Annotated in this window: 84 protein-coding genes (2 of these 84 cut by a window edge); 38 read left to right on the top strand and 46 right to left on the bottom strand. The window is 46.2% G+C overall.

Translation table 11 applies throughout. The features are described from left to right. The 7 genes from DN599_RS05695 to DN599_RS05725 all read left to right on the top strand — a co-directional run. Positions 1–1869, top strand: partial view of an OmcA/MtrC family decaheme c-type cytochrome gene (locus DN599_RS05695; RefSeq protein ID WP_420820848.1) — the 3' portion only. 54 nt of this gene lie to the left of the window's left edge; only the last 1869 of its 1923 coding nucleotides appear in the window; the start codon falls outside the window, past its left edge; its stop codon occupies positions 1867–1869. An 80-nt stretch (positions 1870–1949) separates the two neighbouring features. Next, on the top strand, positions 1950–4097 hold the full coding sequence (locus tag DN599_RS05700) for an OmcA/MtrC family decaheme c-type cytochrome (RefSeq protein ID WP_239473222.1): 2148 nt from the start codon (positions 1950–1952) through the stop codon (positions 4095–4097). A 599-nt stretch (positions 4098–4696) separates the two neighbouring features. Then, positions 4697–6850 (top strand): OmcA/MtrC family decaheme c-type cytochrome, encoded by a 2154-nt coding sequence (locus DN599_RS05705; RefSeq protein ID WP_110456635.1) that lies wholly within the window; start codon positions 4697–4699, stop codon positions 6848–6850. Positions 6851–7184: 334 nt separating this feature from the next. After that, entirely contained in the window at positions 7185–9194 is a 2010-nt protein-coding gene (locus DN599_RS05710) for an OmcA/MtrC family decaheme c-type cytochrome (RefSeq protein WP_110456636.1), read from the top strand. Between the two features lie 79 nt (positions 9195–9273). Then, the gene (locus DN599_RS05715) at positions 9274–10260 is read left to right on the top strand and encodes a DmsE family decaheme c-type cytochrome (protein ID WP_110456637.1); all 987 of its coding nucleotides are present in this window, start codon (positions 9274–9276) and stop codon (positions 10258–10260) included. A gap of 11 nt (positions 10261–10271) precedes the next feature. Further along, on the top strand, positions 10272–12371 hold the full coding sequence (locus DN599_RS05720; protein WP_110456638.1) for an MtrB/PioB family decaheme-associated outer membrane protein: 2100 nt from the start codon (positions 10272–10274) through the stop codon (positions 12369–12371). A gap of 148 nt (positions 12372–12519) precedes the next feature. Continuing rightward, positions 12520–13674 (top strand): sugar diacid recognition domain-containing protein, encoded by a 1155-nt coding sequence (locus DN599_RS05725; protein ID WP_110456639.1) that lies wholly within the window; start codon positions 12520–12522, stop codon positions 13672–13674. Between the two features lie 52 nt (positions 13675–13726). On the opposite strand, the gene DN599_RS05730 is transcribed toward DN599_RS05725, so the two are convergent. Then, positions 13727–15439 carry an RluA family pseudouridine synthase gene (locus DN599_RS05730; protein ID WP_110456808.1) on the bottom strand — a complete coding sequence of 571 codons (1713 nt, stop codon included), beginning with the start codon at positions 15437–15439 and terminating at the stop codon, positions 13727–13729. 1053 nt (positions 15440–16492) lie between these two features. On the opposite strand from DN599_RS05730, the gene DN599_RS05740 reads away from it, so the two are divergent. From DN599_RS05740 to DN599_RS05765, 5 genes are all read left to right on the top strand, one after another. Then, on the top strand, positions 16493–16801 hold the full coding sequence (locus tag DN599_RS05740) for a hypothetical protein (protein WP_110456641.1): 309 nt from the start codon (positions 16493–16495) through the stop codon (positions 16799–16801). Positions 16802–17166: 365 nt separating this feature from the next. Beyond that, positions 17167–18294 (top strand): DUF3800 domain-containing protein, encoded by a 1128-nt coding sequence (locus DN599_RS05745; RefSeq protein WP_110456642.1) that lies wholly within the window; start codon positions 17167–17169, stop codon positions 18292–18294. A gap of 88 nt (positions 18295–18382) precedes the next feature. After that, positions 18383–18994, top strand: a complete 612-nt coding sequence (locus tag DN599_RS05750; protein WP_110456643.1) for a hypothetical protein — start codon at positions 18383–18385, stop codon at positions 18992–18994. Between the two features lie 300 nt (positions 18995–19294). After that, complete coding sequence (locus DN599_RS05760; RefSeq protein WP_110456644.1) at positions 19295–20272, top strand: transposase; 978 nt, start codon at positions 19295–19297, stop codon at positions 20270–20272. 379 nt (positions 20273–20651) lie between these two features. Then, positions 20652–21116 carry a GNAT family N-acetyltransferase gene (locus DN599_RS05765; protein ID WP_110456809.1) on the top strand — a complete coding sequence of 155 codons (465 nt, stop codon included), beginning with the start codon at positions 20652–20654 and terminating at the stop codon, positions 21114–21116. A 215-nt stretch (positions 21117–21331) separates the two neighbouring features. Here DN599_RS05765 and DN599_RS05770 read toward each other — a convergent pair whose 3' ends face one another. Beyond that, a complete protein-coding gene (locus DN599_RS05770) occupies positions 21332–21739 on the bottom strand; it encodes an OsmC family protein (protein ID WP_110456645.1) in 408 nt (135 codons plus the stop codon). Between the two features lie 919 nt (positions 21740–22658). Here DN599_RS05770 and DN599_RS05775 point away from each other — a divergent pair. From DN599_RS05775 to DN599_RS05800, 6 genes are all read left to right on the top strand, one after another. Next, the gene (locus DN599_RS05775) at positions 22659–23729 is read left to right on the top strand and encodes an efflux RND transporter periplasmic adaptor subunit (protein ID WP_110456646.1); all 1071 of its coding nucleotides are present in this window, start codon (positions 22659–22661) and stop codon (positions 23727–23729) included. A gap of 14 nt (positions 23730–23743) precedes the next feature. Next, the gene (locus DN599_RS05780; RefSeq protein WP_110456647.1) at positions 23744–27004 is read left to right on the top strand and encodes an efflux RND transporter permease subunit; all 3261 of its coding nucleotides are present in this window, start codon (positions 23744–23746) and stop codon (positions 27002–27004) included. Beyond that, positions 27001–30066 (top strand): efflux RND transporter permease subunit, encoded by a 3066-nt coding sequence (locus DN599_RS05785; protein ID WP_110456648.1) that lies wholly within the window; start codon positions 27001–27003, stop codon positions 30064–30066. The genes DN599_RS05780 and DN599_RS05785 overlap by 4 nt, the downstream gene beginning before the upstream one ends. A 175-nt stretch (positions 30067–30241) precedes the next feature. Then, complete coding sequence (locus DN599_RS05790) at positions 30242–31609, top strand: sigma-54 dependent transcriptional regulator (protein WP_239473223.1); 1368 nt, start codon at positions 30242–30244, stop codon at positions 31607–31609. 39 nt (positions 31610–31648) lie between these two features. Further along, positions 31649–32434: a DsbA family protein gene (locus tag DN599_RS05795; RefSeq protein ID WP_110456649.1), complete on the top strand. Its 786-nt coding sequence runs from the start codon at positions 31649–31651 to the stop codon at positions 32432–32434. Between the two features lie 486 nt (positions 32435–32920). Further along, complete coding sequence (locus tag DN599_RS05800) at positions 32921–35206, top strand: hypothetical protein (protein WP_110456650.1); 2286 nt, start codon at positions 32921–32923, stop codon at positions 35204–35206. Between the two features lie 71 nt (positions 35207–35277). Here DN599_RS05800 and DN599_RS05805 read toward each other — a convergent pair whose 3' ends face one another. The 6 genes from DN599_RS05805 to DN599_RS05830 form a co-directional block, all read right to left on the bottom strand. After that, entirely contained in the window at positions 35278–38328 is a 3051-nt protein-coding gene (locus DN599_RS05805) for an Ig-like domain-containing protein (protein ID WP_110456651.1), read from the bottom strand. Between the two features lie 577 nt (positions 38329–38905). Continuing rightward, positions 38906–39622, bottom strand: coding sequence for a BUD32 family EKC/KEOPS complex subunit (locus DN599_RS05810; RefSeq protein ID WP_110456652.1), 717 nt, complete (start codon positions 39620–39622; stop codon positions 38906–38908). A gap of 155 nt (positions 39623–39777) precedes the next feature. Continuing rightward, positions 39778–39957 (bottom strand): Trm112 family protein, encoded by a 180-nt coding sequence (locus DN599_RS05815; RefSeq protein WP_110456653.1) that lies wholly within the window; start codon positions 39955–39957, stop codon positions 39778–39780. Then, positions 39947–40984: a tetraacyldisaccharide 4'-kinase gene (gene lpxK, locus DN599_RS05820; RefSeq protein ID WP_110456654.1), complete on the bottom strand. Its 1038-nt coding sequence runs from the start codon at positions 40982–40984 to the stop codon at positions 39947–39949. The genes DN599_RS05815 and lpxK overlap by 11 nt, the downstream gene beginning before the upstream one ends. Positions 40985–40988: 4 nt before the next feature. Continuing rightward, complete coding sequence (gene msbA / locus DN599_RS05825; RefSeq protein ID WP_110456655.1) at positions 40989–42803, bottom strand: lipid A export permease/ATP-binding protein MsbA; 1815 nt, start codon at positions 42801–42803, stop codon at positions 40989–40991. A gap of 35 nt (positions 42804–42838) precedes the next feature. After that, positions 42839–45475 carry a DNA internalization-related competence protein ComEC/Rec2 gene (locus tag DN599_RS05830; RefSeq protein WP_110456656.1) on the bottom strand — a complete coding sequence of 879 codons (2637 nt, stop codon included), beginning with the start codon at positions 45473–45475 and terminating at the stop codon, positions 42839–42841. A 31-nt stretch (positions 45476–45506) separates the two neighbouring features. Here DN599_RS05830 and DN599_RS05835 point away from each other — a divergent pair, with 31 nt between their 5' ends. Continuing rightward, entirely contained in the window at positions 45507–46019 is a 513-nt protein-coding gene (locus DN599_RS05835) for a DUF2062 domain-containing protein (protein ID WP_110456657.1), read from the top strand. A gap of 104 nt (positions 46020–46123) precedes the next feature. Here DN599_RS05835 and lolE read toward each other — a convergent pair whose 3' ends face one another. The 3 genes from lolE to DN599_RS05850 are packed head-to-tail and all read right to left on the bottom strand — an operon-like array spanning position 46124 to position 49336. Continuing rightward, positions 46124–47380 carry a lipoprotein-releasing ABC transporter permease subunit LolE gene (lolE, locus tag DN599_RS05840; RefSeq protein ID WP_110456658.1) on the bottom strand — a complete coding sequence of 419 codons (1257 nt, stop codon included), beginning with the start codon at positions 47378–47380 and terminating at the stop codon, positions 46124–46126. Next, positions 47377–48099: a lipoprotein-releasing ABC transporter ATP-binding protein LolD gene (lolD, locus tag DN599_RS05845; protein ID WP_162599155.1), complete on the bottom strand. Its 723-nt coding sequence runs from the start codon at positions 48097–48099 to the stop codon at positions 47377–47379. The genes lolE and lolD overlap by 4 nt, the downstream gene beginning before the upstream one ends. A 4-nt stretch (positions 48100–48103) precedes the next feature. Further along, a complete protein-coding gene (locus tag DN599_RS05850) occupies positions 48104–49336 on the bottom strand; it encodes a lipoprotein-releasing ABC transporter permease subunit (protein WP_110456660.1) in 1233 nt (410 codons plus the stop codon). 95 nt (positions 49337–49431) lie between these two features. Here DN599_RS05850 and DN599_RS05855 point away from each other — a divergent pair, with 95 nt between their 5' ends. The 5 genes from DN599_RS05855 to DN599_RS05875 all read left to right on the top strand — a co-directional run bounded on the left by DN599_RS05855 (position 49432) and on the right by DN599_RS05875 (position 56951). Then, positions 49432–50025, top strand: a complete 594-nt coding sequence (locus tag DN599_RS05855) for a hypothetical protein (RefSeq protein ID WP_110456661.1) — start codon at positions 49432–49434, stop codon at positions 50023–50025. Between the two features lie 78 nt (positions 50026–50103). Further along, entirely contained in the window at positions 50104–53586 is a 3483-nt protein-coding gene (mfd, locus tag DN599_RS05860) for a transcription-repair coupling factor (protein WP_110456662.1), read from the top strand. After that, positions 53579–54601, top strand: a complete 1023-nt coding sequence (locus DN599_RS05865; RefSeq protein WP_110456663.1) for a peptidoglycan binding protein CsiV — start codon at positions 53579–53581, stop codon at positions 54599–54601. The genes mfd and DN599_RS05865 overlap by 8 nt, the downstream gene beginning before the upstream one ends. A 371-nt stretch (positions 54602–54972) precedes the next feature. Further along, positions 54973–56286: a molybdopterin-dependent oxidoreductase gene (locus DN599_RS05870; RefSeq protein WP_110456664.1), complete on the top strand. Its 1314-nt coding sequence runs from the start codon at positions 54973–54975 to the stop codon at positions 56284–56286. A gap of 5 nt (positions 56287–56291) precedes the next feature. Then, positions 56292–56951: a c-type cytochrome gene (locus tag DN599_RS05875; RefSeq protein ID WP_110456665.1), complete on the top strand. Its 660-nt coding sequence runs from the start codon at positions 56292–56294 to the stop codon at positions 56949–56951. Between the two features lie 159 nt (positions 56952–57110). Here DN599_RS05875 and DN599_RS05880 read toward each other — a convergent pair whose 3' ends face one another. From DN599_RS05880 to nagZ, 3 genes are all read right to left on the bottom strand, one after another. Then, on the bottom strand, positions 57111–57380 hold the full coding sequence (locus DN599_RS05880; RefSeq protein WP_110456666.1) for an acylphosphatase: 270 nt from the start codon (positions 57378–57380) through the stop codon (positions 57111–57113). Positions 57381–57915: 535 nt separating this feature from the next. Further along, complete coding sequence (gene ycfP, locus DN599_RS05885) at positions 57916–58455, bottom strand: alpha/beta hydrolase YcfP (protein WP_110456667.1); 540 nt, start codon at positions 58453–58455, stop codon at positions 57916–57918. Positions 58456–58530: 75 nt separating this feature from the next. Then, positions 58531–59544: a beta-N-acetylhexosaminidase gene (nagZ, locus tag DN599_RS05890; RefSeq protein ID WP_110456668.1), complete on the bottom strand. Its 1014-nt coding sequence runs from the start codon at positions 59542–59544 to the stop codon at positions 58531–58533. A gap of 354 nt (positions 59545–59898) precedes the next feature. Here nagZ and DN599_RS05895 point away from each other — a divergent pair, with 354 nt between their 5' ends. Beyond that, positions 59899–61275 (top strand): L-serine ammonia-lyase, encoded by a 1377-nt coding sequence (locus tag DN599_RS05895; protein ID WP_110456669.1) that lies wholly within the window; start codon positions 59899–59901, stop codon positions 61273–61275. A gap of 335 nt (positions 61276–61610) precedes the next feature. Here the strand turns inward: DN599_RS05895 and cysB are convergent, their stop codons facing one another. Then, a complete protein-coding gene (gene cysB / locus DN599_RS05900; protein WP_110456670.1) occupies positions 61611–62585 on the bottom strand; it encodes an HTH-type transcriptional regulator CysB in 975 nt (324 codons plus the stop codon). A gap of 224 nt (positions 62586–62809) precedes the next feature. Between cysB and DN599_RS05905 the strand changes: the two genes are divergently transcribed. Continuing rightward, the gene (locus DN599_RS05905) at positions 62810–63586 is read left to right on the top strand and encodes a hypothetical protein (RefSeq protein ID WP_110456671.1); all 777 of its coding nucleotides are present in this window, start codon (positions 62810–62812) and stop codon (positions 63584–63586) included. A 161-nt stretch (positions 63587–63747) separates the two neighbouring features. Here DN599_RS05905 and pdxH read toward each other — a convergent pair whose 3' ends face one another. The 4 genes from pdxH to speA form a co-directional block, all read right to left on the bottom strand. Then, positions 63748–64389 (bottom strand): pyridoxamine 5'-phosphate oxidase, encoded by a 642-nt coding sequence (pdxH, locus tag DN599_RS05910; protein WP_110456672.1) that lies wholly within the window; start codon positions 64387–64389, stop codon positions 63748–63750. Positions 64390–64448: 59 nt separating this feature from the next. Then, positions 64449–65372, bottom strand: a complete 924-nt coding sequence (gene speB, locus DN599_RS05915; RefSeq protein ID WP_110456673.1) for an agmatinase — start codon at positions 65370–65372, stop codon at positions 64449–64451. A gap of 28 nt (positions 65373–65400) precedes the next feature. Then, positions 65401–66321 (bottom strand): adenosylmethionine decarboxylase, encoded by a 921-nt coding sequence (locus tag DN599_RS05920; RefSeq protein ID WP_110456674.1) that lies wholly within the window; start codon positions 66319–66321, stop codon positions 65401–65403. A 94-nt stretch (positions 66322–66415) separates the two neighbouring features. Then, positions 66416–68329, bottom strand: a complete 1914-nt coding sequence (speA, locus tag DN599_RS05925) for a biosynthetic arginine decarboxylase (protein WP_110456675.1) — start codon at positions 68327–68329, stop codon at positions 66416–66418. Positions 68330–68760: 431 nt separating this feature from the next. On the opposite strand from speA, the gene DN599_RS05930 reads away from it, so the two are divergent. The 4 genes from DN599_RS05930 to DN599_RS05945 all read left to right on the top strand — a co-directional run bounded on the left by DN599_RS05930 (position 68761) and on the right by DN599_RS05945 (position 72355). Beyond that, a complete protein-coding gene (locus tag DN599_RS05930; protein ID WP_110456676.1) occupies positions 68761–69594 on the top strand; it encodes a CvfB family protein in 834 nt (277 codons plus the stop codon). Positions 69595–69696: 102 nt separating this feature from the next. Continuing rightward, positions 69697–70374 carry a YceH family protein gene (locus DN599_RS05935; protein WP_110456677.1) on the top strand — a complete coding sequence of 226 codons (678 nt, stop codon included), beginning with the start codon at positions 69697–69699 and terminating at the stop codon, positions 70372–70374. A gap of 281 nt (positions 70375–70655) precedes the next feature. Continuing rightward, a complete protein-coding gene (locus DN599_RS05940) occupies positions 70656–71453 on the top strand; it encodes an ABC transporter permease subunit (RefSeq protein WP_110456811.1) in 798 nt (265 codons plus the stop codon). Beyond that, the gene (locus DN599_RS05945; protein ID WP_110456678.1) at positions 71450–72355 is read left to right on the top strand and encodes an ABC transporter ATP-binding protein; all 906 of its coding nucleotides are present in this window, start codon (positions 71450–71452) and stop codon (positions 72353–72355) included. Before DN599_RS05940 ends, DN599_RS05945 begins: the two co-directional genes overlap by 4 nt. A 482-nt stretch (positions 72356–72837) precedes the next feature. Here DN599_RS05945 and DN599_RS05950 read toward each other — a convergent pair whose 3' ends face one another. The 3 genes from DN599_RS05950 to DN599_RS05960 all read right to left on the bottom strand — a co-directional run bounded on the left by DN599_RS05950 (position 72838) and on the right by DN599_RS05960 (position 75067). Further along, a complete protein-coding gene (locus DN599_RS05950) occupies positions 72838–73044 on the bottom strand; it encodes a cold-shock protein (RefSeq protein WP_028764848.1) in 207 nt (68 codons plus the stop codon). 303 nt (positions 73045–73347) lie between these two features. Continuing rightward, entirely contained in the window at positions 73348–74160 is an 813-nt protein-coding gene (gene rlmA / locus DN599_RS05955; RefSeq protein ID WP_110456679.1) for a 23S rRNA (guanine(745)-N(1))-methyltransferase, read from the bottom strand. Positions 74161–74212: 52 nt separating this feature from the next. Further along, positions 74213–75067: a hypothetical protein gene (locus DN599_RS05960; protein ID WP_110456680.1), complete on the bottom strand. Its 855-nt coding sequence runs from the start codon at positions 75065–75067 to the stop codon at positions 74213–74215. A 165-nt stretch (positions 75068–75232) separates the two neighbouring features. Between DN599_RS05960 and sbcB the strand changes: the two genes are divergently transcribed. Continuing rightward, positions 75233–76645 (top strand): exodeoxyribonuclease I, encoded by a 1413-nt coding sequence (gene sbcB / locus DN599_RS05965; RefSeq protein WP_110456681.1) that lies wholly within the window; start codon positions 75233–75235, stop codon positions 76643–76645. A gap of 95 nt (positions 76646–76740) precedes the next feature. Next, entirely contained in the window at positions 76741–77634 is an 894-nt protein-coding gene (gene cdd / locus DN599_RS05970; protein WP_110456682.1) for a cytidine deaminase, read from the top strand. A gap of 106 nt (positions 77635–77740) precedes the next feature. Here cdd and DN599_RS05975 read toward each other — a convergent pair whose 3' ends face one another. From DN599_RS05975 to DN599_RS05990, 4 genes are all read right to left on the bottom strand, one after another. Next, complete coding sequence (locus tag DN599_RS05975; RefSeq protein ID WP_110456683.1) at positions 77741–78616, bottom strand: NAD(P)-dependent oxidoreductase; 876 nt, start codon at positions 78614–78616, stop codon at positions 77741–77743. 270 nt (positions 78617–78886) lie between these two features. Then, entirely contained in the window at positions 78887–81943 is a 3057-nt protein-coding gene (locus DN599_RS05980) for an AAA family ATPase (RefSeq protein ID WP_110456684.1), read from the bottom strand. Then, positions 81940–83085, bottom strand: a complete 1146-nt coding sequence (locus tag DN599_RS05985) for an exonuclease SbcCD subunit D (protein ID WP_110456685.1) — start codon at positions 83083–83085, stop codon at positions 81940–81942. The genes DN599_RS05980 and DN599_RS05985 overlap by 4 nt, the downstream gene beginning before the upstream one ends. A 239-nt stretch (positions 83086–83324) precedes the next feature. Then, complete coding sequence (locus DN599_RS05990; protein WP_110456686.1) at positions 83325–84038, bottom strand: glutamine amidotransferase-related protein; 714 nt, start codon at positions 84036–84038, stop codon at positions 83325–83327. A gap of 102 nt (positions 84039–84140) precedes the next feature. Here DN599_RS05990 and DN599_RS05995 point away from each other — a divergent pair, with 102 nt between their 5' ends. Then, on the top strand, positions 84141–84938 hold the full coding sequence (locus tag DN599_RS05995) for a helix-turn-helix transcriptional regulator (RefSeq protein WP_110456687.1): 798 nt from the start codon (positions 84141–84143) through the stop codon (positions 84936–84938). 37 nt (positions 84939–84975) lie between these two features. Here DN599_RS05995 and DN599_RS06000 read toward each other — a convergent pair whose 3' ends face one another. The 8 genes from DN599_RS06000 to DN599_RS06035 form a co-directional block, all read right to left on the bottom strand. Then, a complete protein-coding gene (locus tag DN599_RS06000) occupies positions 84976–85251 on the bottom strand; it encodes a hypothetical protein (RefSeq protein ID WP_110456688.1) in 276 nt (91 codons plus the stop codon). Between the two features lie 263 nt (positions 85252–85514). Beyond that, entirely contained in the window at positions 85515–85904 is a 390-nt protein-coding gene (locus tag DN599_RS06005; RefSeq protein ID WP_110456689.1) for a VOC family protein, read from the bottom strand. A gap of 110 nt (positions 85905–86014) precedes the next feature. Further along, the gene (locus DN599_RS06010; RefSeq protein WP_110456690.1) at positions 86015–86794 is read right to left on the bottom strand and encodes a TSUP family transporter; all 780 of its coding nucleotides are present in this window, start codon (positions 86792–86794) and stop codon (positions 86015–86017) included. Positions 86795–87002: 208 nt separating this feature from the next. Further along, positions 87003–87389 (bottom strand): ribonuclease E inhibitor RraB, encoded by a 387-nt coding sequence (locus DN599_RS06015; protein ID WP_110456691.1) that lies wholly within the window; start codon positions 87387–87389, stop codon positions 87003–87005. A gap of 25 nt (positions 87390–87414) precedes the next feature. Further along, complete coding sequence (locus DN599_RS06020; RefSeq protein WP_110456692.1) at positions 87415–87648, bottom strand: RNA-binding S4 domain-containing protein; 234 nt, start codon at positions 87646–87648, stop codon at positions 87415–87417. Positions 87649–87707: 59 nt separating this feature from the next. Then, positions 87708–88244 (bottom strand): GNAT family N-acetyltransferase, encoded by a 537-nt coding sequence (locus tag DN599_RS06025; protein ID WP_110456693.1) that lies wholly within the window; start codon positions 88242–88244, stop codon positions 87708–87710. A gap of 14 nt (positions 88245–88258) precedes the next feature. Then, positions 88259–88537, bottom strand: a complete 279-nt coding sequence (locus tag DN599_RS06030; protein ID WP_110456694.1) for a peptidylprolyl isomerase — start codon at positions 88535–88537, stop codon at positions 88259–88261. Between the two features lie 99 nt (positions 88538–88636). Next, a complete protein-coding gene (locus DN599_RS06035; protein ID WP_110456695.1) occupies positions 88637–90463 on the bottom strand; it encodes a DUF885 domain-containing protein in 1827 nt (608 codons plus the stop codon). Positions 90464–90540: 77 nt separating this feature from the next. On the opposite strand from DN599_RS06035, the gene DN599_RS06040 reads away from it, so the two are divergent. Then, positions 90541–91056 (top strand): diguanylate cyclase domain-containing protein, encoded by a 516-nt coding sequence (locus tag DN599_RS06040; RefSeq protein ID WP_110456696.1) that lies wholly within the window; start codon positions 90541–90543, stop codon positions 91054–91056. Between the two features lie 62 nt (positions 91057–91118). Here DN599_RS06040 and DN599_RS06045 read toward each other — a convergent pair whose 3' ends face one another. The 11 genes from DN599_RS06045 to DN599_RS06095 form a co-directional block, all read right to left on the bottom strand. Further along, entirely contained in the window at positions 91119–92366 is a 1248-nt protein-coding gene (locus tag DN599_RS06045; RefSeq protein ID WP_110456697.1) for a tetratricopeptide repeat protein, read from the bottom strand. 2 nt (positions 92367–92368) lie between these two features. Continuing rightward, a complete protein-coding gene (locus DN599_RS06050; protein WP_110456698.1) occupies positions 92369–92986 on the bottom strand; it encodes an energy transducer TonB in 618 nt (205 codons plus the stop codon). 1 nt (position 92987) lies between these two features. Beyond that, on the bottom strand, positions 92988–93392 hold the full coding sequence (locus DN599_RS06055) for an ExbD/TolR family protein (protein ID WP_110456699.1): 405 nt from the start codon (positions 93390–93392) through the stop codon (positions 92988–92990). Between the two features lie 13 nt (positions 93393–93405). Next, positions 93406–93933, bottom strand: a complete 528-nt coding sequence (locus tag DN599_RS06060) for a MotA/TolQ/ExbB proton channel family protein (protein WP_110456700.1) — start codon at positions 93931–93933, stop codon at positions 93406–93408. Continuing rightward, the gene (locus tag DN599_RS06065) at positions 93933–95288 is read right to left on the bottom strand and encodes a MotA/TolQ/ExbB proton channel family protein (RefSeq protein ID WP_110456701.1); all 1356 of its coding nucleotides are present in this window, start codon (positions 95286–95288) and stop codon (positions 93933–93935) included. The genes DN599_RS06060 and DN599_RS06065 overlap by 1 nt, the downstream gene beginning before the upstream one ends. After that, entirely contained in the window at positions 95288–96070 is a 783-nt protein-coding gene (locus DN599_RS06070) for a DUF3450 domain-containing protein (RefSeq protein ID WP_110456702.1), read from the bottom strand. Before DN599_RS06070 ends, DN599_RS06065 begins: the two co-directional genes overlap by 1 nt. 743 nt (positions 96071–96813) lie before the next feature. Next, the gene (locus DN599_RS06075; RefSeq protein WP_110456703.1) at positions 96814–99552 is read right to left on the bottom strand and encodes a TonB-dependent receptor plug domain-containing protein; all 2739 of its coding nucleotides are present in this window, start codon (positions 99550–99552) and stop codon (positions 96814–96816) included. A 1000-nt stretch (positions 99553–100552) separates the two neighbouring features. Next, complete coding sequence (locus DN599_RS06080) at positions 100553–101761, bottom strand: porin (protein WP_110456704.1); 1209 nt, start codon at positions 101759–101761, stop codon at positions 100553–100555. 247 nt (positions 101762–102008) lie between these two features. Continuing rightward, positions 102009–104408, bottom strand: coding sequence for a DNA polymerase II (locus tag DN599_RS06085; RefSeq protein WP_275426001.1), 2400 nt, complete (start codon positions 104406–104408; stop codon positions 102009–102011). Positions 104409–104500: 92 nt separating this feature from the next. After that, positions 104501–105106 carry a response regulator transcription factor gene (locus tag DN599_RS06090; protein ID WP_110456705.1) on the bottom strand — a complete coding sequence of 202 codons (606 nt, stop codon included), beginning with the start codon at positions 105104–105106 and terminating at the stop codon, positions 104501–104503. Between the two features lie 12 nt (positions 105107–105118). Continuing rightward, on the bottom strand, positions 105119–106900 hold the full coding sequence (locus tag DN599_RS06095; protein WP_110456813.1) for a sensor histidine kinase: 1782 nt from the start codon (positions 106898–106900) through the stop codon (positions 105119–105121). Positions 106901–107254: 354 nt separating this feature from the next. Here DN599_RS06095 and dsrO point away from each other — a divergent pair, with 354 nt between their 5' ends. Genes dsrO through DN599_RS06110 form a run of 3 tightly spaced genes read left to right on the top strand, consistent with a single transcriptional unit; the run spans position 107255 to position 112241 of the window. Beyond that, the gene (gene dsrO / locus DN599_RS06100; RefSeq protein WP_110456706.1) at positions 107255–108028 is read left to right on the top strand and encodes a sulfate reduction electron transfer complex DsrMKJOP subunit DsrO; all 774 of its coding nucleotides are present in this window, start codon (positions 107255–107257) and stop codon (positions 108026–108028) included. After that, positions 108025–109125, top strand: a complete 1101-nt coding sequence (gene nrfD / locus DN599_RS06105; RefSeq protein ID WP_110456707.1) for an NrfD/PsrC family molybdoenzyme membrane anchor subunit — start codon at positions 108025–108027, stop codon at positions 109123–109125. The genes dsrO and nrfD overlap by 4 nt, the downstream gene beginning before the upstream one ends. A 23-nt stretch (positions 109126–109148) precedes the next feature. Further along, on the top strand, positions 109149–112241 hold the full coding sequence (locus DN599_RS06110) for a tetrathionate reductase subunit A (protein WP_110456708.1): 3093 nt from the start codon (positions 109149–109151) through the stop codon (positions 112239–112241). A 448-nt stretch (positions 112242–112689) separates the two neighbouring features. Here DN599_RS06110 and DN599_RS06115 read toward each other — a convergent pair whose 3' ends face one another. Continuing rightward, complete coding sequence (locus DN599_RS06115; RefSeq protein WP_110456709.1) at positions 112690–114261, bottom strand: methyl-accepting chemotaxis protein; 1572 nt, start codon at positions 114259–114261, stop codon at positions 112690–112692. A gap of 370 nt (positions 114262–114631) precedes the next feature. Between DN599_RS06115 and dinG the strand changes: the two genes are divergently transcribed. Then, positions 114632–115343, top strand: the 5' end (the start) of a protein-coding gene (gene dinG / locus DN599_RS06120; RefSeq protein ID WP_110456710.1) for an ATP-dependent DNA helicase DinG. It continues 1361 nt past the right edge of the window; 712 of the gene's 2073 nt are visible here — the first part of the coding sequence; the start codon lies at positions 114632–114634; the stop codon falls past the right edge of the window.

The following is a 115343-nucleotide window of genomic DNA, read 5'->3' on the forward strand; positions in this document are numbered from 1 at the left end:
TTTATCCTCAGCGCCTGCGGTGGCGATGATGGCACCCCAGGTCAACCTGGAGAGCCTGGCGGCCCACCAGCAATGACGGTCGATACCTTAAAAATCGCTATCGATGATGTCAGTATGCAGTCTGGTATTGCCACCGTTAACTACCGTGTCACCAACCAAGATGATGAACCGGTTGTTGGCGTGGCAAGCGCTACCTTTATCGCCGCGCAGTTGCTACCCCAAGGTTACACTAACGCGGGCAATAGCTCGCAATGGCAGTTTTTTACCTCACAAAACTGCCCTGCTAGGTGTACTGGGGATTATGTCGACTATAAAAATGGCGACTACAGCTACACCTTTGATGCCCCCTTTGATGGCATGAATGACATTAGTTACCAAGCAGGAGCAACCCAACGACTCGTCATAAAAATGGGCGGTGACAGCCTAGCCGATGGCACAGTGCTCCCGGTGACCAATCAGCATATTGACTGGCAAGCACCCACAACGGGGCCAAGTGCAGAGCCAGCTTACACCCGCAACATAGTGACCATGGCGACCTGTAATAGCTGCCATAATGACTTAGCCTTTCATGGTAGTAACTACAACCAAATAGAAACCTGCGTCACTTGTCATAATGCCGATAGAGTCAGCAATCCAGACAATATTTTTCCACAGATGGTACACGCCAAACACTTATCGGGCTTCCCTGGCTCTTTGGCTAACTGCCAAACATGCCATGTGGCTGATGATACCTTAAGTGAAAACCATAATTGGACTCGGGTTCCGACCATGGAGGCTTGCGGTGCTTGCCACAACAATATTGACTTTAAAGCAGGCCAAGGGCATCCAGCGCAAGCCGACAATGCTAACTGTATCGCCTGTCACAACCCAGATTGGACCGCCAATGTGCACAACGACGGTGGTAATGATGAGGCCCTAGGCCAGTTTGAAGCCAGCATCACATCTGCATCACTCAGTGGTGATACAGTCTCCTTTACCCTGAGCTTACGTAACCCTGCATCGGGCCAGCTTTATACAGACAGTGCCAACAACCTTAATTTCGTCGCCGATCTCCGTGTATACGCTAATTGGGGAACCAGCTTCGATTACGCCACACGTTCGCCACGCTCCATTCGCTTGCAAGAGGAAGTCCCCATAGCTGGCAGCGATGGTCGCTATAGCTATCAAATCACTGGCGTCACAGTGCCCACTGGCACCGAGATGGATTTAGGCGCCTTAGCCATACAAGGCAAGGTTTGTGCCGCCAATGGCGTATTAGGCGACTGTAGTGACACCACAAACAGTGAAGTTAACATCAAGTCGAGCCACCAATTCTTTAGCGCACAAGCACTAAGCGATAGCGGTCGACGAGTCGTGGTCACTAATGACACTTGTGGGAGTTGTCATGGCGATCAACAACTTAATTTCCACGGATCACGCAATGATTTAGAAGGGCAATGTCAGCTGTGTCATAACCCTAATATGGTTGCCGATGCCACCGATAACCCCTCTACCGCCACCGCCGATTACAAGCACCTAGTGCATGGGATACACAGTGGCCAACGTGAAGGTTATGAGTCGATTAACTATCCTGGAAACTTAGGTAATTGTGCGCAGTGTCATAACCAACAAGCTGGCGTATTAACCGCAGGATTGCCACTGTATGCGGGCGTAAAACCACTGGCCATTACGGGCGATTTATACACTAGCCCTACCGCCGCCATCTGCAGCGATTGCCACGCCAGTGATAGCGCCACCAACCATATGGTGCAGCAAGGCGCCGTATTTAAGGGTTCCTTAGCCGATGCCAACGCCTTGACCGAAAGCTGTACCACCTGTCACGGTCAAGGCGCAAGCGCCGATGTACTCAAGGTTCACCCGATCAAGTAATAACGATGTGCGCTAGGTGCTCTCTAGCGCACATCTCTTAAGCGACTTTTGAAAACGCACAATTTATGGAACGCATAATTATGGATATAAAAGCAAAAGGTACCCCATGGAGTGTTATCGCTCTGGCGTGTAGCACGTTATTAATCGGTTGCGGCAGTGACGGAGACGATGGCAAAGATGGCGTCGATGGCCCTATTGGAGTCAATATTGATTCAACATCGACCATCATGGCTGAATTTACCCAAGCCTCAATTACAGATGGTGTCGTCAGCGTTGATTTTAAATTAGAAAACGCCAATGGCGTTGCAGTGCTGGGCCTTAATAAAGACTATGATATCCGTTTTGGTATCGCGCAACTGGCGCCGGTTACAGAGACAATCGAGGGTGAGGTTTATGATAGGGGTTTACAGTGGCAGGCCTATATTAATACCTTGAAAGAACCGGGCACACTGCCGGATGATGCTACCGGGCTAAATCCATCGCCACAGTATCAAGCCAATGTCGAAGCCGCCAGCAACTGTGACGATTGCCTTGTCGACAACCTCGATGGCAGCTATAGCTACACTTTCCAGCAAAATATCGCCAACGTTACCGAGCCGCTGACGATTACTTATGGTGCCGACAATACCCACAGAGTGACGTTAGAATTAGAATTGGAACAAGCAACGGCCAATGCCCATCACGATTGGCAGCCCTCAACAGGCGCTACTGATGACATTCAAACCCGCAATGTTGTGACTATTGACAGCTGTTTCACCTGTCATCAGCCAGAAAGCTTAGCACTGCATGGCGGTCGACGCATCGCATTAGAAAACTGCGCCAGTTGTCATACATCAACCTCGGGCGATCCTGAAAGCGGTAACAGCGTCGACTTTACTTACATGATCCATGCCATTCATAAAGGGCAAGACAGGCAAATCAGCACCCCAGATGGATTGATACCTGCGCCTTATAAGATTGTGGGTTATGGCGGTAGTTTACACGACTATGGCAAAGTCACCTTCCCGCAAAAGCCTGCCGCCAATTGTGCCTCATGCCATGTTGAAGGCGCTGGTGCTCCGGCTAATGCGGATCTGTTTAAAGCCGATCTGAGCAACACGGCATGTGTCGCATGTCACAGCGAAAAGCCCTCACAAAATCATACTGATACCAACTGTATGGCCTGCCATAACGCCACCGATACGTACCCAGGTACAGGCAATGCGGAAAAACGTCATGGTGACGTATTACAAGCATATGTTGACGCCGAAGCCATGGGAGTCAGCTTTAGTAATATCGGGCTCGATGCCAGCGGTAAACTGATGTTTGATGTACAAGTGACCGATGCTAGTGGCGCACCTATTGCCAGTGAGTTTGTCGATCAAAGTACCCGAGTCGTAGTCGCATGGGATACTGACAAAGATTACCCCGCGTATGCCGATGCTCCTTATAGCGGTCGCCGTATACGTTTATCTGAAGGTAGCTATGATGCCGCCACCATGACTTACACTTTACTTGGCAGCAACTTCGATATGCCTGCAGATGCCGATGGTAAAACCTTCGAATTATGGTCAACCATTGAGGTCTGTTTCAATAATGGCGGTTATGGTGTGGCCCAAGTGGTCATGACAGCCTGTAGCGATAACACCCGCAGCGTTGCCGTTAAAGAGCCGCCTTATCAGTTTGTCTGGGCAGGCTCAGGCCTCGATGCTAACGCACAAACGGCCATGCGCCGCAGTATTATCGACAGTGCTAAATGTCAGGGCTGTCATAATCAAGAAAATCATCACTATAACAACGGCTACAATTGTCAGACTTGTCATACCGCTGATAAAACGACCCGTTCTGACAGTGACTATCCAGGTGGCCAAAAATCCACAAGTTTTGCCTTTAAAGCGCATGAGGCGCCAGGCCACTACCTCAAATATGCCGGAGTGCAATCGGGCACCGTCTTAAAAACTGATTGTAGTACCTGTCATACCGACAATGGTATTGCACTGGGCCGCGCAAGTGAGCGCGTATGGCGCTATGGTGACACCACTACCGGAGCCGATATCTGGGTTTCGTCAGATGCAGGTACCTGTTTAAGCTGTCACCAGAAATACCTCAGTGACGCTGGCGCAAGTCATATTGAAACCAATGGCGGTATTCTCGATGGTACTAGCGTCGATGATGTCAGAACCCGAGCGGCAGAAGCCTGTTCGACCTGTCACACCCCCACGCAATTGCGCTCAATCCACGGTGGATAATCTACAACGTTAACCTGATGTCCTAGCCGCTAGGGAACACCTTAGCGGCGAAAGCCCATACCTTAACCGTGAATTGGCTAGCTGATTCAGGCTTTAAAAGACATTAAACCCCAAAGGAGGCTTGCCTCCTTTTTTTACTGCCCAGCAATAAACTGTAACCCCAGCAATTAAAGCCACTAGAATAATCCACTTTATCTCAATCGGCTTTGCAAACAATCTTTTCACATAAGCGTCACATCACAGTTCACAGGATCGCTAAAGTGGCGTGACCACAATGCGATAGCATTTGCCCAAAACCTTTTACAAGTAAAGCTCAGCTGTTAATTTTTATCTTTTGGGTAGGGTTTAATTCTGCATCGTTCATCTATCTTATCCAATTCGACTACCTCTAAAGAAATAGTCAGATCTCAATCACATAAAGCAATTAAAACAACTGCTAAATCGTTGCGCCTTAGATAGCCTTAGAGGTGGAAATTTAATTCCACACACTAATTGAGTGTTTTACAAATTTATAAATAGAAACGGTTCTCAATTTTGAGGCCTGTTTTTAAAACAGAACAACTCAATAGTGATGATTAAAACTATTGCAGGGAATAATCATGATGAAAAAGTTCAATTTTAATGCAGCGACCAAAGCTGTATTAGGTGCAGGGCTTCTTTCTTTAGCACTTTCAGGTTGCGGCAGCGACGGAAAAGATGGTGAAGACGGAAAACCAGGTCCTATAGGTAATGCCATAGGTTCAGTTTCGCATCTTGATGCAAACATCCAATCAGCAAGCGTTGATGATGCAGGCATTCTAACAGTCAATTTCAATCTCACTGACGCAAATGGCGTTGCTGTATTCGACCTAAAACATGGCGATATTGGTGCCGTATCATTTGGCCGTGTAGGCAGTGAAGATGAGGTCGGCAGCACAGATTTAGAAGGGAATCCTCGTGAGATTTGGCTAAGTTACTTCAATAAAGATAAAGGTGAAGGTTACTATACTGGCTCTTCTTACTTCAAAGGCAGTGAATGTGAAACCTGTCTTACCGACAACGGTGACGGCAGCTACACCCTAACCCTAGACAAAGCAATCGACACCTTAGATAAATATGCTTATGACGCCAACGCGACCAACGGTATTTATCTTGGTGTGAAAGCGAGTAACAATGCAGGTCACACCCTAGTTAATAATAGTTTCTACTATTGGCAACCTAGCTCTGACACAGCTCAAGATAAGCCAAAAGCAATCATCGCCGATGAAACTTGTCAGAACTGTCACCGCCCTGGTCAAGACGGCGCATTATCGATGCATGGCGACAAGCATGTCACACTCGAGTCATGTACTTTCTGTCATACAGACTACAACTCTTACATGAAAGATGACAAAGATGCAGACGGGAATGTCATTGGCGCACATGAGGTGGACGGTTCGATTAAAGGCATGGCTCACGAGATCCATAGCCACGCAACCTTCAACGGTGTTTATCCTCAATCAGCATCTAACTGCCAAACTTGTCACCAAGCAGATGAAAATCTTGCTATGGCTGATGCATGGAAGGCGGATTTAGATACAGCCACCTGTATGAACTGTCACAACAGTCAATATGGCGTGCCAAGCTGGCATTGGGACACGGCTAACAATCAAATTGCTGAGAGTAAACAAAACTGTGTTAGCTGCCACAACGATCCAGATGGCGGTTATCGCGGTGCAGAGTCAGGACATTATCTTAAAAATGATAATGCACAAGCAGCAATGGCTAAAGTAACCTTCAACAGCATGAGTTACAGTGCCGATACCAAAACAGTCACGGCCAACATGACAGTCACCTCTGGTGACACCATTGTCACTTTGGCTCAAATTGATCCAACGCCATATAAATATGGTGGGTATACCAGTGCCATCGTGTTTAACGGCGTGGTCAATGATGACTTTATCGTTAACTATCAGAAAGTCGGTTATGGCAACTTTACCGCAGGTGAAGAAGGTAGCATCAATGTCACCATTCCGGATGGGGACTTTGAGGTTGCTAAAGTGATGGAAACCGAAGGTGTCAGCGTCGCCTTAAGTAGCCAACTGCACATCTGTTTCGATGGCAAAGGTGCTGTCGCGGATTGTACGCTAAGTGATGATGGTACAGAAGCTACCAATGCTGGCCCCTATGTGCCATCTGATACCGCTTACTTTGCCGTTGATGGTACTAAAGTCGATAAGTCACCTCGTATCCAACATGCTGAAATGACCGCTTGTCAACAATGTCATACTACTGAGATTAAACACCGTTTCAGTAATGATATCGACGGCTGTGCAAGCTGCCACAACGGCACTCGTGACAAGAAAGGCACAGGTTCTTCAAACCTAGCCTATATCGTTCACAGCAAGCACTATGTTTATGACAGTAATGGTGAGATGTTCTTTAAGAAAACTGAGTGTCAAGCCTGTCACGGTGACAATGGCTTCTCTCTGAGTAAAATCGCCCCTACTGCTGCACCTGTAGCATACGGTAAAAATGATACTGAGCAATTAGTGGTATCACCACAGACAGCTGCTTGTGTGAGTTGTCACCAAGGCCCCTATGGTATCGATGATGCCACTGCGGCGCACATCAAGACCAACGGTGGTTTACTCAAAGAAGAGGGTGCTCCACTGACCACTTTAGGTGTACCAGCATCTGCATATGACACGCTCAACCCAGCAGAAACCTGCTCAACTTGTCATAAAGACAGCCAACTACTTGAAGCACACTCCAACTGGGGTAGCAGTCACTAGTCGGTAACCCCGCCAAAGGGAGGCTTAGCCTCCCTTTGTTTTTTCAGTAAAACAATATAGTGACAACGTAAGCAATTGCGTTAAGCCAATGTAATACGCCTGTTTTTTTTGATATCCCTCGCGCTTTAGCTTCCAATCTAACTACCTCTTTAGAAATAGAAAGATCTTGGTCACACATTAGACTAAGTTCGGCAGATTTTAACCGCTTGTTACGTTACGATTTCGGTGGGGATTTCTATTTCCAGCATTGACTTAGGTTGCACTACTTATAATGAGAACGGTTCAGAAAACTGACCATGCACTTAAGACGATGCCAAACCTATGCAGGGAAAATATGATGAACGTACAAAATAATAAGTTTAAGCTGCTTCTCGCAGCAGGTGCAGTCTCGATGGCTCTTAGTGGCTGTGGCGGCAGCGATGGTGACAACGGTAATCCGGGTAACCCTGGTGGTCCAGCTGCGCCAGCAATCAATACACTTAATCTAGACGTAACCAGCGTCACCTATGACAACGGTATTCCAACGATAACTGTATTTGCCACCAACGAAGAAGATTTACCCATTGTTGGTCTTAAAGATCTTGAAGTCAAAAAAGTGGTTCAACTTATCCCCCAGGGCGCTACTGGTGCGGGTAACAGTGCCCAATGGCAAGAGACTTATAGCTCTCCCCGAAGTGCTGAAGACAAGTTAACGCCCGTCGATCTGAAGAACGGTAATTACAGCTTCACAATTCCGCTAGAAGGCTATAATCCTGAGCTTACTCAACGCTACAACATTATTGCCAGTGCTTCGACGCTACAAGATGGTGAAACACTTGTACCTCGTACGGAAATCTCTAAAGATTTCTCAGGTGAAGGCTATGAGGCGCTGTATACTAAAGATGTCGTCGCAACGCAAAGCTGTAACTCATGTCACACTAAAGGACAAAAAATTTACCACAGTTATACCTCTTCAGAAACTTGTGCATCTTGCCATACCCAAGAAATGGCAGATGAAAAAGGTAAGCCGCAAGTTGCTTATAACCATTTAATTCATAACGTACACAATAACGCCAAAATGTACGGTAGAGATATGGATAAAAGCGCCGAAACGGCTCATAACATAGTTCAAGACAACTGCCAAACTTGTCACGTGGCTCCTGAAGAAGGCAGCGACGAGCTAAGTGAATGGGGTAACTGGTCACGGGTTCCTACCATGGAAACCTGTACTAGCTGTCACGTCAATGTCGACTTTATCGCCGGCAAAGGCCATTCACAGCAAGATGACAACAGCAACTGTATTGCTTGTCATAATGCCAGCTGGACTGAAGAAATTCACACTGCCGATGCCATTCAAAAACGTGCCCTTATCGATTTAGTCGGTATGAACGCAACCCTAACTGCTGTACCAGCAGATATGAGTGCTAACATCACCATCAGCTTCTCTGATGAATCAGGTAACGCGTTGGATGTCAGCAGTATTCTGCCTAAAGTTAAACGACTCGAAAGCATCACCAATGTCGGGCCTAACTTCCCCATTATGGGTTACAACCCAAGCCCAGGAAATGGCCAAAAGAAAGTCGCTATAGATCTCGTTAACAGCGGTGCGCTTAACGGCGGCGCTCAAATCGTTGATGGCGCATTGGTTGTTAACACTGGCCCACTACCTTTTGGCGTAGCAGGTACTGACACTGATACCGCCTTTAGTATTATTGGTTTAGAGATGTGTACAGCACAAGGCAAACTTGTTGAATGTGCCGAAGATGCTGCAACGACCAGCATGAAGGCTGAGCTAACCCACGGTACCTTATCGGGTGAAGCCCCAAGCACACGCCACATCAACTCGGTTAATTTTGCTGGCTGTGAAAGCTGTCATGGTGAAACCTTCGAGATCCATAAAGGTCATCATGCAGGTTTTGTCATGTCAGAGCAGTTAGGCCGTGAGCTTAATGGTGAAATCGTTACGGGTGTCGATGCCTGTGTCACTTGTCATACGCCAGATGGCACCTATGCAAGTGGCGCAAACAAAGGCGCGCTAGAGATGAAACTGCATAAAACCCATGGCCATGGCGATTATGCCGCGATTAGTGGCATGAACTGCAGCTCATGCCATAACGACTTTAATACTCAAGCCTTCAAGAAAAAAGGCGCTTTAGCAACAGAAGCAGGCCAATACACCACGCCTATTGCCGCAACGTGTTACTCATGTCACAGCTACAGCGGTGACAAGTTTAAGAATCACGTTGAAGGCCAAGGCGCTAAAGTTAACGTCAGCTACCAAGAAGCTAACGATGCCGCGCAACTAGAAACCTGTTTCTACTGCCACGCACCGGTTATCGACGACCACACGGCTGTGAAGATGTAATTTGCTCATCTCAATATGAAAAACGGGGGAGTCCTCTCCCCCATTTTCGCTACCATTTGTGCAAATTAGGAAGTCTATTATGAAAATCACCAATAAATTAACCCGCTTTATACCGGCAATGATTGCTGCTGCGCTGCTCTCGTTTGGCGCCAGTCAAGCAACCTACGCTGCCAAGTGGGACGCCAGCATGACACCGGATGAAGTGGAAGCCACCTTGGACAAGAAGTTCGCCGAAGGTCACTATTCACCTAAAGGCGCCGACTCTTGCTTAATGTGTCACCGCAAGTCTGAAAAAGTGATGGATCTGTTCAAAGGTGTCCATGGCGCAATTGATTCAAGCAAAAGCCCCATGGCGGGCCTGCAATGTGAATCATGCCACGGCCCAATGGGTAAGCATAACAAGGGCGGCAAAGAGCCAATGATCGATTTCGGTCCGACCTCTAGCTTGTCTGCTGAAAAGCAAAACAGTGTCTGTTTAAGCTGCCACCAAGACGATAAGCGTATGTCATGGAATGGCGGTCATCATGACAATGCCGATGTGGCTTGTGCCTCATGTCACTCAGTGCATACCGCCAAAGATCCTGTGCTATCAAAAAGCACTGAAATGGAAGTATGTACAAGCTGCCACACCAAGCAAAAAGCGGATATGCATAAACGCTCAAGCCACCCCATGAAATGGAATCAAATGGTGTGTAGCGATTGTCATAATCCTCACGGCAGTATGTCTGATGCGGATCTGGTTAAGCCCAGTGTCAATGAAACCTGCTACTCATGCCACGCCGAAAAACGCGGCCCAAAGCTGTGGGAACATGCACCCGTAACTGAAGATTGTGTTGCGTGTCATAACCCACACGGCAGTGTAAACGAAGGGATGCTCAAGACCCGTGCACCCCAGCTATGTCAGCAGTGCCACTCGTCAGCACATAGCGGTCAAGCACTATTTGGTAATACGGCTCAAGGCGCTAGTGTTACTGATAACGCAATGACCGGCGGTCGCAGTTGCTTAAACTGCCACAACCAGATCCATGGTTCAAACCATCCATCTGGCAAGCTGTTTCAGCGTTAGGAGACGACAACATGAAATTTAACTTAAATTTAGTCACTCTAGCCCTCATCGCTAACGCCAGTGTGTTTGTACCTAATATCGTGCTCGCCGATGGCTATAATCTTCAACAGGCTAACACCAGCAAGGTGCAGCTGGACAAGTGGGAATGTAAGCGCTGTGATGTTCAAACTGGTGTCTCTGGCACGGTTGGCGCGGGCGTCGGCTATAACGACAGTGATGATATCCGCTCTGCCAATGCCTTTGCCGCAGAAAACGAGTTTGCCGGTAAAGTCGATGCCGATGTGAATTACATCAGTAAATCGGGCTACCGCGCCTCTGTAGAAGCACAAGACTTAGGCATGGAAAATGGTCGTTTAGAGGTGAATACCGGCAAAGTGGCCCAGTACAACCTCAATTTGAATTATCGTCAAATTGCGACCTACAAAACCGACAGTGCCATGACCCCTTACCAAGGTATTGGTGGCGGCGATTTAACCTTGCCAAGTAACTGGAAAACCGCCGGGTCAAGTCAAGAGATGAGCCAGCTTTATGCCAGCTTAACGCCGCAAGAATTGTCGCTTAAACGTAAGCGTGCTGGACTTGGGCTAAGCTACCAAGGTGAAGAGTTATGGAGCGCTTACATCAAGTATCAGCGTGAAGATAAAACCGGACTAAAGTCAGCATCTGGCAGTTTCTTTAACCAGTCGATGATGCTTGCCGAACCCGTTGATCACACCACTGATAACCTTGAGGCCGGCATTAAACTCAAAGGCGATAATTGGTTTACTGCGCTCAACTATTCAGGTTCGAGCTTTAAAAACCAATACAGCCAACTGACGTTTGATAATGCGTTCAACCCAACTTTTGGGGCGCAGACCCGAGGCACTATGGCGCTTGACCCAGACAACGAAGCCCATACGGTATCGTTGCTAGGCCAATATCACCTAGGGAAAACGGTAATGAGTGGCCGCGTGCACTATGGTCAAATGACGCAAGATCAAGCCCTTGTCACCTCGGGCTACGGTTATCAACTGCCTACTGAATCACTGGATGCGCAGGTCGATATGAGTGGCGCTAACCTTAAAGTGGTGTCGCGCTTAAATCGTACTGTGCGTGTTAATGCCAGCTACGACTACAGCGACCGTGATAATCAAACCGAGATTGAGCAGTGGACGCAGATCAGCATCGACTCCACCAGCGGTAAAGTGGCTTACAACACGCCTTATGATATCACCACCCATCGTGGTAAATTGGGCGCCGATTTTCGTATCAGCCGCGGCATGAAGCTCGATGCGGGTTACGATTACCGTCGTGATGAGCGTAGCTACCAAGATCGTGAAACCACAGATGAAAATACACTTTGGACCAAGTTCCATATCAGTGCATTTAACAACTGGGATATGTGGATCAAGGGCAGCTATGGCGAACGTGATGGTTCTCAGTATCAAGCATCACAGTGGACTTCAAGCGAGTCGAACGACCTGCTACGTAAGTACAACTTAGCCGATCGCAAACGCAGCATGGTCGAGGCTCGTGTGAGCCACACGCCTATCGATGCGCTGACTATCGATCTAGGTGCACGCTACGCACTGGATGATTACAACAACACCCAAATTGGCTTAACTGAATCGACCGATCTTAGTTACGATATCAATGCCAGCTACTTGATCACCGATGACATGATGGTTAACGCCTTCTACAATCGTCAAAATATCGATTCGGATCAGTCAGGTAGCACCAACTTTGGTGCCGCTAACTGGTTTAGCCAAATCGAAGATCAAGTCGATGTGGTGGGTGCCGGCTTTAGCTACAACAATCTGTTAGAAAATAAACTGCGTTTAGGCGTAGATTACACCTATTCAGATTCAAGCAGTAATACCCAAGTCACTCAAGGCATAAGCGGTGACTATGGCGATTACTTTGCCAAAGTGCACAACGTCAATGTCTATGGCCAATACCAGGCCACCGACAACATGGCGCTGCGTCTTGATTACAAAATGGAAAACTATCAAGACAATGACCCAGGCAATAGCATCGCTCCCGATGGTATCTGGAATGTGGTCAGCTTTGGTAGCAACAGCCATGATTACACCGCCCATTTGGTGATGTTAAGCATGAGCTATAAGCTATAAGGGTTATCGCCTTATGTAAAAAACCCGCTTAACGAGCGGGTTTTTTTATGCCCTATTCCACAGCTATCAACAAAACGGCAACGCAGATCTAGTGCCACCGACCAATTTACCGTAAGCTCGTGTAAAACCATAAGCGCGTAATAACACTGTGTACCTATTAGACTCCCCGCTCGCACAACAGATTGTCGATCGCACCATGGCGATTATCGGCCACAATATCAATGTAATGAATAACCAAGGGGTTATATTAGGCTCTGGTGACAAGAATCGCATTGGCTCTGTCCACGAAGGCGCCTTGCTCGCCATTAGCCAAAATCGTACCGTCAAGATCCATCAAGGCACCATAGCCAGCTTGCAAGGGGTAAAACCAGGCATCAATTTACCGCTGCACTACCAAGGTGAGATCATCGGAGTGATTGGCATTACCGGTGAGCCCGAACCCCTAATGGCGTTTGGAAAGCTGCTCAAGATGAGCGCCGAGATGATTGTCGAGCAAGCCAACTCCATCGAGCTTGCTCAATGGCAAAATCGCCAGCAGGAAGAGTTTATTCTGCAGCTGATTAAGGGCGAATATCAGCAATTAGAGCAACTGAGCACCAGAGCCGAACGTTTGGGTATAGATTTAACCATGCCGCGAGTCGCCGCCGTGATCCAAGTGCAAGAAGAAGGCAATGAGTCGAGCGCCAAATCGCTACTTAAACAGGTGCTTAATCTCTTAGAAACCCCCTCGCGTGGCAATCTTATCGCCATGACCTCCATGACAGAGCTGGTGATCCTCAAACCCGCCTTTCTCGATGGTAAGCAGTGGCGCGCCGAACTTGAAAGCCAACGTATCGACCAACTGCTCAAGCGTATACCACCAGAGATGAGCGCCCAGCTTAATATCGCCTTGGGGCATTATTTTCCTCGTCCTGAAGATATTCATCGCTCTTACCAAACCGCTAAAGAGACCCTTAGGTTTGGTATGCAGATGCACCCGACACAGAATAAATACCTATTTGAAGATTATGCACTGCTAGTGATGCTATCTGGGCTGCAACAGGATTGGCGCGGTCAGCAACTACTTACCCCTTTTCAAAAGCTGGTCGAGCACGACAGTAACCAACAACTGCGTAAAACCCTCTCCGCCTATCTAAACCATTTTGGCGACCAAGGCGCCTGTGCTAAGCAGTTGTATATTCATCGCAATACCCTGCGCTATCGGCTCGACAAGATAAGTCAGATAACAGGCGTCGAGCTGAGTAACCTTAACGGCTTACTGCAGCTCTACCTAGGTCAAGCGCTATTCACCTCGCACACTTAGGCCTCTAATCTAGGGCTTCAGGAGTTAGGGTCTCACGTTGATGGCAGTCCCCCTAAAATTCAGGCTCAACCTCAAAGGTCATGCGTGCCTGTGTTGTAGGGTGATTAAGCGCTAACTTCTGTGCATGTAAATGTAATCGCTCCGCTTTGGTGCCATATAGATCATCACCAATAATCGGCAGATTAAGCCCATCAACATGGGCACAATGCACCCGCAACTGATGAGTACGGCCAGTTTGGGGATAGAGGTATAGCCAAGTGTGTTTATCGTCTCGCGCCTTGACCTGCCACAGGGTGTGCGCCTGTTTACCATGTTCAAAACAGACCAATTGGCGCGGCCTATCGTCAAGATCGACTCGCAGTGGCAAGTTAATCTCGCCCTGCTCGCCTGCGACACTACCCGCCAGTTTTGCCACATAACGTTTCTCAACCGTGCGGCCAATAAATTGCTGCACCAGCGCCCTGTTGGCCTCTTTGCTTAAGGCTATGACCATCAGCCCCGAGGTCGACATATCCAAACGATGTACGATCAAAGGCCCCGTCGCCGTAGGAAACAACTGCTTCATGCGCGCATACACTGAATCGGTAATATTTTTCCCAGGCACCGACAAAAACTCAGCCGGCTTATTGATCACCGCCATCGCCTCATCTTGATACAAGATATCGATAGTTTTACCTTCTGCCGGATTATTCAATAACGGATTGTCATCCATCTCTATGCCTTTAAGCATATGGCTCAAAATCGGCTGGCATTTACCATGGCACGCACCATAAAACTGTTTATGCTGCTTCACCTCTGACTTTGGTGAAGCGCCCCACCAAAACTCGGCTATCGCCAGTGGCGTTAACTGCTGAGCAAAAGCGTATTGCAATAACTTGGGCGCGGCGCACTCGCCAGCCCCAGCTGGCGGCAGCTGATGGGGCGCATCGTTAAAAATTTGATTAAGATCTTGCAGCTCACCCGCTTGGTTCAAAAAGCGATACTGAGCGAACAGCTTTTGCTGCAAGGCGTTAGACTGCTTTGCCCGCCGTGCTTTAAGTGATTCAATCTCAGTCTCTAACAAGTGTAGCGAGGCGCTCACCGCTGCAATGAGGCTATCCCAATGCAGCTTTATCATTTTTAGCTGATGCTTTTCAGCCACACTCTCTTTACCCAATTGCACATTTAACGCGGCTAACGGCTCTGGGCCCAACTCAGCTTCCGCCTGAGCGCGCGTTAATTTGCGCGCTTTGCGCCCTTCGATAATAGCCGCGCGCATCGCTTCAAGCTCATCATCAGCCTGTTGCATTAATGTGGCTAACTGCTGCCTTAATCGCAATAACTCGCTCGAGGCCTCAAGCTCTGTTAACTCACGGGTTAACTGATTAATCGCCTGTTGCTCAGCATGAAAGAAGCTGTCTTTAGTCAACATATCAAATACTGGTGGCACAAAACCATCGATAAGATTTTGCTCAGCCAACTTGCCAGAAAATGCCGCCAAATAACCAATCTCGCCGCTGTTGTTGCGCACTAACAGCACACCAAACATCTTACCGATAACATTGTTTGTATCGTTACTAAGGCCAAAGTTATGCTGCCAATCCGTTTGGCTACTCAGATAAGCTTGTAACTCCTCTGCTGCCAAAACGCACAAAGGGTGCGGCTCATAATAAAACGGAAAGGTAAAACGCTCGGGTAGTTGATAACTCTCGATTGGCGATTTAAACGCGGTAAAACAGTGCTGAGCTTGATACTTAAGGGCTTGACCCAGTGAAGCTTGGTGCATGTGAGCTTGGTGCATAAATTGTTGACATCTTAACGGTGACTAAGCGAAACAAGGCTGGTACGGCACAAGGCCTGCACAGCAATAATGAGGCGTGATTTTACGCTGTCATGGCAGTGAAGTCATTATTTAGCAACCAGTGCAATATGAGGAATGTGGATCTTGAAATGAAGCTTTAGCATTTTTTAACGTTTGCTTGAGTAGCGTTTGGCTGAGTTTTCATTTATTGATGTGCTTTGAAAGCATGCCTTAATAGCCTGCCGCAGGCGGCTCGGTGAGTGAAGCATAGCTTCGTGCTTACGAACGAGAGACAGGGTGAGCTTGGCGACAGCCATATACTCGTGAACGAGAGACAGGGATGTCGAACTGGCTTTTGTATATGGATATATTTTGTCGAACTGGCTTTTAGATAGGGATATCGTTGTGCGCCATCCCTATACGCTCCACGGCGGCATCTGACCTCCATGGATGGAGGGAATGCCAAAAAATGTAAGGAACATTTTTGGCCATGCCGCCAAGGGCCAAAACCGCGCTTACACCTATCTCTAATGCCTCTTCGATTGGACTTCATTTGATGCGACTAGTGAGTTAAAGGCTAAGAAGCTTTTGCCCCAAAGTGTGCTGGCCTTGAAGTGAAGGTATTGCATTTTTTTAAGTTTACTTGAGCAGCGTTATGCTGAATTTTCATTTATTGATGTGCTATGAAAACGCACCTTAATGCCAATTAATAGCCTGCCGCAGGCTTTATGTGCAAGCGCTCTTTTGGCTCGGTGAGTGAAGCATAGCTTCGTGCTTACGAACGAGAGGCATGGATGCCGAACTGGCTTTTAGGCATGGACGTTGTTCAAGCACGTCCGTGTGGGCTCTGCGAAATCATCCATGATTTCGAAGGCCAAAACCGCGCTTACACTTATATCTATCGCCTCTTCGATTGGACTTCATTTGATACGACTAGTGAGATAAAGGCTAAGAAGTTTTTGCCTCAAAGTTTGGTGGCCTTGAAGTGAAGGTATGGCATTTTTTACTTTGTTTGGGTAATGATTGGCGGAGTCTTTTTTGGAACGGGTGTTTGAAGGTGAACCGTCATGGCAATCTATCACCTGCGGTGAGCTTATGTGCAAGCGCGCTTTTGGCTCGCCGCGAGCACGTCCGTGTGGGCTCTGCGAAATCATCCATGATTTCGAAGGCCAAAACCGCGCTTACACTTATATCTATCGCCTCTTCGATTTAGCCGTATTTGGTGTGAACTCAGAATTAAAAGCTAACGTACTTTTGCCCCAAAGTGAGTTAACACGTTGTCGGTGGTTCAGTAACGAGCAGACTTTCTGGCCTAGAAATTTTTATCGCTACACCCGCATGATGTAATCCACTACCGATCAAAAAACTGGATCATGTATATACAGTTATAATTCAAGTTAAGATAATTACTATGAAAAAGATGCATAAATCGTTTGATTGGCGCATCGATAATACTAACTTTTAAACATTAACTCATTATTATCAATAGTTTGTAATATATATAAAAGTGTTATGCAGACCTCATAAACACCTATGCATCTTTTTTATATGTTAAATTGTCATGTTTAACCTGTATTTTTTTGTTAAAAATATATTTACAACAAACACTTACAAGTGATATTTTGACGAAGAGACTTACAAGAAAGCAGGAGGTTATCCTGCTGCTAATCAATAAGCTGTTAAGCATCTAAAGTAAACATGGAGAATTGAGCTTGTATTTTTATGTGGATGAAAGTGGACATACTGGCCCGAATCTTTTTGATGAGGCCCAGCCAATACTCTATTACGGCGTATTGTCGAGTAAAATAAATTTGGATGCAGCTGCAGAAGGTAGAGTAAAGAAAATCAGAAAGAAGCTTGGGGTTAAGAGGCTTCATGCATCTGAGCTTGGCAATGGAAAATTAGTAACAATAGTCAAAGATATTGAATCATTGAGAAAACGCTATGATCTCCGGTTTGATATTTATCGTGTAGCTAAAGTCGATCACGCTCTTATTAGTTTTTTTGACCAAGTATTTGATCAGGGTATGAACCCAGCAGTCCCTTGGACGTCTTATTGGACCCCAATGCGGTATGTATTACTTTTAAAATTAGCCTCATTGTTTGATGAGGAGCTATTGAAGGCAGCATGGGCAGCTAGAATAAATCTAAAAACCGATGAAGCTAATGCCTCCTTAGTAGATATATGTAATACGCTAATATCTAGAGTCAACAGCTTACCTGATGAGCGGTCTCGTCAAGTTATCACTGACTCCTTAACGTGGGCTGCTGCGAATCCAGACGAAATATATTACAACGTAAAAAGCAAGAAGGATCTATTACAAATAACGCCCAACCTGATTGGCTTTCAATCAGTGATGCACGGCATCGCATCTAGATTGCTAAAGAACGGGAAGGCAGCATCACAAATAATTGTTGATCAGCAATCACAGTTTAATACTGCACAAAAGAAACTCTCAGATTTTTACGCAAAAGGGAGAGACCTTCCTTTGGTTAACGGTCCGGGGCTCCCTGAAATTGATTTTAGTGGTATGCCGGAAACGCCTATTTCGTGTACCGCTGGTACTGATAGCACTGGTCTTGAATTGGTAGATATATACCTCTGGGTCTTTAAGAGGTTTATGGATGAGAAAGAGTTAGCGCCGGAGCTATTTTCTCTTATTAAAGGCCAATTACACCGTGGGCACACCGACGAGGTGTCTATCAATGCAATAGCAAGTCGATGGTCTAAATGGTTTGAAGAGCTACCTGACCCTACTGATGAACAAATGGAAAAAGGTAAAGAAATGCTGAGGATGGATGAGGAAAGGAGGCTCTTAGCTGTAAATGGAAATGCTTAACAAGCGGCAGCAGTCGGAACAATTCTCCGCTCCTTCGTCGCTAAAAATTGTCCGCTGTGCCGGGCGTTAAGCATCTTTAGGGACGAACATGCAAGAACTGAACTTTGAAGCCTTAAATCAATTTTGCTCGGCATGGATTAGAAAATCTGAACGTATTGATCTTGAGCCTTTAGAAGGTGTGTTTGATCGATTTTTTACATTGTGGGTCGTATACAATCGTTTATATGAAGAAGCCGGTAGATATTTGGTTCATAGGCAACACCCTTTTTATCGCCCATTTATTGCTAGACGCGGGCGTAGAGTTTACGCGCCTCCGCCAGACAAAATATCCGCCACAAAAGGCATTGTTGCATATGTTGGCATGGGATATTTAAGAGAGAATGTATTTGCCAACCAGAATGCTGTTGAAGGTATGAATTTCGTAAATGATGCGGTTCAGAACGGAATGCTCTACTTGCATGAAGACTATGAGACTGGTGAACCAGATATTGAACGTGATCAAGAATTAGTAACAAAGGCGAGAGAAGGTTGCGTGGAAAGTATTTTAACGCTTATTTATCAAGCCAGATGTAACCTATTTCATGGTCAGAAGTCGTTCACTGAATCACAAAGAGATTTACTAAATGGCATGAGTGAAATTCTACGGGTAATTATCAGTTGTTCGCTTACAGAAATCGAAGAGCGAGCGGGCAATGCTTAACAAGCGCATGTTGTCGGATTGGTTTTCCGCTGCGCTCCAAAACCAAGGAGTTACTGAGACATCCATCGTTAATGGCGCAGAAGTTAACCTCCGGCTATGCTTTGAAGGAGCATTAGACAAGGAGGTTGTTATGCCACGCCCTCGCAGAACTCAAATAAGTATCGAAGACACAGCCTATTATCATTGTTGTAGCCGCGTTGTTCGCCGTGCGTTCTAACAAATAATAGCCACCCATAGTTAATGTGCATCAGAAACGACCTTCTACTAAGCTTTGAAGGAGCATTAGACAAGGAGGTTGTTATGCCACGCCCTCGCCGTACCCAAATTAGTCTTGAAGACACACCCTATTATCATTGTTGTAGCCGTGTAGTGAGNCGCGCCTTTTTATGTGGTGATGATGCCTATTCGGGGAAAAATTATGATCATCGCCGCAGNTGGATTGAATCGCTGTTGTTTGAGCTTGCAGCGGCTTTTGCCATTGATGTGGCAGCATTTGCCGTAATGTCGAATCACCTTCATGTGGTGCTACGNATTGACATCGAGACCGCAAATNGCTGGACTGACCGAGAAGTGCTTGAACAATGGCATNAGCTGTTTAATGGCGATGACTTAACNCGTAAGTTCACAAAAGGTGAGTTAGTTGAACCCCATGAGGTGGTTAAACTCAAGCATGCTATCGCGATTTATCGAAGTCGATTATGTGATATTTCGTGGTTTATGCGCTGTTTGAATGAACCGATAGCAAGGCAAGCGAATCAAGAAGATNGCTGTTCGGGTCGATTNTGGGAAGGACGCTTTAAATCCCAAGCTTTGTTAGATGAAGCNGCGGTTTTAGCCTGCATGGCCTACGTTGATTTGAACCCCATTCGAGCCAAGATGGCCGCGACACCTGAGNGCTCAGACCATACCAGTGTTCAGCTACGCATTCAGGCTGCCTTAAAAGGTGAGCAGCCCAAAAAGCTACTCCCTTTTATCGGCAATGAAGGCGACAACCAACCGAATGATATTGCTTTCTCGTTAACAGACTACCTCGAACTGGTTGATGATACTGGACGTATTATTCGTGACGATAAACGTGGCGCCATCAACGAAAACAGTGCCAACGTCCTGAGAAGATTGAATATCCCCCATGAAAATTGGGTTAAGCTCATTAGCGAATTTGGTCAATTGTTTCATGGCCCAGTGGGCACATTACAAGCACTCACCCATTACTGTGAACACTTAGAGAAGCGACGACGGCACTTTGCAACGAGCTGCCAGCATTTCAAAATAGACTGATATTAACGCTTTAATGCAAACAAAACCTGTTGTTCTTCTGGTGCAATTGGTTGGTTTAGTGCAGCTGAAATACGTCATTTTCAAGTCAGCAGGCTTCATTTCGTCATACATCGATATTCCGGCAATATTGTATCGACCTAGAATGGCCAAATCACAGCACGGCGATTGAACATAAACCGAAAGCGTATTATGTTATTGTTTTATAATGGGTGGCTTGTTTTATAGCTTGTTTTATACAGCAGGCTTAATGCCGTCATATATCGATACTCCGGCCATATTGTTTCGATCTAAAATGACCAAATCATGTCACGGCGATTGAACATGAACCTAAAGCGTATTATGTTATTGTTTTATAATGGGTGGCTTGTTTTATTATAGTATGATCAAAATTAGAAAATATAAAGAATCAGATGCTCGTGATTTATGGGCTATTTTCTATCACACGATTCGTAATGTGAATATACGTGATTATACTCAAGCGCAAGTCGAAGCATGGGCTCCCAACGGATTTTCTTCTGATATATGGCAGCGCAAAATGAATTCGATTTCTCCTTTTGTTGCAGAAATCGGTGGTGAAATAGTTGGTTATGCCGACCTTCAAGAAAGCGGATTAATTGATCATTTCTTTTGTCACCATGAGCATCAAGGTAAAGGTATCGGACGAAACTTGATGGAGCACGTGTTAAAAGTTGGCGAGTTACAAGGAATTATTAGGTTTTACTCTGAAGTCAGCATTACAGCTCGCCCGTTTTATGAGAAGTTTGGCTTCAAAGTTGCACAAGAACAAATGGTAGAAGTCCGAGGCCAAAAGCTGCGTAACTTTGTTATGGAAAAATTCAGCTAATAAATGGCTCAAGAGGGATTACCAACGCTTGGCGGCTTTAGTACAAAATTGAAGTTCAGGGTTTAGCGTGTGTTTTTAAGTTCGGCGGTGCGTTGTCAACCCCTTAGCCGAGCGTTAATGATGCGGTGAGTAAAACAACCATATATTGCTAAGAGACAGTGTGATGTGGGATAAAGATAGCGTCAAAAATTAACTATTGACGCCATAGTCTCTTGTTAAGTGCAATTTTTGTCCACTTCCGCTGAATAAGTGATATCGATCGTAGGGCTCAACATAAGACAAACATGACAATGCTTTTCCACCGCTTCTTGAGCTGCTCGCAAAATGTCAGACTCCTTAAAACCACCGCCATTTACTGTAAAGTGCAGGTTTACCGATTTATATAAACGAGGTTCTGATTCTGTTAGGGCGAAAGTAACCGTATTTTCTAACCCCTTAACTTCAAAACCTTGCTCTTGCAGTAACAAGACGACATCCGTAGCACTGCATGAACCTAAAGCCGACAATAAAACTTCCGTTGGACAAGGGGCTTTCTCACTTGTCGCGTCAACATTAAACGTAAAGCCGTTTTCAGTTGACATTTTAAAACGACAATCACCATCCCACTTTATGTTGATACTCATACTTCCCTACTTTTTGATGTCACTATTAGCTTATCGCACTTAACGTCTTAATATTTATGCGTTGCGCTGTCTGCAAGGCATAAATCGCTTGTTGGACTTGGCCGCTGCCACATCCATGTATTTGGTATGCATTATGCTATAGGAGTTTGCTTTTCTGTGGTAGTCGTTTTTTTGAGCTTAGGTAAGGTAATTAATTGGTCTTATTTATGATTTTCATGTTTGATTAGCGCCTCTTCACGGCAAATACTCGTGATTAACCGTACGTTTTAGACCATTCATCCCACTAAGTCATGCCACTAAGGCCGCAGGCCTTTGCCTCACTGATGTTCATAGCAAGGTCTTACTGAATCTACGGATACTTATCGAGCACTTAATCTGTGTTTTTCACTTTTTTCTCTCGCAACCCACACCAGATAAAGCCAAATCGAAGAGGCGTTAGAGATAGGTGCAAGCAATTAACCCCATTTAAGGTTCGACCTTCACCACTTTCAATAAATAAAAATGCAGCCAGCAGCGTACCCAAGTAGATGTCATCGTTCTTCATTTCAAAACCAGCATACTTTGGGGCAAAACTGGTTAGCTTTTAACTCACAACTCGCACCAGATGAAGTTGGATCGAAGAAACGAAATAACGAAATAACGAAATAACCTAATGTAGGTACGCCAGTGTAGGTGGCGCCTTCAAACACGCTTGAGCAATATAATGCGCCCCATAGGTGCGGCCAATGCCGATATCACCATCGAGTTCACTCCGGTTGTTAAAAACCGCAACATTTAAACCTTTACGCTACATCTTTCATGCAACTCACCAACAAGCCGAATCATTATGAAGCTAACCTATTGTATATAAAGCTATAAAATTTCTGGCATATTAAATGCTTATAACCGCTAATAAAATCACATAAATAGGTTTAACAACATGGAAGCACACAATAATAAGATCATCATCCTACCTATCCTACTTGCGGCATTATCATTATTAAGTGCTTGCAGCCCTGCCCCCGAGGAAAAAGAGGAGGTTAAATATGCCATTCCCGTTGAAACCACGACTGTCGTTCAAGGAGATGTGTCCTCCTTCTATAGCACGACTGGTACACTAGAAGCCCCGCTTGAAGCAAGGGTGGTGTCCCGTATTGCAGGGCTTATCGAAACCATTAAAGTGGAAGAAGGCGATCGCGTCACTAAAGGACAATTACTAGCGGTCATAGACGCTAAACGTCAACGCTATGATTTAGCCCGCTCTCAAGCCGAGGTTGAGATCATCGAGCAAGAACTCAACCGGCTCAACAAAATGACCGATAAAGCCTTTATCAGCGCCGATACGATGGCAAAACTTGAATATAACCTGCAAGCGGCCAGCGCAAAACGTGACCTAGCTGCATTGCAAGTAGAGGAGAGTCTGGTGCGTTCGCCTATCGACGGGGTCATCGCCACCCGCTTTGTTAAGCAAGGCAATATGGCTAAAGAGTTTGATGAACTCTTCTACGTGGTCAACCAAGATGAATTATATGCCATAGTGCACCTGCCTGAAGTGCAGCTCGATCGCCTGCGTCTGGAGCAAGACGCACAACTGTTTGCCAGTCAGCAAGCCGATAACGGCATTGTCGCCCAAGTGCTGCGGATCAGCCCCATTGTCGATGCCCAAAGTGGCACCTTTAAGGTGACTCTGTCGGTGCCCAACCAACAGGCCCAATTAAAAGCCGGCATGTTTACCCGGGTTGAACTCAGATACGACACGCACACCAATGTGATCACTGTGCCTTACAGCGCAGTGATCAATCAAGATAACCAGTATGCGCTTTATGTGATTGAAGGAGACAATGCCACTCGTCGCCAAGTCAGCCTCGGGTATCGTGAAGCCGACACAGTCGAAGTGATCTCGGGGATCAAGCCAGGTGAGCAAATTGTGGTTCGAGGTCAGCAAAACCTGAAAGATCAATCGTTAGTTGATGTCATAAGTGCACTCGATATTCCCCGTGCGCAGCAATAACAGGAGTTGAGCTTATGTCAATAATTACTACATCAGTCAAGCGTCCTATCTCGGTATGGATGTTCATGTTGGCGGTTTTGTTATTTGGTATGGTGGGCTTTTCTCGCCTTGCGGTAAAACTGCTGCCAGACTTGAGTTACCCGACCATCACTATTCGCACGCAATATATCGGCGCTGCGCCCGTTGAAGTTGAGCAGTTAGTCTCTAAACCCATCGAAGAGGCCGCTGGCATTGTCAAAGGGCTGCGTAAAATCAGCTCAATTTCACGCTCTGGTATGTCAGATGTGGTGCTTGAGTTTGAATGGGGCACCGACATGGATATGGCCAGTCTCGATGTGCGTGAAAAACTCGACACCATCGCATTGCCACTCGATGTGAATAAACCCCTATTACTACGCTTTAACCCTAATCTCGACCCTATTGTACGTCTAGCCTTATCGCAACCAGAGGCTACGCCCATTGAACTCAAACAACTGCGCACTTTTGCCGAAGAGGAGCTTAAACGCCAGCTTGAGGCATTAAGTGGCGTCGCGGCGGTTAGGCTATCAGGCGGCCTAGAGCAAGAGGTTCATATTCAATTAAACCAACAAAAGTTAAACCAACTTAATCTTAACGCCGACACCATACGTGAGCGCATAGCCTCTGAAAACATTAACTTATCTGCTGGTAAGGTGGTACAAGGCGAGAAAGAATATCTGGTACGCACCCTAAATCAATTTGACTCCTTGCAAGATCTCGGGCAGATCATCATCTACCGTGATAACAGCACATTGGTGCGACTGTCAGATATCGCCGACATTATCGACAGCCACAAAGAGCGCAGTGACATCACCCGCATCGGCTCGCAAGAATCTATCGAGCTGGCTATCTATAAAGAAGGTGATGCCAATACGGTCGCGGTAGCGCGCAACATCAAAGCTGAACTGGAAAAGCTCAATAAGCTCAGCGAAAAAACTCAGCTGCAAGTCATTTACGATCAATCTGAATTTATCGAAAGCGCGGTCAGTGAAGTCACCATGGCTGCACTACTGGGCAGCCTATTGTCTATGTTAGTGATCTATCTGTTTTTACGCGATATTCTGCCCACATTGATAATCTCCATCTCTATTCCCTTCTCGGTTATCGCCACCTTTAACATGATGTATTTTGCCGACATCAGCCTCAATATCATGTCGCTTGGTGGTATTGCCTTGGCGGTAGGCTTACTGGTTGATAACGCGATTGTGGTACTAGAGAACATCGACCGTTGTAAAAAGCTTGGCATGAGTAAACTCGACGCGGCCGTCACTGGCACCAAAGAGGTCGCAGGCGCCATTTTTGCCTCGACCCTAACCACCTTGGCAGTATTTGTGCCCTTGGTTTTTGTCGACGGGGTCGCTGGGGCGCTGTTTTCAGATCAGGCATTAACTGTCACTTTTGCCCTGCTCGCCTCATTATTGGTGGCATTAACCACCATCCCTATGCTTGCTTCGCGTAAGGGCTTTAGCGCCCTGCCACAACTATTACCCCAGGCTAAAAAGCCGCTGCCAGACACTAAGATGGCGAAAGTAAAACATTACACTACCACAGTATTTTCGCTGCCATTTGTACTGCTATTTAGCTATTTACCCTCGCTAATATTGACCTTAGGCTTAATGCTCACTCGGGTACTTGCGTGGTTAGTCGGCCTTATTATGCGCCCCATCAGTCAGTTATTTAATCGCGGTTATCAGTTATTAGAGCAGGCGTATCATGGTTTGCTCCCTTTTGCGCTCAAGCAGAGCAGGCTTACCGTCGTTATTGCCATGGTCATGACTGCGGGCACCATGAGTTTAGTGCCTCGTTTAGGCATGGAACTTATTCCGGTGATGGATCAAGGCGAATTCTACCTAGAGATCGAGTTACCCCCAGGGACACAGGTGAGTGAAACCGACAAGGTGCTGCAAACCCTCGCCTTGGCGATTAAAGACCGCAGTGATGTTAAGCACACTTATAGTCAAGCCGGTAGCGGTGGCTTAATGACATCCGACACCTCTCGCGGCGGCGAAAACTGGGGCCGATTACAGGTGGTTTTAGCCGATCACCATGCCTTTATTGCAGTCAGTCAAGCGCTAAGAAGCGCCGCCATGCGCATTCCAGCGCTCAACGCTACTATCGAGCACCCTCAATTGTTTAGCTTTAAAACACCGCTGGAAATCGAAGTGATTGGCTACGATTTAGCCCAGTTAAAACACACGGCCGATAACCTAGTTAATACCCTATCTGAGTCAGCGCGTTTTGCCGACCTTAACACCAGCCTACGCGATGGCCAACCCGAACTGAGTATTCGCTTCGATCATGCTCGGCTTGCCGCCTTAGGGATGGATGCCCCAACGGTTGCTAACCGCATCGCCCAGCGCATTGGCGGCACTATCGCCAGCCAATACACAGTGCGAGATCGTAAAATTGATATCTTGGTGCGCAGCCATATTGAAGAGCGTAACCAGATAAGCGATATCGATTCGATGATAATCAACCCCAACAGCGCCCAGCCCATTCCACTGAGCGCTGTGGCAGAGGTGTCACTAAACTTAGGACCATCAGCGATTAATCGCATCAGTCAGCAACGTGTAACCATTGTTTCGGCAAACTTGGCTTTTGGTGACTTAAGTGAGGCGGTAGCTGAAGCCAAGGTACTCATACGCCAGCAAACCATACCAAGCACCATACAGATCCGCTTTGGCGGCCAAAATGAAGAGATGGAACACTCATTCATGTCACTGCAAATCGCCTTAGTGCTGGCCATATTTTTGGTCTACCTAGTGATGGCCAGTCAATTTGAATCCCTTATCCATCCGCTACTTATCTTAATTGCCGTGCCCATGGCTGTCGGCGGCAGTGTATTGGGCTTATACATTACACAAACCCACTTAAGCGTGGTGGTGTTTATTGGCCTAATCATGCTGGCCGGCATAGTAGTCAACAACGCCATCGTCTTGGTGGATAGAATTAATCAACTGCGCCAGCAAGGCATAGAAAAAGCGCAGGCGATAGAACAAGCGGCCAAGTCCCGTTTGCGCCCTATTATCATGACCACCATGACCACCGCGCTGGGGCTTGCTCCGATGGCATTAGGGCTGGGTGATGGTAGTGAAGTGCGTGCGCCTATGGCGATAACCGTCATCTTTGGTTTGAGCCTTGCCACCCTATTAACCTTGGTGGTGATCCCAGCCCTTTACTCACTCTTTGACCGTAAGCAGTTTCAGCTAGAACCTGAGCCTGCATCAGCTGCGCCAGCCATGGGAGAGGCACAATGAATATCACCCGCTTAGCGATTGCGCGTCCCGTGACCACCAGCATGTTTTTTGTCGCCATTTTACTGTTTGGCCTTGCCTCCAGCCGACTGTTACCGCTAGAGATGTTTCCCGGTATCGATATTCCTCAGGTATTGATAGAGGTGCCCTATAAGGGCTCAACTCCCACCGAAGTAGAGCGCGAAATCACCAATATTTTAGAGCAATCATTGGCGACCATGGGCGGGATTGAGGAGTTAAGATCGCGCTCATCACAAAATGGCGCCGAAATTGAACTGCGGATGAAATGGGGCGAGAACGTCGCCACGAAAAGCCTAGAAGCCCGAGAAAAGGTCGATGCCGTGCGCCACCTATTGCCCCAAGATGTTGAGCGGGTGTTTATCAGGCAGTTTTCCACCGCCGATATGCCACTGCTGACGGTGCGGATCTCAAGTGACCGTGCATTGTCTGGCGCCTTTGACCTGCTCGATAAGCAGTTAAAAAGGCCCTTGGAGCGGGTCGAGGGGGTATCGCAAGTGACCCTGTATGGCGTGGAGCAAAAACAGATAGAGATAAGGCTCGATGCCGATAAGCTCACAGCCAGCAACCTATCCCTTGACGCATTACAAGCGCGGCTGCGCCAAGCGAACTTTATTGTCAGCGCTGGCACAATACGCGCCAATGATAAGGTGTATCAGATTTCGCCTAAAGGCGAGTTTCGTGGCTTAGATGAGATCCAGGCCTTAGTCTTAGCACCGGGCATCACCTTAGGCGATATTGCCAGCGTGCGTTACGCCCTGCCCGAACGGCTCGATGGCCGCCATCTGGACCAAAATTATGCCGTAGGGTTAGATGTGTTTAAGGAGTCGGGGGCTAACTTAGTCGATGTCTCTGAGCGCGTACTCAAGGTAATTGACGCGGCCAAACAAGATCCCCAATTTCAAGGGATCAAGCTGTTTATCATGGAAGATCAAGCTTATGGGGTAAAGTCGTCATTGTCAGATCTGCTGCTGGCAGGCTTAATGGGCGCCCTGCTCTCCTTTGCTGTGCTGTACCTGTTTCTGCGGGATCTCAAAATGACCTTGGTGGTGGTCTCCTCGGTGCCTATCTCACTGTGTATGACGTTAGCCGGCATGTACTTTTTAGGTTACAGCTTAAATATTTTATCCATGATGGGCTTACTGCTGGCCGTCGGCATGCTGATTGATAATGCCGTGGTCGTGACAGAAAGCGTATTACAGGAAAAACAACACGCCAATAACACCAGTGCAGAACAAGCGGTACAAAATGGCGTGAACAAGGTGGCTTTAGCGGTGCTGGCTGGCACGCTCACCACCGCCATTGTATTTTTACCCAATATTTTTGGGGTCAAAGTGCAGTTGACCATCTTCCTTGAACATGTGGCTGTGGCCATTTGTATCTCATTGGCCGCATCACTGCTGGTCGCGAAAACCTTAATCCCCTTGATGCTTAGTAAACTGCACTTCAAGGTAAATAGCACGCCAACATCCAGCACATTACAAGCCTATTATGAGCAAAGCCTTGACTGGATCTTACGCCGGCCAAAACGTGCTGGCGTCTTTGCGCTGCTTATATTGGCTTCCACCGCACTGCCCCTGAGCCAAGTGAAACAAGATCAATCTGACGGTGAAGGCAATAATCGCCTTTATATTAATTATCAAGTCGATGGGCGTCATAGTTTAGCCGTCACCGAAGCGATGATAAACCGTATGGAGGACTATCTCTACGCCAACAAAGAGGCGTTTTATATCGATTCAGTTTACAGCTACTACGCGGCCGATCGCGGTCAATCCACGTTATTACTGCAAGAAGATATGGATATCGATATCAAGGCACTTAAACGCCAAATTCGTGATGGCTTTCCTAAGTTCTCGATCGCTACGCCGCAATTTGGCTGGGGCGATGAAAATAGCGGCATACGTGTCACCTTAACAGGCCGCTCAACATCAGATTTAATCAAGATCAGCGAACAAGTGGTCCCCTTATTAAGCAACATCAAAGGGCTAACGGATGTCCATTCTGAGCTTAATGGCACTCAGCAAGAGGTTGTGATCCAGCTTAACCGTACTTTAGCGGCGAGGCTCGGGCTAAGCTTGACTGAGCTGGCGCAAAACGTATCTCTCGCACTGCGCGGCGTGCCTCTGCGCTCATTTCGACACGATCCCAACGGTGAGCTGCATATCGAACTTGCCTATGAAAAGCAGTGGCAAACCTCACTTGAAAAACTCAAGCAATTGCCCATAGTACGTATCGACAATCGCGTTTATCCGCTGCAAAGCCTTGCCGACATCAGCATTAAGCCGCGCTTCGATACAATCCGCCATTACGGGCGACTCACGGCATTATCAATTGGCGCTAATCTTGACGACATCACCACCGAAGAGGCGCAGCAAGCCATCTTAGATGTGATGCAGGCGGTGTCATTCCCTCCTGGATACGGTTACTCACTGCGCGGCGGATTTGAGCGCCAAGATGAAGACCAAGCAATTATGGCCACCAACATGATATTGGCGGTGGCGATGATCTACATAGTCATGGCGGCGCTGTTTGAGTCCTTGCTGCTGCCCACAGCCATTATCACCTCGATCTTGTTTTCCATCACTGGCGTGTTTTGGGCACTGCTAATAACCGATACGCCTATGGATATTATGTCTATGATTGGCATATTGATTTTAATGGGGATCGTGGTCAATAACGGCATCGTTTTGGTGGATCAAATTAATCAGCAAACACCGCAATTATCACAGCTGCCTGACACCATACACAAGGTGTGTATTACCCGTCTTCGTCCTGTGTTGATGACGGTGGCAACGACTGTACTCGGTTTAATCCCCTTGGCGATGGGTGACACCCAACTCGGTGGCGGTGGCCCTGCTTACGCGCCGATGGCCATTGCCATCATAGGCGGCTTAAGTTTTTCCACCATCACTAGCCTCTATCTGGTGCCGCTGTGTTATCAAGCGCTATATCGCCTGCGCCACCAAGCCGGCATCAAACTCACTACGGCACAGCAGCGCGCACAGCGTTTGACTCCTTGGTGTAAAACGGATGCAGATCTTAAATGATTTATATCCCCTGAATCACCTTAATTAACCAAGCTAACATGCCGCCGTCTCCATTTTATGTGATCTGTTATAGAATGCTGACGGTCGGGGAGTGACTTGCACTATGGAGAAGGTTTCCTAGACTTAATGATATCTATCACTCTGCACCATCACCAAATTCCATATAGGAATTATTGTGACTCATATAAGCAAAAATATCACCGAAGGCAATCGTACACTTTTGGTGTTAAACCTTACGAATAAAGACCACTTTTGTGACAAGCCCTTGAGCGATAATCAGTGGCATATCATGCATGCCAACTCGCTTGAGTGCGCCTTTAAATTACTTCAAGAACACGCCTGTTATGTCGCAATAGCGCTCATTTCGACAGCCTCTGTCATTAAAGTGACCCATGCTATTGAACGACTTCAGAGCCAGTTTGAGCAACTATTATGGGTAGCCCTGTGTACCGATGATAAATGCATCACCAACCGACTCACATTTTGTTTAACTGATTTTTTCATTGATTATCACCATTTTCCCATCGATTGGGAAAAGTTGCAGCACACATTAGGTCATGCCTACGGGGTTGCGATAATGAACACGCGCCATCAGCACTGCACTGCGGATAAGTCATTGAACTTGCTGCTTGGCGATTCAGCCGCCATCTGCAACTTAAAAGCACAAATAACCAAAATTGCCGCTGCGGACGAACCCATACTGTTGAGTGGTGAAACTGGCACGGGTAAAGGCTTGTGTGCCAATTTAATTCACAACCTCTCTCGACGTCACCTTGGCCCTTTCGTCGTTGTTAACTGTGGTGCCCTACCCGCAAGCTTGATCCACTCCGAACTATTCGGTCATGAGAAGGGGGCGTTTACTGGTGCCGATAAGCAATATATTGGCCGCATTGAACGAGCCAATAGCGGCACTCTCTTCTTAGATGAAATCGGCGACTTATCGTTAGATTTACAAATTAATTTATTACACTTCCTAGAAGATCATTATATTGAGCGCCTCGGGGGTAACAAGAAAATTGACATTGATTGCCGCATCATTTTTGCCAGTCATATTAATTTAGAAACCGCCGTCGATGAAGGGCGTTTCAGAGAGGATTTATATTATAGAATCAATATTCTTCATATTGAGATCCCCAGCCTCAGAGATCATTGCGAAGATATTAATCTATTGTCTAATGCCTATTTACAAAAATTCTCACCACCGAGAACCCATTACCGCCTCACCAGTAAAGCACGCCAAGTGATGGAGCAATATGAGTGGCCTGGTAATGTGCGCGAATTAAAAAATCGTATCCATCGCGCGGTGATCATGGCCAATAGTGAACACCTAAGCGAAATCGATCTGGGCCTAACATCGAGTAAATGCCCAACAACCAATCAAGATGTTATCGATCTAGCTCAGCATCGTACCGATATCGATACCGAGTTATTGCTCGATGCCATTAAACGCAACAATCACAATATTTCAGCGGCAGCGCGAGAACTCAATATTTCCCGCACAACTTTTTATCGGCTCATCAAAAAGTGCAAGATAAAACTCTGACGCTCAACTACAACATCCGTCAGACTGAGGAGTCTTACTATGTTTAAACCATCACTGAAAGTCATTCCCCTCGTGCTGAGCACTCTGCTGCTTGTCGCCTGTCAAAAAGAGACCCCGCCTCAACCAGATGAGCTCACCATGCTTAAGCAAGAGCTAGGGCAACTCAAACAGGATATTCGCATGATGGCAAGTAAAGTGAACGATATTCACCGTGTTGCCATGGCATCGACCACGCCTCAATATAAAACCTTGCCGACTCAAGATAATATTGATGACAATGGTCAGCTACCAACACTGGGCGATGATGATGCAAAAATGGCGATTATTGAATTTTCAGACTACCAATGTCCTTACTGCAAACGTTATATTGATCAAACGTTTCCCCTCCTAAAAACTCAATATATCGACACCGGAAAGCTGAAATATATCGCACGTGATTTTCCGCTAAATTTTCATCCTAAAGCCAAAGGAGCCGCGATGACCGCCAACTGTAGTTTGCAACAAAATGCCTATTGGCCGATGCGTGACTTGCTGTTTAATAACATCCGATCGCTAGGTGACAAACTCTATCAAGACAGTGCCAGCGAATTATCGCTCGACATTAAACAATTTACCGAGTGTCTATCGGCACCGGGCACGTTAACGAAAATAGAGCAAGATGTCGCCTACGGCTCATCATTAGGCATTCGTGGCACACCCAGTTTCTTAGTCGGTAATATAGAGAATAACCGCATCATCAATCCTAAATTAATTGTGGGAGCACAAAACTATCAGACCTTTAATACGATTATTGAAGCGCTACAGTCACCAAGCAGTGACCAGTGAAGAAATTAATCCTTATCATAAAAGCCCCCAAAATGCAGCCCCGACACCATCTGCAACCCAGGCGGCCATGGGTCAGGCGCTGTTACAATCGTTGTTAACTAAAGCGAACAGCTAGACCCGCTACCATTCAATAAAAACCACTATATAACAAAAGCGTAAATACTACCCTGTCACATCCTCTTCTCGCTAGCCTCTTAGTGTTACTGAAAAGTAACACTTTCATCGAACCTCATCGTCCCCAAAAAAATAAAGCAGCTTATTATCAAAAGCTTACCTTATGGCCTGATGCTTGCTTTAGATAAAGCACTGCGTTGTTCAGCCAAGCACTTAGGCTCTGTCGCTGCGCTGGCACGATAAAGTGTGCCCAAGATAGCAGTCACGAATATCAACGCTATGCATCAACACGATAGCCGGTATATGGCTCATGAAACGCATTAAGTAAGCACGCTCGTTTTATCCATATTCACTGATATGAAGGTAAATATTATGAAACGTTTTAAATGTAATCGACTTATCAAGGCGCTCGGTATCTGCTTAGTCAGCAGCACCATCTTATATGGCGCTGCCCACACAGCTGCCAACGCATCCTTTTTTCCACAACAGATGAATGCGGCCTGTATGGCCGAACAAGCTGGATTTGGGCTCAATTGTACTGCTAACGACGTTAGGGTCAGTAAAGTGGATAACATCACTAATATTGATAACCCTGGCGAAGCTGTACAATGTGTGCTCGGTGAAGAAGTCACCTTCCTTGCCGATGTCACCATTACCACAACGGCCAATGAAAGGTATGACTATTCCGTTTATCTTCCAGAAGGTAATTGGAGCGCACAAGATAGCAACCCAAATAACGAATGTTCTATCTTACTGGGTCGTACCGATGGTCCCGGCGTTGACCTTGAGGAAGGGTTAGATAGCTGCGCCGATATCAGTAAGGCACGTGGCTTCTCGCCCACTCACTTATATGAACAGGAGGAGATCACCCTATTTTGTCGTGATGACGATAACTCAGGCAAAGCCGAGTTTAATTATTGTGCCGCTTGGCATAATAAAACGGGCGCCGATTGTAGTGAAAATGATCCAGCCGCACCTGGTACACCTTCTAAGTGTCGCTGTGATGCATTCGATATTGATGTCTTTATTCGCCCCAATCCTCCTCAAGTGATAAAAACCCTTGTCGGTACCAATACCCATACCGAACCGGGCGGCCTCTATACCTTTACGGTTAATTTCACTAATCCAAATGCACAAACATCCATTTTTATCACCTCGCTCAGCGATGAAATAGATACTGCTGCCGATGGCAGTTATGAAACCTCTATCGATTTATGGGGAGCAACTGTGCCAGTCGGCGCAGCTGATGGTATTTATCTCACAAACACTAACTGTGCGCAGCCCGCCGATATCGGTAATGGCCCCGGTGAGGTCTTACCCAGTGCATCCTACAGCTGTCAATTCAGTGTACATATCGTTGACTCTGATCTACCCGACGATCAACAACCAGAATTGTATAATGACTTAGTCAAACTGGCCTTAATTGACCGTAATGGCGATCCAGTTGTTGATGGTAATTCTTGCGCAGCCGTCAGTGGTATCGATGGCGAACACTGTAGTGACACGCGGCAGGTTAACGTAACTAACTTACCACCAAGCATCACGGTCTTGAAAACAGCGAGCCCAGATCAAGTACCAGAGTCGGGCGGCAATGTCACTTATACCGTGGATGTCACTAATACCTCTGATGCTTGGGATTCTCCATTATTGCTTAGCTCACTAATGGATAATAAATTTGGTAATTTAGATGGCCAAGGTGACTGTGCTATTAACGGCTATATCGCACAAGGCGGCACTTATAGTTGTAGCTTTAGTCAATTTATCAGTGGCAGCCAAGCGGGCTCACACACCAATATTGTGACCGCTAAAGCTCTCGACAATGAAAATGATCAAGCCAGCAATGCGGATTCAGAAACCGTGGTCATTAACGATGTTCCTTCGATGATCGATCTCCAAAAAACCGCAGATCCTATCGAAGTACTCGAAACGGGTGACGATCCGAGTGTCTCACGTTCGGTTGACTACACTTTCCTATTCAGTGTGGATGCGGCTGGTGTCGATACTGTGACCTTTAGCAGTTTAACCGATGACATGTTTGGTAATATTACCGCTGAATGTATGGTTGATACCGTCGATGGCGCACCTATTGCACCTACGCCACTCAATGGCTTTATGCTCGACCCTAACCATAATGCAAGTTGTACCATTGCGAAATCGCTCACCGGTAATGCAAGCGATGTGCATGTCAATGTGGCAACAATTAATGGTGTCGATGACGATGGTCAAGCCGTATCAGATTTCGACGATGCGACAGTGACCTTCTTACCAAGCCAACCAGCTACCGATATGAAGTTCGCTGCCAGTCTACTCGTGGTATTAGAGCTACATAATGCGGGCATTGAAAATGTGAACCTAACATTGATGACAGTCGGTGGGGCTAACGTATTTACAGAAGATGATACGGCCAGCTTCATGTTAATCAATGACGGCGGAATGCACGACAGCATAAGCTACCCAGCTTGCAATGAGGGGCAAGAGCTGACTTATAATGGTTCGCCCAATGATACCTATAGTTGTGCCTTTACTATCGAGTTAAAACCAGGATTAGAAAATACCGATCCGATTACTTTCCTCGATGACGTTATCGTCAGTGTTGCTGATGATGAAGGTAATGTTTCAACCAATGATGTGGCTATTGAAGTGAACACTATCGAATAACCCTGCCATTACCTACCATGACTGAAGTAGCCGAGGCCTTGCCTCGTGCTACTTCTGCTATCAGGGCATCTCTATTTTTTACCCTGACCTTTATTTCCACCATTACCACCCGAACTGCTTAATGAAAGTATCACTCTAGCCGTTGCCGTGGTGTCACCATCAGAAATGGTATAGCTAAAGCTATCGCTACTCTTAAAACTCTTTGCTGGTACATAGCGAACTTGGCCAGCGGAGGTTATCTCAACACTCCCTTTAGCCCCTTGAGTCACAGAGACTATTACCAGTTCATTTTCTGCGTCACTATCATTGGCCAACACATCGATAAGCACCGCATTTTTCGATGTCATGCTGACCTTATCATCGACAGCGATGGGGGCCGAATTCGCTACTGGCTTGACGGTATACTGGGTGCTATAACTTGCAACGTAACGACCGTCTTGGCTATTACTCGCAGTCAGTAACACCTCATAAGCGCCTGACTCACTGTTAAGATCTGAGGTCACTACAATATTAGCTTGGCTGGTTTGTCCCGGGGCTAAAAGTAACTGGTTCTGACTACTGTGCCACCCTGATGACAATTGGGCTGACAGGTCAAACGAACTACTGTCGCAAGCTTCGGTATCTTTATTGGTCACGCTAATGCCATAGCTTACCTGTGTCCCTGCTACGACCTCAGTGTCATTAGCACTGATCAGCGTCAGGATAGGGGCTGCACGCTCACATACCGCCACTGGAGAAGCTACCGTATAGGTCGCGCTGTCTGTCACACGATAAAGCGGTTCATCGACATGTTGGGCGCTAATGTCAAAATCATAAATACCGGCACTCGCCTCTGGCAGTGAAGTAACATAGATACTCACATCGCGCTGCTCACCGGGCGACAAACTGATCCTCTGATGATTGGCGGTCCACCCCGTTGGAACATTGGCCGCTATCTCATAATCACTTGCGCTACACGCATTATTGTCTCGATTGATAAGCGTCCCCCGATACACGACTTGAGTTCCTGCCATTAATGGTTCACTACTATCGAGCGTTAAGATAAAACTCGGCGCGGCTAACACACAGGCCAATTCTGGCTCTTCAACCACATAACTTACCTTAGATACCTGACTATATTGAGTGTTAGCGACATTTGTGGCACTAATAGCAATATCATAAAATCCTTCACTTGCTGATGTTGCAGAAGTCACACTGACAGAAGTTGCAGCGCTTTCACCTGGCGCGAGATACAAGCTTTGATCTTGCGATAACCAACCGCTAGGTACATTGGCACTAATAGCAAAGCTGGCATCGCCACAGCCGACACTATCATTATTTGTGATATTCACTCGATAATCGACCTTACTACCTGCCTCAACCCATGGACTTTCATTGGGGGTGATACTGAGGCTCGGAGCCGATTGAATACAACTTTGCCCAGCGTAACTCACGTTAACTGACACACCGCTTTTATCCGCCCATTCCGTAGTGATCGTCACTCCGGCAGCCGCATCGGTATAACTTTGCCCCACGATTAAGGCAGCATCATCGAGATCCCTCAATCCACTTTTAGGTGTCATGTCCAGCAACAAGCTACTTTCAATATCCTCATCGCTTTGATTCAAATGCAGTAGCACACCTTGCGTCACAGCTTTACCGGCGAGGAAACTATCAAAACCCGTACCTTGACGATATTCTAAGTAATACCATAAGGGCTCACCTGTTTGCGCGTCGCTGCCACGGCGAACTTTGAGCCCCTTTGCTTGACCGTCGAGCGCACTGCCATAAGGCGATAATAGATAATTGCCATCATCATCGGCACTGATTACATCGCCCTGCTCCGGCGTTAACCACCCTAAACGTTCTTTGTTAAATAGATTAAAGTGTCCCTCAGATTTGCCCATGATATCCAGCGTGTCACCATAAGTGATCGCGACACAAGCATCGCTCAGATAACCATCGCCACAACTAAGCTCCTTAGCATGCTTTAAGCCCAAGTTGTGCCCTAGCTCATGGCCGATAGTGAGCAGGTTCAATTCGCCATTAATCCAAGCACGAGAAGGATTCCCCCCAAGTGTACCTTGACCTCGCCAACCGCAACTGCTGTTTTGAGGAAGCAGATAGACCAAACGTTGATATTGACTTAAATCAATACCATCATCAGTAGCCAATTGTTGCGCATAACGGTCCATGCCAAAGTAGTCACAATTGGTGTCTAGCGGTAAGGTGTAATACCCCCTCACATCACCGCTAAGCCATGTCTGACCATAAGAGGCTTCTTGGTAATAATCATTGACTCGACCAAATACCATCTGTTGAACATCTTCTTTGCTCCAGGGCTGTAAATTAGGGCTATCTTGAAAATTCAACATCAGCACCAGTACTTTCTGCTCACCCAAGGTGTTATTGACGCTCGTGCTTTTGCTGAGGGGCTCGTCGGTATTACTGACGTCCTCTGTGGCTGCCAGTGTAAAAATACTCTCTTGACTATCATCTAACACTAACGTGCCGAGTTGATCTGACTCTGACTGATGATTAAATAACCAGCCATCTGCTTTAACAGTCATACCCGATTGTAATTGCGTAGTATCAATGCTCTGCGGCAGGTGTAATTGAATACGCCCTGTTTTGGTCATTAATTCGTAGCGTAGACGGTGTGAAGCACTATCAGCATAATCCTGATATACGATGAATAACTGCCCCTGCAATTGCTTTTTTTGCGCTAACAGGCTTAATACGTCATCTGGCATCGCCGCTCGTTTACTCATAGGTACAGTGCTACGTACCGCAGCCATGGGATCCAACTTTAGTAACGCTTGCTGTGCTAATTGACGCTGCGCGGCCAGTGCTTTAATTGAGTTGAGTGTGCGACGTTTTTCTACTTTTGAGTCGCGACCATAGTGATCCATCAAACGGGTTAACTTAAGGGTCTGTTGCTCAACTTGCCGCTGATGTAAGAAGCGTTGTGCATTACCGACAGTGACATCTATATTATAGTTATCGGCTTCACGAGGAACCGCCATGGCCACATCGATAACCAATGTAGACGTTAAGAGCAGTAGAGACAGGGTTAATGCCAGATTTCGGCGACATGACACAGCAAACAATGTATGCATCATGGTCAAAGTAGTGATATTCAATTACATTCCCTAAAAACAAAATAAAACTAATCCAACACCGAAAATAAACGGGGCAGATGAGTTAAATGGTGAGATCGAGTTTACTCACACCATCATAGGGGCAACCCTTGATATATACTGGCGTTGAGAGCAAAACAGCCGGCATACTAGCAAAGCGAGTGGTGATATTTCAACCAAATAAAGATGTTTTTTTGAACTAACAAATATACTTTTTATGAATTAGTATCGGAATCAAAGTCAAAGCAAAAAATAAAATAATCTGTTGTCACGAAATAGCCATACGATAGGCAAAGCCCGGTGGCAACAATAACAAAACAACCTGCTATAGGTGATAACCCAAAATACGTTGCCGCAACATTCAAGGGCGATGACATCATCTCGATAAGGCGAGGCAACATCATCAGTATTGCCGTATGAGCCGTTAGTCACATGAGGTGCTCACCAAGCCGTCATATGCCGCGAAACATTGTAATCCTGACAGCGCCTTGGCGAGGTGACACCCGCTGACAATAGGGTTTTACAGCCAGTGTGATAAACAAACGGTAGATAAAGCAGATGGGATCGGTATGGCTTGATATTAGCGGCGACGAAAGGCTTTAAGCACCCAGTACATTGGCTTAAGATCCTTGCCACCTTTATAACGAAATGGCCATAAAAGTTGGCCTAGCCATTGCCAAGGCGACAGACGTTTTTGCGCATAACGCCAGCACGTTTCGCCGCCGCATTGCCGGTAATAGGCTAGTGCCGGATCAATCAGCTGATGATCGGCGCCTAAATAACGATACAGACTATGGATATACACAAGTAGATCACGTACCTGCTGGCGCGCCATATTTTTATCTTGCTGGTTGGCTTCAAAATCGATAAAGGTGATCTGGCCATCTTGCCAACATATATCACGCAGTGCTGGGCGCCCATGGGCAAAACCGGCTTGATGCAATTGGGCTAAACCTTTAGCACTGTCTTTTAAAATCTGTAACTTTTGTTGTGGGTCATCACTATCGGCCAACAGACCGTTGACAGGCATACCGGCATCGGCGACCACGAAATAATCATCGCCAAAGCTGACCAATTCTGGCACTGGTGCGCCTTTCGCAGCTAAGCTTTGCAGTGCGCTAATTTCAAGTTGAAACGACTGTAACGGTTGTGATTTTAACCATCGCATGGCGCCAGTTAACCGCTCAGGTTGCTTCAACCAGTAAGTCTGGCCTTCAAAATTGAAACTGACCACCCGCTTACCCTTATTGTCGGCTAACACTTTATCGATAACAGCTTGTATAGCAGGTTTAGTCACACGTTGAACTCCGATTAGGCTGAGGGGGGATTATGGGCAGTCGATTAGAGAAAATCAATATATCGCCGTTTAGCTGCTGTAACTATAGGCAATGGGGACAAGATAACAGATGAGAAATAAAGCAAGCGCGCCTGTATAAGCGCGCCTGTGGCAAATTAAGCCTCGTCGGTCCACGGCTCAGCTTTATTGGCTAATAATACCGGGATCCCATCATCTATTGCATAAGCGAGACGATCAGCTTTACAGATAAGCTGCTGTTTAGCTTTATTATATTCAAGTTTGCCTTTACAAACTGGGCAGGCCACTATCTCTAAAAGTTTCTTATCAAACGCCATTTGAATTTCCTTGTTGTACTGATTTACGCTGTTGTAACTGAGCTATCAACTGCTGTTCAAACTGTGAAGCTATCTTGGCATCTACCGGCAGATACCACCAGTTTTGCTTTGCAAATTCGCGACATTTAACCGCATCTTTCTCTGTCATCAAGACCTGTGCACCACAGGCAATGGCATCGATATCGGCTAAGGTCAACGGGTGGTGATCATCAAATGCATGTTGCTTTTGCGTCGTGATCCCCAGCTGGTTTAGAGTATTAAAAAAACGCTGAGGATTGCCAATGCCAGCAATGGCGACCGCCTGTGGTTCAACACTAAATACCGCTGCCGATAAGCCATCACCCTGTGGGGGCTTAACTGGTTGCCACTGAGCTGCATGCAGTTGCATTAACCATTCACCCTCTTGGCACTCATCACCATTAACTAAAGTAAAATCAACCGCCTGCTGACGCCAGCGCCCTTCTCGCAACGGGCCAGCGGGTAACAGATAGCCATTACCGAAACGGCGCTCGCCATCGAGGATCAGCAGTTCAATGTCTCGGGCCAGCGCATAGTGCTGTAGGCCATCATCGGAGATGATGATATCAACATCATGTGCTTGTAGCAGGGCATGACAGGCTTCAACTCGCTTGGCTCCAATTACCATAGGTACTTGGGTTCGCGCCACTATCATCGCGGGCTCGTCACCAACTTCTCGGGCGGGCATGCCCGGTAATACCGACTTAACGCCGCTAAAGTCCACGCCGTAACCACGACTCACCACACCGGGACGATAGCCGTGACGCCGTAGCAGCTCAATTAAATAGATAACGGTAGGCGTTTTGCCACTGCCACCGACGGTGATATTGCCCACTACGATAACCGGTACTGGCATCTGAGTCGCTGACTTGATGCCAACTCGAAACAACAGCCGCCGAGTGGCCGTCACCAGATAAAACAACCCACAAAGTGGCAGCAAGGCTAAGGCAAGCAGTCGATAACCCACACTTGCCTTGGCGTACCAGAGACGATTAACAAAACCTTGCATTGACTTAGCTACTAAATTGCATTTGGTACAGGTTGTAATAGATGCCTTGTTTTTCCAGTAGCTCCGCATGTGAGCCACGCTCAACCACGCGGCCTTGATCTATGACCAAGATTTGGTCGGCATTCTCAATTGTCGATAATCGATGGGCTATCACAATCGAGGTGCGATTCTGCCTTAGATTATCTAAGCCCCCCTGAATCGCTTTTTCCGACTCGGTATCTAACGCCGAGGTGGCTTCATCTAAGATCAATAACGGCGCATCACGTAATATGGCTCGGGCAATGGCGATACGTTGACGTTGACCCCCCGATAACATCACCCCATTTTCACCCACTTGAGTGTAAATACCCTCAGGCAGATCGGCGATAAACTCATACGCATTGGCCAATTTAGCCGCTTCGATGATTTTTTCTTCGGTCACTTCACCCGGATAGGCATAGGCGATGTTGGCTGCTATGGTGTCATTGATCAAGGTCACTTGTTGTGACACGAGCGCCACTTGGTTGCGCAATGACGCCAACTTGTAGTCTCGTAAGCTAATATCGTCCAGAGTGATATCGCCCGACTCTAGATCGGAATAGAAACGGGTGATCAAACTAGCAATAGTGGATTTACCCGATCCCGAACGGCCAACCAAGGCCAAAGTTTCGCCAGGGTTAACACTAAAATCCACGCCATTAAGCGCCAAGTTTTCTTGGTTATTATAACGAAAACAGACGTTATCAAAGCGTAAACGGCCTTCGACGCGATCGGTTTCATAGGTACCAGTGTCGACTTCCGCTGGCGTATCTAAAATTTCAAAAATGGTGCTACAAGCAGCAATACCACGCTGAAACTCGGCGTTCACGCGAGTTAAGCTCTTAATCGGTTGTAGCATCGCCATCATGGCGGCCAATATGGTGGCAAACGTACCCGCGGTAAGGTCGGCCTTCATACTGTCAAGGCTTGACGCATAGAGCACAAATGCCAATGCAAATGAACCTATTACCATCACCAAAGGTTGGCTAATCGCTTGCGCTAGGGCCAGCTTCATGGTGCGTGAGCGGTTTTCGTTATTCACCTGAGCAAAACGTGCAGATTCCGTTTTTTGTCCACCGAAGACCAGCACGTTTTTATGACCTTTGATCATCTGTTCGGTCACAGAGGTAACGCCTCCCATGGCCGTTTGGATCTGCTTAGATACCTTACGAAACTTACGGCTGACGACAGTGATCACAACGCCAATCAAGGGGCCGACAATCAGAATACACAGGGATAATTTCCACGAGTTATAAAACATCACCCCAAGCATACCGATAACCGTAATACCGTCACGCACTATGGTGATCAGCGCACTGCCTGAAGCTCTGGCGATCTGCTCGGTATCATAGGTGACTCTGGAGATCAGATTGCCACTGCTTTCAGAATCGATATAGCCCACAGGCAGCTTAAGATAATGTTCGAACACCTGCTGGCGCATATCCATTATCATGCGCGCACTAATATAAGAGATGCCATAAGTGGATAAGAAGTTCGCTAATCCCCGCAGGGTAAATAAGCCAACCACCACAAAGGGAGCTATTTTTAGCACATCATTATCGGAATTAAAGCCACCACTTAAGCCCATATCAACGCCGTTGACTATGCTTGGTGTGCTTGGCACATTGCTAGCAAATCCTTGATCGATAAACGGGGTGATCGAATAGATAAACGTTGCGTCTACAAGGCCGTATAACACTAGGCCAACGATAGACAAAAATAGCACCCCTTTAAGGGGGACAAGATAAGTCAGCAACCTGAAAAAAACAGTGCTCACTTCACTTTTAGAAGAGTTTGTCATTCACGATTCTATATGTTGGTGCAAAGAAACACATTCTACTCTGTATTGAGCATCTGACCAAATTCAAACGTTCTATTATACCAAAACGGTGCAAAATCATACCGATAGCCTTTTATTTTCACATCATCTTGGTCAAAAATCACGCTGAGCTGGCCGTTATGTCCCACAGCGTATTGCTCAACCTCGGCCATTTGATAGCGCTCAATCACTTTTACTTTAGGAAATCCATAACGATTATTCAGGCCCGCCGCATACAGCACAACGGCGGGTGATACGGCTCGGATAAACGCCTCGCTCGACGAGGTGTTACTGCCATGATGAGGGGCGACTAAGATACTGCTGCGCAGTCCGCCATGAAACCTGCCGCTCGCTGGGTCCTTAGATGCATCATCAAAGCCGTTGCCGTTATTAACGTCATGTTTAACACTATTAGTAACATCATCACTCACACCATCGCCGCGCGATGCCGTGCCTTGGCTGATATCCGCCATAAGCAAGCCCTGCCTCTTGGCTCGTTCAATTAATTGCTGCTCGGCTTCAACTTCAATATCGCCAGGTAACAATACTTGATGTCTATCGTCACCAATACGCACGATACAGGAGCCATTGTTGCCTTGCTGGGGTTGCTGTGGTCCAAGCAGCGTAATCACCAGCCCTTGCCAATGCCAACGTTGAGGACGACAAGCAATCGCACCAGGATGATCAAGATCAGTTACCACCTGAGTGTGCGCATACATGGATATCAGCACATCGGCACCACCGGCATGATCGTTATCGCCGTGGCTCAGAAACAGAAAATCCACCTCCGTTATCCCCTGCCGTTGCAGAAAAGGAATAACCGTGTATTTAGCGTAACTAAATTGACTGCCAAAGGCGGCGCCAGTGTCATACACCACTGCGCGGCCCTGTTTAATCACCACCGCACTTAAGCCTTGGCCCACATCGAGTAAATGCAGCGCCCATCGCTTGTCATATTGAGCCAACCGGGGAGTGAGCAGCAATAATAAACTGGGCAATAATAAGATACCCACCACAATCACTGCACTTACCGAAAGCTTGGCATCGATGACGCGAGCCACCTTAGTGGTTGAATTATCCCAAGCCGAACCATCAGATTCAGCTCTCTTTAAGGGCACCGGATGTACGCGGCCATTTAAAAAAGCGTGCATTGTTAGCGCAGGAATGATGCTTGCATATAACAGCTGCAGCAAAAACACCCCTAATAAGGCAAATATCAGTGCTACCGCGACATTAGCTGGCAAGGCTACCCAGTTTAGAGGCAATGAGCCTAACAGAGAGAAACTCGCCGTAAGTGGCATGATGGCACTATCTAACAAGCTGAGCAGTGGCGCCATGCTCAAGCTGCTTAAACCTATGCTGCTTAGTATAAGGTCGGCCAAGCCCCACATCAGCATCACAGCAAAGGTTAAGGGGATCACCACCACACTAAACCAAGGCACAAACACTAAGTTAAAGATCAATGAATAGGGTGCAATACCGCCAAACAGCAAGCCTTGCAATAGGCCAAGCAACAGACTTAGACGCCACTGAATTGACCAGAGTTGAGCCAGCTTTTGCCAAAGCCCTTGCCTATAACCTCGCCAGCTACCCGTTTCATGCTCATCAATGCGACTCCCCCTCTTCTGCTGACGGTGAGCAAACCACAAAATAATCGCCAGCGCGCCAAAAGAGAGCCAAAATCCGGCGCTCATAATGCTTAAAGGATCGAGTACTAATACAATAAACAGCGCCCACAACAAACGCTCAAACGGGGCAGAAAAACGGCGCAGCATTCCTAGCGCTATCACTAACAGCAGCATAGTTAAGGCGCGCTGGGTCGGTAGGGCAAATCCCGCCAAATAGGCGTAAAAGCTGCACATTACCAAAGCGATGATGCCTGCTAAATGCCAATTAGTCATTGAGGACGCAAGGCGCCAACGATTGAGCGCATAACGCGCGAGCCCCACACACCACAGCGCCAGCACAGACAGATGCAAGCCTGAAATAGAAATAAGGTGCCCGGTACCGCTTTGGCGCAGCCCTTGCCAGTGCGCTTCACTTACCTGCTGTTTATCCCCGAGCATCAAGGCTAACATCAAGTCACCATTGGCTAAATGGCTCACCTGCTGACGCAGTCGCTCAATCAACTTAAAGCGTAAACCACTGGCACTGCGTAATTGCTGCGCCGCAACCACCTTACCTTTACCTATAATATGATGACCAAGGTAATAACGCTGGCGGTTAAAGCCCCCTTGATTCAGTGGGCTAGAAATCGACTTAGGCTTGAGGGTAAGTAACCACTCCTCGCCTAGGCTTACAGGGTCGGAGACTTGCCACTCTAAACGCATAAATTTATTAAAAAAGAGATAAGAATTATCGTCTAACACGCGAATATCGACACTTATCTGGTCGCTGTTTCGCTGAACTAGTGATATGATTTCCGCCCTCACTGAGATCGTGGCATCATCATTACTCGTTTCCAACGCTAATAACTGATGGCTAAACAAACTTACCCAAGCGAGTGCAAACACACCGCCTGCCAAGAGTTTTGACCAGCGAATGATAATAAGAGCGGCCGCTACACAGCACCAAGCTTGGGTTGTTGTCAGTAGAGAGGGCCAGAGAAGTGCCGTGATGACAGTGGCACAGTAACCGAACATAAATGGATTCATATTGAATCATTTAAGACTGCAAACCTAAGCTATGCCAAAAAAAATCATCGAAAGATTTATGCCAAAACCAGAAACACTGCGAAATCATAAACACTTGCAGATGTTTGGGAAGTTGTTGCATAAACCCAATTTATGGGCGCTTAATCGTCGCTCGGCGCCAATGGCATTTGCCATAGGTCTGTTTGTCGCGTGGATCCCTATGCCGTTTCAAATGGTATTCGCGGCGGCGTTAGCCATCATATTTAATTGTAATCTGCCCATCGCCGTAGCCTTAGTCTGGGTGACAAACCCCGTTACCATGCCCTTTATGTTTTACGCCGCCTATCTTTTTGGTGCCAAATTACTCAGCCATCCGCCACAAGAGTTTACCTTTCAAGCCAGCTGGCAATGGATTGAAGCCTCACTTTCAACCATAGGCCCGCCCTTTCTGCTGGGATGCTTGGCATTTGCGATCATTTTTGCCACCGTAGGGTACTTTGTGGTTCACAACTTGTGGAAATACTCGATTTTATTCAAGTGGAAGCGAAAGAAACGACAGTATTGAGCGATAAGCGATAAAAGCATGGTACTAAGCACCAGCAAAAAATAAGGCATTGGCACTTAATTGCACCAATGCCTTTGTTTTATCTCTACATGTTGACCTTAAACTCAACGCCCAGCAAGAGCCTGCGCTGGGTGAATACGACTGGCTTTCCACGCGGGATACAGGGTCGAAATAAGGCTCATCACCAAGGCTAAAGCGATCACCATTGCCACGTCTGACCAATACAGCTGCGAGGGTAAAAAATCAATAAAATAGATATCGGCTGACAGCAGTTGTATGCCTAAGAGTTGCTCAATGCTGCTGGCAATCATGCTTAAATTCAGTGCGATAGTGACGCCTAGCCCCCCACCAATGAGGCAGCCAAGCATGCCATTTAACGCCCCTTGCACAATAAATATCCCCATTACCGTGGCTTTAGCCATACCCATGGTCAGCAAAATGGCAATTTCAGACTGTTTATCGCGCACCGCCATCACCAAGGTCGAGACGATATTAAAACAGGCCACCGCGATCACTAAGGCAAGCACTAAATACATTATAGCTCTAACCAACTGAATATCTTGATAAAGATGCCCTTGGGTTCGGGTCCAGTCGGAAAGGTACATATATTGTTGCTGGCTATAACCAAGGTTGCGGATCAAACTAGGCGCGGCAAATACGTCATCCACTTTAATGCGCACGCCACTCACCCCGTCAGCAAGCCCTAAAATGGTCGCACCATATTGCAGCGGTATATAGGCGGTGGTTAGATCTAATTCGCCGCCTATTTCAAAAATGCCCGACACCACAAATCGATGGCTTTTAGCCGCGCCAATGCGTTTAGTCTCATTTGATTTCGCACTCAAATTAGGGGTGTAAAGGCTTAAACTATCACCGACTTGCAGCGATAAACTGTCGGCAAGCCCGCGGCCCAGCACAATATTATTACCCGTTTGTTGCAGTGACTGCCAACTTTGTGGGCTCATATAGTGGGCAATATTAGACACCTTGGACTCAAGGCTCGGCTCGATACCGATAACGGTGAGCCCTTGGAATCCGCCCGGCTTTTGGATTAAACCTTGTAAACGCACAAAAGGCGCAGTGGCAACTATCCCGGCGATTTGCTGCGCATCTTTGGCTATTTGTGGCCAATCACGAATAGGCTCATTGACTCCGGTCAGCTCACCATGGGGCACGACGCCCAGCAGGCGTTGTTCTAATTCACGTTCAAAGCCATTCATTGCCGACAACACAATGATCAATACCGCCACCCCTAAGGCGATGCCAGCTGTTGAGGCAAAAGAGATAAAACTGATAAACCGATTCGATTGACGCGCACGGTAAAACCGCCAACCAACCCACAAGGAGAGCATCTGACTCATGAGTTCTCCACACTTAATGGCTGACTTTGCTCATAAAGTAAGCCATCTTGCATTTGCAATTGCCTGTCCATACGTTCAGCCAGTTTAGGATCGTGAGTCACCACCACAAATGCGGTACCAAACTGGCTACCCAGCTCGCGTATAAGTTGGTAGACAGCCTCTCCGCTGGCCGCATCTAGGTTACCCGTGGGCTCATCGGCTAATACTAATTTGGGTTGATTAATCAAGGCGCGTGCGATGGCGGTGCGTTGCCGCTCACCACCTGACATTTCGCTGGGAGTGTGTTGCAATCGATGACTTAAGCCGACTCGTTCCAGCAATGCCTTAGCTTGCTGCTCGACCTCTTGACGGGGTCGTCCCTGAATCAGTCCCGGCATCGCCACGTTCTCTAACGCGGTAAACTCAGGCAGCAGATGATGAAACTGATAGATAAAACCTAAATCTTGATTACGCACCTTAGCTTGGCGCGCCGCCGAAAGCCGATATAAATCTTCGCCAAGCAGGGTCACTGTACCGCTACTGGGTTGATCTAACGTGCCCATGATATGCAGCAAGGTACTCTTGCCCGAGCCCGATGTGCCCACAATGGCGAGCTGCTCACCGCGATACACATCGAGATTAACACCTTGCAGCACTTGGGTGTCAATACTGCCTTCATGGTAGCGTTTACTAACATTGTTAACTTGTAACAATAAGCTCTTGTCTTGCTGTTGTGTCATATTACTATTCATACCTTAATGCGCTAGCGGGTTGAACATTGGCCGCGCGTAATGCTGGATAAACCGTGGCTAAAAAGGTGATTAACAAGGTGCCAATCACAATCGCACTCAACTGCGATAGGGCTAACTGCACTGGCAACGACTGCCCTGCCCCTAAGATGGAGATGCCTAAACTCGACATAATGCTATTAAGGTTGAGGGTGATAAGTACCCCCAATAATACCCCGCCCACTAAGCCTAATATCGCATTGAGCGAGCCTTGGATCATAAAAATGCCCATCACGCTGGCGGTGGGTAACCCTTGGGTTTTTAGCACGGCTACATCGGTGGTTTTATCAACCACCATCATCACTAAAGCCGACACGATATTAAACGCCGCGACCGCGATGATAAGGCTAAGCATTAACGACATCATATTTTTTTCCATCTTCACCGCCGAAAACAGGTGGCCATAATTATCGCGCCAATCTGAGGTGGTGACGCTAACCCCCTCCTCGGCAAAAGCGGCCACCACTTGAGGTTGAAGAGTCGAAGCGTTAAACGGGTCACGCAGATATAACCTTAACTGTTTGATCTCTCCAGCTTGTTGACGCATCACGCGCTGGGCATCGTCATGGTGTACATAGGCCAAATTAGCATCGACTTGCGAGCCCATCTCAAACACACCCGCCACGTAAAAATGACGTTGGCTTGGCACAGGTCCTAAGGGAGAATAGACCACGCCATCACCACTGAGCACCCTGACTTTATCACCTGGAGAAACGTTTAAACGGCGAGCCAATTCGGCGCCCAGCACGATTTGGTAATCGCCTGGCGTTAATACCGCTAATGAACGATGAAAACGGGGGTTCATCAGGGCCACGTTTTGTTGTTCTATTTCGGGGTAGATGCCATAGATTTGCACCGCGCTGATGTTGCTCGGCGACTGCAACATCGCCTGAGTCGAGATACTGGGGCTCACCGCGACCACATCATCCAGTTGCATGAGCTTAGCCGCAGCCTGTTGCCACTGCGCCATATCCTGTTCGCTATACACGGTTAACTGCGGCACTGCGCCTAAAATACGCTGTTTTAATTGACCTTCGAGGCCGTTCATCACAGAGCTGACAATGATCAGCGCTGCCACACCAAGTACAATGCCTGACACGGCAAAAAGGGTAATAAAGGAGGCGAAGGAGTTGGCTTTGCGTGCACGCCAATATCGGTAACCTATGGTCCAAGATAACGCTAAATTCATGTTTCGCTGGGTCTCTTTGCTCAGGAGCCTTGATAAATCATTGAGATGCGCACGATAATAGGGGTAATAGCACTATAAAAACAAGAGGCAATCCTGTGAACACCGACTCAAACTCTTTTTTTAGCGTCAAGCACAGGTTTTCGGTATACCTGTCGGCGTGGCCAGAGGATCAGCCTCTTCCCTCTGAGAGCCAGCTCAAAGCGATGTTGCCCCTAGGGCTGCAACTTATCAGCGAAGTAAAAGCCATGGAAGCGGGCTGTTTATTACAGCTGAGAAATCTCGATGACGACGCCCGTACCGTGGTCGAATACTTAAAGCTGCAATCGCGTAAAATCGATTTAGTATTGCAACATGTGCTTGAACAACAAACCTATGAAGGTGATAAATGCCTTGGAGAGTGTTTTGGCGGCAGTGGCATTCGGGTCATCAGTGATCAGCCTTTACTTGTGGGGCGTCAATATAGGGTCACGCTACACATAAAAGAGGCATTGATTTCGATGTTGTGCATGGCGCAATGCACCGCTTGCGCCCCCATTGCCGGCAATGATGACCAAGATAACGGCTTTCTCTGTGACTTAAGCTTTAGCCAAATCCTCGATGAAGATATTGAACAATTGGTCAAAGCCAGCCTTAATGTGCAACAAAAACAGTTACAACAACGGAAAAAAGACAATCAAACCGCCCCCTAGTTTTCACTGGCACTAGCGAGACTAAGCCTCTACAATGTCGGGCATCTTTGTCGATTTTTGGCCACTAGTCTCATCCCAATGAATGCTTTTTCAGTCTTAACGCCCCCGAAAGTCAAAGGGGTTAAAACGCCGCAAACACTGAGCCACTTGCATGGCGCCGCTCAGGCCATCACACTCGCCAATATTTGTGATGCCCATGATGGCTTAACCTTAGTGGTCACTCACGATACGCCCAGCGCCTTGCAACTCGACACTGAGCTTCACTATTTACTGGGCGCGAAATCGATACCTGTGTTGCTGTTTCCCGACCGCGAAACCTTGCCTTACGACAGCTTTTCACCCCATCAAGATTTGGTTTCCCAACGCCTAGAAACGCTGTCACGTATACCCAGCGCGAAGAAGAGTGTGGTGATTGTGCCCATTAACACCCTGATGGTGCGATTACCGCCGCAGTCGTTTTTAACTGGTAACGTGCTATTGCTCAATAAAGGCGATACGTATCAGCTGCAACAGGTGCGTCAACAGTTGGTAAACACTGGCTATCAACTGGTCGAACAGGTCTACGAACACGGCGAATTTGCAGTGCGCGGCTCTATTATCGATATCTTCCCTATGGGATCGAACCACCCTTACCGTATCGAACTGTTTGACGACGAAGTGGAGTCAATTCGCCAATTTGACCCAGAGACCCAACGCTCCAGCGGTGAAATTGACGCCATTCGACTATTACCAGCCAAAGAGTTCCCCACCGACGATGCCGCTATCGAAGGGTTTCGTCAGCGCTATCGCCGTCAATTTGAGGTCGTGGTTAAAGAGCCCGAATCGGTTTACCAAATGGTCAGCCGAAAAGTGATGCCCGCAGGCATTGAAAGCTATTTACCGCTCTTTTTCGATGAAACGGCCACGCTGTTTGATTATCTGCCAGAGCATACTCAATTAGTGGGCATTGGTGACTTAGATACCGCCGCCAAGACCCATTTAAATGAGGTCAGCCAGCGCTATGAAAATCGCCGTGTCGATCCTTTAAGGCCACTGCTGCCGCCTAAAGACTTATACCTGTTAACAGAGCAAGTTTTTGAAGCCTTCAAACGTCTGCCCCGCATTTTATGTAAAGGCACTGATTATCAAGGCACCAGTATTGCTGCCAAGGTTGAAGCCTTACCCGATATCGCCTCCAACCATAAATTAAAGCAACCACTATTGGCGCTGCAGCAATATGTGCAATCGGGCATGCCGATACTGTTTTGCGCCGAATCTGAAGGACGCCGAGAAGCCTTACTGGAACTGCTGGCCAAAATAAACATCAAGCCCACGCTGTTTGAGCACTTTTATGAATATGTCAACCAACCCGTTGCCTTTGGCTTGATTGTCTCGCCCTTATCTCAGGGCGCGATTATTAGCGGCAAAAATAATAAACGCTGGGCATTGGTATGCGAAACCGAGCTGTTTGGCCAACGGATTTCACAGCAACGCCGCCGCGATAAACAGCGCCAAATTAGCAGCGATGCACTGATTAAAGATTTAGCCGAACTCAAAGTTGGCCAACCCATAGTGCACTTAGATCATGGTGTGGCCTTGTATCAAGGCCTCGAAACCTTAGATACCGGCGGCTTGGTTGCAGAGTACCTAAAGCTGGAGTATGCGGGTGGCGATAAACTTTATGTGCCTGTGGCGTCACTCAATCTGATTAGCCGCTACAGCGTCGGCCCCGATGATGAGGCTCACCTTAATAAGCTGGGTAACGAAAGCTGGACCAAGGCAAAACGCAAGGCTATCGAAAAAATCCGCGATGTGGCCGCCGAGCTATTAGATGTTTACGCCAGACGCCAAGCTAGACCCGGCACCGCCTGTAAACTCGACAAAGAAGAGTATGCGCAGTTTGCTGGCAGTTTTCCGTTTGAGGAGACCGTCGACCAAGAAACGGCTATCGAAGCGGTACTCAACGATATGTGCTCGCCTATCGCCATGGACCGCTTAGTGTGTGGTGATGTTGGCTTTGGTAAAACCGAAGTGGCCATGCGCGCCGCCTTTGTCGCCGTAAATGACAACAAGCAGGTCGCCATACTGGTGCCTACCACCTTGCTTGCCCAGCAACATTACGAAAACTTTAAAGACAGGTTTGCCGATTGGCCGATTAAAATTGAAGTACTATCGCGCTTTAAAACGGCCAAAGAGCAACAGGCCATTCTCGAGCAACTCAGCAATGGTCAAGTGGATATCGTTATTGGCACCCATAAGTTGCTGCAAACTGACGCGAAATTTGACAATTTAGGCCTGCTCATCATCGATGAAGAGCACCGTTTTGGTGTAAGACAAAAAGAAAAAATCAAAGCTCTTAGGGCTAATATCGATATTCTTACTCTGACCGCTACGCCCATCCCCCGCACCTTGAATATGGCCATGTCGGGCATGCGAGATCTGTCTATTATCGCCACCCCACCAGCTAAGCGCTTAGCAGTAAAAACCTTTGTGCGTGAATACGATGAAGCCACTGTGCGCGAAGCGCTACTGCGTGAGATCTTGCGTGGGGGTCAGGTCTATTTTCTGCATAACAATGTCGAAACGATTGAAAAGCGCGCGCGAGAATTAGAACTCCTGCTGCCAGAGGCCCGGGTGATCACCGCCCATGGTCAGATGCGCGAGCGTGAACTCGAAAAAGTCATGTCTGACTTTTATCACCAAAAATACAACGTGCTAGTGTGCACCACGATTATCGAAACCGGTATCGATGTGCCCAGCGCGAACACCATTGTAATTGAGCGCGCCGATCATTTTGGCTTGGCGCAATTGCATCAACTGCGGGGCCGTGTGGGACGTTCGCACCATCAAGCCTATGCTTATTTGATGACACCGCACCCCAAACGCATGACCAAAGATGCCAGAAAACGGCTTGAAGCCATTGGCGCACTGGAAGATCTCGGCGCAGGCTTTATGCTCGCCACCCAAGACTTAGAGATCCGCGGCGCTGGAGAACTACTGGGCGATGAACAGAGCGGCCACATCTCTAAAATTGGCTTTACCCTCTACATGGAAATGTTAGAAGATGCCGTCAAGTCGCTTAAAGAGGGTAAAGAGCCGTCATTAGAGCAGATGCTTAGAGGCCAATGTGAAGTCGACCTGCGCATACCAGCCCTGCTGCCTGAAGATTATGTGCATGATGTCAATATTCGCTTATCGCTGTATAAGCGTATTGCCAACTGCAGCAATGAAAACGCCCTCGATGAGTTAAAAGTGGAACTGATCGACCGCTTTGGTCTATTACCACAGTCCGCCAAAAACTTACTCGAATTAACCCTTTATAAACATCAAGCCACGGCTCTTGGTATCGCAAAAATCGAGATGCACGCCAAAGGCGGCAGCCTTGAATTTAGAGACGATCATATTGTTGATCCCGGCTTTATCATCGGTCTGCTGCAAAGCCAGCCACAAAATTATCGTATGGATGGACCAAGTAAGTTAAAATTCATCATGCCTACAGAAACCGATAAAGAGCGATTAGCCTTACTTTCATTGCTGATCTCGCAACTGATGCAACACCGCCTTGGAGAACCACGTGCTTAAACAAAGTCTATTATTGGTCACCACACTGCTCACCCTTTCCAGTTCAGTATTGGCCGCCGATGAGCGCTGGTTTGAAGTGGAGATTTACCTATTTGAGCGCCAAGGCACGCCATTTGAAGAGATGGTAAAAAACCCCGCCAATATCAATAAACGTGCGCCTATAGATATGATAACGCCACTGTTTAGCACTGATATTACTGGTGCGAGTCTTGGGCTTGAAGGCTGCAGCGCCCAAGAGTGGATCGACGATGCCAATAGATGCGATCAGCAACTTAAATCGAGCCAAGTCAGTCATCCTAGTCGCATCCCGATGACGGTCGCCGCCAGCACTCCTCAATATGCCAAAGTCGGCCAGTCGACGGTGTTATTGGCGCAATCTCAGGCGCAATTTGGCGACATCATCAAGAAGCTCAATCGAGAGTCTGGCCATCGCGGCTTACTGCACATGACATGGCAACAATCGATGCTGCCACGCCATTTAGCCACTCCTGTACGCTTGTTTGCTGGTGAAGACTTTTCTGGCCGTTATGATCCCGATGGTATGTCGATATCTCAGCAGATAACACCAAGTGAGATCCCTGAATTCAATTTCGAACTTGGCCTCAACCCAACCACCACGCCTGCACCATTGTGGCAGCTCGATGGGAAGATCAATATCTATCTTAACCATTACTTATATGTCGAAACCGCGCTAACGCTTCGCGAAGAAGGTACCAAAGTATTGCCAGCACAAACCACTGACGGCCTGCCCGCCCATAACGCTGAGGCTAAAGTACCCTATCTCTTTAAGATCTGGATGGCGCAAAATAGACGTGTTAAAAGTGATGAAATTCATTATTTTGATCACCCGAATATGGGCATTATTTTACAAATCAGAAAAATGACCCACCCGAGCGACATCAGCGCTGATACCTTAAAACAGATGGGGGTAACGCTCGATACCACCTCGCCAACGCCTGCAACAGATAGCCTAGAACAAGCAGGTAACACGGCTCATCAGACTTTATCGTATTAAGGTATGATTGATAGATAACGCTAGTGGTTAGCGTTATCTAGATTCTTGCAGCAAGCTGTTACACCATGATACCAATGCAATTGATATGATCTTCGACCATATTCATACAACCGAAGGTTTTCACTGCCGTAATTTCTCCCCTTTCTATCAGACCGAATGCATAGCAATCGGACAATTAAAAAATCAGCTATTTTCAGCAAACATCCCTTGCCGTTTTACTAAAGCATTTTTAGCAATCAATCTTGTTAAGGCCATATAGTCAACTAATATTACAGGTTAGCAGCATCATTGGATCGTATGTTATTGAAACCGACTCACCTGACTTTCAATAAACGCGTGCCGCTTAGACGTTGACTAAAAAGGAACCTTATATGGATGACAGAAAGCACAAAAATCACAAAGGGATCTACGAGTATTACGCGAAACACCCAGAGTCAGCCGATGAAAAAATCTTCGGCAGAGTCAGTTATCCCGACCGTCGAGGCTTTTTGAAAGGGGCGGGGCTGGCGACCATGGCCGCGGTACTTGGCGGCGCTATCCCCTTTCATCGTAATATGCCTGCAGGTATTATCCCAGCGGCGTTTGCAGAAGGCCTCGATGATATTATGATCGAAGGAAAAGAGGGGCTGACGGTACTCAACGACAGGCCGATGAACGCAGAGACGCCACCTCACCTCTTGAATGACGACATCACCCCAACCTCGCGCCATTTTATTCGAAACAACGGTATTCCACCGACTGCGGTCAACCCCGAACACTGGACCCTTACCATTAATGGGTTGGTCGATAAGCCTTTGACACTCAGCATCGGTGATCTCAAGCAAAATTTCGATGTAGTGGAGCAACAACTATTAGTGGAGTGCGGAGGTAATGGCCGCGCTTTCTTTGACCCCAAAGCCAAAGGTAATCAATGGACCTACGGTGCTGTAGCTTGCTCGAACTGGACAGGCGTGCGACTCGCTGATGTGCTTAAAGCTGCTGGAGTTAAGGATGGCGCAGTTTACACTGCTCACTACGGTGCAGATAAGCACCTCTCTGGCGAGGAGGGAAAACTTCCTATCTCCCGGGGTCTCCCCATCGCGAAAGCCATGGGCAGTGAAAACCTTATCGCCTTTGAACAAAACGGCAAACCACTTCACCCGATGAATGGGGCTCCTCTTCGCTTAGTCGTGCCCGGTTGGCCAGGGTCGTGCTCGCAAAAATGGCTCACACGCATACAGGTTCGAGATCAAATACATGATGGCCCCAAAATGACTGGCACCGCTTACCGTGTACCTAATCGACCTATTGCACCGGGTGAAAAAGTCGCTAATGAAGACTTCGAGATTATCGAACGTATGCCTGTGAAGTCATTGATCACCTCTCCCCAAACCAATACCCAAGTCCATGGCAGCGAAGTATTAGTTCGAGGTCATGCTTGGTCTGGCGATCGCAAGGTTGATAAAGTACAGGTTTCTATCGACTTTGGCGCAACTTGGATGGACGCAAAGCTTTCTGCGCCATCCAATGAAGGGGCTTGGCAAACCTTTAACACTAAAGTGAAGTTCCCTCAGGCTGGATACTATGAAGTGTGGGCTAAAGCGATTGATGATCATGGAATTAGCCAACCATTTGCTATTGCTTGGAATCCTAAAGGCTACCTCAATAATACCTTTCACCGTGTGGCATTAGTGGTTAAAGGTTGACAGTAATGAACAAACTGAAATTATTTGAGCGGGTTTTCCCGCTCTCATTTTGTCTATTTATATTGATTAGCTTACCAGCTTCAGCAAACGAGGCGCTCATTTTAGCCGGTGGACAACAAGCCATGGTTTGTAAGTCATGCCATCAAATGACGCCCAACGGGGTCACGTTAGTAGGACCTCCACTGTGGGGGTTAGCCGAGAGAGAAATAGCCAGTATTAACAGCTTTAATTACAGTGATGGTTTAAAGCAATATGAGGGAAAATGGAATGCGCAAAGGCTCGATGCATTTTTGGCATCCCCCAGTGAATTTGCCCCAGGCACCAAGATGACATTTCCGGGTATAAAAGATCCAGGTACCCGCGCAGCCATCATTGCGTGGCTTGCCACTCAAAACCCTGTACCGCCAAATTGGCTCACTCCAGCAGCCCAATTGCCAGTAAAATCTGCGGGGGATGGTATTTTGCTCCCGGGAGAGAACATGGAGCTCGTCGCTGCAGTTTGCTCTTCGTGTCACTCACTGCATCTCGTTGCACAACAAGGATTAAGCAAAGCAAGCTGGGATGAGACCTTGCAGTGGATGGTCGATGAGCAGGGAATGAATGAATTAACAGCTGAAGATCACGAAGCGATACTTATCTATCTTTCCACCTATTATGGCTTATAACTCATTGACTAACACGCTGTTTCAAATGATGTTACCGCGTCTTTAATCAATACCCTAGGCGTACATTAAATGTAGGTGTGTACCAAATTGCACAAAGAATCGATGATAAGGTCAAGGCTTGACCTCTTGCTGCTGGGCACAACAAGCAGCACATCGGCCTCAATGGATCGAAAAATCGAGGTAGATATTATCTGCATCATCTTCTTCCACTAACACATCTTGCACACGAGATTGAGGTGCGCCCTCATGGCTCCAAGCGATGAATCGGTCGACCGCATTACTGCCGCCTTGTAATAACACGGCAACGTTGCCGTTATCCAAGTTTTTCACATAACCTGTCAGGCCAAATTCATTGGCTTTTTGCAGGCTATAACGCCTAAAACACACACCTTGAACTTTACCTGATATCGTCAATAATACCCGTTTCATTTGTGCCTCATTTACTCGACTCACCCCTTTGAAGATAACCTAAAGTCGTAAGATGGGCAAAATTCAGACAAAAAAAACAGCTAACGAATAAAGTGGTTAGCTGCATCGGGCGACATACGCAAACGGATACGGATACGGTCCATACTAGACCCAAGCGAAACAATATGTATCAGTTTGTATCACAAAACCTATTGTTAAAGCTATATCTCGGCAGAGGAAACACACTAAAAAGCGTAAACTTTTATTCTCCTGCACTTAAAGGGTTATCTTGTTGCCCAAAAAACGTTCACACAACAAAAACCATACGAACACGCGCAATGCCCCCTAGATAACAGTGCTGAAGGTAAAGACACTGAGGAAAAAATACTGAAAATAAATAATCGTTAAACAAGCTCATGGGGAACCGGCTTGCGAGAAACCAAAGCGATACCAAATGACTCAGCCAAGGCAGATAAACTGATTGGATCAATAGTGCAGAGCAACAATCTTACTTAGCTCAATCAGGCTATCGCGAAGTGGCTCAGTCAAGAGAGGTTTAGGCTAACTTATAGTCTTTAATCTGAGCGAGATGGGCCGCCAGCGAAGCAAATTTGTGGTGCTGCTCCTCATCCCATACCATTTCATAATAAGGGCTTAACGCACTAGCCACAGCTTGATTGTCATTCACGTCATCATGGCGAGATAAAATACACAAACCATTTCCACGATGTTTCTCTCGAAATTGACTGACACACTTATTGGCAATATCGGCGTACTCTTCTGGGCGATCAATTTTCCCCACCATAGTGACTTCAGGATGAAGATTAGGATTAATCAGCACGGTTTTGAGCCCATTAAGAAAGCCGATACGCTCAGCCCAATACGCTCCTAAGCCTACGCCAATGGCCATGGGGTGCGGATCGTCGCACACCTGCAACTGGCGGCTCACCTCATTAAGCAAATGCTGCATATCATGCTTTGGATGCAGAGTACTGTAACTGACTAAGCGTACATCATTGTCAATAAACTGTAATTGACGCATTTTTTCGTGATTACCCGGACTGGTTGCATCGAAGCCATGAAAATAGAGGATCATCCTGTCACCTACTGGTAAAGATTGAACATTAACCTTAGCTAACTTACCGCTGTTACTCGTTGCGCTATATCAAAGTTAGCTCATTACAATCTGCTCGGCTAACAATTTTGCCTTATGCCAACGAGCCTCATCTTGTAATGCCTTAGCCACTTGCACCGGATCGGCACGTAATAGCGAAGCCGAAGCCTTAGGCGAGCACACTGGCCAACTGAAGTCGGTGAGCAGCTCGGTGACACCGCGGTTATCGTTACACACCAAAATCATATCGCAGCCGGCATCGAGGGCAGCTTTAGCGCGCTGTCGATATCCCCCCACCACACCGGCACCTTTCATCCCAAGATCATCAGAAAAAATCACCCCATTAAACTGCAATTCGCTACGCAGCACTTCTTGTAACCAGTAATGAGAAAAGCCGGCGGGATTAGGATCGACGCTATCGTAAATCACATGAGCAGGCATGATCCCCTGCAATTGTTGCTGAGCAATGAGGTGCTTAAAGGGCAGCATATCGAGTTGCCTAATCTCTTGCTCGGATCTTGAGTCCACCGGTTGTGCAATGTGGGAGTCGGCAGCAACGCTACCGTGTCCGGGAAAGTGTTTACCCACCGCGGCCATACCTGCACTGCTCATTCCTTGAATAAAGGCATCGGCTAAGCGGATCACTTCTTGAGGTTGGCCACTAAAGGCGCGAGTGCCTATCACTTGGCTTATTCGATTAAGGTCAAGCACGGGGGCAAAGCTCAAATCAATATCACAGCTCAATAGCTCAACTGCCATTAAAAAACCCAACTCGCAAGCCCACAGGCTAGCCTGCTCAATATCGCCGTTGGCTTTTGGCAAGATGTCACCCATGGCAGGTATGCGGCTAAAACCATCGAGAAAGCGCTGTACTCGCCCACCTTCATGATCAACGGCAATTAACAGATCTGGCCGCTGCGCACGGATAGATGCGACTAGCTCACATAACTGTGCCCGGTCATGATAATTGCGGCTAAATAAAATAATACCGCCGACCATAGGATGCAGTAACTGGGTTTTCTCCTGCTCAGACAAGCTTGTGGACAGCAGGTCCATCATTAAATAGCTCACTTTATCTCCCTAAAACACGCTAAACACTACGGCTCTCTATGCTGTAATGTAAAAATCAAAAAATAACGATTATCTATAAATATATGTATCTAAAAAGAAATGGATTCAATTGTGTAAAATTGCTTCACGCTACAATACACATATGCATAATATGCCTAATCCGAACAGCCTACCCCAAAAATAACTAATGCGAAATATAGTGCAGAAGTATGGGATACTGCTACTTTATCAATCTTAATTTGCTGACACGTTTAGCACAACATTTTCACGGGTATGGTCAGCATAAACTGACGAATAGACCTAAAATAATAAGATTGAATAACGATCACCATGAACACAAGCAGGGTTTTATAAATGATTAGCGTATTTGACATGTTTAAAATTGGTATTGGACCATCGAGCTCACACACTGTGGGCCCGATGAAAGCAGGTAATATCTTTATCAAAGATTTAGAAAAGCATGGTCATTTGGCAGCAACTGATGAACTGAGATCTGAACTCTTTGGCTCTCTTGGACAAACTGGTAAAGGTCACGGTACGGGTAAAGCCGTAATTTTAGGCTTAATGGGTGAAGAACCAGAAACGGTCGACACCGATGCCATCGATGGGATTTTAGCTCACGTTAATGACACTCAATCATTAAACATGCCAAATCAAAAAGTGGTTCGCTTCAGCCGCGAGCATGGCATTACCTACCACAGACGCAAGAGCCTCCCTGCACATGCTAATGCCATGACGCTTTATGCCTATGAAAAAGGCGAGTGTATCTATCAACGTACTTATTACTCTGTGGGTGGTGGCTTTATTCTCGATGAAGATGAAATTTTAGCTAAAAATGCTTCACCTGCGGCGCCCATTGAGTCTGCACCTTACGATTTTAATAGTGCGGCTGAACTACTCAACATGTGTGTCGACAACGGTTTGAGCATATCTGCACTCATGATGGCAAATGAGCGCTCTGTGGGTGAAGAGCAAGAAATTAAGCAGCGCTTATGGCATATATGGCAAACCATGAAAACTTGCGTGGAGCGTGGCTATCAAAAAGAAGGCATTTTACCTGGTGGCCTCAAATTACGCCGTCGTGCTCCAGCACTTTATCGTCGCCTTAAAGCCGAAGGTAAAAATACTGTCGATCCGTTAACGGCACTGGACTGGGTCGACCTATTTGCATTAGCCGTTAATGAGCAAAATGCAGCAGGCGATCGCGTGGTTACTGCCCCCACTAACGGCGCGGCGGGCATTATTCCTGCGGTATTATGTTATTACGATACTTTTGTTCAAGAGGTCGATATCGACATCTGCTGCCAATATTTATTAACCGCAGCCGCTATCGGAATTTTATATAAGAAAAACGCTTCAATTTCTGGCGCTGAAGTGGGTTGTCAGGGTGAGGTCGGTGTAGCCTGCTCTATGGCCGCGGCAGCGCTAACCGAGATCATGGGCGGCACGGTAGAACACGTAGAAAACGCCGCCGAAATTGGTATGGAACATAACCTAGGCTTAACCTGCGATCCGGTTGGAGGCTTAGTGCAAGTGCCTTGTATTGAACGTAACGCTATGGGGGCTGTTAAGGCAATTAATGCTTCTCGCCTAGCGATGCGCGGTGATGGTAATCATAAGGTGTCATTAGACAAGGTGATTAAAACCATGATGGATACCGGCAAAGACATGCGCAGCAAATACAAAGAAACCGCCAAAGGTGGTTTAGCGGTTAACATTGTAGAGTGTTAAGCTGACAATACTGCATCTGCCGCCTCCGGCTCAGCTTGTCACTGTGCCCTGATGTTAGCAGTTAACTTAACCTTTAGCCGAGCACGCTCTCGAGGTTATTATCCATAACCTCAGCCTCGCTCGATTATGGAGCTTAAGCATAGACGCGCAGGCAGCAAACCTAAAGCCCACCGCTTTTACTAAAAAAATCCCCATAAAAAACTCGCCTTGGCGAGTTTTTTATTACTATCGGTTTGTGTCACTATCAAATGCTGTTATCGACTGTCTCTGACGAGTATCACTTTTGGTATTTGTCCTAAAATTTAGTCGCAACACCTAAGGTAACATCCAAGGGCTTAACGTATAGGCAACTCTATGTCGGCAAACAGATTTTCAATCAGCTGTGGATCCCGTAATGCCACCGCTTTCTCCACGATTTCTTTGGTCAAGTGTGGCGCAAAATGTTCGATGAACTCATACATATATGTCCGTAAGAAGTTACCTTTTCTAAAACCAATTTTAGTGGTGCTGTGGGCAAAAAGATGGCTGGCATCAATCGCCACCAAATCTTTATCTATTACAGGATCGATAGCCATTGAAGCGATCACCCCCACCCCTAAGCCTAAGCGAACATAGGTTTTCAATACATCAGCACTGGTGGCAGTAAACACGACTCTGGGATCGATGCCCGCCTGATTAAAGGCTTTCTCGATTTCTGACTCTCTATCGAACCCAAACACATAAGTGACTAATGGAAAGCGGCCTAAATCCTCAATACTGATCTTTGACCGTGTTGCTAAAGGATGATCCTTAAGCACCACAATCGAGCGATTCCAGTGGTAACACGGCAACATAATTAAGTCTGAATACAGATGCATCCCTTCGGTTGCGATAGCAAAATCGGCATCACCGCGGGCGGCCAATTCACTTATCTGCGAGGGAGTACCCTGATGCATATGCAAATTGACTTTAGGATAACGGTCGATAAAACCACGAATAATATTAGGCAAGGCATAACGTGCCTGCGTGTCTGTGGTGGCAATATTCAGCTCGCCCTGATCTGGCTTAGTGTATTCCTCAGCCACTTTTTTGATACTCTCGACTTTGCCGAGAATATCATTGGCAATACTGATCACCTGCAAACCTGCGGGTGTGACATGGGTAAGGTGTTTACCACTGCGGCCAAAGATTTGAATGCCCAGTTCATCCTCGAGCATCCTGACTTGTTTACTGATCCCCGGCTGCGATGTATATAAATTTTCAGCTGTGGCAGAAACATTTAGGTTATGATTAACCACTTCGGCGATATATCTAAGTTGCTGCAGCTTCATCGTCTATCCTTTAGCAAGGTCTGTGCTCCAAGGCTTAACACCGCCTAAATAGGAAGCTAAGTATAAGAATTAGTTATAGTATACGAAAAAAATTAAAGCAAATAGAATATAGCATAGAGTTGTGGCAGATCACACGACTTTAGCGCAAAGCTAGACTAAGATAGCTATGCTAGAGTGTTGATTTATAGTAGCATTAACGGAATTGCATAAATTATGGTAGACCTATGATATTTACTTTGGTTCTGATCCTCATCGGTGCATTACTTCTACTGGTTATCGGTATCAATGTTATCCAACAGCAGAAAGAACGTGCCGAGGCAGAAAGAAGAACAGAATTAGCCAGACAGAGAGCCATAATAGATGAAACTGAAACCGTATTGTCTTGCACCGGTATGTTTCCCTGCTCGACCAATATCGTGCTTATTCTCTATAAACGCGTTCAAGAGGCGTTGTCACTGTCGGTAAGCCTAGGTGGCAATCAGGCAACGGATTACCATCGCCGCTTACAAGACATTAATGCTCAAATCGAAACCCTCAATAACGGTACAAAACAGAATCCGTCGGTGGAGAGTTTTCGCTTACCCGATACCGATAAACAGATCCTCACCTTAGTTCAAGTGCTTAAAAAGCTTAAGGCCATTTTGAGAGCCGAGCATAACAAAGGCAAAATTGATCCTACCATTTTTGCTCAAGAAGAGGCTCGTATCGACAGCTTACAATTAAGAATTAATGTCGACTCTATGTTATCGCGCGCCCGCAGTGCCAGTTTTATGAAGCAATATGGCTCATCTAAACAGATGGTGACCAAGGCGCTGGCGACCTTGCATACCATTAAAGCCATGACGCCTAACGATCCATTTATTACCAAAAAAGTCGATGAAGCTAAAATATTACTCGATGAGATCATGGGAGCACAGAAGCAGGCAACGCCTAACGCACCTCAGCCTAAAAATGATGATGACGATATTGATGTATTGTTCCAACCAAAGAAAAAGTGGTAGTGCTAATCACAAACTAACAGCGGCCCATAAATGCTATCCATAAAAAAATCGCCTCTTGATGGGCGATTTTTTTATGTTTCATACGAGCAAGTCACAAGCATAGCTAAGATGACTAGGTTACTCGCTTAGCTCAAAAGACTAGCTCAAAAAGACTAAGAAGCTTAAGGCGCTAAACGGTCAATCTCCCAGCCTTTGTCCGCCCTAGTGTATAAAAAGCGATCGTGTAAACGATGCTCTCCACCTTGCCAAAACTCGATACTCGATGGACGCACTAGATAACCGCCCCAAAACTTTGGCAAAGGTACTTCACCTCGACTAAATTTGGCTTTCATTTCTGCAAATTTGCTTTCAAGTGCTTGTCTTGCCGAAATTTTACTCGACTGCTTCGAGACCCAAGCGGCTATCTGGCTCTCTTTAGGGCGAGTCATAAAGTATTTTAACACTTCTGCAGTCGACAGCGGCTCGGCAACCCCCGTAACCGCCACCTGCCGTTCTAATGCATGCCAAGGAAACAACAGGCTCACTTTGGCGTTGTGGGCAATCTGCTCCGCCTTACGACTCGCAAGATTGGTAAAAAAGACAAATCCGTCATTATCAAACCGTTTAAGCAATACGATACGCTGAAAAGGTTGCCCCGTTTCATCTACCGTAGCAACAGACATGGCGGTGGGATCGGTCAACACCTCGGCATCACGAATTTGCTCTAGCCAGGTCTCGAATAGTGCCATAGGGTGCTCAGGCAGCTCATCGCGATGTAAGCCGCCTAAAGTATATTCTCGCCTGATATCACTGATCTTAGACATCTTTCAACCTTTCCTTGCGGTATGTAATCAAACCCTTGTCGTCAACTGCATTATAACGGTTACTTTTTATGCGCACTTGCCCAAACATGCAACATCTCTAGCCCTAAGGTTGCGCCAGCTAAGGCGGTGATTTCAGCCGAGTCATAAGCCGGGGCCACTTCTACAACGTCCATGCCCACAACATTCATACCGCGCAGGCCACGAATGATTTTCATCGCTTTATCACTGGTTAAACCGCCGCACACTGGGGTGCCGGTACCTGGAGCATAGGCTGGATCGAGACAGTCAATGTCAAAGGTGACGTAAAGAGGCATATCCCCCACTCGCGCCTTAATTTGCGCCACTATATCATCGGCACTTAAATCGTTGGCAGTCGCGGCATCAATCACCTGAAATAGATGGTTACTGGTATCGAACTCGGTGCGGATCCCAATTTGGATAGAATGAGCTGCATCGATAATGCCTTCATTGGGCGCATGGAAAAACATAGTGCCATGATCGTACTTGCTCCCCTGAGAATAGGTATCTGTATGGGCATCAAAATGTAGCAAGGCCATTTTTCCGTGTTTTTTATAGTGTGCCCTTAACAAGGGTAAAGTCACAAAGTGATCTCCACCAAAGCTCAGCATCGCCTTACCTGAACTGATAATTGCCGTGGCAAAATCTTCTACGCGTTGGGTAAAATCTGCTGCATCACCGCAATCGTATACTAGATCACCGGCATCGACCATTTTAAGGCATTCGCTTAATTTAAAATCCCAAGGCCAGCGTTGCTCTTCCCAAGCCAGATTAACCGAAGCTTGACGAATAGCACCAGGTCCCATACGGCCACCAGAACGACCAGTGGTTGCCATATCGAACGGTAAACCTAATATCACCACATCGGCATCGCTTTGCAGTGGTTTAAAATCCAAAGGTTGTCTTAAATAACCAAATGCATTGGAATAAAGCGAATAGTCAGGCTTATCTGCAATCGTGGTCATGGTTGCTCCATATGTTGTTAACTAATGATCACAAGCTCACTACCGTTAGTGGTTCGCTAACGCGTGGTTTGTAATGGCTAATATAAAGGGTATTGGTATCGTTTAATACTAAGTGGGTTTGCGCCAATAATTGCGAAGCCATAAACTCGTAATGACTTAACGAAGCATTAATCCCCACCACATCCCAACTACTTGGTTTAAAAACAGTAATTAATGAGTTTAACCCATCCATTAGCCGGTGCCCCGCCCTCATATTGGTCTCTATGCTGACATAAGAGCTGGGTTGTTGTGGCGTAATGTGCAGGGTAATGTATTCGCGCCCATGAATGCCGTTAACCGAATATCCCATAGGGTCAAATAAATAGTCATCAAAGGTAAATTCAGGCCAGATAACGCCCAGCTGTAATAAGGATAAAATGGTGTCTTTAGACTGCTGCGGACCACACAGATAATCGGCCACGTCACCCTTTATATGGTAAAGCTGTAACGCGCAGCTGTACTGACTGTGGGCAGATGGTGCGCAACAAAAAAGATAATGATGATGGCTGTCCAGATCACCGATACGATAAGCCTGCCCAGCAATAGACTGCTTTAATCGAGCAATATCCTCTTCAAAGCGAGTTGCCTGCAGATGAGGAAACAGTTCGCTCTTGCGTTGATAGCTAAACCAGACAATATGGTCAATACCAATGCTTTTTACGATATGCAGAGTCGTATCGACTAAACTGGTATTACCGCAAGTGATCAATAGCAGTTTGTTATGCCAAACAAATAAGCTCGACTCACTCAATACATAAGCGTCACAGTCGGCATTAGTCTGGGTCGACAATATCTCGGCTCCGGCTTTCGCCAAGGCTGATGACCAAAATTCACCAGTAAACCCGCGCAGCGATGCACTGGCATCGTCAATCACCATCTCTAACCGCTTCTCTGCGCCTTCAAACAACATAGTCTTAACTACCTAAAATTCATCAAACGGCATAAAGCCAGCTTTAGCGTAGGCTTATCTCTGGCTTTATGCTGCACACTATTATTATGAGCGCTTAAGAAAAATCTTCCAAATAGGTGTAGCCTTTTAGACCTAGCTGCAGCTCTTCTAAAATATTGGCCCGTTCACCCTCTTCAATGTGTTGATTGACCAGCTCTTCATACGTTCGCATAAACGAGACAGCATCAAGGTTCACATAACGCAATACGTCAGCAACAGTATCGCCAGCAAGCACAGATTCGATGTTGACTACACCATTGTCTTCTAGGCGCACAACCGCAGAATTAGTATCGCCGAATAGGTTGTGCATATCCCCCAAGATCTCTTGATATGCACCCACAAGGAAGAAACCTATCAGATAGGGGCTTTCGGCGCTCCATGCAGGGACCGGTAGGGTAGTTTCAATACCTTGACCGTCAACATATTGATCGACAATCCCATCTGAGTCACAGGTGATATCTAGCATCACCGCCCGGCGCTCTGGTTCTTTATCTAAACCACTCAATGGCATTACAGGGAAAACCTGATCGATACCCCAAGCATCGGGCAACGACTGAAACAGTGAAAAATTAACGAAGAATTTATCGGCTAATTTTTCATTTAATTCATCGATTACTGGGCGGTGGAAACGATATTTACTGCTCATCACCCCTTTGAGTTCATAGCAAACACGCAGGTTCATCTGCTCGGCCCACGCACGGTCGGCAAGGCTCACTTGACCAAGCGCAAACAAGGAATGCACTTCAGTTAAATCACTTTGCACATCATGATAAATTTCAATCAGGGCACGTTGATCGGCGCGGGCGCTGACCTCTGTCCATGATTGCCACATATTTTTCAGTTGCTGTGGAGCGTCGTCATTAGGCTGCTCAATCTGTTCACACTTATAGGCTTCTGTGCCGATGACATCGGTGATCAACACGGCATGGTGCGCTGTTAAATAGCGGCCAGACTCAGAGATCAATCTTGGCATAGGTTGGCCATACTCGGTGCACATATCTTTTAGCACACTGACAATATTGTTGGCATATTCGGTTAGGCCGTAGTTCATCGAATTACTGCTTTGGCTACGAGTGCCATCATAATCAACCGCTAAGCCGCCACCGACATCGAAACATTTGACATTCGCGCCCAGCTTTTGCAGCTCACAGTAAAAGCGCCCTGCTTCACTTACACCACTGCGAATATCGCGAATATTGGCGATTTGCGAACCCAAGTGGAAGTGCAATAACTGTAAACAATCCAACATATTATTGGCTTTCAACGAGTCAATAACGGTTAGTACTTGCGCCGCAGATAAACCAAACTTGGATTTTTCTCCACCACTGGCTTGCCACTTGCCTTTACCTTGGAACGCCAAGCGTACCCGTAACCCCAAACGGGGCGTGACGCCCAACTTTTTGGCTTCTTCGAGTACCACTTTCAGCTCAGAGAGTTTTTCGAGCACGATATAGACGCTATGTCCCAGTTTTTCACCGATCAAGGCCAGACGAATATATTCGACATCTTTGTAGCCATTACAGATAATCACCGAACTGGCCTTTTGTGCCATGGCGAGAACGGCCATTAATTCAGGCTTACTGCCGGCTTCTAGCCCTAATTGCGGCACCTCTTTTGACACTTGGCTGGCTAAGATCTCTTCAACCACAGTTTGTTGCTGGTTAACCTTAATCGGATAAACCAACAAATAATCTGATTGGTATTCATAACGTTGGATCGCTTGGTTAAACGCATGACACAAGCTATTCACTCTGTGATGAAGGATTTGTGGGAAACGGACTAATACCGGCAAAGCCACACCAGACTTAACCATATCCTTGGCTAACTCATTTAACCCAATACTGTGCTCAGGATGATTCGGATCGGGCGATACGGTCACCTCACCGGCCTCGCTTATGCCGTAGAGCCCAGAGCTCCAGTAATTTACGTTATAACCAGCGTAAGCATCTTGAATAGACCAATTACTCATATTTTCTCAACCTGTCTATTGACATTTATATTCAGTAAGCTGCTTGCTTACCAACACATTAATGTTACTCAATATCGCACCATATCAGGTAAATAAGCCGCAACATCAACACCATTTTTGAGTGTCAGCTATCGAAGAAATGACTCCGAGTCCCCGTCATTAAACTGCCTAGATTGACTCTGCTTTAAAGTAAAAAAGGCGCGCAATTAAACCCTCGAAACTCACTCAATGCAAGTAACATTATCACAATAATTTATCACAAGGGGGATTACACTTTATCGTAACCGACTTTTGGTGCAGTAGTGCTCAAGATGCAGCGATTAACCCCATAAAAAAATAAACCATTTTAACTTAAGTGCAATGCAGCATCTTAAGTAAAATTCCACTATAATCCGCAGTCGAGTTTGTTAGCCAATACCATAGAGAATCCCATGATTGAGATAGGAAAATCCTGTAATCTCGAGATCGTCAAACAAGTCGATTTCGGTGTGTATCTTAATGCGCACGAATTAGGCCAAGTGCTACTGCCTAAAAAAGTGGCACCAAAACAGTTTAACATCGGTGATAAAATCGATGTGTTCCTCTATCTTGATTCTGAAGACATGGTGATTGCGACAACCAAGATCCCTAAAGTCGAAGTGGGCCAATTTGCCTACTTAAAATGCGTGGCTACCGGTCCATTTGGTGCATTTCTGGACTGGGGACTGGATAAAGATCTGTTTTTACCCTTCGGTGAACAACATAAAGAGATTGAAGTCGGTCGCTCTTACTTAGTCTATGTCTATCTTAATAGCGCCGATGAACGCATTGTTGCCTCATCGAAAGTAGATAAATTTTTAGACAAAACGCCCCCTCCTTACAGCAATGGCCAAGAGGTCAGCTTAATCATTGGTGGGACGACCGATTTGGGCTACAAAGCCATCATTAACCATGCTCATTGGGGCGTTATCTATAAAAATGAAGTATTTAGAGAGCTACGTTTTGGTCAACGTCTCAAAGGCTTTATTAAGCGTGTAAGAAGTGACGATAAAATTGATTTGGTATTACAACGAGGTGTCAAAGAAGAACTCGACAAACATGCCAACACTATTATTATCAAACTAAAACAAGCAGGCGGCTTTTTACCACTTACAGATAAAACCGATGCTGAACAAATATATGCCGCACTGGGCATGAGTAAAAAAGCATTTAAAAAGAGCATTGGTGGCTTATATAAGCAGCAAAAAATCACTATCGACACCGACGGTATTCGTTTAGTTGAATAGATAACCAGCAGTAAGCCGTCCTTTACGACGATTGCCTTTGCATAAAAGCATAGCTCTGATATAACAAAGCTATGCTTTTTTTATGCGGAATATCCTACACCTATGAATCTGACCCCTTATGAAGCACGTGTCATTGGTTGCCTTTTAGAAAAAGAAATCACCACTCCAGAACAATATCCATTGTCACTCAACAGCTTAACGCTAGCGTGTAACCAAAAATCGAGCCGAGATCCCGTGATGGCTTTGAGTGAAAACGATACCCAAATCACCTTAGATTCTCTGAGTAAAAAACGCCTTATTGCCGAGCAAAGCGGCTTCGGCTCACGGGTCGTAAAATATAAACACCGCTTTTGCAATACCGAATTTAGCGATCTGCAATTAACATCTGCCCAAGTCGCCATTATCTGTTTATTACTCCTGCGTGGTCCACAAACCCCTGGTGAGCTGCGAACTCGTAGTAATCGTCTTCACACCTTTGCCGATGTCGCCGAAGTCGATCAAGCCTTAAAGGGCCTCAGTAATATGCAAACCCCACTTGCACAACAGTTACCACGAGAGCCCGGTAAGCGTGAATGCCGCTTCACAGAGTTAATCAGTCAACCCGGCATCGAATACAGTCAACATAGCGTCAGCAGCACAACACAGATATCAAGCTGCTCCATCCACTCAGAATCGTCAAATAATAAACCACCACTGATTGACCGTGTTCAACAATTAGAGCTAGAAGTGGCAGAGTTAAAAGTACAGCTAGCACAACTACTGAGTAATAAAACCGATTAAATAGAATAAGTGATTGATTCATGATTAGAATGGTTTATATCAAGACGTAAATTGAGATAACAAGTTATTCTAATTATAAATTTACTGTATCTAAGAAGCATATTCCCCTTTGCTTGATAACGACCAAACTAAGGTGATTGGTATCATTTACACAAATTAAGCACCATTAATAACATCAATACTGTGCAGCATTACACCTCATGTGAGTGTAGTACGGTCAATTTTAGATTAAGGATTAATCATTGGATATTGTCAGCCCAAAAGGTTCCATTTCTGGGGTAATGTTATTAGCTCAATTTGAGCTAAAAAAAATCTTGTTCAGCACGCGAGGATTAATCGCGGTTATCGCATTTGCCTTAGTTTGGTTACTGATTTTATGGTATCCAGTAAAAGAAGCTTCTGTGTACCTGTTTTCAACTGAATTTAAACAATTTATTACTGCTCTATTTGGTGAAGACTCAGTCAGCGAACTGTTTACTTGGCAAGTGCCTGAAATGGCAATTGTGTGGGTTGCAGCCTTATACCTGTTTCCTCTATTTAGTATTTTAGTCAGCGCAGACCAATTTGCCTCAGACAGAGCGAGAGGTACTTTTCGCTTTTTAACCTTGCGTACCAGCCGGAATACGCTATTTTTTGGCCGTTTTACTGGCTACTTGTTGATCCAAGCACTTCTACTGTTACTGACCTTATTTGCGACTTTGTTACTCGTCGCCTACCGTGATATCAGTGCCATATTACCCGCTCTAGGCTCAAGTCTCTTTGTGTTTGTTAACATCATGATAGTGCTACTGCCCTATACCGCCTTAATGGCCATTTTATCGCTCTACGCTAACTCTGCACGTCAGGCCACCATCTATGCTGTACTCCTGCTGGCTGGCATCAGTATCATTAACAATATTTTGGATTATTACCTACCGGATTTGAGTAGCCTATTACAGTGGGTTGCCCCAGGCGCACAGCTGTCGATGATGATCAATACCCATGGGGTTAGCAGCCTGCCTATCGCGGCCATTCCGCTAGTTCAAGCGGCGGTACTATTGATATTAGGAAAAACTTACATGGCGAGGATCGCATTATGAGCCTTATTAGCTGTCACAACGTCGGTAAATCCTACGGCCATAAACGCGCATTAGATCAAGTCAGTTTTGAGCTTGAGGCTGGGCAGGCTGTCGCATTAGTGGGCCCCAATGGTGCGGGAAAAACCACACTTTTTTCATTATTGTGTGGCTACATCTGCCCATCCCAAGGTGAGATCCACATTTTAGGTCATCACCCAGGCAGTAAAGCACTGCTCGGAAAAGTTGCCGCTCTACCGCAAGACGCACGCTTAGACCCAAATTTGACGATAGAATCACAACTGGTCTTATTTGCGCAATTACAAGGCTTTAATAAACAAGCAGCCTTAGTTGAATGTGAACGCGTGCTTAACCTTGTGGATCTTAATGAGATAGCCAAACATAAGCCCTTGGCGCTCAGCCATGGCATGAGTAAACGGGTTTCCATCGCGCAAGCCTTGATTGGTTCACCTCAATTAGTGTTACTCGATGAACCCACCGCAGGACTCGATCCTGCCAATGCCAAAGCCATTAGAGAGCTAGTACGAAACCAATCACACCAAACTACCTTTGTGATCAGCTCTCATAACCTAGATGAACTGGAAAAGCTGTGCGATAAAGTGCTCTACCTTGATAAAGGCATCTTAAATCAGTCAATATCGATTAAAGACAATCAAGCAGCACACTACCTAACGTTAACTATGCAAGAGTGCGATACAGAGGCATTAATGACCCAGTTATCACACTGGTCACAAGTTAACAGTATCAAGAGCAATCAACACAACGAATTTGTTATTCGGTACAACTTAATGCAAGATTTTGAGCTAGAAAATCAGTTATTTAAACTTTTTTCATCCCAAGGTTGGACATATCGTACATTACAACGCGGTAGAACCTTAGAAGACAAACTATTCTCTAACGAGTAGGCCGATTACTGTATCTAACAAGCCAGCGCCAATGCGCTGGCTTTTTTATCAGAGTTCATTTAACGCTTACCCAGTAATCTATATGATTAACCCATTACATATTATTAAACGGCACATTATCAAGCTAGGAGCTTAGTGCTAGCCTTGTCGATGTCGGTTCGATGATTCAGATTGATTGAGTCGGTGGTCAATACGTATCGTAATCAACAGCGACAATGGTATGGCGAACAATAGATTTAACTTCATTCAGTGAAGCAAGGGCTGAGCAGCATTAAAAGCTCAAAGGCAAACTAAGTAAATACTCAGTTATTATAAAAATGCGGCTTGCTCCGGTTGTTTATGTTTTATGAATATAAAAGTATAAAGCTAGTGGAGAGGATGGCTGATAGATGATGAAAAGGAAACCATTAGGCAAAAAAAGAGCCGCTATAAATAGCGGCTCTTACAATTCTGTTTAGTAGCTAATGCTACTAAAGGTCAGCTTAAAGAACAGTTACGTTCTCAGCTTGTGGACCTTTTTGACCTTGAGTCACAGTGAACTGTACTTTCTGACCTTCGTCAAGAGTTTTGAAACCGTCAGAGTTGATCGCACGGAAGTGTACGAAAACGTCTGGGCCAGACTCTTGCTCGATAAATCCAAAACCTTTGTCAGAGTTGAACCACTTAACAACGCCAGTAACTTGAGACATGATATAAATCCTGTAACTAAATAAAATAAAGCCTTAAACGGCAGTAGAGCTGGAAAATGCCGGTATTACTTATGTTAACAGGACGAACTGGTCGTATTGAACACATAAAGTTAAGCCCAACTTTCAAGCTGTAATCACTATAAATCATTCTGGCGGTATGTCAACAGTCAGTAGGCATACTAAATCTGGTTTTTTACTTTAATTTCTGTCAGTTGTTTGAAATCATGCCAAAGAATGAGTTCCAACAGAAAACCCATTTTTTTCGAACCAAAAAAATTAATAACTTAAACAATAGCTAACAATTTAACTAGCGCAAAAAACCTCAATTTTAAAATCAAGCTCACAATTAAAAGGCTGACTCATTAATGCCCGTTTTTGTTCATCCGTTAACTTCCAACTATATGGCGTCATGGTCAAAAAATGTTGAATATCGTCACTATCGCTTAACTGTAATCTCTGCTCTACCCGCTCACTATAGATATGGGTAAACCCCGCAATTTGGCTGATAATGTCTGGGTGTGAACGAGGATTATCATAAATTAACTCTTTAAGAGCAAAGTGATGTTGCGGTCCAGCCGACACCGTAATTAACGTGGCACCACTTTTAGCTACCCGCCTAAGCTCAGCATCCAGTGAAGGCGCATATATGCGGAGCATCAGATCAAAGCTCTCATCCTCAAAAGGCATCTCAAAACTACTGGCGACACAAAAATCGATATCGGGGTAACGTTTTGCCGCGTACTTTAACGCCGATTTAGAAATATCCACGCCATTTAAGGTAAATGCTCCACGCTGCGACATCACCTGGTGTAAGCGGTGTGAGTAATACCCCTCACCACAACCAATATCCAATCCTGATGTTGCCTGAGCAGCATATTCTGCCGCGAGCTGATTAACTCTATCGCTCATGGCTTGATAATAACCTTTATTCAGAAACTCGCGACGAGCGAACATCATCTCTTTGTTATCACCGGGATCTTTTGAGCGTTTTTTCTGTACGGGCAATAAATTGACATATCCCTCTTTAGCGCAATCGAATCTATGGTTATTCGAGCAACTCCAAGTCGTTTGCTTAAGGCTTAAAGGTTGCTGACAAATTGGGCAACGGTAGTTCATTGTGTTATGTCCAAAAGAAAAACTTAAAAATAAGATGTAAAACAGTCAAAAATCAAATAGGGATCACGTTTGTCATTAACGATAATGAATCGTCGTTATCATCAACTAATATTTGTTCGACCATGGCGTTGAGCTCTGGCGTTGCAAGCGACTGGTAAGACGCTAATTTACGCTGTAATAAGTCTGAATGTTCCACCTGATTAGCGGCGTAATGCCAATGAGTACGCTCAGCCGATTGCTGATAATGTCTGGCAATCAATTGCTGGCGGCGATGCAATTGCCTATCGAGACTGGCCACCATATCGATAATGGTACTTTGAGACTCAATTCCATTATCACAGGCAAAGCGGGTCAACTCTCTACGCACCATATCGAGCTCACTAAGCGCCAATAATAAACCTTGCACACTCGTTTCAAAATCAAACGGCTGGGCAAGAATCGTCTGTGCACGTGTTAAAGCGCTAGGGCCCCCAAATAAACGAAGATCTTTTTCGAGTTCGAGCAGCTGCCATTTGTTACCAGAGTCAGTCGCAAAACGAAATTGTGCCCCTTCTGGCTCAATGTAAATTATCAATCCTTGACGGAGTAAACTGATACATAACGAGAGTGAATAGCCTAGTCCCGTAAATAAGCGAACACCTTGACCAAGCCCACGCAGCAACGAAGGTGTTAAATATGGCGCGGGAGCATCATCGAACGGTGCTAGGTTAAGTTGCAATAAGGGATGCAGACGTGCGATTAATCCACTCGCTAATCCAGAATCATCAACCACAATAAATTCAGCAATATGGCCATCCATTGTCTGTAAAAGGCATTGCTCGCTCACATTTTCCTTTAGGGTTAACACCAGACGTGAAGCGGTCGTAATATGGATTAGCTGCGGTTGAGTAAATAACGATTCAAACATGACATTCCCTATAGATAGAGGATTATTGTACCTTCGATGAAACATTTCTGCTAATTCTAAAATGTCCTAAATTCAATCTGGTAGCGATAAATACTGGCTTACAATGGCACTAAACAGTGTGTCGATGCTATGATAGACAACAATATTCACTCTGTAGTTTTTTCTATGTCATCGACTCATTCCGCAACAATTTTTTGGCACGATTATGAAACATTTGGCGCTAATCCTGCGAAGGATAGGCCGTCACAATTTGCTGGGATCCGTACTGATTTAGATCTCAATATCATTTCAGAACCTGTTACCTTTTATTGTAAAGTCGCCAGTGATTATTTACCGTCTCCAGAAGCGATTTTGATCACAGGAATAACGCCGCAACTGGCTAACATGAAAGGAGTGCCTGAAGCCGAGTTTATGGCTAAAATACATGAGCTCTTTTCGGTGCCCAACACCTGTGTCGCAGGTTACAACTCCATTAGATTCGATGACGAAGTCAGCCGTTATGGTTTTTATCGTAACTTTTTTGACCCCTATGCTAGGGAATGGCAACAAGGTAATTCTCGTTGGGACATTATCGATCTGGTCAGGGCCTGCTATGCACTGCGCCCTGAAGGCATCAATTGGCCAATAAAAGATGATGGCAGCCCCAGTTTTAAACTCGAACATCTTACACAAGCTAATAATCTCAGTCATGAAAAAGCACATGATGCGATGTCAGATGTATACGCTACCATTGCCATGGCTAAACTGATTAAACAAGCTCAACCTAAGCTATTTGAGTTTTACTTTGGGCTACGCAAAAAGGCTGAGGTGGCTAAACATATCGATGTACTCAATATGCAACCTTTACTGCATGTCAGCTCAAAAATCAGCGCGTTACATGGCTGCACTACTCTCATTGCGCCAGTTGCCCATCACAATACTAATAAAAACGCGATTATTTGTGTCAATTTGACCATGGATGTGACCCCCCTTATCGAGCTCGATGTTGAACAGATAAAACAACGTATGTATACGCCGCGCGCAGATTTAGCACCAGATGAACTTCCTATTGGATTAAAACAGGTTCACATCAATAAATGCCCGTTTATTGCGCCAGCAAAAACCCTGACCGATGACAATGCCCAGCGGTTAGATATAGATAAAATGTTTGCCAGAGAGCAATACAAACGTTTAAGGCAACATCCTGAGATCAGAGAAAAACTGGTAGCTGTTTTCGATACTGACCATGAAAACGAAATAACTGACCCCGATCTACAACTGTATAGCGGTGGTTTTTTCAGTAGCGCCGATAAGAATAAGATGGAGATCATTCGTCATACCCAGCCCCACAATCTGGCGGCGCTGGAGCTCAATTTTGATGATCCTCGCCTTAAAGAGATGCTCTTTCGCTATCGCGCACGCAACTACCCAGAGACGCTAGATGACTCTGAGCAATACCGCTGGCGTGAATTTTGTCAGCAGCGCCTCAATGATCCCGATTACATGATAAAACTGGAAACTCTGCTCAACGATACTGCAGGTGATGAAGAAAAGCAGAAATTACTTCAAGCCTTATGTCATTATCTTAGCAACCTATAGTTAACAAGCAGAGTAAATGCGACCCTGATCGCATTTACTCAGTAACTTAATTACTAAAATGATTTATCAATCGCCTAACCATTAAGGAAAAGCTCATGCAAGATAGATTTATTCACTGCATAGCTCAGCTACCGTCAACCTTGGCTGATAAGTTAGTGCCCCTCTTAAATGACGACTTTGCCGGTCATCTCGATGCACAACAAATTGCCGATTTAGTCAAAGCGACTCAACTACCCGTTAATGAACTGCTCTTAGCACTGTTGCCTGTGGCTGCGGCGCTTGCAAAACCGCCCATCAGTGAGTTTTATGTCGGCGCCATTGCCAAGGGTAAAAGCGGCGACATTTATATGGGGGGAAATATTGAACTGGATGGCGAAGCCCTTTTTCACAGTATACATGCCGAGCAAAGTGCCATTAGCCATGCTTGGTTAAGTGGCGAAAGCGTCATCGAAGATATCATAGTCAACGAGTCGCCTTGCGGGCATTGTCGCCAATTTATGAATGAATTAGTTGCGGGCCAGCACATCAAAATCCACCTACCTAATCAGGCCACTCAACCACTGTCACATTATTTACCTTACGCGTTTGGCCCCGGCGATCTTAATATTACTCAGCCATTGTTGTCTAAGCAGCAACATGAACTTGCGCTCGATAGTACCGATCCCATGGTGATTGAAGCCTTAGATCATGCGAGCTTAAGTTACGCACCATACACTGGCAGTTATGCCGCAGTAGTGCTCGAAACGCGTGATGGGCAAACCTTCTGCGGGCGTTATGCCGAAAACGCCGCCTTTAACCCGTCTATGCTACCGATGCAGATGGCCTTATCAGCCATGGTGCGTCACAACCGTGACTTTAGTGAGATAAAGCGGGCAGTATTGGTCGAGTCTGGTCAGGGAAAAATCTCCTTGGTTGGAGCCTCTATGGACGCCTTGCATGCTTCAGCGCCTGTGGAACTTGAACATATCGTGCTCGATCCAAGCCAATAAATACCTTTATTGCATAACAAAAAGGACTGCATTGCAGTCCTTTTTCTTTGGGCCCACCTAAGTGACATAACCGACTATGCCTGCAGAACACTGCGGCCTGAGACGACTATTTTCGGTGTCGCTCTAAACGCGATAATAAGCTAGAAGTATCCCAGCGCTCGCCACCACTGGCCTGCACGTCACAATAAAATTGATCAACCAAGGCGGTTAAAGGCAGCTGCGAGCCATTGCGTCTGGCCTCATCTAATGCAATACCCAAATCTTTACGCATCCAATCAACAGCAAAGCCTAAATTATACTCCCCTTGCCACATGGTCTGATAACGATTTTCCATTTGCCAAGATTGCGCCGCGCCTTTACTTATCACCTCAACCACTTTTTCGCCATCAAGTCCTGCACTTCGCGCAAAGTGAAGCCCTTCAGCAAGTCCTTGAACTACACCTGCAATGCAAATTTGGTTAACCATTTTAGTCAGTTGACCACTGCCCACCTCACCTAGCCGCTCCGCACAACGAGCATAGGCTTGCATCACTGGCTTAGCGGCATCGAATGTGGTTTGTGCACCCCCAACCATCACAGTCAATACGCCATTTTCAGCGCCCGCTTGACCGCCAGAAACCGGCGCGTCGATAAAACCAACATCTTTAGCTGTCGCTGCTGCGCCAATCTCACGCGCAACGTCAGCAGAGGCTGTGGTATGGTCAACTAAGACGCTACCAGGCAGCATCGCCGCCAATGCCCCCTGCTCACCTAAGATCACCGCACGCAAATCATCATCATTACCAACACAAACAAAGACAAAATCTTGTCCTTTAGCAGCATCGTATGGGGTTGCTTGGTACTGTCCACCGAACTCTGCAGCCCAAGCTAACGCCTTTGCTGTAGTGCGATTATACACTGTTACCTCATGCCCCTGTTTCACCAGATGCCCCGCCATTGGGTAACCCATGACGCCTAACCCTAAAAATGCGACCTTTGCCATTTGTAGTCCTATCTTTGTAATTGATGTATTTACCGTCGCAAAGACGGCTTAAATTGTGGGTACTGCACACAGTGTACCTTTAAAAAAGAGTCTTTAAAAAGAGATTGATACGCCTATGTAACCAGAAAAATTGCTACCAAACGATTCTCAATATGCATCATATTAGCCACTGTCGCAATGATGGCTGCGCAGTAATAGCAAGACGAAAACAAAGAAGTCTGTCAGATCTAGTCGGGACTAATATACTTGATCACCAATAACAAATTAAGACTAAGGTAAAATCACTTTAATAGTGCTACCCGTCGCCGTTTTAATGATATCGAGGCGGCTGCCAATCTGCTCTTTCATCTCGCTTACATGGGAGATCACCCCCACCATACGCCCTGCCGATTGCAGATCCATTAATGTTCTTATGGCAAGTTCGAGTGAATCTTGGTCCAAACTGCCAAAACCTTCATCAATAAACAGGGTATCGAGTTTAATGCCCCCCGCATACGCCTGCACCACATCTGATAATCCCAGTGCCATCGATAGTGCCGCCATAAAGCTTTCTCCGCCACTTAAGGTCGCCACCGAGCGTACTTTTGCGGTATAGGCATCTTCTACCTCAAGTTCGAGTCCCGAGGCTTTGTTACCCTTAGTCTTGTCTTCCTTGCGCAGCAAACGGTAACGCCCTTTACTCATCATTTGCAGTCGATGGCTGGCTTCAAGTAATACATCATCGAGTAGCACACTGAGCACAAAACGCTGCAAGCTTATCTTATTACCTGTGTTGCCATTGGCCACATCAGACAGTGTCCCGACCACGGCATACTGGGCTTCAAGCTGTTTCGATTGCGTGTCTAGGCTGTTGAGCTGCTCCGCGGTTTGTTCTAGTTGCCGCATACGGCCGCTCAGTTGTTGCCATTGATTAAGTACACTTTGCTGCTGCGCCTCAAGCTGTGTCTTACTGTCTGTGATTGCTGCAATATCAGGTGGTGTGCAGCCAGCTAGTTTGGTCTCTAATTGCGCGATATTGGCTTTATTGGTGATACAGCGCTGCTCATATTGCTTGATCTGCTGCTCTAAAACAGCAATTTGCTCGTCCGTTAACATGGCAACTTGAAAGGCGGCTAAGGAGTCAAACTTAGAGGTTTGTAACTGTCGCTCAAACTCACTTACTGCCAGCAGATGCTGCTCATTCGCTCTTGCCAATGTCTCATTCGCCGATTGCAGTTGCGCCGCTGCGCTGGCGGATTGCCGCTCAGCTTTAGCATGTTGCTCACGCAAAGATGAAATCTGCAGCTTCAACTGCGCTGCAGTTTGCTCCAGCTTATCGATCTCTTGCTCGAGTGCCGTTAAGTCAACGAGTTCTTGCGGTATGGCGGCCTGTAACTGCTTAAGCTGACCTGCGCTTTCATTAAACTGTTTTTCCAGTTGACGATATTGTTCGCGCTCTTGCTCAAGCTGCTGATTAAGCAGCACCTCTTGTTGCTGTAAGGCCGTCAGGCGGCTGTCAATATCAACCAGTTGTTGCTGCGCTTTCGTCGCCGCTGCAAATTGTTGTTCAAGCTGCCCCAGCGTGGTTTCAAGGCCAGCTTGCGTAAGGCTGTCGATACCGGGTAGCTGCTCAGCTAATTCACGGTTTCTTTGCTCAACATCCTTTAATTTTTCTATTAGCTGACGATAGTCTGAGCGAGCATTGGTCAACGCTGTTAATGCGCTCTGCTCATTAGCTTGCGCCGCTTCGCGCTCCTCATCTGTAGGCACGACCTGCTCACTTTGTGCGGGCTGTGGATGCTCAAGACTGCCGCAAACGGGACACGCCTCACCAGCAGATAACTGTGCCGCTAAGATGGCCGCTTGGCCCTGATGCCAGCGTAACGTCAACGTTTGACTATAAACTTGGCACTCTTGGTGATGTGCTTTTAATTGCGCGCCACGCTCTTTTGCGCTAACCAAGCGAGCATTGATTTGCTCCATCTCAGCGCTGCCGCGCAGCCACTGAGCATAAAATTGCAAATGATGTTTGGTATCGCTTATCTGTTGCTGCAACGTGAGCAACTGCTGGCTATGGGCTTTTAGCTCTGGCATTTGGGCCTGGGCTGCCAGCTTTTCATCATTTAACTGCGCCAGTTTTGCTTTTGTCTGCTTACCTAACTGTTCGGCATGAGTCATCTGCTGCTGGCTGTCACTCACATGGGCCTTCAGTTGCTCAAGCTGTTTAAGTTGCGGTAATAAGGTACGACGCTCCTGAAGCGTGGTTAATGTCTGTTGCTGCTGAGTTTCTAGTGCGGGGAGCGTCTCTATCGCAGCAAGACTTTGATTGAGCATAGCTTCACTTTGCTGCTGATTCGCCTGCGACTTCAATTGCTGCTCAGTAGCCTGGGTTAACTCAAGCTTGCGAGCCTCAACCGCCTGATAAACAGGTTGCAGCTGCTTGGCATTACGCGCGGCGAGTAACTGCTGTTGCTGCTGGTCGATCTGCGTTTTTTGCTCATCGAGTTGCCTAGCTAATAAGTTAAGCTGCTCTAGCGAGGAAAACTCAGCAGTTAACTGCTTAGCCTGCTCCAGTTGCTGACTCACCAGTTGAACTTGTTTATCTATCTTAGCCTTTTTTTCAGTCGCGCTGGCAAGCTCGGGAGCCAACGCCTTAAGCTCATCATTGAGCGCCGCATCGCTTTCAAGGTCAGCGCCTTGCAAAACACCGTCGCGGCGATTACGCATCGCCTCGACCTCTTTTTTAATGCCTAAAGCTTGCTGCTTGAGTTTGTCTTCAATCTTGCGATAAATATGAGTTTGAAACAGTTGGCTGAAGATTTTTTCGCGCGCCTTAGAATCGGCCATCAGCAGCTCGCGAAACTTACCTTGTGGCAATACCATCACTTGACGAAATTGATCCACATCGAGTCCGGTTAATTGCTCTATCTGCGCTGTTGCTTCCGACACTTTAGCTGCCACCAACAGCACCTCAGTGCCATCGCGTTCAATACACGTAAGCTGAGCTTCAGGTTTTTGCACCGTATAACCATCACCACTTTTTTGGGCTCTAGGTTGCTCTGGTACACGGCGAATATGGTATTGCCGCTCACCGAGTTCAAAGGTAAAACTCACCTCTGTGAGGCGCTCATCATCGGCCATATCACAGCGCATCTGTGATCCTTCGCGCTCATCACCGGTGGTTTTACCATAAAGTGCAAAACAGATGGCATCTAAGATGGTGGTTTTACCCGCACCAGTAGGGCCATTGATTAAAAATAAAGGGTTTTTACCCAGCAATTTAAAATCAATCACTTGCTCAGTAGCAAAAGGGCCAAATGCCGCCATGGTCAAACTTAACGGTCTCATTGGCAGTCCTCCGCTTTATGCAAGCTGTCGAGAAGCTCGGCCATTAATTGCTGCTGCTCTTCGGACATCGGCTCGCCGGCCACTTGACTAAAGAAATCGGTAAACATGGCTAACTCACCCTTTTTGATATGGTCGCTGCGAATGGCAAGCTGCTCGGTTTGGGCCATTAGCCCTGTGCGCTCAAGATGCAGCACATTGGGATACACCGCCCGTAGTTTGCCCATCGCATCTAAAATGGCGCTTTTATCGGATAAACGCACCATCAAATAATCGTCTCGCTGGGGATCGTTAACACCATCGGCTAATAACTGCGCCAGTTCACCTTCGATAATACGTACATCTCGAAGCGGTGTGAGTGGCAACAGCTCAATGTTGACCTCGCCTACCTCATCGAGTTCTACCAAGGTGACCGATTTATGTTGATGCTGTTCGCTGAAGGAATACTTCAAAATGGAACCTGAATAGCGAATATAAGGTTGGCCCTTATATTGTGGGCCATGCAGATGCCCCAGTGCGGTATAACTAAAATCATTAAACAGCTGTGGGGCAATTTTATCGGCGCCGCCAATACTCAAGGGGCGCTCTGAATCTGACTCACTGCCGCCATCTAAGAAGCAGTGGCTAATCACTACCTTTGGCAATCCTTGACTGTCATGCTCTGTGACCTGCTCAAGCAGTGTAGCCATCGCCTCTTCATGGCTAGACACATCACAATCGAGCACATGGCGCACCGTTGCTGGCTCAACATAGGGCAGCGGATAAAAGAGGGCATCACCACTTGCACTGGTAAGTTTAATCGGCCGTACTGTGTCACTTAACGGCCCAATAATGTGTAGACCACTGCTCAGCATCTGCCGCGAAGCAAAGGCTAACCGCTCATGCCCGTCATGGTTGCCAGCAATTAAAATGGCCGGAATGCCCAGTTCATTGACCACCTGATTAAGCACATCATCGAGCAGCGCCACCGCATTCGCTGGCGGCACGGAGCGATCGTAAATATCACCCGCTACCACGATGGTATCAACTTGGTGCGCCTTGGCTAATTCGATAATTTGCGCTAACACATGGCGCTGATCGTCGAGCAAACTTTGATTATGTAGCTGACGACCGATATGCCAGTCCGAGGTGTGGATAAATTTCATCAGTTCTCGTTTAAAAATGAGGAGGATACGAACGTATCTAATGGTTGTTATAGTAAGAAATGCCGCAACAGATGGCAACGACCTTAGGTGCCTCCCGCAAATTAATCGCGCCCCTCAAGCCATAAGAAGCAGGTACACCAGTAGTTGAACCTGGTCGATAGCATAAGCGGCGCCACATATTAGCCGTCTAATACCTGCTATTGTTCACGTGTATCACACAACTACACGCCCAGCTGTCCTCAATGTGCTTTATATTTGAGAACTAACTTGTCTAAAAATTGAAACAACAATCGATTCATGGCGCGCGTGTCCGTAGCAGCCATGTCAGCGGGATGCTGCACCCATTGCTCACCAAACATAGCGCCTTGCTCGAAAGCAGAGGCGATAAGTGCAGATATTGATGTTTGAGTAAACTCTAAGTGGCATTGAAAGCCATAGATGAGATCGCCATACTCAACAATCTGTCTCGGACAAGCTTGGCTGTAGGCAAGTACTTTAGAGGTCGGCAATAGACCGGGCATATCATTATGCCAATGGCCAACCACTTCTGTGAGTTGAAAATATTCAAATAATGGCGAAGCTAACGCTGCATCAGTCATAGTGATCGGGAAGTAGCCGATCTCTCGTTGCGGGCTATGTTCAAACTTGGCTCCGAGAGCCTCACCAATTAACTGTGCTCCCAAACACACGCCCACCAAAGCTTTGCCCTTAGCAATACATCTATTAATCAAGCTAATCTCCTGTTCTACATCAAAATAGGCGCACTCATCACGCCGAGTTAATGGAGACTGAGGGCCGCCTAAGATGACCAGCAGGTCAAAATCTATTACCGCAGGGAGCGATTCACCTAAATATAAGTGTGTCGAGGTTTGTTTAAAGCCGTTATCAGTAACCCACTGACTAAAAGCCGCTGGACCTTCGTAGGATTCATGAATAATAAAGTGAATATGCATCTAGTTACCTTGATGGTGAATATCAGTAAGGTATGATGCTATCTGAAAAACAGCTGTCTCAATTTACCTGTTAAGACATAAAACATCGATAAGTCGCCACATATGCCTGCAAATGAAAAAATAGCGCTATTTTCACACCATCAAATGGTGAGTAAAACCATCGACATGCAAGCCCATTATATTGACGATTGGCATACACACCCATGGCATCAAGTCATTTTTCCTGTCTCGGGCTTACTACAATCCACTATCGAGCAAAATACTGTTATTGTGCCTCACAATGCCATGTTGTACATACCGGCAAACACACGTCATAAATCAGTGGCGGTCACCCAGACACAATTTTTAACCTTATACCTAAATCCCAACCACACCGTTAGCTTCAGCAGCACACTCAAATCGTGTTTTATCACGCCATTTTTGAAAAGCCTGATATTACTGTTAATCGACCATGCTCACTGCAACAACACAGAACAGATGCTGAGTAATCTACTTATTGTATTGCAAGATCAAATCACCATCGCTAACCCCTATGAAATCCCTCTGCTTATTCCTAGCGATAGAAGATTAATGTCGATATTTATACAATTACAAAAACAGCCTGACTCAGCATTAACACTCACACAATGGGCAGAAAAAGTTGGTGCATCGGGTAGGACGTTGTCGCGGTTATGTAGCAAAGAGTTTGGCCAGTCATTTTCGTCATGGCGCCAACATATTAAACTGGTCCTCTCGTTACAATTATTAGAAAGCCCCTTATCAATACAAAGCATTGCCATCGAGTTGGGTTACCACTCTGACTCAGCCTTTATTCATGCTTTTAAAAGCATTTTCACTCAAACACCGAGTCAATATCGTAAATCTCATTTGTCCCATAGTGGCACAAATCTAAACTACTAATGGTGATGAGAGTAAGTAATCAATTTGTAGGGCTTGCCTATAAAACCCCGCTTCGTATTAGCCCTCGCCTGACATTTTTACACAGTTTACCGAAACGGGAGATGTCACCAAGTCGCGGCGTATCACCATTGGCAATGGCGGTTTCCCAATAAGATAATTCACTATCAACTAACTCGAGTAATTTTTTAGGGCAACCGATACAACTCCCTTCTGGGCCGCAGACAAAATGAGCCGGCTCAGTTAAAGGCAACTCCTGTTTTACTTGTTCGATAAGCTGCAGCATCGCCGTCTTAGGATCGGGTTTTGATGGCATACGTCACCTACTTTTATCTTGGCAGTTGGTGCAACATTGAGTGGGATAATATTTTAAATCAATAAGATAAGTACAATAAAACAAGTGCAATCAGAGATTACGTCACTGCCAAGGTGACTCGTAGTTCACCACGCCAAGCGGACCATTTAAAGCAGATATAGCTAAAAAACCGAGTAAGAGGCAAATACATTGTACGATTTACACTCGACGATTGAATTACGCGTCACTCCGCAAAAACAGAATAACGCGTTATCAGCAGCTTATTATGTTGCCGGCTGCATAAAATGAGTCGCACATATTTTATTGCCCGACGGATCGCGCAAATAGGCCAGATAAAGTCGCCTCTCTCCACTACCACGTACACCTGGCGGCTCTTCACAAGCGGTCCCACCGTTAGCCAAGCCAGCTGCATGCCACGCATCGACTTGTTCCGGAGTGCTGGCTTTAAAGCCGATGGTCATGCCATTACCATGGGTGGCGACTTCACCATTGATCGGTGCCGTGAGACCTAATACACCATCGGGTGTAAAATATAAGCAACGACCTTTTTCATCTATCACCCCTTCCGAGTACCCCAAAACGTGCACGATTGCATCGTAAAATACTTTTGATTGCGCGACATCGTTGGCCCCAAACATAACATGACTAAACATGGTGTATCCTTGTAAAAAATGAGTTTTGACTGTGCAATATTCCATGGTGATTGTCTAGCACTCAGTTTCAGTGTGCACGTTCGGCAGCTCAGACGATTAACCTAGAAACGTTAAAACCATGCGGTGAGATCGTACTGATCCGACAATAATTTTACGCTCATCGCGATCGACATGGTCACCACTAGCGGCTTAATAATTTTACTGCCTTTACTCATCACCATCCGCGAACCAAGCGTAGCTCCCAGCGCTTGACCAACAAGCATAAATGCGCCGAGTAACCACACCACTTTGCCACCGAGCGCAAAAAATATGAGCGAGGCGATATTGGTTGAGAAGTTAAGTACCTTAGCGTGAGCAGTCGCCTTTGCCAGCCCGAATCCTGCCAATGACACAAAGGCAAGTGCAAAGAAGCTACCAGTACCCGGCCCAAAAAAACCATCGTAAAAGCCCACACCTAGGGCCGCCGTAAAGCCAAACACCGTAGGGGTAAGTAGTTGTTGCTTGTCCTCTTCGCTTATCTTCTTCGAAAAGAGGAAATAGCCGCCAATGGTTAACATTAAAAATGGCAATACTAATTGCAATACTGAGGCATCGATCAACTGCACGGCAACCGTACCCAACGCTGAGCCGATAAACGCACAGCCAATAGACAGCTTCATTTGCGTTAAACTAACCATGCCTTTGCGGATAAAATACAGGCTGGCAAAAAAACTCCCACCACACGCCTGCAACTTATTGGTCGCTAATGCTGCGGTTGGTGGTAGACCCGCCCACATCAGCGCCGGGATAGTCAATAGCCCGCCACCACCGGCGATTGCATCGATAAAGCCAGCCATCACTGCGACGGTAAAGAGAATGGCGATAAGCTCATAAGTTAATTCGAAAGACATAGTGACTGCTTTATAAATCAATGGAGTAGAATTGCGGCTATTAGACTTGGTTTGTATTAACAAGGCAAAGAAGTTTTCTCTTTTTTTGCATTGTTGTATGTAATCCAGCCTAAAATCAATGCGAGTAAGAACCAGCTAAACACAAGGTCTGTATGTGAAATAGGCAATAAAAAGCCACTGTATACAGTGGCTTCAATCGTCGGTAGCATTAATGCTGACAGTTATCACTGCATTGGTGTTCATCGTCAGCAAATTCATCATCGCCTTCCTGATGCTGCATGACGCCCCAACCATCAGTGGCACCACCGAACTCGGCGGCAAAGGTATTGAGTTCGAGCTCTTGGCTAACAATCGCATCGTACTCAGGCACCATGTTAATGCACACGATAAGCTCCCACTTACCGAGTTCATCGTTGAGGTGTAATTCCATTTCGCCCTCGAGTTCAGATTGAGCTAACTCTTCTGCTGCTGACTCAGCATCTCGCTGATCTTCAAACACAAGGAAAAAATCAACATCAAGCGCCTTGCTCAAATCAATACCGGACTCCGCCATTGCGGCCAGCATTTTGCCATTATCATCATCTGGAAATTGCATTATTAACTCCACTTACTTAAGGACGTTATTCGCCTGCGACAATCATTACGCTTTCGCCATTGAAGCTCACCACTTGCCCAGGTGAAACCTTCTTGCGCTTGCGAGTTTCCACTTCGCCATCGACAGTCACCATGCCTTCACTTATGACGAATTTAGCTTCGCCACCGCCGCCGGTCATCGACTGTACTTTTAATACTTTATAGAGCTCTATAAACTCTTCACCTGGCAATAATGCTAGGGTTTGTGATGCTGTGGTCACACTTTATACCTTTTTTCAAAAAAATCGGCGCGATTATAACACTTGTGCATGATGACACGCTACAGTGGACGCTCTGAAGCCAGTAAACCGTAATAACAGTCATCCACCCAAAGATCGTCAAGCTTGTAGTTATGGCGCAAAATGCCTTCAAGTTGAAAAGCACATTTCTCTAATACTCGGGCAGAAGCACGGTTGTCCTTAACGCAAACCCCAATAAACTTGTGAATTTGATACTGTAAACACCCCCAGTCAATCACGGCATTGAGGCTTTCGGTTGCATAACCTTTACCATGACTATCTGGGCTGAGCATATAACCAACTTCGGCGTGGGCAAGTGTGACATTACTGGCGTGAAGACCGGTAAATCCAACGATTTTCCCCGTGATTAACTCCTCAATAGTCAAGGTTAACCAATCACCCGATTCAAATACCCAAGGTGTTAGCCGCGCTGCAAATTTTTCGGCTATAACCTCAGCACTATCCGGTCGGCGAACAAATTGGTTCACACTCGGATCTTGGTGGATTGACAAGTAAACTTGCCAATCCTCACGTTGCAACGACCTAATCTTTAACCTGTTGGTATATAGCTCAAACATCGTGTTGCCTCAGTTTAGCCGCGGCTGGTCACTTCAAGTAAGTGATAACCAAACTGGGTCTTAACTGGACCTTGAACTTCATTTAATGGCGCACTAAATACCACTTCGTCAAATTCACGCACCATCATGCCTGGGCCGAACGAACCTAAATCACCACCTTGAGCGCCAGATGGGCAAGATGAATGAGCTTTAGCGACATCAGCAAAATCGGTGCCGTCCAAAATTTGCTGCTTTAATTGCTCGCATTGTGCTTCGCTGCTGACTAATAAATGACGCGCAGTTGCTTGTACCATGTATCGCTCCTAAAAGTGTGTCAAAAGTAAGTAAAATAAAACCCAGCAAGTATAAAACATTTGCTGGGCTTAATGAACGATGATGTTCAGCAGAGAGGATTATGCCTTGCTCGCGGCGATCCAGTGGTGAATTTTTTGTTCCATCACAGCCATTGGCAATGAACCGGAGGTCAAAATTTGATCATGAAACGCTTTTAAATCAAATTTATCACCTAAAGCTTGTTCAGCCTCTGCGCGCAAAGCCAAAATTTTCAATTGGCCCACTTTGTATGATAAAGCCTGTCCTGGAATAGCCATGTAGCGTTCGACCTCAGCAATAATATCTGACTCCGCCATTGGCGAATTGTCTTTCATATACTCAATCGCCTGCTCGCGGCTCCACCCTTTAGCGTGCAGGCCAGTATCGACCACTAAACGCATAGCGCGTAGCATCTCGTCTGATAACTTACCAAAGTATTGGTAAGGATCATTAAACATGCCCATCTCGATGCCTAAGTATTCAGCATAGAGTGCCCAGCCCTCTTCAAATGCGGTGTAGCCGCCAAAGCGTTGGAACTGAGGAATATCGCTAAGCTCCTGTTTAATAGCAATTTGAAAGTGATGTCCAGGAGCAGCCTCATGTAGCGAGAGAGTGGTCATGCCCCACTTCGGCTGGGCTTTTAAATTAAAGGTGTTGATATAAAATACCCCAGGACGCGAGCCATCAACGGCAGGAGCATCATAGGAGGCACCGGCAGCAGACTGCTCACGAAAATGCTCTACAGGTTTAACAATGTAATCCGCTTTGGGCATCACATTGAAGTAGTTGGGTAGCTCGAGATTAATTTTATCTTTCAGCACCATATAACCATCGATAAGCCCCTGACGGTCATTGAAAAAATATTGTGGCTCAGATGACAGTGACGCAAAAAAGGCGTTCAAATTACCTTCAAAACCCACTTGCTGACGTACTTTATCCATTTCAGACAAGATACGGGCAACTTCAGATAGACCAACCTGATGAATTTCATCAACCGACATGGTGGTAGTGGTATGTGAGTTGGCTAAGTGTTGATACCAGACCTTTCCATTAGGGAGTGCCCACCAACCATCACTGCCGCGGGCCATAGGCAGATAAGTGTGCTGAAAGTAGTCTGTGAGCTGGCTCAGTTCAGGTAGTAACTGCTCATCAATAAATTGGGTATATTGCTGCGTCAGCTGTGCTTTTTCTTGTGCTGTAAATGAAGCCGGCAATTGCGTAATGGGCGCGTAAAATAGGCTTTGCTGCGGCTGGCTGACCAACTGCGCTCGCAGTTGCGGAATAATGCGCTCCACCAAGACTCGGGGCAACACCACTTTACTGGCAATGCCTTCATCCATACGAGTTTGTGCCAATTTAGTCCACTCAACGAACCCAGCTAAACGTGATAACCAATTAGTATAGTCTTGCACAGTATTGAACGGTTGGGCACTTTCTCCGCTGCCTAATTGCACCATGCTGATCACTGTGCTGTAAAACTGATTCATGGGCATGAAATGCTCAGGAAAGGTTTCAGAAACAAGTGCTACGTTTCTGTCATAAGAAAACATGTCATAGCTCAGTTGCAACGCTGGCGACAAGGCATCTCGGTCAATGGCTTTGACCTGCTTTAAGTAGCGAGTGTTTAACTCATGGCGCTGTTTTAAATAGGTTTCAGTCAATGCGCCGCCAAACTGGTCGTTATAATCATTAACTCCCACAAAAGTCGCATAAATCGGCTCAAGCTTTAGGCTATCCTTAAAATAGTTATCAGCCAGAGCCAAATACGCTTGTTCAGCAGTTTGCACCGTAGTACTGGCGACACTAGGATCAGCAGTAACAGTGGCCTGCGACCCCGTCTGAGCGTCTGAGCAACCACCGAGAATAATACTCGCGGCGATGGTCGTTGCGACAATGGTTTTCTTCATTTTTGCTTTCCTTCATATTCTGTGCAATTGCTAGTTATTTTCTATACTTGTCAGTAGATTAATCTAAGGAGCTGGCAATGATCTACTCATTTAATCATTCTGGATTTAGGGATCCCGAAACGGGTGTCTATAACCAAACCTACTTTATGGAGATATTTAATCGCGAATGGCATCGCCATATCAGGGAGCGTCAAACATTAGCCTTATTGTATCTATGCCCGCAGATTGATGAAACCGACAAACAAGCTCACTTATTAGAATTACTCATAGGCCAAGTGCAACAGGCACTGATGCGCACTAGCGACTTAATCGCTCGGATGAATCAGGACAACTTTGCCGTAGGCCTATTCAATATTGATACACAAGGTACTTATACTGTGATTGAACGTATCGAGCAAAAAATCGCTCATTTCAATCATGAGCATCAACGTAAACATACTCATAAAATAGATTACCAATTAGCCGCATCTGTGTGTCAGCCTGTCGCCACGCTGCATATTCAACAACTATTCGACGATGTGCGTAGCCTGTCTCAACAATTAGAGCAACAAAAAAGCCAGCACGCTGTGGTACATCAGCTTAAAGTGCAATAGTTTATCCATTTTATTTACCGCATAAAAAAAGCCCCATAAAGGGGCTTTTTAGGCTCAACAAGTTAAAGTGCAACGTTATAAATACGTGCCTTTTCTTTAATGTAAGCAAGGTAGCTGTTAGCTGTACGTTTAGTCTTCTCGTCTTTAGCAGCTTTTAAGCATGCGTTATACGCGGCTTTATACTGCTTAGTGCCAAGATAGGCTAATGCCAATTCAAACTCAACCTCACCTTCACTCACATCACCAGCTGCTAGCGCCTTTTTGAGTACAGGAATTGCTTGCTTGTACTCTTCTTGTAATGTCAATAAACGTGCCTGTTTCAGGAATAACTTACCATCATTGTTGATGACAGCGGCTTTACCATAATAGGTGGCAGCCTTATCAAGCTCTTTCGCATTATGATAAAAGCCAGCCAAAATTGAGAGCGTTTTCTCATCCTCTTCAATCAGACCGCTTTTTAAATGCTTTTCGTAGATTTTTGCCGCATTGTAAGGTGAACCATTTTGCGCAAGTAGCTGCGCTAAACGGGTGATATTACCAGCGGTTTCTAAAAATCCATTCTTATAAGCCAGATCATAAGTCGCCAACGATTTAGTGTAGTCTTCAGTTATCAGATAAAACTGTGCTAACTGTACCCATAGACGGCCATCTTGTTGGAACAATGGCACCATGGTCTCGAGTACTTTAACGGCATTTTTATAATCTTTCTTGTTGAAGTAAGCCGTCAGTTTCATCTGATATAAGCCTTTATCTGGCTTATCACTGATAGAAAGACCTTTATCAACGACCTGTAGTACTTTATCCCACTCTTTAAGTTCAGAGTAAGCAATACCTATACGGCGATACACTTGTGCATCTTCCTTACAGGTAAACTCCATCCACTTGTAATATTGCGGAATAGACTCTTTGAACTTCTTCTCTTGGATTAACAAGTCCGCGTACAAACGCAGCGTTGCACCATGATCAGTACCACCAAGAATGTCAGCATCTACGGCCGTTTTAAGGTATTTAATCGCAGTAGCCATCTGATTTTTTTCGGCATAAAAGTTACCCAACATGCGGGCAATATAGGCCTTATCAAAATCATCGCGTGGATTGGCTTCAAGCAATACTGCAATCGCTTCGTCAATGTTGCCTTCTTGATAAGCTTCAAAAGACTTCTGCACTTTTTTAGCAGAGTTTTGACCGACAGCCTTAGACTGACGCTTTTCAATGGGACACTTTTTCGCAGCATTTACAGTTGGCACTACAGCAAGACTACCACCGATAGCAAACAATAGTGCAGTTGCAAGCGTATTCACTTTTTGCATCTCTATTTGCCTCCATCGAGTTTAAAGTCAAGTTGAACCGTCATACCAGGCTGTTTAAGGGCTTTACCGTCAACAATCTTTGGCTTGTATTTCCACTTTCTGAGTGCGCGCTTAGCTTCTCTATCGAAAATACGTTTCGGGTCTGCATCGATCACTTCGATATCGTCAACACCGCCCAATTCATTAATAGTAAAGCTAAGTTGTACCCAACCTTCTTTACCATCACGAGCAGCAGCGATAGGATATTGTGGTTCGATACGCACAATTGGCGTCGCATCACCATCACGAGTCATCATATTACCAAGCTTAAAGCCTGTGCTCGCAGAACCTGCCACTACACCACTCATATTAAACGACATATTAGTGTCGATATCAGATGAGCTATCTGGTGGTGGGGTATCAGGCAAAGGTGGCTGCTCAGGCGGTGTAGGTGGCTTAGGTTTTACCCTAGGCTTATCCTGCACTTTTGTATCCTGTTTATCCATACTGATCTCAATCACTGGAGATTCAGTTGCGGTGTCGGCGCGTTTAGCGCCGCCACCGACCAAGAAGGCCATGAATACAAACAGGGCAAAAGTAACAGCACCACCAATTAATAATGATACTATTGCTCTGAGCATATTAATCTTTCCCCGCTGATACCGAAATCTTGTCGATACCGGCTTTCTTCACGTTGTCCATAACCTTGATAACAAGGCCATGCTCAGCTTCTTTATCTGCTTCAATCAACACAGCCGCTTCTGGTGACTCAGCTAACATACGTTCTACGTTAGCTGTTACACGCTCGATGTCAACCTGACGGTTTTCCATCTTAATCACGCCTGTCTTGCTAACACCAATAAAGATGTTTGCAGACTTCTGAGTCGTCGCTTGAGAAGCTTCAGGTTTATTGTAGTCAAGACCTGAGGGCTTAATAAACGACGTTGTTACGATAAAGAAGATCAGCATGATAAACACGATGTCTAGCATCGGTGTCATATCAATCTGTGCTTCTTCTTCTATACTTGAATGCTTTTTACGTGCCATGTTCAATCTCTCTCTAGTGGTGTGGCAGGCTGTCTTTTAGCTTTTCCATACTGATCTTCATTTTTGCATCAAGGCGAGTACTAAAAAATACTCCCGATAACGCAGCGACCATTCCCGCCATTGTCGGCATGGTTGCCATTGAAATACCAGCTGCCATCATACGAGCATTACTCGTCCCATGAACTGCCATCACATCGAATACCTGTATCATACCGGTTACGGTACCCAGTAGACCTATCATCGGACAGATAGCTACTAAGGTTTTGATAATCAGCATACGAGCATTCATATCTTGTTTCGCTTGGGATACCCAAGCTTCACGGATACGGTGTGCATGCCAAGAGGTAGAGTCCTCTCTGTTATTCCATGCGGTGATAATGTTGTTATGTTCTTTTGGCGCAATCAAATTGAGATACCAAAAACGCTCAAGCATTAACACCCACATTAGAAATAGCACTGCCGCAACCAACCAGAGGACGTCGCCTCCGGAGGCCATGAAGCCCCTGACGGAATCCCAGATGTCCATCAGGTATAGCATCATTAGGCGTTCCTCTTCTCAGCGTGCTCGGCTACGATACCTGCACTTTGCTCTTCAAGTACTTGAACAACTGACTTGCTACGTGCAATAACAATGGCATGCATAAGCATTAGTGGTAATGCCGCAACTAGACCCTGTACTGTCGTCATCAGTGCCATAGAGATACCACCCGCCATAAGCTTAGGATCGCCCGTACCAAATAACTGAATGCTTTGGAACGTTGCAATCATACCGGTCACAGTACCAAGTAGACCCATCATAGGCGCAATAGCTGCAAGGACCTTAATGATAGAGATACGAGTTTCAAGCGCTGGCGTCTCTTTCAGGATGGCTTCGTCAAGTTTAAGCTCTAAGGTTTCAACATCGACATCTTTATTGTCATGGTAAGCCTTTAACACACGACCAAGTGGGTTATTACCAGGGTTATCGATGTTTTTACGCTGGGCATTAACTTTCGCACCCACAATATAAAGCGTCACTAAGCGTTCGATTGAAATGATCGCACCAAGTACCAATAGCGCAATAATGATATAACCAATCGTACCACCCGCTTCAATGCGCTCTTCTAACGTCGCTTTCTGTGTGAATACGTTTAATAGAACACCGCGCGCAGGGTCAACAAACAGCTTGTGCACGCCTGATGTTTGACCTTCAAAGTTTTTAACGCTAGCAACTTGCTCACCACCAGGCTGTTGAGATAGCTGCTGGATAAGATGCAGATCAGGGTTATATACAACATATTGGCCATCGGCTAATAGGTTATATGCACCGACACGAATCACTTTAGTGTTGCTAACATTACCGTCAATACCAGTAACGTCTGCATTAAATGCAACCACTTTACCTGACTCAGCCATTTCAAACAGCTGTGCTTCCCAGAACTTCTCTAATTCTTCAATTTTGGGTAGTTCTTTACGAGCACCTAATTCAGAGATAAATGCGTCACGACCAGGAAACTGAGCGCTAACATTTGAAGATATTAATTTGCCTGCGAAATCACCGGCCTCACCTTTAACGACACCGAACATTTCACCCAAGTCACCTTGAGCAATTTTGCGGTCTTCTTCTAACTGAGCAATTTTACGCTCGTTATCAGCAAACGCTTGAGCGAGATCTTTGCCACGTTGCTCTTCAGCGGCTAACGCTGCTTTTTCACGCTTAAGTAGTGCAGCTTTATCGCCACGTTCAGCTTGAAATTCAGCTTCACGCTTCTTATTGACTTGAGCCGCATTAGCACGATCACTTTGAACTTGCTTTAACAATTGATCGATAGTCTTAGGTGCATCAGCGGCACTGACCATTCCCGCTGTTAGAGATAGCGTTGCAGCAACGATTGCTGTAGAGATTAACTTTTTCATTATTGTGCAGCCTCCGCAGCTGGGATTGGTAACGCGAACATATCAGGAGCACCTTGGCCACGAGCCTGGCGAATAGCTTTAGTTATGTTACGCAGATAGCCATCTTCTAGCTTATCCCATGCTTTTGTCTCTGGATTGAACATCCATGCAGACTTTTGATCTAGACTTTGAGCGTAATAGCCGACACGGCCGAAGTTGATAAAATCAACCAAGATCTCTTTGCTATCAAGCTGCAACTTACCCGTTTCAACATTCAATTTTGAACCATATTCGCGTTCGATATTGTATGCATCGAGAATAAGACGATATTTTTCAGCAAGTGTTACGTTTGCAGTATTAAGTGTTTCACGCAGGCGCTCGATACGATCTTCACGTACTTCTTTATTAAATGGCAGATCTAAAGCGACAAACTGCTCTAACGCATCCACCATTTTAAACATTAATGGCACAACACCTTGACGTAACTTATCAACACCATTGATGTCTTCTTGGATAAGTTTCATCGTCGCTTCTTGGTCTGCAACCAATCCAGCAACGTAGTCGTTATATGATTTTGTTGATTCACGCGTATCAGCGACTTGGCCATATTCAAATGCCATGTCTTGTGCTTGATCGTAGAATTTATCAACTTTCTTTTGCGATGCAGCCGCATCTGAATGAATTCTCGCATCCGCTTTCTGTACATCAGAAAGTGGATCGGCAACCACTAAGTTACTGCCTGCTAAGGCCAGCGCGCCTACGAGCGCTGTAGCGATTTTAGTTCTATTGCTTACCTTGGACATAGTTCCCAACCAATTTGAAGTGAAAATAAAAAGTTTAACTTTGTAGCAACATGGGTTTCTGCTTATCTTGCTAGAATGCCGTTACTATAAGTGTGTATTTCTCTTGTGATTGTTAGTTATTATCTTCCCTCTCCACACCATATAAAGTGCAGACCCGCTGGCATCATTTCACAAAATGTTGACCGATGTCAACATTTCAAAAGGGCTAAAACCCTATGAAAAGGCGATTACACGGCAAAATTTACATAAGATATGTTTTTTCAACTAACTATGTTTCAGTTAGATACTACTGCATTAACATAAAACATGCTAAAAACTAAATTAAACACCTGAAAAAAAAGCATTTTATCTCGAGCACCCTTTTTAAACACAAAAATAACTAAGCAATAACAAAGTTGCAGATATAAAACCATTTAAATGATTATTTGTTGCGCATACATTAAAGCATTAGCGGGTTTTCAGCGATGAAATAGAGCAAATGAAATAGTTAAACTGGCGTAATAACGCCGCCCAGCGACCAATGGTTAACCAGCGTGGCATAGCAAATACTTTCTTTAATTTTAGATCTCGTTACGTGTACAACATGAAACGCTAGGAAAAACAAAACAGGCTTGGCACTGGAATACGATTAACATGGTAAGGTAGCTTCTCATATAAAAAAATCGAAAATCAAATTCATGATTTTCGATTTTTTTGACTTTAATTAACTACAACACAAAGATTGTATAGTTAACTTGTCCTCTTTAGAACTTTACACTTGCTCTAACGAAGAAATAGCGGCCTAACACGTCATATGTGTATGGGTCGGTGTTTGAATCGTTATTACCTGAATAGTATGGAGGCTCTTCATCAAAGATATTATTCACACCACCACTTAAACGCACCATATCTGTTACATCGTAGGTTGCTGATAAATCGTGATAAATAATGCTATCCACGCTCGGAGCATAACATTTAGATGGGTCATCCTTACATGCGAATGAATCCATACCATCGATATAACGTGCCTCATACGTAGCACTCCATATATCGCCAGTTGCGGTAAGGTTAAAGTTAGTCTTTAACTTAGCGTAAGCACCTACACCACCAGTGACATAACCACGGTAATCAACGGCATTACCATCAGGATCAAACTCTTCATAGGTATCAAGAATCGACGTATCTAAACCGGCTTTCCAATCTAGACCAAGACCTTCAAAGACATAAGCTACGTTAATATCATAACCAGAAGTATTGGTTTGACCTATGTTTTGTAAGCCATTATCGAATGAAATACGGCCAGTACCATCAATTTCAATATTAGAAGACTGACATAATGCAGCACCCGTATTAATCTTGTTGCCTGTGGCGTCTAAACACTGATTTGCTAGATAGTTATTGTCAACTTCAGTGATGGTATTGGTAATTGCAATATCAAAATAGTCAACAGTAAAAGACAGACCTTCAACGTAACTTGGCGAGTAGACTAAACCAACTGTTGTGATATCTGCTTCTTCTGGTGTCAACATTGGGTTACCACCAACGGTAACTTCAGCCTGTGTTTGTGTGGTAGCTGGATGCTTAATTTGCTCAAATGATGGTGACTTACCACCGTATAGCTCACTCACCGTTGGTGCACGAAACGCGGTTGAACGGCCACCACGAATCATTAAGTCTTCAGTCATACGCCACGTAAGACCTAACTTCCACGTTGAATCATCACCAAATGTGCTGTAGTCGAAGTAACGCATCGCAGCGCTTAAATCCACTTGCTCAGCAAAAGGAAGATCACTTAATAATGGAATCGCTAATTCAGCATATAGCTCATTTACATCAAATGAACCAGCGGTGCCTTCAACACGTGGATCATTCGCAAGACCTTGAGATGTCAATGAGTCGGGAGTGAAATGCGCTGACTCTTCGCGATATTCATAACCAGCAGCAAACCCTAGCATACCGGCAGGAAGCTCCATCACTTCACCAGAAAGTGTTGCAGAGAAAATATCTAATTCACTGCCACCGCTATTTACTTCAGTGTAAATATAAGGTGCAATACTTTCGCCTTCCCAAGAAGATTGACTAAATGGGTCAAACTCTTTAGCCATTACAGCATCGTTAATTGAGCCTAAGTTATGAAGGTTGGCAAGAGTATCTACCGAATCATTTTTACCCTTATTGTAAGAGGCATCCCAAGACCAGCCATTAGACAACTCGCCTTCTAAACCAACAACGACACGCACTGTATCAACTGTCTGCGAGAAATAACGATTACCTGACTCAACCACACGGCGACCGTAATCAAGCTTTTCACCCTCTTGCACCAAACCAACCAGCTCCTGAGTCATCCAAGATGAATCATACGCCCAAGGAGAGCTATTCCAGATAGGTTGAGGCGCCATTTGCTGATTTGACCAACGCTTAGAATACATAGCTTCCGAGAAAAACATAATAGAGTCACTTAACTCATAAGTTCCCGAAAATGATAGATTTAAGCGTTCCATTGGTGTTGACAGGTAACTAGTTTCAGCATAGTTGTAACGATCTGCATCGGTAAAGTCATGATACTGCCCGCCTAAACCACTTAGGTCTGGAACCGATTTATCAGCAAAAGCTTCCCATACTGGTTTACCCGTTTTAGGGTCTGCTACATAGTGACCATAGTAACCGGAATCACCGATTGCATAAGCACCATCTTGACCTGAACCGACTATGCCGTGGTTTTTATCTCCCCATATATGCCCCCCCTGAGAGTAACCACTACCAGCGCAGTAGATATCGCTCGCATCAGCTGTTTCAGCAATTGGACACTTAGAAAAATCTCGGTCAGCTTGGCTCGCATCACCACGTTTGGTGTATTGACCATTGATAACAATATTACCTTTGTCAAACGTGTTACCAAGAGTGAAATCGATACTCGTTTCATCAGCATCACCTTCACCACTCAATCCCGTTTGGACATTAACTTCAAAACCTTCGAAATCGCGCTTCAAAATGACGTTAACAACACCAGCAATCGCATCAGTACCATAGATAGCAGATGCACCATCTTTGAGTACTTCAACACGCTGGATCATTGATACTGGAATGGTGTTTAAGTCCACTGTTGAAGCTGCACCAGTACCTGAGGCAATCATACGACGACCATTAACTAACACAAGCGTACGATTAGAACCAAGACCACGTAGGTTAATACGTGCATTACCTTGTGAGCCATTGTTAATGGCCGCGTTAGTCATGGCACCACCAGCAGATGTCATATTACGCAATACATCATCAATAGAGGTTGCACCAGATGCAATGATTGATGAAGCATCGATCACACTGATTGGGCTCGCAGTTTCCAAGTCGGCACGTTTAATGCGTGAACCAGTCACCTCTATGCGTTCAACGTTATCAGCCGTTTCATCTGCTGCAAAGGCTGTTGGTGCAGTGAAAGCGGTTAACGCAGCACCGCTAACTAGCGCGATACGCACTGAGTTAGCTAATAGGCTATTTTTATACATGTTGTTTCTCCCTGGACATCATTTTTATTTTATTGCGAATATCTAACACGACAACGAAAGCAACATTACCGGCTAGATTTCTAAGCAAGATAAGACCATAAGAGAAACAATTTCGCAACACTTACAGCCCATTTTTTACAAGCTAACTATTAAAAGCCGAATTTATAAGCGTTTAAACAGGAATGTTATATACCATTTTCCTTGTCATAACCCATAACACGCTATTAACTCGATGAGAGAATTCAACATAAAATATTATTTATCAGGTAGATAAAAATCATAGATACTCACCTCACCCGGTAACACGCAAACACTAAATTAGACAATCAAGATGAATTGACACCTGAATTGGATGTTACAAATGGATCCAAAAGCAAATGGAAGGAAAACCTTATTAAATATATGGTCAGTCAGTTTTGTCGTACTTAACACTAAGCCCTATAGACTATCTACATTAAATAGTCAGTACGAACTAACCTCACCACTTTGGTTTTTAATCAGATTGAAAAATATAAAAAATATTTCACCGAGGATCACGAATAGCATTAACATGAGTATTTTATAATGTAGATATTTTTCGTTTAATAGCGAAAAAGGCTATGTAATTCACAATAGCGCCAGCCTCCTTCAATCAATCTTCACTCACGAATGAATATAAACAATTAGTTACGGCTGACACCAGAAAATTAACAACTAACACACAACAACAGGACAACAGGACAACAGGACAACAGGACAACAGGACACCAGGACACCATCATGATAGGGCAAACACTATTAACAAAAGAGATAGGTAAAATAGGCCGTTAAAATGAAAGAAGTAAAACTCGCACACAATGTGTTAACGCCGGCGTTATCAACACAGTGAACGCCCTCACGACAAATACGATATTGGATAGAACAACTATCAAAAAATTATGTAAAAGTGCTGTGAACAGTCAAAAAAAGCGCTTCATGATGAAGCGCTTTTTATTCAAGATGACGATGTTAAACAGCCAACTTATAGTGTGTAGCGAATACCAATAGCGATACCATCATCTTCAGATAACGACATTTTCGCTTCTTGCTCTTTATCAGCGCTAGTAAAATCACTGTAGTCTTTACGACCTTCGATATAAAGCACAGTATTGTTATCCCACACATAGTGCAAACCAACAACCACAAATTGACGCTTAAATACATCGTTAGGATCGGCGTTGAAGTTAGGCTGGATAACATAATCATCGCCCGCATCTAAGATGTTATATGATACAAATGGACGTAGACCATTATCGAAGGTGTAAGAGAATAAACTTTCTACGCCCCACGCATCTTTGATTAAGCGGCCGATGTTATCAGTATCATGGTTTTCTTGCTTATTTACGTTAGCCGCCGCATAGAAGCCAGCATCATCAAAGTTACCCCAAGTCACACCAGCACCATAGATAAGATCGACTGCCGTTGTTTGTTCACCATTACCAAAACGAACGTCAAACTCACCACGGTTTACACCTGCAGTAAGGGTCAATTTTTCAGTTGCCGCATAAGTAATTGCACCGCCGTAAGTATAGTTAAACTCAACTTGTTGCGCCGCTCTATCGCCATTTACCCAAAGCGCTTCACATGCTTCTTCAGAGATATTATCTGAATCACACGTATAGAAACTGCTATTTTTCAACTGTGCTTGTACAGCAAAGCTGACATCACCGAATGAGTTACGGTATTGCACCGTTTTATCACCACGGCCTACACCGTTTACAGCACCATCATCTTTGTTATAAGTGTATACACCAGCAGTATTACCATCCCAAACAAAGCCATAGTTTGTGCTGTAAACCACATCGTACCAAGCGCCCCATTGCTTACCTATGGTTAGGGTACCGTAGATGTCGTGGACGATGCCGACATAACCTAGACGGTTATAAAAAAACTCATCCTGAACTGATTCAAAACGGTTGTTATAGACAATATCACTATTACCAACAGGGTTTACGCCCCATTCCAATTTAGTGAACGCTTTCCAGCCATCACTCATATCACGAGTAAAGCCGAAGTTGATACGTGACGCGCCATTAACAACCTCGGTCTCACCTTGAGTGTTAATAACTCGGGCGTCAATAAAACCACCAATTTCGACAGCATTTTTATCGTCTTTATAAATTTCGATAGCTGATGCTGCTGGTACAAAAATGACAGCCGCTAATGCTGTTGCTATTAAACTCTTCTTCATGTGTTGGCTTAACCTTTTATAATGTTCAGTTTGCTGCTAACTTTTTATGTTAACTTTAGTGCTACATTCCGTTGTTTTATTTCACTCCCATTCCAAATTGAGACTAACAAAAGATCAGTTGTCACTCAAAGCTGAATATCGCATAAATTGCAGTTTTATTTCACTCAGCCACCGAATGAAACCATACTTACCCAAACCCAAAACCATGCATTAACACTCGGAGTTACAACCATTAAAATAATAACAACTATATTAACGTTAGCTGTTTTGACGCCACTTCGGTGAAACTAAGCTCCAAAATCGTAAGTATTGGATCAGAAATGGGCGCGATCTGCTTATCCAAGTAATACTGATAATCGATATTCCCATGACAATACTGCCTTGGTTCAGCCCCATTGGTTGTCATTACATACTCCACTTTACAGCCTCGTTTACCGAAACGACTATCTCCACTGCGCTCACACCACAATGTAGCGGCTTTGACATGCGGTGCAGACTTTGCGGTGTAATCTTCAATATTGCGGCGTAATCGCTTAGAAAACACTAATAGATCATCTAATTCGCCACGCTGCAGCGCGACTATCATGCTTTTTAAGTACTCCACCACATCTTGTTTGGTAAACAAGCGAAGATAGAGTTCAGCCTGTATTTGTCGTGCTACAGGACTCCAATCGCTTCTCACCTGCTCCATCCCCTTAAAAACCAGTTTTAATTCACCATTTTTCTGGGTATAGGCACCGACATAACGCTTTTTTGAACCTTCTAACGAACCACGCAGGGTTGGCATAAAAAACTGTTCAAAGTGACGTTCATACTCCAACTCAAGATAACAGGCTAAATTATAGTCACGTTTTAGCCTTTGTTGCCATTTTCTATTGATTTTAGTCACCAGTGAACGCGCGAAATCATCGATATTATCAATTGAGCTCACATCAGCTAAATGCACAAAAGTAGAATCGGTATCGCCGTAGATCACTGTTAACCCCATCTCTTCAAGCCATCGACGGGTTTGTTTCATGATCTCATGTCCACGCAGGGTAATTGAGCTGGCTAACTTAGCATCATGAAACACGCACCCCCGCGATCCCAATACCCCGTATAAGGAGTTCATGATGATTTTTATCGCCTGTGACAATGGTGCGTTCGCTTCTCGCTTAGCTTGCTCGCGCTTAGTGGCCAGCTCCGCCACTAAGTCAGGTAAAATAGGCGCATTACGACTAAAACGCGCGCCTAAAAAGCCTGCAACGGTATCGGTATCGCTCATCGCCTGTCCTTCGATCAGCCCTTTAGGATCAATTAAAAAGGTACGAATAATAGAAGGGTATAGGCTCTTAAAATCGAGCACTAAAATATGCTGATAAAGCCCAGGGATGGAATCCATCACATAACCACCTGGGCTTTCTATGCCATCACTTGCTGGCTCACTTGGCGCGACATATCCGGCGCGATGCAGATGCGGTAAATAGAGATTATTAAACGCGGCGACAGAGGCTCCGACTCTGCCAAACTCCAAACCTGTTAGTCTTGAACGCTCAAGGGCAAACTCGGTCAGCGACGTTTTTTGAAAAATGTCCCACACCAGGCGGCTATCTGTGATGTTGTAATGGGCCAACGCCAGTTTATCTTCATTAAATAAGGTGGTGATCTCCTCGCCCCGATTGGCCACATTATCAATCGCTTTGCCCTCATCAAGCAGCTGACGAGATACATTGTCTAAAGCATAACTATCAAACTGATAAAATGCAGCCTTGAGCCAATCGATGCCATCGAGCACCACTCGTCCTGGAAGCACCAAGGTTTCAGGACGAAACTTACCTTCCACCTTCCACGTTAACAGCTGATGATGTCGTCCCAACTTAAGCGGAATTTGATGGAGAGCTGCACGGCGATACAGCAAGGCTAAGTCAAAAGTGACCACGGCCCACCCAATGATAATGTCGGGATCAAAGCGTGCAAACCAGTTAATCAAGGCGATAATCAGCGCCGCTTCATTATCTACCCATTCAATATAGGTGACGCTGCTAGCAGCCAATGGAGGATTCACGCCTTCCTCGTTGCCGACCATAATAACTAACTCAATCGCTTTCCCCTCATTGTCCTTGCCATATAAGCCAACGCTATAAAGCTCGCCACTCATTGAGCATTCAAAGTCCAGAGAGACGATAGAAAGTGTGACATCAATATCTGTACGACGGGCTCGATGTCCGATAAGCGTCTTGATACTCTCATTTGGCACCCATTCACCGACAAACTCCACATCTAAGGCGATAAAACGTTCGATGAGGTAGCGTTGCTCAGGACGAATATCGGCTTCGTGCAGCGCTATTCCTAAGTCGGTCGCCTCTCTGACTAACTGACGAAAACTTTGACTATTACCACAGTAAAGCGCCGTTACCGCTTGATGATCAAAGGTCTTTAGTGTCAGCGCTTCGGTACGAACAGACTGGTGCGCTAAAGGCGATAACAGCTGAGCGACATCTTGGGTGCGACAAAAGCAGACTCGCTCACTGTCGTTGATCACCACACGTACGGGGCCATCGAGGGTTTTTAGGTAATAATGCAGGGCGTTGCCCACATGATGGCGAGTCAATATTCGGCCTTTAATCGATTGCCCCCCAGCAGAGGTTAAGCGAGTAGGCTGAGATATGGCAGCGCTGGGTGTTACAGATTGAGATGTCACGTAAGGTGGCCTGTCATTGTTTAAGTACGCCTAATTAAAGAGGCAGATCGGTGATACAATCACGAATGCAGCACGCCATAAATATAGGCGAGTTCTGCCACAGTTTTGGCGGCAAATTTTTTCAATAAACTGGCGCGATGCACTTCAACGGTGCGCATAGCGATACACAGCTCATCGGCAATTTTTTGATTACGTTTACCGGCAACAATTAACCGCAAAATATCTTTCTCACGTTCGGTTAATGACTGGTAAGCATCGATACTAGCCAATTTATCCAGCTGCTGCATTGAGCTTTCCAATGCAAGATTGATCGCAGCCACCAGCTGATCGGCATTAACCGGTTTTTGGAAGAAGTTGACCGCCCCAGCATGCAGCGCATCGACCGCCATGGGCACATCGCCATGGCCAGTTAAATAGATCACCGCTAGCGGACTGTGATTATCGCGTAAATGTTGATGTACTTGCTGACCACGCAGCACTGGCATTCGGCTATCTAAAATCACGCAACCCGGTTGCGTCAGCGCTGCGTTGTCAAGAAAGTGCTGACCATCGCTAAACACTGCGACATTAAATTCATACTCTTCGAGTAAAAATGCCAGAGACTCCCTGACAGACTGATCATCATCGACAACATACACGGGCAAGTTAGTAAGGCGATTATTCATGGGACTTTCTACTCACTGAGGTAACGATACAGGGATAACAATGGTGACTTTACAGCCATGAGGCGCAATCGGGCTCAAACTCATTTGCCCTGCATGATCTTCTATCACATCACGGCAAATTGCTAGTCCTAGCCCCAGCCCTTGTGTTTTTGTGCTCACAAAGGCCTGGGTCGCTGCGGCTTGTTCTGCTGAGATACCAATGCCATTATCGCTAACCGTTAAGGTTAAAACGTTATCCTGGTAATGGCTCTCAATGACGATTTCTGGCTGCCAAGTCACATCTGTGTGCTGCGCACTGACGCAGGCATCAATGGCATTAGTGACGAGGTTCACTAACACTTGTTGCAAGCCAATCGGGTCAATATAACACAGTGGTAATGACGTCTGTAGTGACAAACGGTAAGGGATCTCAAGCTTAGTAAGACGAAAATCAAGCAGCTCCATGGTATCAATAATCAATTGATTAATATCGATAAACTTTTTTTCAGCCGCATGCTTCTTGATCATCGTTCGTAGTCGATGCACTATGTTATCGACTCGCTCCACCTGATGTTGAATTTTTTCAAGTACAGGCACCAAATCCTCAAGCGGACGCTGCTTAGCGATACGTAATAACCCCGCTTCAGTGTAATTTCGTATCGCCGCCAAAGGCTGATTAATTTCATGAGCCACACTGGTGCCCAGCTCGCCCACTATGGCAACGCGCTGAGCATGTTCGAGCAGCTCACCATTGTGTTTTAGTCGGTGCAACGCCTGCTCTAGCTGCTTCTTATTTCGGTTAAAACAATACTCTAACCAGAAGTGATAGCCATTAAGCAGCACTAACGTTACAAACAGCAACCAGCCCCACTGCTGATTATCATCAAGCCAGATAAAGGCCTCCTGCCACCAAGGCAGATGCAAGGGATGCATGTTCAGCTCTTGATACAACTTATCGATAGCTAACAAGCTCACTGGCGATGTCCAACCTGACGCTCTGGCGGCAATGGCCGCCTCACTCTCAGCAGGCATAGCCAATAAGGCTTGGGACATCTGTTTCGCTAATTCGTTAGAGGCACGCTGGGTCTTGGCAAATGACCAATTGGGATAAAGCTCACTGGTCACTTGGCAGGGAAAGTAAGCCGGCGAGCGGGACTGGATCACCCGATAGTTATCCTCGAGTAACCCATCTGTCACCATGCTTTCTAATAAACAGGCAGGCACGACCGCAGCCTCAATATGCTTATCGCGTAGCTGATACAAACTGGCATCGATGGGGAAGCCTAAAAAGCGTACACGTGAAAAAAACGCATTGGCATCAAAACCCTGACTTATTAAATGATGGCGCAAACTTAAATAGCCCCCAAAGGCGTTACTGGCCACCGCAGAGAGGGGTTTACCGTAAAGCTGCTCAACACTGTAATAGGGGGAATCACGGCGCACCACCAGCGCTGAGCCAATACTGTTGGTTTGGCTCTCACCTGTATGGCTGGTCATGGTTGCCAGCCAAGAGAGATCAAATTGCCGCCCAAGCTGTACCGCTTGTCCGGGGTTGGTTATCACAAAATCGACCTTAAGCTGCTCAACGGCGTTGGCCATTTCATCCAAGGTTAGCGGATGTAACATAAAACGGGAATTGGCAATATGTGACTCCAGCCACGTCATCGTTGGCTGCCAACGATGACGCGCCGCCGACTTACCACGAGTGGCTAATACCGCGACATCGATCATTTTCACCGCAACAGGCTGGTTAGCATCAGCGATGACAATATCGCGCTGCGCCCCCCTTTGGCTGCTTACGCTATCGGTCGGCATTTCGGCTAGAGCAGGATTAATAGCAGAGCAAATAACAGCGCATGCACTGAGCCATAGCCCCCAGTGCATTAAGTCGCCGCGCCATGCTGTTTTAAGCCATGTTGGACTTAGCCGTAATGCATTATTAAATAGCGCTCTTTGACATCGAAATATCAAGCATGGACTCAAGGCCTCATTCTCCTGTTTACGTATCATATCTTCTTAATTATTAGAGGTATATCACCCTATGTCGGTCATATAACTTGTTCTAGATCAATATTGATCTGGGTATGTGGAAATCCACAATACCGCCACTGATGTGAATAACGAACAATGGCCGCAGTACATTTTATCACCCACCCAAGTAGGCGTTATATGGATACTGATAAACGACATTTTCTTAATCGCATAGCGGGTATTACTGCCGGTGCGGCGCTCATTCCCGTAGCAGGAGTCAATACTGCGGTTGCCAGTACGGTTATTCGCAACAACCAACAAGCCGATCGTAAAGGTCACATAGGTAAACGCTATGCCATGGCGATCGATCTGCGTCAATGCGTAGGATGCCAAGCCTGCACCGTCGGCTGCAGCATAGAAAATCAGGCACCAATTGGTCAGTTCAGAACCACGGTTAAACAGTACGAAGTCAAGCTAGACGGTAAAGAACAACCCCAGCAGGTGAAGGCATTTATGTTACCGCGTTTGTGTAACCATTGCGATAACCCGCCTTGTGTCAAGGTCTGCCCAGTGCAAGCTACCTTTCAACGTGAAGATGGCATCGTCATGGTCGATAACGAGCGCTGCGTTGCCTGCGCCTATTGCGTCCAGGCCTGCCCTTATGATGCCCGCTTTATCAATCACGACACCTTAACTGCCGATAAATGCACCTTCTGCGCCCATCGATTAGAAGAGGGCTTACTCCCAGCCTGCGTCGAAACCTGTGTGGGCGGTGCTCGCGTGATTGGCGATATCAACGACCCTAATAGTGTGATCAGCCAATTACTGACCGCAAACAAAGACGATATCAAGGTACTTAAACCTGAAAACAATACTCATCCACACGTGTTTTACATCGGCATGGATGAGCGCTTCGTCAGCCATGTCGACGGTCAAGCCGCCCTCTACGAACCTGTGGGAGAACAATCATGAACATCACCGAAATCTTGATTCCAGCACAAGAAGTGGCCTGGCTTCCCTGGGCAGTGCAATACTTTTTCTATATTGGCGCCTCTTACGCCGCGGCAATCTTGTTTCTCGTTGCCTTGGTTTTTAGCCGTCAAACCACCCACCATTTTCGTGTGGCACTCGCGCTCACCATGGCCATCGGCGCCATTGTTGGCCCGCTGGCACTCACGGGCGATCTACATCAACCGGGCCGCGCTTGGCATTTCTATTTTCATGTCACGCCATGGTCTTGGATGTCATTAGGCTCGTTTTTCTTACCGCTATTTTCTGGGCTAAGCGTGCTGACCGCCTGGCTTTATTTGCGCCGCGATATTGCCGCGTGGCAGTTTAGCGAGTCCCCCTTGCTGCGCAAGGTAGCGCTGTTAACCTTGGGGCAATGGCAAAGTACTCCCAAGCAGTTACTGATGGCCGCCAGCCTTACCGCGCTATCAGGGTTGAGTATTGCCATCTATACTGGCGCCGAAATTTCAGTCATCGCCAGTCGCCCTTTATGGCATCAACCCGCTTCAGCGCTACTGTGGTTTACCAGCGCATTTGTTGGCGCCATCGGCTTTACCCTACTCACATGGACACTGCTGCCTAACGCGACAAAACCGGCGTTAAGCTGCGCCGATCGCAACATCATCCAACGCACTAGCGTTATTGCTGCAACCTTGGCATTAGTGTTAGTGCCGATTTGGGCCTCAAACAACCCCAGCTTTTCACTGTTCGCCGATCCCGTTTGGCTCATCAATCTTACGCTGATGGCCGCGTCCTTATTGGTGTGTATTGGTTTAGCGCTGCTGTTCGGCGTCCTTGCCACGCGCGAATTCGGAGTCATTGCCATGTTAGTTTGCAGCCTACTGTGTGCGTGGATCATACGTTGGGTGACTATTTTGGAAGTACAAACCATTGCTCGCTTCGATGTGGGAGATTTTGCCTATCAATTACCCGCTGGTAGCGCCGGCTGGCTTGGGATCATTGGCATATTCGGCCTATGGCTGGCACTGGCACTTATCGCCTCAGAGCTTATCAATACTAAAGCTACTGCGGCTCGCCAACCTCAAGCTCCGCAGCAATAACCAACATATTTAAGGATTTTAAAATGGATAATAAACGTCGTCTGCTACTAAAATCAGGTTTTGCTGTTGGTGGATTAGGTGCATTTTCAGCTGGTTACAGTGACACCATTCATCATGCAGTCAAAGGAACCTTAGAGGGCACTGCGGGTAAAAAGACTCAGCACATTCACCACGGCAACTCGTTAGCGCCAGAATATCACCTCAATGCGAATGGCAAACTACTGCCTAATCCAGATCAAAGAGTCGCGCCGTCTATGTGTTTTGGCTGTTGGTCGTTATGTGGCCTGCGAGTACGTATCGATAATCGTACCGATGATATATTGCGCATTGCTGGTAACCCATACCACCCACTATCGCACCATGAGCAAATCCCTTACGCGACCCCTGTTAAAGAGGCTTATCGTTCTTTAATGGGCGAAGCTGGGCTCGCGGGACGCTCCACCGCCTGCGCCCGCGGCAATGGCATGTTAGAGATACGCAACAGCCCTTATCGTATCACCCAACCGCTTAAACGTGTGGGTAAACGCGGCGAAGGCAAGTGGCAACCCATTAGCTATGAGCAGTTGCTCAACGAAGTGATAGAAGGCGGCGATCTGTTTGGTGAAGGCCAAGTAACTGGGCTGCGTGAAATACGCGACATTCACACCCCGCTGGATCCCCAAAACCCCGAATATGGCCCCAAAGCCAACCAGCTATTAGTCACCAATGCGGGAAACGAAGGCCGTGATGATATTTTAAAACGCTTTGCCTTCAACAGTTACGGCACGCGTAACTTTGGTCACCATGGTTCCTATTGTGGCTATGCGTTTCGTGCAGGCTCGGGCGCCATGATGAATGATTTAAATAAATTCGCTCATCTAAAACCCGATTTAGACCACGCCGAATACGTGCTATTTATTGGTATGTCACCGGCGCAAGCGGGCAACCCGTTTAAACGCCAAGCAAGGCAATTGGCCGAAGGACGCACTAGCGGTCGGCTCAAATACACCATCATCGCCCCGAGTTTACCAGCAGGCTCATCGAGCTTAGCCGCCGGTGATAACAACAATTGGCAGCCCATCAACTCAGGTACAGACTCTGCTTTAGTGCTGGGCATGATCCAATGGATCATCGCTAATCACGCTTACAACCAATCCTTTTTGGCCCAGCCTAGCGCCGCAGCTATGGCAAAAGCCAATACTGCCCATTGGTGTAATGCCACACACTTGGTGATAAGTGACGAGAGTCATGCCGATAATGGCCGCTTCCTGCGCGCCTCCGATATTGGCCTGAGCTACAGCGGTGAGCCGTTATCTGACAGCGACCCTTTTGTGGTGGTCAATGCGGCCTCAGAGCAACTGAACGTCAATACCCAAGACGATGCGGCGCAGCTGTTTGTCGATAGGCAAGTCATTAGCCATGGCAAAAATATCCGCGTAAAATCATCATTGCAACGCTTAAAAGAGGAAGCCTTTAAGCATGACTTGGCGTTTTATAGCCAGCAGTGTGGCATCGCGGTAGCACAAATCGAAGCCTTAGCGCGCGAGTTCACCAGCCACGGCACCAAAGCGGTAGTCGATACCCATGGCGGCAATATGCACACGAATGGCTTTTATAACTCTTTTACTATTTTAATGCTTAACGCGCTGATTGGTAACATCAATATGAAAGGTGGCGCCATGGCTAAAGCCGGTGGTTACCCCACATCGGCCGCAGGCCCACGTTACGATTTCACCCAATTTAACGGCAAGACTAAGCCTAAAGGGATTTTCTTATCTCGCAGTAAATTCCCCTACCAAAAAACCAGCGAATATAAACGCCGCGTCGCCGCTGGAGAGTCACCATACCCTACTCGCGCGCCTTGGTATCCGATTTCAGCCCCACTGCTCACCGAGCACTTATCGGCGGCTATCGATGGTTACCCTTATAAAGCCAAAGCCTGGATTAACCACATGGCCAACCCGCTTTATGGGGTACCCGGGCTAAATACCCTGCTGGGCGATAAGCTGAAAGATCCACAGCAATTAGGCCTGATTATCTCTATTGATGCTTTTATCAATGAGACTACTGCGCTGTCTGATTATATTGTGCCCGACACTGTCACCTATGAAAGCTGGGGCATGTCTACCCCTTGGCACGGCGTGCCGACCAAAGCGGTCACCGCACGCTGGCCCATTGTTGAACCGCGCACCGACAAAACTGCCGATGGCCGAGCGATTAATCTTGAAAACTTCGTTATCGATGTGGCTAAACGGATGGAACTAGGCGGCTTTGGCGACAATGCGATACCAGACAACCAAGGCAACTGGCATGGGATCCACAGCGCTGAAGATTTCTACCTGCGGGCGGCGGCAAACCTTGCCTATGTTAAAGGCGGCGTTCCGAGCGTCGAAGCAGAAGACATTGCTTGGTCAGGGCTTGAGCGCCTCATGCCGGCGATGACTCGTACCTTAACAGGTGAAGAGATGCGAAAAGTGGGCTACATCTTTGCCCGTGGCGGTCGTTTTGAAGACGCCAGCCAAGCTTACCAGCAAGAGAGAATGAAGCATCGCTGGGCCAAGCCACTGGCCATTTGGAATGAAACCGTCGGTACATCAATCAACACCATGACCGGCGAGCGCTACCTAGGTTGCCCTACTTGGTCACCGCAGCGTTTGGCTGACGGCACGCCATTTGAGCAACAATACCCTAAAACACAGTGGCCGTTTAGCTTGACCAACTTCAAGTCAAACATCCACAGCTCGGTGTCTAATTTATCACCACGCCTCGCCTCTATTAAAGGGATTAACCCTGTGTATATTCACCCCGTTGACGCTAACAATGCGGGGATAAGCACTGGCGATCACTTTATGATTGAAACCCCAAGCGCTAAAACCCAAGCCTTAGCAATGGTCGTTGAGGGGATAATGCCCGGGACTTTAGGGTTTGAGCATGGGTTTGGCCATACCGAGCTAGGTGAGCGGGCTCATTGGATTGGTGACAAACAGCAGCCCGTTAAAATGAAATCCAGCGATGGGGTCAATATTAACGACATCGGCCTTATCGACCCTACCCGCAAAGGCCAAGGCGTGATGCTCGACTGGGTGGTTGGCGCCGCGGTTCGCCAAGCCTTACCCGCTAAGATTTATAAGGTGTAAACACATCGCGCGATTGCCCCTAATCAACGCCGTCATGATTAACATGATGGCGTTTTTTTATGCCTTTTACTGACTCGATTTAGTCGATGCTAAGCCTGTTGCAGCCTAACACCTAGGCATTAGCCATTAGTCATTAGGCGAGTAGCATTAATCTAGTGGGCTCAGTCTCATGGAATTAACCTTGTAGAATTAACCATCTGGCATTATCCATCCCACATTGAGCGCGTTAAGTAGAAGCATGCCGATAACAGATACACCTCACTTGGTTATTTGATTGCTTGGCTGTTTGGTTGCGGTCGCTATAGACATAAAAACGCCGCTATATCAGCGGCGTATGTTCATACTCATTTAGCTTTCTGCTGACGGCCTCAATCCACAATGCCTGCCATTTAGGGGGCTTAGTTTAAGAGACGTGGCGATGATGAGCGATTGTGCTTAAGCAATCGCGTTATCGCTTTTGAAATTGCTGCATTAAACGTTGTAAATCGCCTAACTGACTCACCAAGTCAGAACCACGTTTCACCGAGTGATCGCATCGCTCAATATTGGCTAATGACAACTGCTGAATGGAGATGATGTTGACATTAATGTCTTCAGTCACACTCGCTTGCTGATGCACCGCAGCGGCAATTTGTTGGCTAGCACTGGCTACTTCGCCCAGCATACTATTGGCATGTTTAAGCACATCACCAGTACGTACGGCATTGTCTCGGCACACATCTGATAAATGACTGCCTCTTTGTGTCGCCGTCACCGCTTGGCCTGCGGTATGTTGTAGGTGAGTTATCATGCTGTGAATTTCCTCGGTGGAAGCTTGGGTTTTTGAGGCTAACGCTCTCACCTCATCGGCCACCACCGCAAATCCGCGGCCACTTTCCCCCGCTCGAGCCGCTTCTATCGCGGCATTTAGGGCCAGCAGGTTAGTCTGATCGGCTATGGTACCAATCACTTCGAGGATCTTTTCAATCTCTTGGCTGCTCACCGACAGATCATTAATAATGGTTTTGGCACGCTCCAATTCTGAGTGCAGCTCAGCCACTGAATCTATCGTGGTTTGCACATTATCGAGACCGTCGTCAGCAAGCTGATTCACTTGCTCTACCAGTTGTGATGCCGCCATCGCATTATCTGCCACATCTCGAATAGAACTAGACATTTCAGTTACCGCGGTGGCCACCGAGTCAGTCCCTGCACCTTGGTTATCTAAATTGTCCTTAATCTCTTCTTGATTGACTAACTCTTGCTCGGCGCTAACGTGAATTCCCTCGGCAGTTTCGCAAGCCCTGGCAACAATCGCACGCACCTCAGCTTTACGCTTTTGCAGCGCCAGTTCAATCATAGAATATTCATCATAGCGCCCAGTATACACCAGTTCCATCAACGGATTATCATATGCTTGTGTCGCCAGCGTTGCCACCTGCCCTAAACGTCGTTGATGGAAAAATTCATTGAGTAAAAGCCCGGCCATCGCCAGTATCGACACTGTCCCACTTAAGTGCACCGATGCCCCGCTCATCATAGCTATGGTGCTAGCGAGCGTAGTTAACGCAGCCAGATAACGTGCCCAACGATAACTAAAACGCGGCCTTGATAACTTAGACGGCATCCCTTTTTGGCTCATTTCACTGTAGAGCGTCTCTGCACGTTTAACCCATTCTCGATTAGGTTTTGTACGCACAGACTGGTATTCAATAATCTTACCCTTAGCATCTGTGATGGGGGTGATAAACGCAGAGACCCAATAAAAACCACCCTCTTTACGGGCGTTCTTCACAAGCCCCATCCAGCTGCGGCCAGATTGAACCGTGTGCCATAACTGTTTAAAAGCCGACTTTGGCATATCGGCATGACGCACTATATTATGTGGTTTACCAATTAATTCATCAGCTTGATAGCCGGCAACATCACAAAAACCGGCATTAGCATAAGTGACGTTGCTAGCGGGGTCTGTGGTTGAAATGAGATTAGCATCGAGATCAAACTCGACTTCATGTTCTGCGTTAGTATGTTTACTGACCATATTAAGGTGACTTATTCCCGAGCTGATGTTGGCTTGTTTGCCTTGCAGTGCATTATGACTGACAGACCCAATACGTAAAAGAGTGCGCTGCCGATCACAGTTGTTAGTCTTACAAATGTTAACAATGTAAAAGCAGAAACTATGTTATCAATTTCGCAACTTAAACAAATGATTTACAGAGTGCAGCATGAGCTTGCTCACTAAAATTTCATTTGTGCTACCAAGCGCACAACGAACAAAACATCAAAATCCTGAAGCACAAGCAGATAACCGCTTATGCTTATATCGACTGATTAAGCGCTGAATCATATTCCGCTGATACTGTTTTACTGTTATTATGTACAGCTGTATTTCTCTGCTATGTGCCTTCATGTTATCTGCCAATGTCAAAACTCAGATCCGCACCATCTATAAAGATATTGCGGCCGCCTTGCCCAACTTTCGCTCCCGGCGTGAGCAAAACTACATTGTGGCAGAAATCTCAAAAACATTAGCAGGTGAATATGACAAACATAGGCGCATCATTGTCGTCGAAGCCGGCACGGGGATTGGTAAGTCATTGGCTTATATTCTCGGTACCATTCCACTTGCCTTAGCGAACAAGAAAAAAGTCTGTATTGCCACCGCAACGGTGGCGCTGCAAGAGCAGTTACTCAATAAAGATTTGCCCTTCTTTTTACAGCAATCTGGACTCGACTTTACCTTTGGCCTAGTCAAAGGGCGTCAACGCTACGTCTGCTTAGCCAAACTCGAAATGCTCATTGGCAGCGATGACGGCACGCAGATGGCCATGTGGCAAACTAAACCCGATAACAGCCAAATAGCCTTGTTACAAAGCTTGTTAAAAGATTTCCATGAAGGCCGTTGGAATGGTGAGCGCGATACCCTGACGCAACAACTGCCCGATCACCTTTGGAGCCAAATCGCCTGCGACAAGCACAGCTGTCATCGGCAACTGGCCAGTCATCGCCACTGCCCGTTTCATAAGGCGCGTGAAGATATTGATACCTGGGATGTATTAATCGCTAACCACAGTCTGCTTTTTGCCGACCTCGAGCTAGGTGGCGGGGTGATTTTGCCCG

The sequence above is a fragment of the Shewanella algidipiscicola genome (assembly GCF_900380485.1).
Classification (GTDB): Bacteria; Pseudomonadota; Gammaproteobacteria; order Enterobacterales; family Shewanellaceae; genus Shewanella; species Shewanella algidipiscicola.

Coding starts and splice junctions, on each gene's coding strand:
- DN599_RS06040 (WP_110456696.1), top strand. CDS start 90,541: ATGATCTACTCATTTAATCATTCTGGATTTAGGGATCCCGAAACGGGT.
- msbA (WP_110456655.1), bottom strand. CDS start 42,803: ATGACAAACTCTTCTAAAAGTGAAGTGAGCACTGTTTTTTTCAGGTTG.
- pdxH (WP_110456672.1), bottom strand. CDS start 64,389: ATGTCTAAGATCAGTGATATCAGGCGAGAATATACTTTAGGCGGCTTA.
- cysB (WP_110456670.1), bottom strand. CDS start 62,585: ATGAAGCTGCAGCAACTTAGATATATCGCCGAAGTGGTTAATCATAAC.
- DN599_RS05765 (WP_110456809.1), top strand. CDS start 20,652: ATGATCAAAATTAGAAAATATAAAGAATCAGATGCTCGTGATTTATGG.
- DN599_RS05950 (WP_028764848.1), bottom strand. CDS start 73,044: ATGTCTCAAGTTACTGGCGTTGTTAAGTGGTTCAACTCTGACAAAGGT.
- lolD (WP_162599155.1), bottom strand. CDS start 48,099: ATGACACAACAGCAAGACAAGAGCTTATTGTTACAAGTTAACAATGTT.
- DN599_RS05935 (WP_110456677.1), top strand. CDS start 69,697: ATGAATCTGACCCCTTATGAAGCACGTGTCATTGGTTGCCTTTTAGAA.
- DN599_RS05920 (WP_110456674.1), bottom strand. CDS start 66,321: ATGTTGTTTGAAGGCGCAGAGAAGCGGTTAGAGATGGTGATTGACGAT.
- DN599_RS05870 (WP_110456664.1), top strand. CDS start 54,973: ATGGATGACAGAAAGCACAAAAATCACAAAGGGATCTACGAGTATTAC.
- DN599_RS05995 (WP_110456687.1), top strand. CDS start 84,141: ATGCCTGCAAATGAAAAAATAGCGCTATTTTCACACCATCAAATGGTG.
- rlmA (WP_110456679.1), bottom strand. CDS start 74,160: ATGAACTACCGTTGCCCAATTTGTCAGCAACCTTTAAGCCTTAAGCAA.
- lpxK (WP_110456654.1), bottom strand. CDS start 40,984: ATGCAAGGTTTTGTTAATCGTCTCTGGTACGCCAAGGCAAGTGTGGGT.
- sbcB (WP_110456681.1), top strand. CDS start 75,233: ATGTCATCGACTCATTCCGCAACAATTTTTTGGCACGATTATGAAACA.
- DN599_RS05770 (WP_110456645.1), bottom strand. CDS start 21,739: ATGAGTATCAACATAAAGTGGGATGGTGATTGTCGTTTTAAAATGTCA.
- speA (WP_110456675.1), bottom strand. CDS start 68,329: ATGAGTAATTGGTCTATTCAAGATGCTTACGCTGGTTATAACGTAAAT.
- DN599_RS06035 (WP_110456695.1), bottom strand. CDS start 90,463: ATGAAGAAAACCATTGTCGCAACGACCATCGCCGCGAGTATTATTCTC.
- DN599_RS06015 (WP_110456691.1), bottom strand. CDS start 87,389: ATGCAATTTCCAGATGATGATAATGGCAAAATGCTGGCCGCAATGGCG.
- DN599_RS06115 (WP_110456709.1), bottom strand. CDS start 114,261: ATGGTCAGTAAACATACTAACGCAGAACATGAAGTCGAGTTTGATCTC.
- DN599_RS05880 (WP_110456666.1), bottom strand. CDS start 57,380: ATGAAACGGGTATTATTGACGATATCAGGTAAAGTTCAAGGTGTGTGT.
- DN599_RS06110 (WP_110456708.1), top strand. CDS start 109,149: ATGGATAATAAACGTCGTCTGCTACTAAAATCAGGTTTTGCTGTTGGT.
- DN599_RS06070 (WP_110456702.1), bottom strand. CDS start 96,070: ATGTCCAAGGTAAGCAATAGAACTAAAATCGCTACAGCGCTCGTAGGC.
- DN599_RS05780 (WP_110456647.1), top strand. CDS start 23,744: ATGTCAATAATTACTACATCAGTCAAGCGTCCTATCTCGGTATGGATG.
- DN599_RS05960 (WP_110456680.1), bottom strand. CDS start 75,067: ATGTTTGAATCGTTATTTACTCAACCGCAGCTAATCCATATTACGACC.
- DN599_RS05905 (WP_110456671.1), top strand. CDS start 62,810: ATGATATTTACTTTGGTTCTGATCCTCATCGGTGCATTACTTCTACTG.
- DN599_RS06055 (WP_110456699.1), bottom strand. CDS start 93,392: ATGGCACGTAAAAAGCATTCAAGTATAGAAGAAGAAGCACAGATTGAT.
- lolE (WP_110456658.1), bottom strand. CDS start 47,380: ATGAGTCAGATGCTCTCCTTGTGGGTTGGTTGGCGGTTTTACCGTGCG.
- DN599_RS05700 (WP_239473222.1), top strand. CDS start 1,950: ATGGATATAAAAGCAAAAGGTACCCCATGGAGTGTTATCGCTCTGGCG.
- DN599_RS05750 (WP_110456643.1), top strand. CDS start 18,383: ATGCAAGAACTGAACTTTGAAGCCTTAAATCAATTTTGCTCGGCATGG.
- DN599_RS05795 (WP_110456649.1), top strand. CDS start 31,649: ATGTTTAAACCATCACTGAAAGTCATTCCCCTCGTGCTGAGCACTCTG.
- speB (WP_110456673.1), bottom strand. CDS start 65,372: ATGACCACGATTGCAGATAAGCCTGACTATTCGCTTTATTCCAATGCA.
- DN599_RS05975 (WP_110456683.1), bottom strand. CDS start 78,616: ATGGCAAAGGTCGCATTTTTAGGGTTAGGCGTCATGGGTTACCCAATG.
- DN599_RS05710 (WP_110456636.1), top strand. CDS start 7,185: ATGATGAACGTACAAAATAATAAGTTTAAGCTGCTTCTCGCAGCAGGT.
- DN599_RS05775 (WP_110456646.1), top strand. CDS start 22,659: ATGGAAGCACACAATAATAAGATCATCATCCTACCTATCCTACTTGCG.
- DN599_RS06045 (WP_110456697.1), bottom strand. CDS start 92,366: ATGCAAAAAGTGAATACGCTTGCAACTGCACTATTGTTTGCTATCGGT.
- DN599_RS05705 (WP_110456635.1), top strand. CDS start 4,697: ATGATGAAAAAGTTCAATTTTAATGCAGCGACCAAAGCTGTATTAGGT.
- DN599_RS05850 (WP_110456660.1), bottom strand. CDS start 49,336: ATGAATTTAGCGTTATCTTGGACCATAGGTTACCGATATTGGCGTGCA.
- DN599_RS06050 (WP_110456698.1), bottom strand. CDS start 92,986: ATGCTCAGAGCAATAGTATCATTATTAATTGGTGGTGCTGTTACTTTT.
- DN599_RS05800 (WP_110456650.1), top strand. CDS start 32,921: ATGAAACGTTTTAAATGTAATCGACTTATCAAGGCGCTCGGTATCTGC.
- DN599_RS06065 (WP_110456701.1), bottom strand. CDS start 95,288: ATGAAAAAGTTAATCTCTACAGCAATCGTTGCTGCAACGCTATCTCTA.
- DN599_RS05990 (WP_110456686.1), bottom strand. CDS start 84,038: ATGCATATTCACTTTATTATTCATGAATCCTACGAAGGTCCAGCGGCT.
- DN599_RS05815 (WP_110456653.1), bottom strand. CDS start 39,957: ATGGCGTTTGATAAGAAACTTTTAGAGATAGTGGCCTGCCCAGTTTGT.
- dsrO (WP_110456706.1), top strand. CDS start 107,255: ATGGATACTGATAAACGACATTTTCTTAATCGCATAGCGGGTATTACT.
- DN599_RS05985 (WP_110456685.1), bottom strand. CDS start 83,085: ATGAAATTTATCCACACCTCGGACTGGCATATCGGTCGTCAGCTACAT.
- ycfP (WP_110456667.1), bottom strand. CDS start 58,455: ATGATCCTCTATTTTCATGGCTTCGATGCAACCAGTCCGGGTAATCAC.
- DN599_RS06005 (WP_110456689.1), bottom strand. CDS start 85,904: ATGTTTAGTCATGTTATGTTTGGGGCCAACGATGTCGCGCAATCAAAA.
- DN599_RS05875 (WP_110456665.1), top strand. CDS start 56,292: ATGAACAAACTGAAATTATTTGAGCGGGTTTTCCCGCTCTCATTTTGT.
- DN599_RS05830 (WP_110456656.1), bottom strand. CDS start 45,475: ATGAATCCATTTATGTTCGGTTACTGTGCCACTGTCATCACGGCACTT.
- mfd (WP_110456662.1), top strand. CDS start 50,104: ATGAATGCTTTTTCAGTCTTAACGCCCCCGAAAGTCAAAGGGGTTAAA.
- DN599_RS05980 (WP_110456684.1), bottom strand. CDS start 81,943: ATGAGACCGTTAAGTTTGACCATGGCGGCATTTGGCCCTTTTGCTACT.
- nrfD (WP_110456707.1), top strand. CDS start 108,025: ATGAACATCACCGAAATCTTGATTCCAGCACAAGAAGTGGCCTGGCTT.
- DN599_RS05930 (WP_110456676.1), top strand. CDS start 68,761: ATGATTGAGATAGGAAAATCCTGTAATCTCGAGATCGTCAAACAAGTC.
- DN599_RS06010 (WP_110456690.1), bottom strand. CDS start 86,794: ATGTCTTTCGAATTAACTTATGAGCTTATCGCCATTCTCTTTACCGTC.
- DN599_RS06080 (WP_110456704.1), bottom strand. CDS start 101,761: ATGAAGAAGAGTTTAATAGCAACAGCATTAGCGGCTGTCATTTTTGTA.
- DN599_RS06090 (WP_110456705.1), bottom strand. CDS start 105,106: ATGAATAATCGCCTTACTAACTTGCCCGTGTATGTTGTCGATGATGAT.
- DN599_RS05945 (WP_110456678.1), top strand. CDS start 71,450: ATGAGCCTTATTAGCTGTCACAACGTCGGTAAATCCTACGGCCATAAA.
- cdd (WP_110456682.1), top strand. CDS start 76,741: ATGCAAGATAGATTTATTCACTGCATAGCTCAGCTACCGTCAACCTTG.
- DN599_RS06060 (WP_110456700.1), bottom strand. CDS start 93,933: ATGATGCTATACCTGATGGACATCTGGGATTCCGTCAGGGGCTTCATG.
- DN599_RS05720 (WP_110456638.1), top strand. CDS start 10,272: ATGAAATTTAACTTAAATTTAGTCACTCTAGCCCTCATCGCTAACGCC.
- DN599_RS06075 (WP_110456703.1), bottom strand. CDS start 99,552: ATGTATAAAAATAGCCTATTAGCTAACTCAGTGCGTATCGCGCTAGTT.
- DN599_RS05835 (WP_110456657.1), top strand. CDS start 45,507: ATGCCAAAAAAAATCATCGAAAGATTTATGCCAAAACCAGAAACACTG.
- DN599_RS05895 (WP_110456669.1), top strand. CDS start 59,899: ATGATTAGCGTATTTGACATGTTTAAAATTGGTATTGGACCATCGAGC.
- DN599_RS06000 (WP_110456688.1), bottom strand. CDS start 85,251: ATGCCATCAAAACCCGATCCTAAGACGGCGATGCTGCAGCTTATCGAA.
- DN599_RS05940 (WP_110456811.1), top strand. CDS start 70,656: ATGTTATTAGCTCAATTTGAGCTAAAAAAAATCTTGTTCAGCACGCGA.
- DN599_RS06025 (WP_110456693.1), bottom strand. CDS start 88,244: ATGTTTGAGCTATATACCAACAGGTTAAAGATTAGGTCGTTGCAACGT.
- DN599_RS06095 (WP_110456813.1), bottom strand. CDS start 106,900: ATGCCGACCGATAGCGTAAGCAGCCAAAGGGGGGCGCAGCGCGATATT.
- DN599_RS05785 (WP_110456648.1), top strand. CDS start 27,001: ATGAATATCACCCGCTTAGCGATTGCGCGTCCCGTGACCACCAGCATG.
- DN599_RS06030 (WP_110456694.1), bottom strand. CDS start 88,537: ATGGTACAAGCAACTGCGCGTCATTTATTAGTCAGCAGCGAAGCACAA.
- DN599_RS05730 (WP_110456808.1), bottom strand. CDS start 15,439: ATGCACCAAGCTTCACTGGGTCAAGCCCTTAAGTATCAAGCTCAGCAC.
- DN599_RS05715 (WP_110456637.1), top strand. CDS start 9,274: ATGAAAATCACCAATAAATTAACCCGCTTTATACCGGCAATGATTGCT.